Genomic DNA, 96,629 nt, shown 5'->3' with positions numbered 1-96,629 from the left:
ATAAGAGACAGCCGCAAGTCCAGTCCCCCGCAGGTCCAGTCCCCCGCAAGTCCAGTCCCCCGCAAGTCCAGTCGGCTGCTGGCGGCCGACCGGACCTGCGGCAGATCTCAGGTTCGGCCGGTTACCTCGTTGCGCGAAACCAACTGGGCGGCAAGCACAGTGCGCTGGATGCCGCCATGGTGCCTACTACACCGCCTCCGCGCCGCTAGACCGCCTCCACTGTCGCGGCAAGCCCCTGACCACCACCGATGCACATCGTGGCGAGCCCCTTCCCCCCACCACGACGATGCAGTTCGTGCAGCAGCGTGGTCACCATCCGCATCCCGGTGGCGCCGATCGGATGTCCGAGCGAGATGCCCGAACCGTTGACGTTGAGTCGGTCGTGATCTCGCCAGTCCCATCCCTCCAGCACCGCGAGCACCTGCACGGCGAACGCCTCGTTCAGCTCGACCAGATCCAGTCCGTCCAGCAACTGCCGGGTGTCGAGTCCTTGGCGCGCAGCGAGTTTCGCGACCGCGGGCACGGGTCCGATACCCATCCGCGATGGATCGCATCCGGCCGCCGCCCAGCCGCCGAGGTAGCCGATCGGAGTCAGTCCGAGTTCTTCCAGCCGGTCCTCGGCCACCAGCAGGCAGGCCGAGGCGGCGTCGTTCTGCTGACTCGCATTGCCGGCGGTCACGGTGCCGCCGGGGGTGATCGCGCGAAGCTTGGCGAGAGTCTCGGTGGTGCTGTCGGGCCGCACACCCTCATCGGTGGCGACGATCCGGGGTTCACCGCGGCGCTGCGGCACCGAGACCGACACCACCTCGTCATCGAAGCGGCCGTTCTTCCACGCCGCCGCGGCGCGCTGATGACTGCGGGCGGCGTAGGCGTCGGCGCTCTCCCGATCGATGGCGTAGTCCGCGGCGAGGTTCTCGGCCGTCTCGATCATTCCGGAGATCTTGCCGAACCGTTCCTCGGGCTGCGAACGCTCGCGCCCCCGGTCGAGCCGGTCGTAGAGCGAGACGGTTCCCGCTCGCGCGCCCCAGCGAGTGGCCGTCGAGTAGTACTCGATACGGCTCATGGACTCCACCCCACCCGCGAGCACCACGTCGGCAGCCCCGGTCTGGACCATCATCGCCCCGGTCACCAGCGCTTGCAGGCCGCCGCCGCAGCGCCGATCCAGCTGCATGCCCGGCACCCCGATCGGCAGTCCGGCGTGCAGCGCCACCCAGCGGCCCACGCACGGCACCTCGGAATTGGCGTAGGACTGCGCGAAGACCACATCGTCGATCCGTTCGGGGTCGACGCCGCTACGGCCGACAACCTCACGGACCACGGTCGCCGCCAGATCCTCCACCGGAACATCACGCAGCGCGCCGCCGAAGGTCCCGACAGGTGTTCGCAGCGGCTGCACGATCGCGACCCGCCGCAGATATTGCTGATTCGACAACGTACTCACACCTATTCCGATCGAATTGGTTCAGGACGGCCCCCGGCGCATCCGGCGCCGCTTGCCGCCTATACATTTTATATAATATTCTACGAGACGAACAGAGGACGGTGATCGACATGCCCGAGGTGGGCCCCGAAGACTTCAGCGCGATCCTGGCACACGTGCGCGAATTCGTTCGCACCAAGGTCGTGCCCCGCGAGCAGGAGATCATGGATGCCGACGCCATCCCCGACGATCTGCGCAAGCAGGCCGCCGAGATGGGCCTGTTCGGTTACGCCATCCCCCAGCAATGGGGCGGCCTGGGCCTCGAGCTCACCCAGGACGTCGAGCTGGCGATGGAATTCGGCTACACCTCGCTGTCGCTGCGCTCGATGTTCGGCACCAACAATGGCATCGCCGGTCAGGTGCTGGTCAACTTCGGCACCGACGAACAGAAGGCACAGTGGCTCGAGCGCATCGCCTCCGGCGAGGTCGTCGCCTCCTTCGCACTGACCGAACCGGGCGCGGGCTCGAACCCGGCGGGCTTGCGCACCAAGGCGATTCGCGACGGCGACGACTGGGTCATCGACGGCCAGAAGCGGTTCATCACCAACGCGCCGATCGCGGACCTGTTCGTGGTCTTCGCCCGCACCCGCCCCGCCGACGACTCGGGCCCGGGCATCGCGGTCTTCCTGGTCCCCGCCGACACCCCCGGCGTCGAGGTCGGCGTCAAGGACAAGAAGATGGGCCAGGAGGGCGCCTGGACCGCGGATGTGATCTTCTCCGGCGTACGGATACCGGCGTCGGCGCTGGTCGGCGGCTCCGAGGATGTGGGATACCGGGCGGCGATGACATCGCTGGCCCGAGGCCGTGTGCACATCGCCGCACTCGCCGTCGGCTCCGCCCAGCGGGCCCTGGACGAGTCGGTGACCTATGCCGCGGCGGCCACCCAGGGCGGTCACCCGATCGGCGAATTCCAGCTGGTGCAGGCCATGATCGCCGATCAGCAGACCGGCGTCATGGCCGGCCGGGCACTGGTTCGCGAGGCCGCCGCCCGCTATGTCAGCGGAGAAGACCGGCGCATCGGCCCGTCGGCCGCGAAACTGTTCTGCACCGAAATGGTGGGCAAGGTCGCCGATCTCGCGGTGCAGATCCACGGCGGCACCGGCTACATGCGCGAGGTCCCGGTCGAGCGCATCTACCGCGACGTGCGACTGCTGCGCCTGTACGAGGGCACCAGCGAGATTCAGCGCCTGATCATCGGCGGCGGGCTGGTCCGCGAGGCCGGGAAGCGCAAGTGACTGCGGCACGACAGGATTCGACCGCCGCAGCCGAAACGCCGCGGCGACCGTCGGGTCCGCCGCGGCAACACCGGTCTGTCCGGGCCGATCAACGGCGTCACCGGCAGCGTCGACGAGCCCGCGATCCTGACCGCGGAAGCCCACCGCATCATGGCACAGGCGGGCACTCCCGGCCTCACGCCCCAACGAAACGGAGTTCGACATGTCACAACCGCTGCTGCACAACCGAACCGCGGTCATCACCGGCGCCGCACAGGGCATCGGCTACGCCATCGCGGAGAAGTTCGTCGACGAGGGCGCGCGGGTGGTGCTCGGCGATCTCGACGCCGACGCCGTGAAACGGGCCGCCGAACGCCTCGGCGGCCCCGACAGGGCCATCGGCGTCCGCTGCGATGTCACCGACGCCGCCGAGATCGACGCCCTCCTACGGGCCGCCGTCGACACCTATTCCAGCCTCGACATCATGGTCAACAACGCCGGCATCACCCGCGATGCGACCATGCGCACCATGACCGAGGACCAGTTCGACCAGGTCATCTCCGTCCATCTCAAGGGCACCTGGAACGGCACCCGCAAGGCAGCGGCGATCATGCGCGAACAGAAGCGCGGCGCGATCGTGAACCTGTCCTCGTTGTCCGGCAAGGTCGGCATGGTCGGCCAGACCAACTACTCCGCCGCCAAAGCCGGAATCGTCGGGCTGTCCAAGGCCGCCGCCAAAGAGGTTGCCCATCACGGCATCCGGGTCAACGCCATCCAGCCGGGCCTGATCCGCACGCCGATGACCGAGGCCATGCCGGAGAAGGCCTGGGAGCAGAAGATGGCCGAGATCCCGATGGGCCGAGCCGGTGAGGTCGGCGAAATCGCCTCGGTGGCACTGTTTCTCGCCTCGGACCTGTCGTCGTATATGACCGGCACGGTGCTCGAGGTCACCGGCGGACGGCTCATGTAGTGCCCGGATGGGACCGCCCGACAGATCGCGAGACAACATGGCGCGATCCGGATCCACTGCGCCGGCGGTTGGCGGCAACTGCCCGGGGAACTGATCATCTCCGGGCACGAACAGCGCGAAACCGGCTCCGGGAGAAGATAACCCGGGGCCGGTTCGCTCTGCGCTCAGACGCCGATCGCGTCGGCCAACTCGATGACGGCCTCGGCCGTCTTCACATGCGCCAGGTCGATGTGCACGCCCTCGAAATCGACCGCGCCGTTCCCTGCGGCCTCCGCCTCGCGGAACGCCGATATCATGCGGCGATAGAACTCGACCGTCTCCCCCGACGGGGTGAAGACCTCGTTGGAGATGGCGATATGCGACGGGTGAATGCAGACCATGCCCCGGAATCCGAGCCGCCGGGAATCCTCGGCGAACCGGCGGAAACCGTCGAGATCCTTGATGTCCTGCCACACCCCGGTCACCGGATGAGTCTGCCCGGCGCCGCGGGCCGCGACCACGATACGGCTGCGCTGATACAGCGTCTCCAGTCCCTCGAGGGTGAATTCGAAACCCAGCTCGCGCCCCACATCGGCATTCGGGCCGGTGGCGCCGAGCAGGCTCCACACCCGCGGGCACGCCTCCGCGATCTCCTCACAGTGCGCCACCGAGGCCGCCGTCTCGAAGCTGATGATCAGGCCCACCGAGCCGGGTTCGAGGCCCTCGCGCTGCTCGATGTGGGAGACGACGGCGTCGATGCGCCGGACCTCCTCGGCGTCGTAGACCTTCGGCAGGAACAGCCCGGCCACGCCCGGCACGATGACGGCCTCGGCGTCGGCGGCGAAGTGCCCGCTGTCATAGCTGTTGGGCCGCACCCATACGTCGGGGCGCACATTCTGCTCCCGCAGCCGCCCGAGGGTTTCCCGCACGGTCAAGCGGGCAGCGGCCTTGTCCGCGGCCGGGACCGAATCCTCCAGGTCGAGAATCAACGCGTCGGTTCCGGCGGTGACCGCCTTCTCGGCCCAGGTGGGTTTGTGCCCGGGCACGAACAACATCGAACGGTACGGCTTCAAAGGTCTTCTCCTTCTGCGAAATTCGTTGATTCAGAACCGGGGGTCGCGGTGTTCGAGGTGCGCGGCCAGACCCTCGCGCACCTCGGGGCCGCCGAACCCGTAGAACTCGAGTGCCAGGGAAGCGTCGAAAATGGACCCGGCGACCTGCCGGTACCAGTTGTTCAGCGACTGCTTGGTCCACCGGATCGCGGTGGGGGCGCCGGCAGCGAGTTCGTGAGCCACCCCTCGTGCGGTGGGCAACAGTTCGGCGTCGGAGTCCACACACAGCGAGACGAGCCCGATGCGCTCGGCCTCCTCGCCGTTCAGCGGGCGGCACGTCATCAGGTAGTACTTGGCCTTGGCCATGCCGCACAGCAGCGGCCAGCAGATCGCGGCGTGGTCGCCGGCGGCGACACCGAGGCGGGTATGGCCGTCGATGATCTTGGCGGTCTTGGTGGTCACCGACACGTCGGCGAGAATCGCGGCGACGAGACCGGCGCCGACGGCGGGACCGTGGATCGCCGAGATGATCGGTTTGGTGCAGTCGAGCACGTTGTAGACCAGATCGCGGGCCTCCCGCATCACGCGCGTGCGGACCTCGTAGTCGTCACGCATCGCCTCGACCATCGAAAACGATCCGCCGGCCGACAGACCCTTACCCTCCCCTCGAATGACGATCGCCTCGACGTGCGGATCGGCGTCGAATTCACGCCAGATCTCCGCCAGATCCGCGTGGGCGCCCTCGCTGACCGCGTTCAGATTCGGAGCCTCGAACACCAACTCGACGACCCCCGCATCGTCGGGCCCATCCACCCGCAGGTGTTCGAAGCGCGTATAGCGGCTCATGTCCGTCCTTCCGTGCCGATCGCGAATACCGCGTCCAATGAAAACATTATATATTAAGTACGACAAGACTGGTCCGGACCTCCAGCTCACCGGGCCCGCACCGGCACCGGCGGACAGGCCGTGACCGCTCGCGTGGTAGCACTGATCGGGCGGCCGATCATGCGCCGCTCGCCGCTCGATCAGAAAGGAAGGCCGGCACATGGATCGTGCTTTCTTCCGCGTCAAATACGGGGATACCGAGGAATTGCATCCCGAACCGGGCGCGGACAGCGGCTGGGGCACCGAGCACATGCGCGGGCTCGCCGTCAGCGGCGCACTCGCCCGCGAGGCCGAGCGCACGATCGACACCCTCGGGCGCGAGGACCTGCGACCGGTGCGATGGACGCTCGACATGTTCCGGGCGGCGAAAATGCAGCCGTCCACCACCTCGGCGACGGTGATCCGCGACGGGCCGCGGCTGTGCCTGATCGATACCACCCTGCACCAGGACGGCGAACCGGTCGCCCGGGCCAGCGCGCTGTACCTGCGGCCGACCGAGACACCGCCGGGGGTCGTCTGGTCCGGTGGCGCCGCTCCCACCCCACCGGCCGACGAACACATCGCGCCGAAGGATCGCGAACGACTGTACTTCGACCCCGAGCGCGGGTGGGGCGACTGGACCGACGGCTTCGCCGACACCGCCCGAAAACAGGTCTGGCACTTCCCGATTCCCATCGTGCACGGCGAACGCCTGACACCGTTCCAACTCGCCGCCTCCATCGCCGACGTGACGAACCTGATCTCCAACCTCGGCAGTGCGGGTCTCGAGTTCATCAACCCCGATGTCACCATGACGATCGCGCGCCTCCCACAGAGCGCCGACCTCGGCCTGGCCCTGACCGAACGCGTCGAACACCACGGCATAGCGGTCGGCACCGCGGTCGTCTTCGACCGCCAGGGCGTCATCGGCACGGTCACCGCCTCCGGCCTGGCCAACGCCCGCCGAGCCGTCGGCCGCTACTCCCTACGCGAGCACTGAAGGTGACGCCCTCAGCCCTGCGGCAGCGGTGGCGACGGCGGGAAGGTCACCGGCAGCGCGCTCAGGGCTCGATGGAACGGGCCGGGGCGCCAGGTGAGATCTGCCGGAGCGGCAAGTCGCATCTCGGGCAGAGCGTCGACGAGCTGGTCGATGGCGTCCTGAGCCACCAGATAGGCCACCGACCGGGCGGGGCAGGCGTGCGGGCCGGTGCTCCAGGACAGATGCGAGTTGTTGTCCAGGTAGTCGCCGGCGCCGTTCGCGGGATCGTTGTTGCAGGCGGCGATGCCGATGACCACCGGCTGGTTCGCGGCCAGCCAGTAACCGTCGATCAGGATCGGCTGCCGCGGGAAGGTGGTGCACAGGTTCGACAGCGGCGGATCGGTGAAAAGCACCTCGTCCAGGGCGGCGCGGGTGGTCAGGCTGCCGCCCAGCAGTCCGCCGGCGAATCGCTGATCGGTCATCAGCATGCGCAGGGTGTTGACGATCAGGTTTTGCAGCGGTTCGATTCCGGCCCCGTAGAAGCTGACCAGCTGGCTGTTCATCTCGGCGTCGTCGAGGCCGACCGGATGCCGCAGCAACCGTGAGGTGATGTCGTTCCCGGGCTCCTTCCGCTTGAGTGCTATCAGATCCCCCAGCGCCGCGACGAGCATCGCGTCGGCCCGGTCGGTGTCCGAGCCGTCGAATATCGCGGCCATGGCATCCGCCGCCCGGCGCCCGATCTCCGCCGGGCAGCCGAGCATCGTGTTGACCACCTCGAAGGTCAGCGGATAGGCGTACTGGCTGATCAGCTCCGCCGAACCGGTCTCGCAGAACGCGTTGATCAACTGCGCCGAGATCTTCTCGATCGCGCCGTGCAGGGAGAACAGGTCGAATGCGTTCAGGGCTTCCACCGTGGGGACTCGATAGCGCGCGTGTTCGGCGCCGGCGCTGCGAAAGGCGTTGGGGCGCCACTCCATCAACGGCAGGACCGGGCAGTCGCCGGGAATGTCGCGCTGCCAGATACGAGGGTCGGCCGGGAAATGGTCGGGATCGTTGAGAATCCGCCGGGCGGTCTGGTAGCCGATCACGAGGGTGGCGGGCACGCCGGGCGCGAGTTCGACCGGCGCCAGCGCACCGTACCGCTCCCGCAGGGCTCGATACACGCGGTAGGGGTCGGCTGCGAATTCCGCTGTGTAGAGCGGGGTTCGAGCTCCAGCGGCGTCGAGCTGCGCTCCGTGCGGAACCGGGCTGGACGCAGCACCGTGCGATGGCATGGTCAACGGTGACCTCCGAGCAGGATCGACAGAATGCGACCGCTCGCGGTGATATCCGCCGAGCCGGTCCGTGGAATCGTATCCAGTGCGGGGCGGCGCGTGGCGTGAAATTCAAATATTATGTATTTTATGTAAGGAGCGCAGGGCGTGCCGGGCCACTGCCTGCCCTATGCCGTGGACTTCTCTTCCTCCGACCACAGGCCCTGAGTCTCCAGCATGGCGACCAATTCGTCGGCGCCCTCCATGATGTGATCGCGCATCAGGGTGTTGGCGGCCTTCGCGCGCCGCTTCTGCAAGGCCTCCAGGATCGCGGGATGCTCCTGCATCGTGTGCTTGCTGTGGCCCTCGATGTCGTTGTAGAACCGATTGGGCAACTGCCGCACGATCGAACGCAGCAACATGGCCAGGCGGCGAGAGTCTGCGGCCAGATTGATCGTGCGATGGAACTCGTGCCCGAGTTGCACCACCAGCGCGGGATCGGTTCCCTGCGCGACCGCCTCGGCGTGCCGGGCGTTGACATCCGCGAGATGCTCGAGCTGGGTGGGAGTGATCAATTTCGCTGCGCGCCCGGTCAATTCGCCCGCCAGCGTGGCCTGTGCCCAGAAGATGTCGCGCACGTCCTGGCGGCTGAAAGCGGACACCATGAACCCGCGTCGCGGGACGAGTTCGACGAACCCCTCGCCACTGAGCAGCAGCAGTCCCTCGCGCACCGGAGTGTTGCTGACGCCCACCGCTTCCGCGATCGGCTCCGTGCGCAGAAAGTCGCCCGGCCGGACTCGTCCCGTGATGATGAGTTCGCGCACATAGGTCGCGACATCCTCCGAGAGCTGCTGGCGCTGGGAGTTCGAGCTACGCGGCAAACTCCGCGTCGTCGATTCCATGTAGGCTCGGTCCTTTCCGGTCGGCACTTATTACGCATTATGCCTCATGTTTTCCGGAACCAGCGGCTCTGGCGGGCGTACGGGCCGCCTCAGCTCCCGTGTGGAAGCGGCGCCGCACTCTCGCGCGCACGACCGAATTCCGCACGGATGGCATCGGTATCGGCGCCGAGATCCGGAACCCGCCCCGATACCGTCGGCCAGTCGCGCGCCGACGCGGGCGGCAGCAATGCCGGTAGCCGTCCCACCGGCGAATCGACCTCACGCCAGCGATCCCGCTCCGCGAGCTGCGGATGTTCGGCCAGATCCCGCACACCGTTGAGCCGGGCGTTACCGATTCCGGCGGCATCGGCCAGTCGCTGGATATCGGCCAGCTCGCGCCGCGCGCACCACGCTCCGAGGATCTCGTCCAGCTCGGCACGCCGGACCACCCGATCGTGATTGTGCCGGTAGCGCGAGTCGGCCGCCAGATCGGGACGTTCCAGCAAATCCTCTGTGAGGCGGCGCCATTCGCGATCGCTCGTGGTACCCAGCACGGCCGTCTGCCCGTCCGCGGTCGGATACGCGCCGTAGGGTGCGATCATCGGCGAACCCATCCCGACCGGTTCGGGTTCGGTGCCCGCGTGCAGCACCTGGTTCAGCGCGAAGCCCATCATCTCGGCGACCACGTCGAGCATCGCGATCGGGATCAGCGCCCCACGGCCGGTGCGCTCACGGTCGTACAGCGCCGCGAGCACGCTGGAATAGGCGTAGAGGGCGGTCCCGACATCGGCCACCGGGATTCCGGGCTTGGCGGGCGCACCGGGCGTCCCGGTGATCGCACACGATCCCGCTTCGGCCTGAATGAGCAGGTCATAGGCGCGTTTGTGATCCAGCGGCCCGCCCTTGCCGTAGCCGGAGATATCGACCACGATCAGGCGCGGATACCGCCGCAGCAGTTCCTCGGGCTCGAAACCCAGCCTGCCGAGAGCGCCCGGGCCCAGGTTGGACACCAGCACATCGGCCCGCTCGAGCAGGCCGCTGAACACCTCCCGATCGGCGGCATCGGTCAGCTCGAGCGCCGCGGATTCCTTGCCGTGGTTGAGCCAGACGAAATGGGCGGCCATCCCCCGCACCACCCGGTCGTAGTGGCGCGTCGAATCGCCGGAGCCGGGCTGTTCGATCTTGATCACCCGGGCGCCGAGATCGGCCAGGTGACGGGTGCACAGCGGCGCGGAGATGGCCTGCTCGAGTCCGACGACGGTGATCCCCGACAGCGGCGAGCTCATAGCAGCTCCTCCCTCGACAAGGCTTGTGCGGCAACATATTCGCTGTCTCGCGAACGATCCGGCCCGGTCCAGTCGGCGATGAGATCCGCGACGTCGAGAGGTTCGGTGCGCGGCACCGAGGGCGCGCGGGCGGGAGTGCGGCTCAGCCGGGGTGCGGGCGCCGGTTGCAGCACACCGTGCACCCGCTGGAACAGCTCGCGCTGGGTGTTGTGCGGATCCTCGGCGGCCTCGTCGAAGGTCAGGACCGGGGTCACGCAGGCATCGGTGCCCGCGTAGATCCCCGCCCACTGCGCCCGCGTCCGGGTCGCGACCGCGGCGCCAATGAGTTCACGCAGCCGCGGCCAGTTCCGCCGATCGTCCTGTCCGGGCCAGTCGGCGGTGTCGACGCCGAGGCGGGCCAGGAATTCGGCGTAGAAGTCGGGTTCCAGCGCGCCGACCGCGAGATAGCGGTCGTCCGCGCAGCGGTAGGTGTCGTAGAAGGGAGCGCCGGAGTCCAGGTAGTTCGCGCCTGGATCGTCGCTGTAGAGCCCGGCCGCGCGCAGGCCCTGCAATTTCGCGGTCAGCAGTGCGACACCGTCGACCATGGCCGCGTCCAGCACCTGACCACGGCCGGACTTCCACGCCTCCAGCAGGGCACAGACAATGCCGAACGCGCCGATCGCCGCACCGCCGGCGTAGTCGCCGAGCAGATTGATCGGCGGCCGCGGCGCCTCACCGGCGCGCGCCATCGCGTGGAGCGCCCCGGTCTGCGCGACATAGTTGATGTCGTGCCCGGCTTCGGTTGCCAGCGGGCCGGTTTGGCCGTATCCGGTCAACCGCGTGTAGATGATCTCCGGATTGCGGGCGAGCGCCACATCCGGTCCCAGACCCAGCCGTTCGGCTACTCCGGGCCGATAGCCCTCGACGAAAACATCCGCACCCGACATCAGCCGAAGCACCGTCTCGATGCCGTCGGGATTCTTGAGGTCCACCGCGATCGCGTCGCCGCCGCGATTGACCACGTCGAATTCCGCACGCAGCCCATCGGTCTGGCCGAGGGCGCGGGCGGACCGATGCGGCGGGCGCACCACGCGCACTACGTGAGCACCCATATCCGCCAGCAACATGCCGACGAAGGGCACCGGGCCCATCCCTGCCAGAACCAGCACCCGCACACCGGACAACGGTCCGCTCATCACCACACACTCCTGTTTCGTTGGAAGACGACGCCGGCCGCGGACCTGTGACCGACAGCGGCCGGCGTCGTTGCCCGAGATCCCCTGCAGGGGCGATCAGTAGGACCGCGGGAGACCCAGCACCTGCTGAGAGATGTAGTTGCGCACCATCTCCTGCGAGAAGGGCGCGTTACGCAGCAGGCGAACCTCACGCCACAGCCGCTCGACGTGGTACTCCTTGGAGTAGGCGTATCCGCCGAAGGTCGACAGCGCGCGATCGCACGCCTCGAAACCCGCCTCGGCGCCAAGGTATTTCGCGGCAGCGGCCTCCTTACCGCACGACTTGCGGGCCTCGAACAGTCCGGCGGCGTGCATGCAGACCCGCTCGGCGGCCTCGAGCCTGATCCAGGAATCGGCCAGCGGGTGGGCGACGGCCTGGTTCTTGCCGATGGGACGGTCGAAGACGACCCGATCCTTGGCGTACTGGGTAGCCAGCTCCAGACCGGCACGGCCCAGACCGACGCCTTCCAGGCCGACCACGATGCGCTCGGGATTCAGGCCGTCGATCAAGTATGTGAAACCCTTGCCGACCTCGCCGATCACCTCGTCGTCGCGGACCTCGAGGTCATCGATGAACAGCTCGTTGGAGTCGATCGCCGAACGTCCGAGCTTCTCGATCTCCCGCACGGTGATCTTGGTGCGATCCAGATCGGTGAAGAACAGGGTCATGCCGTCGAGCGGCTTGTTCTCCTCGCGCGGCGAGGTGCGTGCCACGATCAGGATCTTGTGCGCGTTCTGGGCGTTGGTGATGAACACCTTCTGCCCGTTGATCACCCAGCCGCCGTCGGTTTTGGTCGCCTTGGTCCGGATGCGTGAAGTGTCAACGCCCGCAGTGGGTTCGGTGATCGCGAAGGCCATCAGAATTTCTCCGGAGGCCAGCTTCGGCAGCCATTCGCGCTTCATCTGCTCCGAGCCGTAGCGCAGGATCGGCGCCGGCGGGAAGACGTAGAAGTGGATGGCCGAGCCGCCGCTCATGCCGGCGCCGGAGGCCGCGACCTCCTGCAGCATGATGCCCGCCTCCGTCAGGCCCAGCCCCAGGCCCCCGTACTCCTCGGGAATCATCACGCCCAGCCACCCGGCCGCGGCGAAAGCCTTGACGAATTCCCATGGGTATTCGCCCTTCTTGTCCTTCTCACGCCAGTAGTCGTAACCGAATTTCCGGGCCAGCTCGCGGGTGTTCTGGCGGACCAGTTCCAGGTCGTTTTCGTCGGTCAGTGTCATTGGTGATCTCCTGAGCGGGTCGGGATTGCGTCGATGGGGGTGGCCGGATCCAGCGAGGACAGGTCCCCTTGTGAGAGGCCCAGATAGCGTGCACGGATCGCGCGGCGCATGATCTTGCCGTTCTTGGTCTTCGGAAGTGCCTGCACCACATGCAGAGTGGGCGCGAACGAGCGTCCTATGTGATGGATCGCGGCGGCCTTCAGATCGTCGTGATCGGTGCCGTCACCAACCACGACGAAGGCGACAACCCGTTGTCCCCGTTGGGGATCGGGCTCGCCGATCACGGCGGCCTCCACGACGCGACGGTCCTTCAGCAACGCCGCCTCGATCTCGGCGGGCCCGACGCGGCGGCCGGAGACCTTGATGGTGTCGTCGGATCGCCCGTGGATACGCCACACGCCGCGTTCGTCCACCGCGGCCAGGTCGCCGTGCACCCACACGTCTTCCCAGCGGTTCCAATAGGTTTCGAGATAACGCTCGCGGTCCTGCCAGAACGCGTGCGTCATGCCGGGAAAGGTGTTCAGGACCGCCAGTTCGCCGACCTCACCGGTCACCGGCTTTCCGTCGCCGTCGAGCACGGCCACATCCGCGCCGATCAGCGGCGCGTTGAACGATGCCGGGTCGATGGGCAGGAACGGATAGGCGACCAGCAGACCGCCGCCGACCTCGGTGCCGCCGCTGAAGTTGACGATCGGCCGCTGCGCGCCGCCGACCGTCTCGAACAGCCAGCGCCAGGTCGGCTCGTCCCACGCCTCACCGGTGGATACGAACGACCGCAGGGTCCGCAGGCCGGTGGGCGCACCCTCGGTACGGGCCATGACCAGCCGCATCGCGGTGGGCGCCACACCTTGGACCGTGACGCCGTTGCGGTCGATGATCTCCCACATCCTCGTGGGCGTGGGATGATCGGGCACCCCCTCGGTGAACACCACCGTGGCGCCGAACTGCAGACCGCCCGCGATGAGCATCGGGCCGACGAGCCAGCCCATATCCGAGATCCAGGCGATGACGTCGTCCTCGTGCACATCGAAGCTGTAGCCGAAGTCGACGGCGGTCTTCACCGCGAATCCGGCGTGCGAGTGCACGATTCCCTTGGGCCGCCCGGTGGTGCCGGAGGTGTAGACGATCGTCAGCGGATCGTTCGACTCCAGCGAAACCGTCGGCACCGGTTCGGGATCGGCCGGCAACTCGTCCCAGTAGACGTCCCGTCCGTCGCGCATCTCGACGCCGTTGTCGAGATGACGGACCACCACGCTGTGGCGGACGGACGGGGCGGACAGCAGGGCCTCGTCGGCGGTTTGCTTGAGCGGCACCACTTTTCCGCGACGCGTGGTCGCATCGGCGGTGATCAGCGCGACCGCCCCGGAGTCCCGCAGCCGGGCGGCCAGGGCCTCGGGTCCGTAGCCGGTGAAGGCCGGAACGGAGATGGCCCCGATCATCGCGCAGGCCAGGAAGGCTACCACCGCCTCGGGCACCACGGGGACGAACAGCACGACTCGGTCGCCGCGCGAAACACCCAGGGCGGCAAGGTGTGCCGCGAACCGGCGCACCTCGGCGTCGAGTTCGGCGTAGGTGAGGGCGCGGCGGGTCCCGCCGTCACCCTCGTAGACGACCGCGGTCTTGTCCGCGATCGGGCCGGTGGCGTGCCGATGGGCGCACAGGGTGGCCAGATTCAGCCGCCCGCCGGGAAACCAGCGCGGGAACGGGGTGCCCGCGCTGTCGTCGAGGACCCGCTCGAACGGCTCGGCGAATTCGACGCCGAGATCCTCGACGGCCGCGCGCCAGAACCATTCCGGCTCATCGACCGACGCCCGGTGCAATTCGGCGAGGCCGCGGTAACCCCACTTCGCCATGGCCGTCAGTAGACGGCTGCGGGCACATACATCGTCGGTGGGCATCCATACCGACCGCTCGGCCGGATCGGCGGGACCTGGTCCTCGCATCGGGCACATCCTTTCTCTGCGCGACTGGTCTTCGTGATCAGGACGCGGTCGCGGGCTCCGGTGCGGCGGAACGCTTGAGCATCAGTCCGGCGCGCAGGCAGTCGCAGACCACCTCGTCGCGCTGGTTGATGCCCTGGTGGCGGAAGTTCACGATGCCGGAATCGTTGCGGCTCTTGGATTCCCGCTTGCTCACGATCTCGGTCCGCACATGGATGGTGTCGCCGTGGAAGACCGGCGCCGGGAACTTCACCTCCTGGAAACCCAGGTTGCCCAGCGTGGTGCCCAGCGTGGTGTCGGGGACCGTGATCCCCGAGACCAGCCCGAGGATGAACAGGCTGTTCACCAGGCGCTGGCCGTGGATGGAGTTCTTGGAGTACTCGGCGTCCAGGTGCAGCGGCGCGACGTTGAGGGTCAGCGAGCTGAACAGGACGTTGTCGGTCTCGGTCACCGTGCGCCGCGTCGCGTGCTCGATGACGGTTCCGGGTTCGAACTCCTCGAAGTAGAGGCCGGCCATGACGAGTCCTTTCGATTCGATGAGGGCGCTTCCCCGGTTTCCCGCGGTCGAACCCAGCTTATAGCATTATATATTATATTGTCACGGATTGGACGAGTAGCCCGCTCCGGCCCGGCGCCGATCGCGGTACACCCCGCGGTACCGCTCCGGGGCTTCGAAGTCGAACTCGGGTGCGCCATGGTCGCGGGCGTACTCGTCGAGGGCGGCACGAAACCGCTCGGTCGCCGCGCTGGAGGTCACGATCGCCTGCCGTCCGAAACGTCACTCGACATTCAAGGCTCACTCACTGTTGGTGACAGACAAGACTTTTCGACGCCCGCCGTCAGCCTTCGGCGTACAGCACCTTCGCTTCGACCAACTCGTCGATCTGCTCGGGCGTGTACACCTCGGCGGCGACAGCGCGGCTTTGCGCGCCGACCCGCGGGGCGGTTCCCGGCCGATCCGGACGCTCACCGTCGAACGTCCACGGCGGACGCATCAGCGCCAGCCCATCGGGCTGCCGTTCGACCATCTCCAGCCATTCGACCTGCTCGTGTTCGAGATAGCCCGTCATCGACAGCACCGGCGCGAACGGCACGTCGGCGGCGCTCAGCGCCTGTTCCCAGTGCCGCACCGATTTACGCTCGAATTCGCTCTCGACGATCCGCACGAGTTCGAAGTAGTTGGACTCGCGCGGGCGATATTCGGCGAAGCGCGGATCCTCGGTCAGGTCCGAGCGTTCCATCGCGGTGCACAGCGAGTGCCAGAACTTCTGCGAGGACGACAGGTGGATCGCCAGGAACTCCCCCGTCGAGGTCTTGACGCAGAAGTTCTGCGCCTGCGGGTGGCGGCTCTGCCTGCTCGGATCGGCGCCCAGCTCGAATGCCTGGGTGATGCCGTCGGTGGTCAGAACGCTGACCGCTTCCATGATCGAGGTCTGCACGTGCTGCGGTTCGCCCGTCTTCAGCCGGCCCACCAGCGCGGCGAGTACACCGGTGGCCGTGCTCAGGCCGGTGACGAGGTCGGCGCTCAGACCGCCGGCCAGTTGCGGGTGGTCAGCGTCGCTGAACAGCGAGTACAGACCGCCGAAGGCATGTCCGATGGTGTCGTAGGCCGGGCGATTGGCCAGCGGGCCGCCGCCGCCGAATCCGGTCACCGACCCGTAGACGACATCGGGCCGCAGCGCGCGGCACTCCTCGGGCCCCAGACCCATGGCGGCGAGTTTGCCCGGACGCAGATTCTCGAGGACCACATCGAACCGCGGGACCAGCGCCTTGACCAGCGCGATTCCCTCCGGCTTCTTCAGGTCGACGGACAGGCTGCGCTTACCGCTGTTGTACTGGCGGAAGTACGGGCTCCCGTCGTTCTGCAGACGCCGGAAGTCCTCGCCGACGACCGGCTTCTCGACCTTGACCACCTCCGCTCCGAGCGCGCACAGGATCGACGTGGCGAACGGAAGTGAGATGTAGCCCCCGATCTCCAGGATCCGGATTCCGTCGAGCGGCTTGTGCTGCATGGTTTGCCCTCCAAACTGTCGGCTTTAATATAATATATTCTATGCAGACTGGATAGCGGTACCTCGAACTCGACCCGGGCGCCGATCGGCGGGCACATCCGCCGGACGACCACGACAACAGCGGCCTCGGGCGGCGCCCTGACCCGAAGTCCTCGACGCCTGCCCCGCGATCGAGCCTACGGCCCGGCCGCCACAGTCCCGACGACCCGGCCCGACCGGTATATCCGAAAGGTTCATCGATGCAGCACATCCCCGCACTCGAGCAGTCCGTGGCCCAGCTGGTCACCGACCTCGAATTCGATTCCATCCCAACCGAAGCCATCGACGGCGCGCGACGGCTGATGCAGGATCAGCTCGCCTTGCAGGTGGGCAGCGCGTCGCTGCCGTGGAGCCGGGCCGTACTGGAGCTGACCCGCGCCACGCACGCTCCGGGCGCCGCGCACGTCACAGCGAGCGGTGACACGATGAGCGCGGCCGACGCCGCCTTCGTCAACGCCACCTTCGGGCACGGCTTCGAATACGACGACGCGCACCGTGCCAGCTCCTCCCACCCGGGTAGCTGCGTGGTGTCCGCGGCGCTCGCGGTCGGCGAGGAGCTCGGCGCCTCGATGCGGGAGGTGATCACCGGCATCATCGCGGGCTACGAGGTCTACACCCGCATCGGCGTGCTCGCCGCACCGCAACTGCTCGAGCGCGGCTTCCACCCGCACTGCCTGCTGTCGAACTTCGGCGCCGCCGCCGTGGTCGCGAAGATGCGCGGCTTCGACGCCGAACGCACCCTGCACGCACTCTCCATCGCGTTCAGCCACTGCTCGGGCACCACCGAATACACCTCGACCGGCGGCTCGGTGAAGCGCCTGCATTCGGGCATCGGCACCCGAAACGGCATCCGCGCGGCCGACATGGCAGCCGCCGGAATCACCGGCCCGACAACATTTTTGAGTGGCGCAAAGGGCTTCTACCGCACCTTCGTCGGCCGCGATGTCGCCGACGACGCGGACGCCGCCTTCTCCCTCGACTCCCCGTTCGAGATCACCAAGATCTGGATCAAGCCCTACTGCTGCTGCGGAATCAACCACGCCTACATCGACGGCGCCCGTCAGCTGTCCGGCCGGACCGCCGATATCGAAACCATCGAACTGGGCATCCAAACCGGCGGCGACGTAGTGATCGGCAACAAGAACGCGAATGCCTACGCGCCCCAGACGATCGAACATCTCCAGTACAGCCTCCCGTTCCAATTCGCCCTGTCGGTCCTGGGCCTGGGCAACGGCTTCCGCACCCACCACGACTACCTCGCGGGCCGGCTGGATCTGAGCGAAGGCAGCGACGTCGCGGCACTGGCCCGCCGAGTGAAGATCGAGGTGAAACCTGAACTCGACACCGCGTACCCGGGAAAATGGGTCGGCGACATCACCATCGGCTACACCGACGGCACCAGCGAGAAGATCTTCGTCGACAGCCCCCTGGGCACCGCCGAAAATCCCATGTCCCCACAGGATCTGGACGCCAAGTTCCGCGATGTGACGGTCTCGGACTTGGGCGCCGAGCGCAGCGCGGAGCTGCTACAGGCGATCATCGCCGGTGATCCGGACCAACCGGCGTCGGAATTCGCTGCGCTGCTGCGGGTTTGACGGCATGCGGCGGTTGCCGGTTCACCCGCGGCTGAACGGCACATCCCAGAACGCGAGTTCGTGGCGCATTCCGGTCAGGAACAGTTCCTCCGCGTTGTCGTTACCCGCTTCGTCGAGCATTTGGGCGCAGCGGGCGGTGAGGGCCGCGAAGGCGGGGTCGGCGTAGGTGCCGATCCAGCGCTGGTAGCGCGGGTCAGCGGGTGGGTTTTGCTCGAGGATGGCGCCGAGCGTCGAATAGCCCCACATGCAGGGGTAGAGGGCGGCTAGGCCGTCGGCGTAATTCGCGGCCGAATCCAGCAGGAACGTAGTGTATTTCGCGCACGGCTCGCCCTTGGCGGCGCTGTCGAGGTCGGCGCCGAACTCCGCGGCCAGAGCGCGGTGCAGCGAGAGTTCGTCGTGGAAAGTGGCGTGCGCGAGATCGACCAGGTCGCCGAGGTGGGCAGTGGGGGCCTGCCAGGCGAGGCGGGAGAAGACGCGGACGTAGTCGAGCAGGAACAGGTAGTCCTGTTCCAGCCAGGAGCGGAACACCGGGTCGGCGAGGTCGCCCTTCGCGATCCCCGCCACGGTCGGGTGCGCCAGTTGCTCCTCGACCAGCGGGCGGCCGAGCCGCTCCAGATGTGCTGCGAGACTCATGCGAGAAGTCTCTCTTACTCTCTCGAACAAGACAAAGTTTTTGATATAATATATTTTTGCCTACGTGGTTCCGGCCGATCCACTGTCCGCCACGCACGGGTAGGCTGAGGTTGCGAGGAGGTAACGGTGCCCGAGCAACTGCATACCGGCCCCCGGCTGAGTTTCCATACCGGCGATGTCGATGCCGCCATCGAGCAGGTCACCAAGACGTTCGCCCGGCACGAGGTGCAGCTGGCGGATGTGCGCGATCTCGATTTTCAGCTCGATCTGGCCCCGGCGCCCCGGTTGACGGTTGCTCGCATGAGCTACGGCACCGAGGCCGTCATCCATGGCCCGCCCATGCAGTTGTGTTATCACGTGAATCTTCCGGTGACCGGCGAGAGTGTGGTGGCGCAGAACGGTGTACGGCGCACTATTTCCGGTGGTGAGGCCGGGGCGGTGTTCGTACCTCGCTATCCGGTGATGGTTGCCTGGAGTGCCGGATCGTGGCAGTACCACGTCAAGATCCCGAAGGAGTTGCTCGAGGCGCACGCCGCCAAACTCACCGGCGTCCCGGTCGATGACGGAATTCGCTTCGACGTCGATTTCGACCTGCGCGGCGGACTGGGCTCGGCGCTGATCGCGACCACCGAATTCCTCCACGCCGAGCTGAATCGCCCGGGTGGGCTGGCGACCGTGCCCAGCGCCTGCCAGGAGTTGGAGGCCGCGCTGATGACGCAGCTGCTGATGGCGGTGCCCAGTCAGCTGAGCCCGCTGCTGCACAGCAAACCCGCGCATACCCGGCGGTCGAAGATCCGTGAGCTCATGGACTACATCGACAACCATCCGGAGGTGGAGATCACCACCGCGGATCTGGCGGCACGCGCCGGGATCGGGCCGCGCGCTCTGCAGGCCGGATTCCAGGACGTCGTGGGTATGTCGCCGACCGCTTACCTGCGCGGCGTGCGCCTGGATCGGGTGCATCTGGAATTGGCCTCGGGCAGCGCGTCCTCGGTCACCGACGTCGCGGCGAAGTGGGGTTTCTACCACCTCGGCCGCTTCTCCCAGCAGTACCGGGAACGGTTCGCGGTCACGCCCTCACAGACGGTGGGTCGCGCACGCCAGTGAGCTGGGCCCGTGACAACGACGTGACGGACCTGGCTCAGTGGCGTGCGCGACCGGTGGCGATCAGCCTTCGTCGAAGACGATGGTCGAGGCGTCGACCGCGGCGCCTCCCCCATCGGCCACGAGCACGTGCCCGGTGACGATCGACGCGTCACCGGAGGCCAGGAAGGCGCAGACCGCCGCGATCTCCTCCGGTTCGGCCGCGCGACGCAGCGGAACATGTTTGGTGGTCAGGTCATACGCCTCATCGAGGGTGATGCCCTCGCGCCGCGCCAGATAGGCCATCGCGCCCTCACCGAGCTTGGTGCGGATCCAGCCGGGGCAGACCGCGTTGACCCGCACACCCTTCGGACCGTATTCCCTGGCCAGCCAACGAGTTATGCCGATCAGCGCCGCCTTCGCCGCGGTGTAGCCGACGGTTCCGGGTGGGCCCGCGATCAGTCCGGCGGTCGAGGCGAACAGCACCAGCGAACCCCGCCGCGCCATCAGATGCGGCATCACCTCCCCGGCCAGATAATACGAGCCGTGCACGTTGACGTCGAGCGCTTTCTGGTATGCCGCAGCGTGTTTCGGGTTCGCGGTGCCGGAGATCGCGGCGCCTTGCGCGGCGATGACGGTGTCGATGCCGCCCAGGTCGGTCGCCGCGCGAGCGACCACGTCGTGGATCGCAGCGGGGTCGGCGCCATCGGCGGGCAGGGCCAGCGCGCCGGTCCGCTCGGCGAGCGCCGCGAGCCGGTCGGCATCGATATCCGTCACCGCGACCTTCGCTCCGTCGTCGACAAGCCGGCGGACCACCGCCGAGCCGACCCCACCGGCCGCGCCGGTGACGAGTGCGAATTCGGGTTTACCGCGTGCGCCGCTCATCGGACCACCTCACTGTTGTCGCTGCCCTGTACGGCGGGGGCCGGGTCAGCGGATTCGACTCTCGCGCCGACAGTTTCGTACTGTGCGCGCAGTTCGTATTTCAGGATCTTTCCCGAGGCATTGCGCGGGAGTTCATCTCGTTCGATGAAGTACTTCGGGATCTTGTAGGAGGCCAGCCGCTCGCGGCAGTAGGCCCGCAGCGCGTCCTCATCGAGATGGACGCCCGCCTCGGTCACCAGCACCGCGCAGCCGACTTCGGCGTACTTCGGATCCGGTACCCCGACCACCGCGGCGTCCACGATGCGCGGATGTGCGGTGAGCACACTCTCGATCTCGGCGGGATACACGTTCTCCCCACCGCTGCGGATCATATCCTTGGCCCGCCCGGCCAGGACGAGGAAGCCGTCGGCGTTCACATATCCCAGATCACCTGTGCGACACCAGCCGTCGATGAAGGTGTCCCGGTCCGCCTCCGGGCGGTGCCAATAGGCGGCACTGACCGCGCCGCTGCGCACGATGATCTCGCCGACCTCCCCGACCGCGGCGCCACCGGTGGAGATGTCGCCTTCCCCCGTCCATACCTTGGCCTCGGCCAGCGGAAGGGGACGGCCGATGCTGTCGGGCTGGGAATCGAAGTCCTCGTCGTCGAGGGTGGTGGCGATGGCGCCGCCCTCGGTGAGCCCGAACACCTGGGTCAGCCGGATTCCGGGCAACCGCCGCCGGACCTCGGCGACCATCCACGGCATCATGGTGTCACCGCCGATGATGAAGTGCCGCACCGATTTCGGGAGCCGATGCTCGATATCGTCCAGGCGCAGCATATCCCCGAGCATGAACGAGAACAGCAGGCAGTCGGTCACCTGCTCCCTGTCGATCACCTCGAGCAGATGATCGACGGTGAAATTGCCCGAGGCCAGGGTGACGACCGTGCCGTGCATCAGCAGCGCAGGCGCGGTGACCGCCTCGAATCCGCCCGCGTGATAGAGCGGGCCGGGTACGAGGGCGACGGTCCGCGGGGAGAAGCGCCAGCGCAGCGATTGCATGGTGGCCGCGGCGAGGGTGTTGGCGTGGGTCCAGATCGCACCCTTGGGCAGTCCCGTGGTGCCCGAGGTGTAGAGCAGCGACATTGGGTCCGCCGCAACGACTTCGGGTGTCTCTGCGAGCGGCTCGCCACCCTCGAGTATCTCGAAGGGTTGCGCCCATTCCGGCGTCGCATGTTCGGAATCGATACGCACGATGAAGGTCTCGATCTCGAGTTGCGCGCGCACCGGCTCGGCCTTGGCGAGCAGGCTGCTGTGGATGATGAGCGCCTTACACCCCGAGTCGTTCAGGATGAACCGCAATTCGGCCGGAGCGAGGCGGAAGTTGAGTCGCACCGCGATCAGGCCCAGCCGCGCCGCGGCGAAACACAGCGGAAGATATTCGGCGTCGTTGTACAGCATCAGCCCGAGCCGATCGCCCTTGCCGAGCCCCAGCTCCGCCAGGGCGCGGGCGTAACGCAGCGATGTGTCACGCAGCTGTTCGTAGGTGATTCGTTCGCGGCCGTCGAACGCGACCGCGACCCGATCGCGCCCGCCGGCCGGAATCTGATCGACCACCGAGTCGAGAACGCGAGAGAAATTCACGACACACCGTCCTTCCTCCGGGCCCGTCCGTGACGGGCCCGCCGTACTGGCGTCATCTGTTCGCCGTGCATGCTCAGACGCCCGGTCCGAGCACGATCTGCTTGAGCTCGGTGAATTCCTGGATTCCCTCCGGGCCCGATTCCCGTCCCCATCCGGAGCCCTTCACCCCGCCGAACGGTGCGCTGACCGCGGGGCCGAACGTGTTGATCGCCACCGACCCCGACCGGATGCGGGCGGCCGTGGCGAGAGCGGCCTCGCGATCGGTGGTGTAGACCGAGGCGGCCAGGCCGAAACTGGTGTCGTTGGCCAGCCGGACGCCCTCGTCCAGGTCGCGGTAGGTCTGCACGACCGTCACCGGGCCGAACACCTCGCCTCGCACCAGATCTGCGTCCGGCGCGAGGCCGGTGATCAGCGTCGGTTCGTAGTACCACCCGGTGTCGGTGTGTGGTGGCCGCCGACCGCCGGCCACCACGCGGCCGCCTGCGCCGATCGCGCGTTCCACGAATCCCTCGGTGCGCCGCAGCGCGGCCCGATTCACCAGCGGGCCGATCCGGGTTTCCTCGTTGAGCGGATCGCCGATCCGCAGCGCCGCCCACGCCGAACGCATCTTCTCGATCAACTCGTCGTGACGCCGCTCGGAGATCAGCACCCGTGACAGCGCCGCGCAGACCTGTCCGGTGCCGCCGGTCGCTCCCGGTACGAGCGATTTCAGGACCCGATCCAGCGGCGCGTCGTCGAGGATGAGCGCCGGGGATTTGCCCCCGAGTTCCAGATGGGTGCGGGCGAACCGGGACCGGGTCGCCTCGATGATCTGTTGTGCCGCAACGCGTCCGCCGGTCAGCGACACCATGTCGACACGCGCGTCGGCGGTCAGCATCCGGCCGATCGTGACGTCGCCGCACAGGATGCTCAGCGCGCCCGGCGGAAAGCCCGCGGCCCGAGCGCATTCCGCGACGAGCCGCATGATCAGCTGCGATTCGACGGCGGCCTTCACGATCACCGGGCACCCGGCGAGCAGCGCCGGAATCACCTTGGTGCCCATGGTGACCAGCGGACCGTTGTAGGCCATGATCGCCGCCACCACACCGGCCGGTTCGCGCCGCACGACGACCTCGCCGAGCATAGATTTACGGGAATCGTCGCGCAGAGCCCGCGCGGCGCATTCCAGCGCGGCCGACCACGCGCCCGCCGCGCCGAATTTGTGCAGGGTGGCGCTGTAGCGGACCGGCATTCCGGCCTCGGCCGCCCAGACGGTGCCCAGTTCGCCGAACCGTGCCTCCAGCGCCGCGCAGAAGCGGCCGCAGATCTCGACGCGGGTTTCCACCGGCACCCGACCCCATTCGCGTCCGTCGTCGGCGGCCTGCACCGCCGCCCGGGCCTGGACCTGTGAGGGCAGGACGACCTCGGCGATCACCTGCTCGGTAGCGGGCGAGACGACTTCGTACAGCGGCCCGTCGGCGGCGACCCACTCGCCGCCCACGAATACCGAATCACTGTGCGGGACGGTAACTCCCGCGACTTCGACAGCACTCACCGGCAACCCTCACGAACCGTTCGCGATGAAGAACGGGCTGGCCGGCTTCAGGAACATGGTCGAGAACGGGTTGATCATGAAGTCCGGGATCTCCATCTCCCCGGAGATCAGCCGGCGCTTCACCTCGGCCCGGAAACCCTCGAGGTCCCCGGCCGTCTCGTAGATCGCGAGATGACCCAGATCCACCGCTTCCACACCGGGCAGCGGCTTGACCTCCGACACCTCGAATCGTTCGGCCCGTATCACTCCGGGCGCGGACATGATCTGCGGAATGTGCACCTCGTCATACCAATTCGCGAACGTGTCGTCGTCGCCGGTGTGCCGACTCCAGGCGAAGAACAGATGCCGGTCGTCCAGACTGTCGGTGACAGTGAACTGCTCCGACAGTTGCGGTTTGCTCACCGATTTCGCGAACAACGCCTTGAACGGCTGCACCATGTAGTCGGGCAGCACCATCTCCTGGGAGATCAGTTTGCGCTTGACCTCCTCGCGGAAGCCCTGCGCGGACCCCCCCATCTCGTAGAGGGCCAGATGACCGAAGTCCACCGAGTCCACACCCGGCAGCGGTGTGGTGTCGGCGATCAGGAAGCGTTGCGCGCCCAGCATTCCGGGTGCGGCCATCACCTGCGGGATGTGCTCTTCGTCGTACCACTCGGCGTAGGTGTCGTAGTCGGTGGTGTAGGTACTCCACGCGAAGAACAGGCTGCGGTCGCCGGGGTTCGGCACGGCTGCGGAAGCCATCGGATACCTCCTCGTTGATTCTGGATTGTCTTGTGCGGGTGCGGAAGTGCGCCTATCTCAGCGAGATGCGCGCAGTACCGCGGTGGCTTGTTCGTCGATGCGCAGACCTTCGGGGTCGTTGTGCGGATCGCCGAGGACGACCACTGCGTAGTCGCGGGCCGCGCCGGCGATGCTGACGTACTCGTCGCGCACATCGCACAGCACCTTGTCCGGGTCACGCTCGAACGGCCTGCCCCAGCCGCCGCCACCGTTGGTCAGGCAGCGCAGCACCGATCCGGCCTTCGTCTTCCACGTCTTCTCACTCGCGAAATAGTGGTAGCTGCCGTTGTCCGGGTCCAGGGCCTTGGTCCGTGGATCGAGCACGCCGGCGACCGGGGTGCTGTCCGCGTAGACCTCGGCCGCGGTGCCGATCAGATCGGCCGGGCCGCCGGTTCCGTTCTGCGGCGGGAAGATCCAGATGGCACCGGTCGGTCCCGCCTGCCCGCCGTTGGCGCCGACACCGCTGGGTTCCTTGGTGCGGAACGGCGACAGGTAGTGGTCGGCGTCGGTGAGCCACAGCGTGTCCTTGAGATTGGCCGCGCCACCGCGGTGTTCGCCCGCTCCCCCGGTGTCGATCGCGTGTTCCTTGCGCAACATCACGACCGGCGAATCGTGTTCGATGGTCTCGGTGGCCGGGTCCAGGTTGTTGAGGTTGAACAGCACCGTGTAGCTGTCACCGTCGGCCTCCTTCGTCGCACCCCACGGGCCGTGTTCGCCGCCGCACTGGGTGGCGCTGGTCCACGGTGTGCCGTCGGGGCGCAGCCCGTTGGCGTTGTGGGTGTTGGTGGAGCCGTAGTCGCCGCCGACGCCTTCGGCGCCCAGCACCGGGTTGAGCGCGTCGAAGATCGCCGCGATCAGCGCACCGGAGGACTCCCAGAACATCATGGGCGCGCCCTCGGGCGGCATCGCGGTGAGGAAGGTGCCGGGCGGCGCGACCAGATCGATCGTGCGCCAGGTGCCCGAGGTGAACGGAATCTCGGGATCCAGCAGCATCGTCAAGGCCACCCCGAGCGCCGTTTTCGCGTCCAGCACACCGCAATTGATGCAGGTGCGGGCCTGCGCCGACGTCCCGGACAGATCGGCCTCGATCAGCGATCCGCGTTTGCGCAGGGTGACGTGCACGGTGTAGTCGACGGTGTCGTCCAGGCCGTCCGCGTCCACGCTCGCCTGGCCGGTGTAGTCACCGTCCGGGATGCCCGCGATCGCCTCGCGCATCTGTTCGGCGGAAGTATCACAGGCATAGGTGAGGGTGCCGAGATACGCTGCCAGACCGTATCTTTCGATGTTCTCCAGGATCAGCCGCTCCCCCAGCCGCAACTGCTGATGCATACTCTTGAAGTCCGGCAGCAACATCGCGCCCCAGCGGGTGTTGTCGAAGATCAGGCTGAAGGTCGAGCGCACCGGTTCGTCCCTGGACCACAGCAGCATCGGCGGAATGACCAGGCCGTTCTCGAAGACGTTCATCTTCGTCGCGGAGAAGCCGCCGGGCACCGTGCCACCCATATCCAGTTGGTGGGCACGCATATTCACGAACGACACGATCTTGCCGTCCACGAATACGGGCCGGGTGAACAGCACATCGTTGACGTGTGTGCCGCCGCGATAGGGATCGTTGCAGATCAGTACATCACCCGGCGAGAGATTCTCCGGGCCGAACTCCTCCACCGCATTACGCCCGGCGTCGGGCATGGTGCCCAGGAACGGGGTGAGGCTGTTGCTGACCACCGCCATCCGGTAATCCTGTTCCGGCGGACCGCTGATGGTGCACGCGAAGTCGTACCAGTCGCGGATGATCGGTGAGAACGCCTCCCGCAGGAAGGCGGTGGACATATGGCCCACAGCGTATTTCAGCCGGTTGACGATGACCGACGCGGTGAACCGATCACAGCCGTAGGCGGCATGGAACTGCTCGTCGGACACCTCGCGGATACGCACCGCGTGGTCGATGGGGTTGCTGGCGCTCACGGCCTTCACTTCCTTCGGATGACGAGTTCGCCGTAGCGGCCGACGGTCATGCGCTGACCGGCGCCGACGTGCGTGGTGGACAGCCCCTCGTTGACGATGATCGGGCCGTCCAGCTCATCGCCGGCCCGCAGCGCGTCGCGGTGGTAGACAGCGGCCTGCTGCCCGGATTCGATATCGGCCGCGTCGAGATCCCCGAGGTAGCGCAGCGTGACGGTGCGAACCGGGGTCAGCGGTTCATCCGGACCGCGTTCGGGCACCGCCGGATAGTTCACCTTCGGGGTGTCCAGGACAGCGCGCACCCGGAAGGTGACGCCCTCGACCGGCACCATGTCGAACCGGTTGCGGGAACGCTCCTGGTAGGTGTCGTGGAACGAGCCGATCATGGTCGCGACGGCCGCCTCGTCGATGACGCCACCCGGCACCGGCACGAACGGGGTGTCCCAGCTCTGACCGACCAGATGTCCGTCGAAACTGCGCTCGAAACTCGCCTGCGCGTCGTGTTCGAGCCGCTCGCGCAACTGCGCTTCCATCTCCGCGAACAGGGCGTCGATCCGCGGCGCCACCTCGGGGGTGAGGACCGTGTAGGCGCTGCGGTTCACAGTGAAGACCTGATCCGCCGACAGCAGGCCCAGCGCCGAGAACAGTCCCGGATTCGGCGGCACGATCACCTGTCTGCAATGTACGGCGTCCATCGCCGCGGGCAACAGCATCGGGCCGGCGGCGCCGTAGGCGACCAGGCTGTAGTCGCGGGGATCGACGCCGTTCTTGATCGCGACGTTGAACACGCCCTCGGCGATATTGTGCACCGCCATCTCGTAGGCATACCGAACCCGTTGCGCGAGTGTGAATTCCGAATCCAGCCGTTCGAACGCCCGACGCGACAGCGCGGGGTCCAGGCTCAGTTGACCGCCGGCGAAGGTTTCGCCGTCGATGATGCCGATCAGCAGGCAGGTGTCGGTCGTGGTCGGCTGCTCACCACCGCGGCCGTAACAGGCCGGACCGGGTGTCGACCCCGCACTGCCCGGCCCGACCTGGATCTCCCCGGTCTGCCCGATGCTCACCAGGCTGCCGCCGCCGGCGCCGATCGCGGTGACATCGTTGGCCAGCGCGTTGACCACCAGATCGTGTTCGAGTTCGAAGGTCGTATTCACATACGGCTCACCGTTGGTGACCACGCTGATATCGCAGGAGGTGCCGCCCACATCCGCGCACAGCAACCGCGATTCACCGATCAGCGCACCGAAATGCGCACTGGCGACGGTACCGGCGGCCGGGCCGGAGAATACGATCCGGAACGGATGCTCCATCGCCCGATGCGAGGGCACCAGCGTCGCCGCGCAATCGGCGAAATTCAATTGTCCGGTGAAACCCAGGTCGGCCAAGCCTTTTTCGAGTTTCGCGGTGTAATCGGCGTAGATCAATTTCATCAGCGCGTCGACCACGGTGGTGGAGGCGCGGGCGTATTCCTTGGCCAGCGGCGACACCTCGCTGGACACCGAGCACGGCACATCGCCGAGCACCTCGCGAACCAGCTCTCGCAGCCGCAACTCGTGCGCGGGGTTGACGTAGGCGTTGATCAGGCAGATCGCCACACCGGCGACGCCACATGCGCGCAACACCTCGAGCTCGGCGCGGGCCTGCGCCTCGTCGAGCTCGAAGAGCACACCGCCGTCGGCGGTGACGCGCTCGTGGATCCCCCTGCGCAGGTAGCGCGGGATCAGTGGGCGGGCGGCGTCACCGAAGCTGCGCCGCCAGCGCGGATCGAGAATGGCCTCCGCCGGTCGCCACACCCGGCCCATATCGAGGATGTCGCGGTGGCCCTCGGTCGCGAGGAATCCGATCTTCGGCAGCCGGCGAGTGATCACCGCGTTCAAACCGTGCGTACTGGCGTGATTGAACACCGCGGAGTTCTCGACACCGAGCAGCGCCGCACCCTGCAGCACCGGTTGGGTCACATCGGAATAGTCCGTGGAGACTTTCGCGGTGTGGATTCGCCCGTCCCGCAATGCCACCACATCGGTGAATGTGCCGCCCACATCGACTGCGATCATCGTTGATCCCTTTTCACTACAGTTGGTCGGAAAGAAGCTGAATGGGCCCCAGGCGCGGTCCCCGCACACGACTGACGGAATGCAGGCAGTTCTGGCACTTGACCACGTCGAACCAGCCTCCCTCCGAGTTGACGGGATACCGCCGCAACTCCCCGCCGCACCGGGGGCACGCCCCCTCGACGAGTTCGCGCTCCAGACGCGGCGCCTGGTCGTTCGGGTCCTGGCTCATCCGTTCAACTCCACTGTCGAGTCGGTAACCGGCGCTCGTGCGCCGTTGCACCGACGGTATGGGAGGTGAGACGTGCATCACTATCCGCAAACCGCCGGTATTGATCCGGAAAACGAAGACGGCGACCACACCCGGTGAAATATTGGATATATTATGCTTTAAGTGAGATGCATCACGGGAGTGTGGATATGAGCAGTTCACCGATCCGGTCGGAGTCCGCCGAGTTGGCGGCAGCGGTGCGGGAGATCACCGACGAAGCCGGCCGCTTGCTCGATCGCGAACCGTTCCGCGCACAGCCGCGCACGGGCCGTTCGCCCGACGTCCCGGCCCTGGGCGACCTCTGGGATCTGGTGACCTTCGAGGCACTGCGCGAAGCCGACGGCGGCGTCCCCGCGCCAAGCCGGCTCACCGACTTGATCGGGCTGCTCGGCCGGATCCGCGAGGCGGAGGCGATGCGGGCTCAGCTGCGGCTCACCGACCGAACTCACACCTTGTCCAAGGTGCACGGCGCGCTCGCGCGAGTGAGCGATGCCCGATCCGTGGATTCGCTACTGGCCCGGGCCCCCGAAGCGGCGTGCGGTCTCGGATTCGACCGCGCGCTGGTGTCCACGGTCGACGGGACGTGGCGGCTGCACACGATGTGCGTCGTCCGCGAGCCCCGCTGGGCCGAGGAGATCGTCGCGGTGGGCCGGGAGAACCCGCCCGTGCTGGATCGCGGCCTGGTCGAGAACGACACCGTGGTCGACGCCCGCGCCGTACTCGTCTCCGAAGTCCAGGACAACCCCCGGGTCAATCGCCCGCTCGCCCAGATCACCCGATCGTCCTCATACGGGATCGCGCCGCTGCTGGTCGACGGTGAGGTGGTGGGGCTGGTGCACGGCGACTGTTATCACCAGCGGCGCGTGCTCACCGAGGTCGATCGGATGGTGCTGTCGGCTTTCGCCGACGGCCTGAGCCAGCACCTGGCGAGAGTCACTGTGCTGGAAGGTATCTCGTCGATACGATCGCAGATCGACGGGCTCGCCGGATGGCGCGCCCCCGCGTCGGCGAGCACCGGATCCCTCGCATCGAGCCACGTCGACGATGCGGTCCTGACCCGTCGCGAGGTGCAGATCGTCCGGCTGATGTCGCAGGGAGACTCGAACGGCAGGATCGCCCGCCGGCTGACCATCTCCGAGGCGACGGTGAAAACCCACATCACGCGCATTCTGCGCAAGCTCGGTGCGGCCAACCGTGCCGAGGCCGTATCCATCTGGCTGCGCGGTTCCGGCACACCGGGTTCGGCCGCCCGGGTCTGACCCGTGATCGACCGAGTCGGCCGAAGGTCGTACGAATCCCCGACCCGCGCCGGATGTAGCGGGCTTTGCCTCGAGGAACAGTGAGCTGCACCACAAGAGCGGTGCGTGTGACCTGTTCACGCCGCCGCGGCACCTGGCACTGGAGGCGCAGCAATGACGCGGAGCGAGCGAGCCGCCGACTGGATCGTCGGCATCGATGTGGGTGGCACCTTCACCGACATCATCGGCCTGAATCGGAACACCGGGGAGATCCGCGACGGGAAAGTCCTGTCCACCCGGGAACAGGAGGCCGGTGTGCTGGAGAGCATCTCGGCCATCGACATCGAGATTCCCGATGTCGCCGAAATCGTGCACGGGCACACCGTGGGCATCAACGCGTTGCTCAGCCGCACCGGCGCGCCGACCGGCCTGATATCGACCCGCGGGCACAGGGACCTGCTCGACATCGGCCGCATGCACCGCGAATTCGGTGACCGCTTCTACGACCCCACCTGGGTGCGCCCGCATCAGGAGCGCCCGATCGTGGCACGCGCATCCCGCTACGGGGTCGCCGAGCGGTTGCGCTACGACGGTTCGGTACTGCTGGCACTGGACGAGGAGGCCGTCCGCGAGGCCGCACGCGAACTGGCCGGCCGGGGCGCCGAATCGGTGGCCGTATGCCTGCTGAATTCCTACACCAATCCCGAGCACGAGCGCCGCGCCGCGGACATCGTCGCCGAGGAACTGCCGCACGCTTACATCCAGACCTCCGCGCTGTATCCGGTGGCCAAGGAGCACGAGCGCACCACCACCGTGGCCTTGGACGCGTATGTCGGGCCCACTGTCGTCGGCTACCTGAACCGCCTGATGGACCGCCTGGCCGAGCGCGACTACCGCGGCACGCTGTGGATCATGATGATGAACGGCGGTGTCGCGACGTTCGCCGATGCAGGGAAAGCGCCTGTGTTCCAACTTGTCTCGGGACCTGTCGGCGGTGTGAGCGGCAGTGTGAAGCTGGCGAACGAGGGCGGTTCACCGAATCTGCTGACCATCGACGTGGGCGGCACCAGCACCGATGTGGCCGCGATTCGCCAGGGCAAGACACCGCTCACCGACACCTGGACGCTGGAAACCGGGCTCACGCTGACCATGCCGCTGGTCGATGTGGAAAGCATCGGTTCCGGCGCGGGCAGCCTGATCCGGCCCAACGCCCTGGGGAACGTCGCGGTCGGACCGGCATCGGCCGGGTCCGATCCCGGACCGGTGTGTTATCGGCGCGGCGGCGCCGAACCCACGCTCACCGACGCCTGCGCCGCGCTCGGGATTCTGCAACCGGACCTGTTCGCGAACGGCGCCATCCGCCTCGATGTCGACGCCGCGGTGGCCGCGCTCGCCCGGACCGGCGCGCAGTGGGGTATGTCGGCCGTCGAACTCGCCTGCGCCGCATACGAAGTCGCGTGTCAGGATATCGCGGCGAAGGTCCGCGCGATATCGGTCTACCGCGGCCTGGACATCCGCGAGTTCGCGTTGCAGCCCTCGGGGTCGGCCGGTCCGATGCTCGCCGACCGGGTCGGGCAGATTCTCGGCATCGACAAGGTCATCGTTCCGTCGAGTCCTGGCCAGTTCTCGGCCCTGGGGCTGCTGCGCAGCGATCTGATGGTCACCCGCGCACAGTCGATCATGACGCCGTTGCTGCCTCAGAACGCCGGCACGATCGAGCTCGCGTTCACCGCACTCCAGGATCGCATTCGCGACGAACTCGAAGCCCAGGGCGCCGACGTCGAGCGCATTCGCTTCGAACGCGCCGTCTTCGCCATGTACCGCGGCCAGACCTGGGACAACCGGATGCCCATCACCGCGCGGACGCTCACCGCCGAGGTCGCGGCCGCGCTCGTCCCCGACTTCCACGAGTTCTACCGGGAGTCGTACGGATTCGCCGCGACCGAGATTCCGATCGTGGTGTCCACGGTCGAGGTCACCGCGATCATCACGCGCGAACACCGCAAGCCGGCGGCAGTCCCTGGGGAAGGCGAATCATTCCTGCGCACAACGCCACTCACCGTCCCGGGCGCCACCGAGCCGATCGAGGTTCCGATCCACATCCGCGAGCGTCTCGGCCGCGGCGAGAAGGTGCGGGGTCCCGCACTCGTCGCCGAGAAGTACGCGACGACGCTGGTGCTGCCCGGGCGGACCGCGTCGCTCGACGACGACCTGAATCTGATCATCGAGCCGCGGAGCTGAGGAACGATCATGACCATCACCACCCCCGAAACCACCGGTCCCGCCGTGGATGTCGAGCTCGACATCCTTCGGTACGGCCTCACCGAGGTCGCCCGCGAAATGCTGGATTCGCTGATGCGCAGCGCGTTTTCGCCGGTGTGCCGCGACATTCTGGACTGCACCGTCGTCATCCACATGCGCACCGACGAGGGCTGGGAGGCCGCCGCGCTGTGGGAGGGTTGCATGCAGCACGCCTTCGTCGCCCCGCACATCGCCAATTTCGTGATGGACGACTGGGATATCGACACCATGCGGCCCGGGGACGTCGTGTTCACCAATGATCCCTGGCGCGGCTCGCTGCATCAGGCCGACGTCAATCTGTTCCGGCCCGTATTCGTCGACGGCCGAGTCGAATTCCTCTTGCAGTCGACCTCGCATCTCGTCGACCTCGGCGGCCCGATCCCGGGCGGGTTCTCCAACGGCGCGCAAACCCATTTCGAGGAGCAGCTGAAGCTACCGCCGACGTTGCTCTACGCGGGCGATGTGCCGGTGCGCCCGACCTTCAACTTCCTGCTGGAGAACAACCGGGTGCCCCAGCTCGTACTCGGTGACCTGCGTGCCCTGCACGGCTGCCTGGTCGTGGGCGAACGCCAGCTGCGCGATCTGATCACCCGCGGCGGGCTGGCGCAGGTTCGCGCGGCCGGGCGATACGCGATCGACGCCACCGAGGCGAGCATGCGGCGCGGTATCGCGGGCATTCCCGATGGGGACTACAGCGCCGAGGACTTCCTCGACGAGGACGGCGTCACCGACGAGCCGATTCCGGTGAACGTCACCGTGAAGGTGCGCGGTGACCGCATGGAGATCGATTTCTCCGGTTCGGGGCGTCAGCCGCTGGGTAACTGCGGGACCGCCTGGTGTGAGGCGGGACGATGCATCGAGGCGGTGAAGCTGATGGTCGATCCGTCGACTCCGGTCAACAGCGGCACCCTGCGGCCGATCGACGTCCTGCTGCCCGCGGGCAGTGTGGTGCAGGTCCTGCCGCCGTCGAGCTGCTCGAGCCACGCCGACATCGGCCCGCGCGCCATCAATGTGGTGACGCAGGCGCTGAGCCAGGCGGTCGAGGAGTCCTTCGCACCCGATACCGGCACCGCGCTCTACGTGGGCTTCAGCGGTATCGACAGCCGGGCGGGGCACGAGGGAACGCCCTGGGGCGCATACGGTCTCGCGGGCGGCGGCTGGGGCGGAACCTGGAAGCAGGACGGTGTCTCCTTCTGCGTCGTCCCGATCGGCAACTGCCGCACCTCGGTTCAGGAACATGTCGAGATCGAGAGCCCGCTGGTGGTCGTGCAGCACGAGATCGTGATCGATACCGCCGGTGCGGGGCAGTTCCGGGGCGGACTGGGGTCGGTCTACTCGATCTACGCCGAATCCGACACGCTCGTCACCGTCGTCGCCGATCGGCTGCGCCGCGGCGCTCCCGGTTCGAAAGGCGGTGGCGCGGGCGCCTCGGCCTACGGCTGGTACATCGCGAACTTCGATCTGGCCACCCACGGCGACCCGCTCGATCTGCGTGGCGCCGAACCACTGTTCGGCATGTTCGACGAGCACGGCCGACCCGATCCGAACAGCGGCGAATTCGGTCGCGGCGCGCGCTACACCTCCGGCAAGTTCTCCAACCTGCTGTTGCGGGCGGGCGACGCCATTCGCTTCGTCATCGGCGGCGGAGGCGGTTGGGGCGATCCGCTCGTGCGCGACACCGAGCGCGTCGCGAGCGATGCGCGGGCCGGGTTGGTGAGCGTCCAATTCGCCTCCGACGCATACGGAGTCGTGATCACCGACGGTGCGGTGGACGAGACGGCCACAACGGCGCGGCGCGCGCGTCTGGCCGCGGAACGTGAGCAGGGGCGCTGGCAGGTGCCGGTGGCCAACCCCGTCACCTGGATCATCTGAGAGAAGGGCAATCCCATGGCAGTCGATCGACTCCTGTTCCCCCGTCCCGACACGCCGCGCGTGTACGTCGAGCGGACTCCCGTCGACGGGACATGTCCGGAGTGTGGCGCGGCGAGCCTCGCCCGCTACCCCGTGGCCAACTACCTCGGCCCGCGCATGGTCGTGAAGTGCCAGCAGTGCTTGCACCAAATATCGGTGACTCGCCCCGAGCCAGAAGACCATTGGCCCGCTTGGCGGTCCCCCGCCCGGGACTGGCCCGCCTCACGGGTCGGCTGAGAACGCACCGCCCGGCGAATCGGCACGGCCTGTCCGCGCGAAACATCGTGCGCGGCAAAACGATTGAAAGGACCTGATCATGACGGGACTGTTGCTCGACGGGAAAGTCATACTCATCACCGGTGCGGCCGGTGGGATCGGGCGGGCCGCTTCGCTGCTCGCCGCACGGGAAGGGGCGCGGCTGTCGCTGACCGACGTGTCCGAGAATGGCCTGGAAGAAATCACCGAACAGGTTCGCGCGAAGAGTGCTGAGGCCCTTGCCCTTCCGGCCGATCTCACGGACGGCGAGTCGGTGAACGCGATGGTCGCCGCGGCGGTCGAGCACTACGGACGCCTCGATGGCGCCTTCAACAACGCCGGTGTCAGCGGCGGACAGATCGGGCAGGGCGGCCGTCGCGTCGGTGAATGGGACGAGACGGCCTTCGATCGAGCCATCGCCGTGAACCTCAAGGGCGTGTGGCTGTGCTTGCGCGCCGAGTTGCGGCAGATGGAATCCCAGGGCGGCGGCGCGATCGTGAACACCGCCTCGCTGGCGGGCCTGACCGGCTTCAAGACCACCGCCGGATATTCGGCCGCCAAGCACGGCGTGATCGGCCTGACGAAGACCGCCGCGATCGAGTACGCGCCCACCGTCCGGATCAACGCGGTGTGCCCGGGCTACACCGACACCGATCTGATGAAGGACGCCAAGCGCCGCAGCGGCGACGCGATCATGGCGCGCATCCCCTCGGCGCGCCTGGCGCAACCGCAGGACATCGCGGAGATGGCCTGCTGGCTGTTGTCCGACCGCGCCGGGTACGCCACTGGCGGCGAGTTCGTCGTCGACGGTGGATATATGGCTGGATAGCCGAATTGCCCTGCCCTCGAACGTTTCTCGCAAAGGATCGAATTCATGACTGCCCTGATCGGTAAGGCCGCGAGCTATATCGACGGTCGCTGGATCGCCGGCGACGGTGAGCCGATAGCCTCGATCAACCCCAGTACCGGCGAGCGACTGGCGCTCACCCCCTCGACGGGCCCGGCCCAGGTGGCCGCCGCGGTGTCCGCCGCGCGACGCGCCTTCGACGGCGGCCAGTGGAGCCGTCTGAGCCCGGCCGACCGCGGCAAGCTGCTGCACCGTTTCACGGATCTGCTCCTGGAACGGCGTGAGGCCATCGTGCGACTGGCCGCCACCGAGATCGGCACCCCGATCAGCAGTGCACCGACGCTGCATGTGGATCTACCGGCGAAGTTCTTCCGGTGGTTCGCCGACGCCGCGGCGCGCGGGCCGCGCGACGGATACGAACAGCCGCTTCCGCTGGACCACGATCCGATCATTTCCAGCAGCATGCTGGTGCGCGAACCCGCCGGAGTGGTGGCCGCCATCGTCGCCTACAACGTGCCGGTCATGATGTGCGCCTATAAGCTGGGCGCCGCCCTGGCGGCGGGTTGTTCGACGGTGCTTGTGACCTCCCCGCGTGCGATTCTGCTGACCTCGGCGATCGTGCGATTGTTCGAGGAGGCCGGATTTCCTTCCGGCGCGGTGAATCTGGTCTTCGGACCGCCGGGAACCACGGCACTGGTGGTCGAGGCGCCGGAGGTCGACATGGTGAGCTTCACCGGCTCCGCCGCGGTGGGCAGCAAGATTCTGGCCCTCGCCGCGCCGACGTTGAAGAAAGTAGTGCTGGAGCTGGGCGGCAAGTCGCCCAATATCGTGCTGCCCGGAACCGACCTGGAGCGAGCGGTGCCCGCCTCCGCACTCCGCTTCACCCGCAACAGTGGCCAGGCCTGTGGCGCGACCACACGAACTCTGGTGCCGCAGAAGGACTTCGAGGAGTACGTCGAACGATCGGCGACCTTCCTGCAGAGCCTCACCGTCGGCGACCCGCTCGCCCCCGACACGATCCTCGGACCGCTCATCACCGGCGAGCACCGCGACAAGGTCGAAGGGTTCCTGACCCGCGCACGGGACGCGGGTGCGCGAGTGCCCATCGGCGGCGGCCGCCCGCCGGGGCTGGACGAGGGTTTCTTCCTCGAGGCGACGCTGGTGACCCACGTGCCCAGCGGGTCCGAGATCGCCCAGGAGGAACTTTTCGCACCGGTGGGCGTGGTGCTGCCCTACACCGACCTCGACGACGCGGTCCGCATGGCCAACGATGCGAAATACGCTCTGAACGCCAATGTCTGGGGACCGACGCCCGACGCCCTCGCCTTCGGCCGCCGCCTTCGCTCGGGCACGGTCACCATCAACGGCGGCGGCGCGATGCGCGCCGACGCCCCCTGGGGCGGCCCCGGCCACAGCGGGATCGGCCGTGAAGGCGGCGAGGAGGGCCTGCGCGAATTCTTCGAGATCAAACACATGCAGTGGCCTTTGTAGGTCGAAGCCCCTGCCGCAGTTGCCGCACGCCGAAAGCGCGCCGACCGAATTTTCCGGTCGACGCGCTTTCGGCTGGCACACTGGGCCTTTACGGCTGGACACCCATCTCCGGGCCGATGTACTCGCGCACCCGCACCGCCTTACCGTCGCGCGCCTCCACGATCTGGACAAGGTGCAGTTTCATCTTCTGGCCGTTGATCTGAACCTCGGTCGAGGCACGGTTGAAGAAGCCGTCCTCAGTGTAGGTGATTCCCTCGGCGTGGAAATCGGGGACGCCGTCGTCGCCGGAACGCTCGTAGACGGCGGCGACGGCCTCGGCCACAGAGACCCACTTGTCGTCCGCGCTGTGCCACACCTGGCAGTCCTCGGTGCTGATCTCGCGGAACAGGTCGATATTCTTCAGCGCTTTGACCCAGTTTTCCGCGAGTTCGACGGTCGCCTGGTCGGGTGTGGTGCTCATCGGTGGTCGGTGCCTTCCTATCAGGGGGTGCAGGTGGCCTGCGTCACTCATCATGTCCGCGGGCGGACGCGTCGCATGTCCAGATATTTGGACACTTCGTGGCGGCGGAACCGGACCTTGCATACGATATTAAATATAGTATTTTGTGCTCGAGGCGCACCGAGCACGCACAAACCCGTGACGTCGGTGGCGGTCATGCTGCCTGCGAAGGCCTGAACGAGGAGAATTTCATGCTGTCATTCGACGGACGCGTCGCCATAGTCACCGGTTCGGGACGTGGCCTGGGCGCGTCGCACGCCAAGTTCCTGGCATCACGGGGTGCGGCGGTAGTGGTCAACGATCTCGGTGGCTCGGCCCAGGGCACCGGAGCGGACAGAACTCCGGCGGAACAGGTGGTGGCCGAGATCGTCGCCGCCGGCGGTCGCGCGGTGGCGAACTTCGATTCGGTCACCGACGCGCCGGAGGGCATCGTGCGGACCGCGATCGACGCGTTCGGCCGCCTCGACATCCTGGTCAACAACGCCGGCATCAACCAGGTGCACGCCTTCGACGCCGGCATCCTGCCGTCGATCCGCAAGCATATGGAGGTCCACTTCTTCGGCACCGCCGGAGTCACCGCCGCCGCCTGGCCGCACCTCATCGAGAGCGGATCCGGTCGCGTCGTGAACACCACCTCCCCCACCCTGATCGGCTTCCCGGAGCAGACGCCCTACGTCTCCGCGAAGGGCGCGATCTTCGCCTTCACCCGCACCCTCGCCTTCGAGGCCCAGGAGGTAGGCATCAAGGTCAACGCCATCGCCCCCACCGCCGCGACCCGCATGTCCGACGAAGCGGACCTGCCCGACGATTTCAAGCAGTTCATGCGCGACAACCTGCCGACCTCGCTGGTCAGCCCCGTGGTCGCCTATCTGGCGCATCAGGAATGCGCCGTCAACGGCGAGGTTCTCCAGGCCCAGGGCGGCGAGGTCCAGCGACTGGTACTCGGCTTCAACAAGGGCTTCACCAGCAAAGAACTCACCCCGGAGCTGATCCAGCAGCACCTCGACGAAATCCTCGATCCCGCCACGCACGAGCCGTTCAAGACGATCGATGAACAGGACCTCAGCGCCGTCGGCAAGTAAGCGACTCGCCCCACAGCACAAGGCGCCGACCGGAGTCCGGTCGGCGCCTTTTGCCTGGCCCGTCGACACGATCGGATAGGCGTCCCCACATGCATGGCGAGAACACCCGCAAGATTCGGCGCACTCGACCATCCCGGGGTGTGAGGTCGTCGACCCGAAATCGTCAGCCGAGCCCGAACCCTCACGGTCCCCAGTGTTTTCGATGTTTCGCTGCGCACCGACCGCACTCGATCGTGAGTCGTGACCGCTCGCGCGAGTGTCCAATTTCTCGGACACATCGAGCCGAATATCCGAAATATCGTCCATGGTGTCCCGATTCCGGCCGACCATTTTCGATACGGAGGCACATATATGAACGAGCTGCTGGGCGGTTTCATCGAAGCGCACTACCAGGGATTGAACACCGGCGATGTGGAGCTTGCGGCGAGCCCGTTTTCCGATGACGTGGCGTGCGAATTCCCGTCCGGCCCATTATCGGGCATCAGCGAGCTGCGGGGCATGATCCAAACCTTCATCACCGCATTCCCGGATCTGAAGATCGACGTGCGCAACATCTGGCACGACGGCGACGGCGCGGTCGCCGAAGTGAGGTTCTCGGGAACCCATACGGGTCCGCTGGCCACGCCGCAGGGCGAGGTCCCACCCACCGGCCGGGCGGTGCGGTTCCCGCTCGTCGACACTTTCGCGGTGAAGAACGGCAAGGTCGTCGAACACCGCGGTTACTGGGACAACGCGACGTTCCTGACCCAACTCGGCCTGCTGCCCGCGACCACCGAAGCCTGACCTGCGATGACCACCACGACAGGTGATGTCCACGTACGAATCCGGCTGGGTGGTGTCGTCTTCGACTACGCGGCGACCGCGGTAGCAGTGCGGAACCTGATCCACGATGGGAACCGACGGCACTGGTGCGCAGTGGAACTCATGCGCTCCACCGTCGATGACTGTCGACTGCTGCCGCGCCTGCCATGCGAACAACTGTTCCTCGGGCCGTAGTCCGCATCGACTCGACCGCGACGTTTCCGAGGCGCTGATCCCGAGCCTTCGCGGTAATGCCCGCGAAGCGCCACGCGGGCCACGGCTCGGCGCGATCGAGCTGCTGACCCCGGTACCTAGAACTGCGCCTCGGTCGCTGGATCGCCTGCTCGACGTATTCGCAGCGGAAATCCTCCACGCGCGCCCGGGTCTTCCAGATGCCGGGGGTCGCCGCCTGCGGCCAGTTCGGCGCGCCGGTCGGCGCCCGTGCCCGCCAACCGCCGCGACCACCGGGCGATTGTGGTCCGGGTGTGGCGCCGTTCACCCTGGTCATCGCGCTTCCTGGGAAAGATCTCTCCCATTGTCGGCGTCCGCGATCGGGGCGAACCTCGATATGTGGCCATCGAGCCAGGCAATCTCCCCGAAAGGACAACTACCGTCATGCAAACCAGCGTGAGCTTCCCGAGCAACGGACTCCGTCTCGCCGGAATCCTGTTCACCCCGGACGACCGATCCGGTGAGCGGATGCCCGCGGTCGTCGTGTCCCACCCGGGCGGCGGTGTCAAGGAGCAGACCGCCAGCGTGTATGCGAAACGACTGGCCGACAAGGGTTTCGCGGCCCTCGTCTTCGACGCCGCCTATCAGGGCGAGAGTGAAGGCGAACCGCGCTTCCTGGAGGATCCCTTCCAGCGCAGCGAGGACGTCAAATCCGCGGTGACCTATCTGACCACCCGCGACGACATCGACCCCGAACGCATCGGCGCGCTGGGCATCTGCGCCTCGGGCGGTTATGTGCCCTTCGCCGCGCAGACCGATCACCGGATCAGGGCCGTCGCCACGGTCAGCGGCCTCGATATCGGCGACTACCTGAGCAACGGCCTCGGTCGCACTCAGGACCCGGCCGTGCTGAACGAAATGCTCGACGCCGCAGGCGCGTTGCGCACCGCGGAGGCGCTGGGAGCGGAGCCGAACTACCAGATCTGGGCGCCGCCGACCGCCGAAGGCCTCGAGGACGCACCGGATCTGTTCCGCGAGGCGCACGACTACTACCGCACCCCGCGCGGGCAACACCCGCGGTCGGAGAACAAGTGGCCGCTGCAGAGCATCGACCGCATCGCGCAGTTCGACGCCTACGCCAAGATCGCGATGATCTCGCCCCGGCCGCTCCTGATGATCGCCGGGTCGAAGGCCGACACCAAGTACTTCAGCGACGAGGCCATCGAGAAGGCCGCCGAGCCGAAGGAATTGTTCGTCATCGGCGGCGCGTCCCACGTCGACCTGTACGACCGGGACGAATACGTCACGCCGGCCGTCGCGAGGCTGGAGGAGTTCTTCGGCAAGAACCTGGCTGGCTGAATGTAGCTCCCGAAGTGACGGTCAGCGATATCCCAGCAGTGCCCGCCTCGCATGAACTCTCATGCGCGGCGGGCGCTTCGCCGTGATCGTGCTATTCGTGGATCTGCGGGATCGGATGCGAGACGCTCGTGCCTGGTGCGTAGATCCTCCGCGGAGAAAACCGAAACCGCAGGGTAGGAAGAAATTCTCCCAGGCACACGACCGTGCCACCGCATATCGTGAGGCTATGACCGATAGAGCGCCCCACCTACAGGAACTGGGTAGCTTTCTGAAGGCCCGGCGCGGCGAGCTCACGCCCGCCGAAGTGGGGCTACCGGTGCGTGGCAACTCCACCCGCCGAGTCAGCGGTCTGCGCCGTGAAGAGGTCGCCGACCTGGTCGCCATCAGTCAGGACTATTACACGCGCGTCGAGCAGGGGCGGCTCGCGCCGTCCGAACAGGTCCTGGAGGCCCTCGTGCACGCGTTGCGCCTGGACGACGACCAGCGCGCGTATGTGGAAAGCCTGGCTCGCCGAGCCGACCATCGCAGCGCACCCAAGCGTCGCCAACTGATCGTCCGGCCGCAGATCCAGCGGTTGCTGGACCAGCTCACCGACACTCCGGCCCTGGTTTTCGGCCGCTATCTCGACATCCTCGCCTGGAACCATCTGGCCGCCTCGCTATTGGCCGATTTCTCCAGAATGCCGCCGCGACAACGCAATTACGTACGCATGGTGTTCACGGACCCGGTCATGCGAACCCTCTACGCGGATTGGGAAGCGGTGGCGAAGACGTGCGTGGCGATCCTGCGCATGGACGCCGCGACCAACCCCACCGATCCGCAGCTGTCGGCGCTGGTGGGCGAGCTGTCCATCGCCGATCCGCAGTTCCGCCAATGGTGGGCCGCCCGTCACGTCGCGCGGCAGGAATTCGGCACCAAGACCCTCATCCATCCGGATGTCGGTGAGCTGACCCTGGACTGGGACACGTTCCGATACACCGGCGATCCGGACCAGCAACTGGTCCTGTGGTCCGCCCAGCCCGGCACGAGCTCCCACGAGAAGCTTCGCATTCTCACCTCGTGGAACGCCCCGCTGCCCGATATCGCCCAGGCGGACCGCAACTACTGAATCGAATCGACGGCGCCGAGGGTGTCCGATGCCTTCGACACCGGCGCCACTCCCCCGAAACCGCCGCCTGACCCGGCTCCCGCTGGGCGCCGGAACGAGTCCGGCGCCCACGGGTGGTTGATCAGGCGGCCTTCACGACGGTGTCGACGAAGTTCCCGATGGCTTCGAGGGTCGCGCCCAGCTGTTCGACCTGTGGGAAGTGACCGGCGTCCGCGATCGGCGCGAAGTGACCGTCCGCGAACTCCTCGCAGTAACCGCGCCCGTACTTCAGTGGGGCGATACCGTCCTTCTCACCCCACACCACCAGCACCGGCACGGTGACGCGACGCAACCGCCCACGCAGGCCGGGGTCATAGGTGAAGTGCTCACCCCCATACAACGCGAGGGTCTTCTGGTTAGCCGCGATCCCGGCGAGCTGCTCGGCCGGCAACGCACCGAAGTCGGGCCGGAACGCCGCATTCGCGAACGACCGCATCCCCACCTCCGCGGGATTGAGAGTGCGAGTGTCGACGACCTGGTTCTTGGGCACATGAGCGTGAATGCCCACGGCATTCATCAGCACCACCGCACCGATCCGCTGATGATTGTCGCGCAGCACCATCTCGGCGGCGACCCAACCACCCACCGAGTTACCCACCACCATCACACCCGACAACTCGAGAACATCGAGCAGATCCAGGTACGCCTCGGCAAGATCGGCAACACTGGCCACCCCCTCCGGCCGAGGCGCGCCGTCGAAGCCGGGATGAGTCGGGGTGATCACATACACGTGCTGGGACAACGCCGCCGAGATCCCCGCCATGGTCCGCGGCCCGGTGCCGCTGTGCAGCATCAACACGGCCTGGCCGTCGGTGTTGTCGCCGTACTCGGCGATCGTCAGGGGGACTCCGGTGGGCAGGACGACGGTGCGGGTGGCCGGGGTGGTGATCGGAGCAGACATGAAGCAAAACGCCCTTCGTAAGAGTTGACTCTCATGAAGGTAGTGCACTCCCATAGTTCATGCAAGTGGACTCTCACGAAGAGAGTGTCCTGACATTCAGGTGTTGGCACCGACCTGCCTGGACCAGCCGTCACTCGGGCCGCCCCGGCTCGCGCGGCCACCATCCTGGATCGAATAGCATCGTGAATCGGATTGACGAGAGACTGGGAGATTCGGCGATGAGGCCGCTGCCGGATTACGCCGCTCGCGATGATTTCGACGCCGTCGTCGTCAGACCGACTACGCGGATGACTCCGCGTGGCAGGAGGTGGTCAGACAGCATCACGATGCGTGCGGATCACCATCCGGTGCTGGCGGTGACTACACGCGCGGGATCAGACGCGGAGCTGATAGTAGTGACCACACGCACGAGTTCAGACCTCGAGAGCGAGCAGGACTGGGAATATGTGGACGAGTACGGTCGCTCGTTCCGTACGGTGCCGGGCGCGGTTCACGAGATTCACGGGAGCACCACGATCGAGCTCAACCTGCTCGGCGCGATCACCACCACCGACTATTTTGATTCGGCGGAATCGCGTTCGATGTGATCGAGGATATTCTCTACCATTTCGATCACCTCGGCGTGACCGGAAACGGTACCGTAATTCTGCTCGAGTTGGATCATGCGCGGTATGGCCGACATCAAGAATATGACGGCCGCGGGCGGCGCCGAACCGTATCGCCGCAGCGCTGGTTCCATCGCGGTCACGAGGGCCTGCCGCATACGTTCGCCACCTTGTCCGATGACAGGTCCGATGGCCTTGCGGTGATTGGCCAAGGCCATGAACTCGAGCATCAGAGCCGCACCGGCTTTATCGTTGGCATACTCCCACACCGCTCGCAAAGGAGCGTCGGAGGCCGCGGCGGATTCCAGTTGCGCCACGGAGGCGTCGATACCCGCTTCGATAACGGTGATGAACAGTTTGTCCAGGTCGGGAAAGTAATATTGAACCAACCCCGGCGTTACTCCCGCGCGTGTGGCGACACTACGGTTGGTGACTGCCGCATAGCCGTGTTCCAACATCACTTCGCGGCATGCTTGCAGGATGTCGGCTTGAGTCTGCGAACTCCGCGAGCCTATTCCACGTTGAGCGCCCATCAATTTCCTCCGCCCTGTCTCACGGACATCTGGTCCGGCCATACGCAAAGACGCCGGTACACCTACGGACCGGTCTCGAGCTGGACCCCGAACGCGTTGTAGGCGAAGGAAAGCATGGTGAAGCAACCGACAGTGAAGATCAGGTCCATCCTCTGCCGCTCATCGAGAAATTCCCCGAGCGTCGCCCAGGTGCGGTCGGTGAGTTCGGACCGCTCATCGAGTTCATCGACCGCGGCGATCAATGCCTGATCCCAGGCATCGGGCAGTTGCCCGCTGCGGACCGCTTCGATCTCCAGGTCCGACAGGCCCTGTGCCACAGCGCTGCGGACATGAGCACTCCAGATATAACTATTGCGGCGCCGGTGAGCCACGCGCAGTACGACGAACTCCCGCGCGCGATGGCTCGAGGTGGAGCGGAAGTTCAGATGAACACCCAATGCCAGGTATGCCTCGGCGAGGTCCGGATGCCGGGCCAGTGTCGACATCGCTGTCCCGGCGCCTGCGGGATTGCGACGATCTCTGGGAAGCAGGGACCGAAACGCCGCACGGGTCCGATCGTCCCATTCCTCAGCGGGCAGTGGGGATAATCGCAAGGAACTCCTTCGTGATGAGGGCACTCCCGGAGATGGGGTCGTGCCATCTCCGGGATGTGCGTCGCCGCTTCACCGCATGTTCATGGTCGGCTCGCTCGTCAGGTGTTGCGGCCTCCGTTGACTCCGACGATCTGGCCCGTGATGTAGCCGGCTTCGTCCGAGCACAGGAAAGAGCAGGCCGCGGCGATATCCTCGGGCCGGCCCGGCCGCCGGACCGGGGTGCGGTCCGCGTGCTGTTCGATGGTGCCGCCGAGCAGGCCGTGCTCCTCGGAGTTCCGCAGCATCGGGGTGTCCACGAACCCGGGTGGGATGGTGTTGACCGTGATGCCGGACGGCCCGAGTTCCAGCGCGAGTGATTTCGTCATGCCGATCAGCCCGGCCTTGGATGCCACATAGTGGGCCATGAACTGCTGGCCGCCCTGGGCACTGGAGGAGGAGATGTTCACGATCCTGCCCCACCCGGCTTCGACCATGTCGGGCACGACCGCCTGACAGCAATAGAACGGGCCGCTCAGGTTGATCGCGAGTGTGCGGTCCCACACCTCGTCGCTGATGTTGAGGAACTTCTTGAAGCCGGTGATGCCGGCGTTGTTGACCAGGACCGCGGGGGGACCGAGGGTATCCCGGATCTGCTGGATCGCGGCATCGACCTGGCCACGATCCGAGACATCGACTCCACCGAAGGCGGCTGCCGTATTCCCCTTTTCGCCGATCTCGCCGGCGACACGGCCGGCCGAATCGGAGTTGAGGTCCAGGACTGCGACGGCACAGCCGTCCTCGGCGAGCCGGTGGGCGATGGCGCGACCGATACCCGAGCCGGCTCCGGTGACGATTGCTGTCTTCATGCGAATTTCCTCAGACCGCGGGTTCGCTGACGGTATCGAAGAACGCGGCGCCGGAATCGGGGATGCGCGGCTGTTTGAACACGTTCACCGGGTAGGAGACCATGACCAGTGAATACATCAGCTGCATCAGCCGGGTCTCGGGGTCCGGGAGCTCGTTCAGGTCGAACGTGTTGAGGTATTCGATGGCCGCCTCGGCGTGCGGGGCGATGGCGTCGTAGAACGCGTCGAGTTGTTCGATGGTGCTCGCGAGCCGGGTGTCGTAGCGCTCCTGCCGGGTGGGCTTGGCCCACTCGTCGACATAGGGCTCCAGGTCGCGGAATGCAGCGGGGAGAACCGCGGTCGTCATCGGATGCTCCTATTTCTGGTCGAGGGTCTGGTGGGCGGCCACGGTGTCCCGGATGACCTTGTGGAAGTTGCGGATCATCAATTCCTGATCCGACAGGTGGAATTGCCGGTTGGCGCCGGTGGCCAGCGCCGAATGGGTCGCCTCCACGGTGTTCGAATCCTGCATCGCGAATTCGATGGTGGTCTGCGCGGTCATCTCCTGCGCCAGCCGCTCGGCGGCGTTCCGCGGTGGCGCGAAGAAGATGTCGAGCTCATAGCTGTGCGAGTCGACCGCCTCGGGCCAGTACTGGTAGGTGATGTAGTAGTTGCGAGCCCAGATCTGCACCGAGAAGTTCGGGAACAACCAGTAGGCGTCGTTGCCCCAGGACTTGATCCGGCCGGGATTCAGCACATCAGGCAGCGTGCCGAGGTCGGGAATGTCGTCGGGGCCGAACAGGCCGGCGCGCAGCAGTTTGTAGATCCAGCGCTGATCCCGCTTCGCCGGGCCGAGTTCGCCGGGGGCGCGCGGCGGCAGCGGCGGCGGGCCGGGCACCGAATTCAGCATGTGCGAGGCGAACAGGTCGTAGTAGTACGAGTCCGGCGGCGGCACCAGCTTCTCCGCCTTCGACACATCCGGATTGATGAACCGGCCGTGCACGTACGGCGGGTGATACCACTCCAGAATCGTGTCGATCGACAGTTTCCAGTTGCCCTTGACCGTGGTCTTGTAGGCGTAGCGCTCGGTCAACTGCTCGAACGGGTAACTCTCCACCTCGACGAACTTCTCACCGAGGAAGGACCGCAGCGGCTGCGCGTGCGGATCGAAATTCACGAAGATGAATCCGGCCCAGACGTCGCAGTGCAACTCCGGCATGCCCAGGGCGCCCTTGTCGAGGTCGAAGAACTGGTCCTCCTGGGTGACGTGCGCGACCTTGCCGTCGAGCCCGTAGCGCCAGCCGTGGTACTTGCAGGTGAACACCCGGCAGGACCCCTCGGACTCCGCCGCCGGATGTTCCTGCCACACCACCTTGTTGCCGCGGTGCGCGCAGATGTTGTGCAGCGCTTTGACAGTGCCGTCGGCCTGCCGCACGACGACGATCGAGCCGAGGCCGGTCAGTTCCCGGGTGAAGTAGCTACCGGTGCGCGGAAGCTGTTCCATGCGGCCGACTTTCAGCCAGGACCGCTTGAACACCGCCTCCCGCTCGGCCCGGAAGAACTCCTCGGACACCGCGTCGTCGTAATCGACCGGGCCCGTGCCCAACTCGGGATATTGAGTGGTGAACTTTCCTCGTCCCGTGGCCAGTTTGTCTTGAATCGCCATGGTGAACCTTTCTTGCTGGGTATGTCAGACCACGCCATCGCTGCGCAGCCGAGTGATTTCGTCGAGGTCGCGGTGCAGCAGCTCTCGCAGCACAGCGTCGGTGTCGGCCCCGAGAGCCGGTCCCAGCCATCGGATCTCGCCGGGGGTGTCCGAGAGCGCCGGAATCACGCCCGGTACCGCCAGCGGCCCGATGCGGGAGTCGGCATGGGTGATGGTGCCGCGGTGGGCGAATTGCCGATCGGTGAAGATATCGGCGATCGAATTCAACGGTCCCGCGGGCACTTCGGCGGCCCGGCAACGGGCCAGCACCTCCTCCCGCGGCAAGCCGCCCACCCAATCGGTCACGATGGTATTGACCTCGTCCCGGGCGGCCAGCCGGGAAGCCTTGGGCCCGAACCGATCCGCGTCGGCCAGATTCGGTGAGCCCATCGCCTTCGCCAGCCGCGCGAACATCTCGTCGTTCGAGCAGGCGATCGCGATCCAGCGGTCGTCGGCGGTGCGATAGTGACTGTGCGGCACCACGTTCACGGTGTCCGCGCCCATCCGCTCCCGCACGAAGCCGAACTGCTGGAACGCCGGCGCCAGCTCGTCGAGGACGCGAAAGACGGTCTCGTACAGAGCCAGATCGATGCACTGACCGCGGCCGGTCTCGGAGCGCGACCGAAGCGCCAGCAGTACACCGATCACCCCGTACAACCCGGTCATATAGTCCGCCAGTGAGGTGGACCCCGGTGTCACCGGCGGGCCCTGCGGGTCGCCGGCCAGGTAGGCCAGCCCCGCGAACGCGTGCGCGATCCGGGCGAATCCGGGCTGGTCTGACTCCGGACCGGTCTGGCCGTAGGCGGAGACGCGCAGCAGGATCGTGCGCGGGTTGATGGCCTGGATCTCCGGGAAGCCCAGCTCCCAGCGTTCCATCACCCCGGGGCGGAAGTTCTCGATCACCACATCGGTCTCGGCGATCAACTCCCGCAAGAGTTTCCGGCCGCGCTCGTCAGCGAGGTTCAACGTCACCGACCGCTTGTTGCGGGCCTCGCTCAGCCAGACGAGGGTATCGCCGCAGTCGGTCTCCGTGCCGAACCGGCGCAGATGATCACCGGCACCGGGGCGTTCGACCTTGATCACCTCGGCGCCGAACTCGCCGAGCACCGTCGCGCAGAACGGTCCGGCGATATAGGTGCCCAGGTCCAGAACCCGGACCCCGTCCAGAGCGTGCATGGGGAAACCTTCCGGCGCTGTGTATCTCGCTAATCCTGCGGGTGCGGTTCTGCCTCGCCGCTCCACGGCTTGTCGTCCCAGGCCCGGTCCAGCGGCTCCATCCGGCCGCCGGCCGGGAAGAACGCGCGCTGGGCGTAGGTCTCGAAGCCGATGCCCTGGCCCATCTGATCCAGGAAGGCCCGCTTGAGTTGGTGGGTGAACAGCTGGCGGGTGTAGCGCAGCGTCAACGGCGGTCGCTTCACCAGATCCCGGGCCAGTTCCCAGGCCCGATCCAGCAATTGGTCCTTCGGCAGCACCTCGGCGACCGCACCCCAGTCCAACGCCTCCTGGGCGGAGAGCTTCTTGCCGGTCAGCAGCAGATAGCGGCCGCGGTTGTGGCCCACCAGGAAGTTCCAGATCACATGTTGCCCGTCACCGGGCACCTGACCTCGCGGGAAGTGCGAAACATCCTGGAACCACGCGTCTTCCGAGGCGAGCACGATATCGCCCATCAACGGGACCTCGGAGTGGATATTGCAGGGCCCGTTCACCGCGCTGATCATCGGCACGTCCACGTTCAGCACGTTGAACATGAGATTCCGGTTGTACCAGGCCTTCTCGTCCAGCTTCCACAGTCCGCGATCACCGGGCATGGCCTGGTAGATCGGCGGATCGATGAGCGAACCGTCGGGCATGTAACCCCAGTCGGCGTTGTAGTTCTCCCCGGTGCCGGTGTGGATCAGCACTTTGATCTCACGGTCGCCGGCGACGTCGGCGAAGGCATCGGCCATACCGTCGTGCGACTTCCAGTCCCAGATCAGGGATCCGCCGTCGGTGTGGCACTGCATGAGCAGGATGCCGTCCGCGTCGAGTTCGAAGCGGTAGTTGGCGTAGCGATCCTTGTACTCGCTGTACCGTGTCCGTTTGACCATGTCGTTCCTTTCGTATCCCTCTGTCGCACAGTGTTTCCACCCCGACGACCGACTACCCGAGTACCGAGGCGAGGGTCTTGCGCTCCAGGAACTCCTCCAAGCCCGCGGCGCCCATCTCCCTGCCGATGCCGGACTGCTTGTAACCGCCGAAGGGGACGTCGGGGTGGAAGTAGTTGCCGCCGTTGACGCTGAAGGTGCCGGTCCGGATCCGGCGTGCCACGGTCAGCGCACGCTGCTCGTCGGCGCTGAACACCGCACCCGACAGTCCGTACACGGAGTGGTTGGCGATGCGCACCGCGTCGTCGTCATCGTCGTACGGGATCACCGCGAGGACCGGTCCGAACACTTCCTCCTGCGCGATCTCGCTGTCCGGGTCCACCCCGGCCAGCAGGGTCGGCTGATAGAAGAAGCCCGGATCCACCTTCGCGCCGCCGGTCACCAGCGTGGCGCCGGCCGCCACCGCCCGCTGCACCAGGCCGTGCACCTTGTCGCGCTGCCGTTCGCTGATCAGTGGTCCCATGTACGTCTTGCGGTCGCGCGGATCTCCGTACCGGACACGCGCGAAGCTCGCCGCGACGGCCGCCACGATCTCGTCGTGGTCCTTGCGCGGAACCAGGAGCCGCGAGTTGAGGGCGCAGCCCTGTCCCGCGTGAATCGTGATGCCGAAGGCCGCGTAGGGACCGATCGACGCGTAGTCCGCGTCGTCGAGCACGATCGCCGCCGATTTGCCGCCCAGCTCCAGGAACACCCGCTTCAGCGAGCCGGCGGCCGCGGTCATGATCGTGCGGCCCACCGCCGTCGAACCGGTGAACGTGATGGCATCGACATCCGGGTGCGTGGTCAACAGCTCGCCGACGGCGACCTCCGACGAGGACAGGACGTTCACCACCCCGGCGGGGATGTCGGTGTATCGGGCGATCAGCTCGCCGAGGGCCAGCGTCGTCAGCGGGGTGTCCGGCGCGGCCTTGAGCACGACCGTGCATCCGGCCGCCAGGGCCGGGGCCAGTTTGGCCAGTGCCAGCTGGTTCGGATAGTTGTAGGCCACGATCGCGGCGACCACGCCGGTCGCCTCCTTCTCCACCCAGCGGCGATGCTGCTGCCCCAGATACTCGACCGAGCCGAAATTCTCGGTGAACTCGTAGGTCTTCAGCAGATCGGCGTAGTACCGGACGATCTCGATCGGAGCCTCGAGTTGCCCGGCCCGCGTCAGCGACACAGTCGAACCCACCTCGGCGATCGACAGCTCGCGCAGTTCTTCGACATGATCGCGCAGCGCCTGATGGAACTGGTCGAGGCATCGTTCCCGCAGCGCCACATTCGTGGCCCAGTCGGTCGTGTCGAAAGCATGGCGCGCGGCGGCGACAGCCGCCTCGGCCTGGGCAACGGTCGCGTCCGGGGCGTACCCGAACACGTCGCCGGTCGCGGGGTTCAGCGACGGGAAGGTGCGTTCGGCCTCGATCAACTGCCCGCCGATGAGCAGCCGGCCACCGGCCGGCGCGTCCGCGCGAGCGTCGGTCGATTCCTGTTCCGTGGATGACATTTCGGCTTCCTTCGGTCATCGATGGGCGCAAGGGGGACGAACGGCGTTCAGTAGTGGGTATGACGCCGGATCGTCCGAAGGGCCTCGGTTCGCTCGCGCTGCGGCCGGAGCTGTCAGTCGCAGTGCTTGTTAGTCGAACGCCCAATATTAAGTCCGTCTCATAATTAGCATCGACACGAAGTCCGCGTCAAGCTCGATCATGTGGTGATGTCCCGGTGGATGCGGACGCGCAGGTGAAATATTGGTCGATCGCCCAACGTCCTCCGATCGAGCCGAGGCATTATTGCCTCTCGTGAGAGCGATCAGTCGGAGCGGCTTCGGCGGTCCCGAGGTCGGTGACGATGTCGACCAGTTCGCATGCGCACCCGGCGGAAGTCAGCCGAATTTCGTTTCCGGCAGACCACGGACACCGAGTCCATGAACGGACAGCACCAGCCCGTCGGCCTGCCGCGTGGAGGCGGCACTGGGAACCAGACCCCTTCCCTCCGCCGCGACACCACGGGAGGTCACTACGAGAACGTCGAGTTCCGAACCGGCGAAAGCGAGGCTGGTAGGACTGGACACCGGTAGGGGAACGCGGCGGTCGAGCGACCCGTCGGGCGCATATCTGCGAACCTCGCCACCGTGATAGGCGGCTATCCACAGGTAGCCCTCGTCATCGACGGCGGTGCCGTCCGGGATGGCCTCGCCGTCGTCGAATCGTGTCACCACTCTGCGATCGGTGGCCTCGCCGGTCGCAGGGTCGTAGTTCCAGGCGTAGACGCACCGCAGAGCACTGTCGTTACAAAAGAACGTCGTACCGTCGCGGTCGAAGGCCGGGCCGTTGGTGACCCCGATCGGGTCGCCGATGGTGTGGACGCTGAGATCGTGGTCGATGCGATAGATCTTGCCCGCGGGCCGCAACTCACCGCGGTCCCCGGAGGCGAGGGCTCGGATCAACGCACCGTCGGCCATGCCGGTGACGAACCGGCCCTGCCGATCGACGGTGCCGTCGTTGAAGCCGTAGCCCTCGCCCAGGTCCGCATCGAAGATCAACTCCGTCTCGCCGGAGTCCAGGTCGAACAGCGATACCTTGCCGCCGGCGGTGACGATCGCCCCGCCGTCTTGCCGCAGGGCAAGAGAAGCGATCGCAGTGGCGGGAAACTTCGTGTGCCGCAAGCCCTTCCCGTCGAGCGAGCACTGCCACACCGCAGCGCCGAACACGTCGATCCAGTACAGCCGTTGCCGATCGACGTCCCAGACCGGGGCCTCGCCCATGGTCATCCTCGACTCCGTCACCACACGCAGGTCCATCACAGCGGTTTCACCTTCCACATCACGACCCGATCGGTCCCGGCGACAGCGTCGGATCAGTTGACAAAACATGCCCGGACCAGCCGTCCAGCGGTGAAAGAATATCATTCTCGTTTTCAGGTAGTCCGTAATCGTGCATGATAGTTTCATTCTTGTTGTTGGCACCAAAGATAAGAGGAGGTTCCATGACCGAGATAGGGGTCGAATACACGGGGCCGGCAGGCTCCCAGTTCCTGGAAGACGGTGTCGCCGAAGACATTCGAGCCGCATTGGACCGCTACGGCGTCGTGGTCTTCCGAGGCGCCGACATCGATGACGACAGCCTGGTGGCGTTCAGCCGTCAACTCGGTTTCGAGCCCACCTCCCGCCGCTTGATGCACCACACCACGCTGGTCGGACAGGAGGTCGTGGCGTGATTGATCCAGACCTGCAGCGGTTGCAGCGCGATGTCCAATACCTGATGGACCGCACCGCGATCCTCGACTGCATCGCACGCCATGCTCGCGGCTGCGATCGGCACGACGCCGAGATGATCTCGAGCGCTTACCATGCCGACGGCCTCGACGAGCACGGCGATGCCGTCAACACCGGCCCCGCCTACGGCGAATGGGCAAACCACACCCACGCGGCGACGACCGCGAACCATCTGCACAACATCACCACACACAGCTGTGAGATCGACGGGAACGTCGCCCACTGCGAAAGCTACTCCCTGGGCATGATGCTCGGCCGGGACCGCAAGACAGCGCAGGTGATCGGCGGCCGGTATATCGACCGGCTGGAGAAACGCGACGGACAATGGCGAATCGTCGTGCGGCGTTCGACGGTCGAACTGATGTTCACCGCGGACGCGTCCGCACTGCACTCCGAATACTTCACCAGCCAGGGCTACTACCACGGCACGCGCGACCGGGACGATCTGTCGTATCTGCGCCCCCTGCGACTCGACAGCGGAGAACCCACCCGCTGGTGAGGGTGGGGCTTCGTCACGACAGATCAATCCCTACGACCGACAAGTAACGGAGTGAAGAACATGGGACGGTTGGCTGGCAAGGTCGCGGTCATCACCGGAGCGGGGTCCGGAATCGGTCGCGCGAGTGCCGAACTGTTCGCCCAAGAAGGCGCGAAGGTCGTCTGCGCGGACATCAGCGGCGAGGAGAAGGACGCCGCGGCAGCCATCGGCGCCGCCGCGGCAGCGGTGCATGCCGACGTCAGCGTATCCGCCGATGTACAGCGGATCATCGCCGCCGCCGAAGACAATTTCGGCCGACTGGACATCCTGTTCAACAACGCCGGATTCGGCGGCCCGAAGAAACTCATCACCGAGCAAACCGAGGAAGACTACGACCGTGTTCTCGCGGTCAACCTCAAGAGTGTGTTCCTCGGCATGAAGTACGGGATCACCGCGATGCTCCGCACGGGCGGCGGTTCGGTCATCAACACATCCTCGGCGGCCGGGCTGGTCGGCTGGGAGAAGAACGCGATCTACGGGGCGTCCAAGGGGGGTGTCATCCAGATGACCAAGGCGGCCGCACTCGATTTCGCCCAACAGGGCATTCGGATCAACGCACTGTGCCCTGGTATGACCTGGACCGGCCTGGTGCCGGGGTCGAGGGAAAATCCGCTCCCGCCCACCGAGGGGTACCGTCCCCCGGCGCCCATGGCCCGCTGGGGACTGTCCAGCGAACTGGCAACGGCCGCACTGTTCCTCGCCTGCGACGACTCGTCGTTCGTCACCGGCATCGCGCTGCCGGTCGACGGCGGCTACGTCTGCCCCTAGGCGACCCGAATGCGGCCCTTCCGTTTCGCCGTGCAAACAACCACGGCCACCTCCGCAGACCAGTGGCGTGACCTCGCCCGCAAGGTCGAAGACCTCGGATACTCCACCCTGTTTCTCGCCGATCACTACATCGGGCCCGGCCCGGTCAGCGATCGCACCCTGCTACGACCCCAGCACCTCGCCCCGATCGCCGCGATCGCCGCCGCCGCCGCGTGGACCACCACCTTGCGGGTCGGCTGTCGGGTGTTCTGCGTCGACTACCACGTCCCCGCCGCACTGGCGAAGGAAGCATCCACCATCGATATGCTCTCCGATGGCCGGCTGGAATTCGGTATCGGTGCGGGCACCAACAGCGGCGAATACACAGCGATGGGCCTGTCTTTCGAGGAAGCACCGCAGCGGGTGTCCAAGCTGGAAGAAGTGGTCGCGCTGATCAAAGCCCACTGCTCCGGTGAACCGATCGACCACCACGGCCGACACGTCGAGGTCAGCGGTTACTCCGGCCTGCCGGCACCGGTGCAGCGCCCACATCCGCCGATCATGATCGGCGGATCCCGCAAACGGGTGCTGTCCCTGGCAGCCCGGGAAGCCGACATCGTCAGCCTGGCCAACGCTCCTTGGACGCCCGTCGACAAGTTCGGCCGCACGCCAATGCAAGAAACGGCACGACGAGCCCGCCTCGTCCGCGACGCCGCCGGAGACCGATTCCCCACACTGGAACTGGAGACCTCACCCTACTGCCTGGAAGTCACAACCGACCGCGACACCGCGCTACGGCGATGGGCATCGGTGCTGAGCGCGGCAGTTCCCGACCTCCAACCGGAGACGCTGTTGAATCATCCGAACGCCCTCATCGGCTCGGTCGACCAGATCATCGACCAACTCGAACAACGCCGCGACACACTGGGAATCAGCTACATCACAATCCCCCGAAAGCAACTCGAGAACTTCGCACCCATAGTCGCAAGACTGACCGGATCGTAAACCCCAAGCGACACAATGGAAGGCGGCTCGGCAGGTGAACTCCTGCCGAGTTTCCTTCTCGTCCCGATGGCTCCGTGATCATGGCACCGCACGATGACAGAACTGGAACACGTTATAGTCCACTGGATAGTTCGACTCGCCCCCGATTCGCCGGCATTCCTCGTTTCGGCGGCGAACCGCAGAGACGTGCTCCAGTAGCGCCGAAAGGATCACAATGGTGTGGGATCTGACCACGGACGTGCTGATTGTCGGGTTCGGCGCGGCCGGTGCGTGTGCAGGGTTGGAAGCCCGGGCGGCGGGAGCGCAGGTGCTGGCCGTGGACCGCTTCAACGGCGGCGGCGCCACCGCGCTGTCCGGTGGCATCGTCTACGCGGGCGGGGGAACCGCGATTCAGCGCGAGGCTCGTATCAGCGACACACCCGAGGCGATGCTCGCGTACCTCACCAAGGAGGTCGGCGACGCGGTCCGGCCACAGACGCTGCGGCGGTTCGTCGATTCGAGTCCCGAGATGATCGAGTGGCTGACGGGGCACGGCGTGCCGTTCGAAGCGTCGGTGTGCCCGTACAAGACCTCGTATCCGGACAACCGGTATTACCTGTACTACTCCGGCAGTGAATGCTCGGGCGAGTTCCGTGCCGTGACGCCGCCGGTACAGCGCGGGCATCGCGCGAAGGGCAAGGGCGCGTCGGGAAAGAAGATCTATCAGCCACTCGCACGCGCCGCGATGCGCGCCGGAGTCGAGCTGCGCCCGCACACCAGGGTGGTGGCGCTGGAGAGTGATGACGACGGCCGGATCATCGGCGTCCGGGCGCGCTCCATGGCCGACGCGCCGGCGGCGATCCGCAAACGGTTCGCCGCGATGGCCGCGGTTGCCGCCAAACCCGGCATCTACTATCCGCCCCTGCGCCGGGTGCTCGAGGGTCGGCTCGACGCGCTCGAACGGCGATATGCGCGCGAGGTGCGAATTCGCGCTCGGCGTGGCGTGATCCTCTGTGCGGGTGGATATATCGCCAACCGGGAACTACTCGCGCAGCATGCGCCCGGGTATACCGGCGGTCTCGCGCTGGGCACCAGCGGGGACGACGGGTCCGGTATCGCACTCGGTGTGGCGGCCGGTGGCGTGGCCGAGCGGATGGACAATGTCTCGGCGTGGCGGTTCATCGCACCGCCCAGCGCGTTCTACGGCGGTTTGCTGGTGAACGAGCAGGGGCAGCGGTTCATCGATGAGACCCGTTACGGCGCTGCCGTCGGCAACGCCCTGGTCCGAGGCCAGGGCGGAAAAGGCTGGCTGCTGGTCGACGCCGAGGTGATGCGCCGCGGCCGTGCACAATTGGCGGACGAGGCCATCTGGTTCCAGCGGTTGCAGGCCGAATCACTGTTGCGCACCTCGGCGATTCGCGCGGACACCCCCGAGGAGGTGGCGCGCCGCGCCGGGATCCACCCCGAGGGACTGGCCGCGACGATCCGAGCGCACAACCAGGCCATCGCCGACGGCGAACCCGATCCGATGGGCAAACCGAGCGACTTCACCCACCCGATCGAACAGGGTCCGTACACGTTGCTGGACGTCTCGGTCCGGCCGAAACTCACCAACCCCTGCCCGATGTTCAGCCTCGGCGGCCTGGCCGTGGACGAGGACACCGGCGCGGTGCGATCCGGTGCGGGCGAACCGATTCCCGGACTCTACGCCGCCGGACGCAGCGCGATCGGGATCTGCTCCGAGTCCTACGTCAGCGGCCTGTCGATCGCGGACTGCGTGTTCTCCGGCCGACGCGCCGGGCGTTCGGTATCGACCCGACTGGCCGAGGCGGTCGACTGACCGCTACTTCAGTGAGCGCGTTCAGATTGCCGTGGACCAGCAAAACCACTGTCTCTGAACACCGTTGAGCCCGCGCGGAGTGCCCCGCCCGCCAGAGATCAACATTTCTTATTTTGGAAATACCACCCCCGAACGAGCGAGAGTCGTGCTCTACTCGTAACGAGAGTCACATTCTCGTTCCGCCGTTCAGGAGGTGGTCGTGGAATCGAAAGCCTTCGACGGCATCCGCGTTGTCGAGCTGGCCCAGTGGGTGTTCGTCCCGGTAGCGGGAGCCTTGCTGGCCGACTGGGGCGCCGACGTCATCCGTGTCGAACGCCCCGAGGGGGATCCGTATCGCCGGTTGGCCACCCAGGGCATAGGGAGTGACAGCGGCGGCGTGAATCTCTCACTGGCCATGGCGAATCGGGGCAAGAGATCCATCTCGCTCGACCTGCGCACCGAACGCGGCCGCGAACTGCTCGACGAGGTGCTGGCGACGGCGGACGTCTTTCTCACCAATTTCCGTCCCGGCGCCCTGGGACGCCTGGGACTCGATGCCGACACTCTCACCGAGCGCTATCCGCGCCTGATCTACGCCCGAGGTCACGGCTTCGGTGTCCGCGGACCCAACGCCGACAAGGCCGGCTACGACTCGTCCGCGTTCTGGGCCCAGGGCGGCGTGGCGCACGTACTCACCCCGCCCGAGCGCGACCATCCCATCAGCCAGCGCGGCGCGATGGGCGATCGAAACGGCGCGATGGCTCTGGCATTCGGCATCGCCGCGGCGCTGCTGGGCCGGCAGCGTAGCGGCCGGGGCACGGTGGTCGACGTCTCGTTGCTGGCCACGGCGATGTGGATGCTCTCCTCCGATCTTCTCGCCGCGCTGGCCGGTAACCGTCCCCGGGCGGTGTCCGGCCGCGGCGGCGCGGTCAACCCTCTGGTGGGCGCCTACCGGACCAAGGACGACCGGCACATCCAGCTGGTCTTCCTGGAGGCGGACCGATACTGGGCCGAATTCTGCCGGTTGATCGGGCGCGACGATCTGCGGGTGGATCCGCGGTTCCTGGACCTGGCGACCCGCAACGCGCATCGCGAGGCCTGTGTGGCCGAACTGGAAGCGGAGTTCGCGACCCGCACCTTCGCCGAATGGAAGCAGTTGCTGTCCGGCCTGGACGCGCCATGGGCTCCAATTCAGGCGGTGGAGGAACTCCTCGACGACCCGCAGGTGCAAGCGAACCAGTACCTCGGCAGTGTGGAACTCGACGACGGGCAGACGTCCTATCGCCTGCCCACCGGCCCGGTGCAGATCGACGAGCGCCCACCGGCCCTGCGCCGGGCCCCCGAGCACGGGGAACACACCGAGCAACTGCTGCTCGAAATGGGCTACTCGTGGGATGACATCACCGGGCTGCAGGACGCGGGGGTGATCCCGTGACGGTCACCCGCCCGCTCCCGATCCCCGACGACCACTCCGCCGGATATTGGGCAGCCGCTCGCCGCCATACCCTCGCATTGCCTCGGTGCGCTCGATGCCACAGCTTCGCCCTCCCGCCGTCCGAAACATGCCGCCATTGCGGCACATTCGAGCCCGAGTTCCGATTCGAGGCCGTGAGCGGGACGGGCAGGGTGCGGTCGTGGACGATGGTTCGCAAGGCGTCTCTGCTCGGATTCGCCGACCAGGTGCCGTACCTCCTCGTCGACGTCGAGCTTTCCGCGCAACCCGGTCTCCGCATGATCGGCCGCCTGCTCGGCGAACCCGCGGATCCGCACCTCGATGATCCGGTGCAGGTGGTCTTCGAGGACGTCGATGACGACATCTCGATACCCGCCTTCACCCTGGTGCGGGAGACGCCCGGCCGCGGCGACACTCCCACCGGTGACGAGGCCGGGCGATGAGCGGGCGGTTCCCGGGAGGCGGCCGCGTCGCGATCGCCGGCTTCGCGCACAGCGCCGTGCAGCGGCGCCTCGATCGCTCGCTCGGCGCCATCACCGTCGAGGTGGCGCGAGCGGCGATCGCCGACGCCGGCCTCGCGCCGGAGATGATCGACGGGTTCGTCACCTCGGCCCTTTTCCCGACCGCCGGCACGCACGCGGTGCAGGACGGGATCAGTACCGTGACCGCCAACTGGCTGGCCGACCGGATCGGCGCCGACCCACGCTACGTCGCGAGCTTTCAGGGCGTCGGTCAGATTCCTGGTTCGGTGGCGCTGGCGGTCAATGCGATTGCCGCGGGCGCGGCGGATTACGTTGTGCTGCATCGGGCTCTGCACAACCCGCGCGGGGGCTATCACGACAATTCGATGACGACGGCCGCCGGCCCGCAGCAATGGACCGCGCCGCAGGGCTACGGCGGTCCGCTGTCGATGATCGCCCTGCCCTACAACGAATATCTGCAGCGCTACAAGGCGGACCCGGAAACGATGGCCGCGGTGGTCGTCGAGGCGCGTAAGAACGGGGCGAGAATCCCGTGGTCCTACTGGTTCGACCGGCCGCTCACCACGGCGGAATACCTGACCGCACCCATGATGAGCGACCCCATCCGCCGCCTCGACTGCGACATCCCCGTCGACGGCGTCGCCACTTTCGTGCTCACCTCTGCCGAGCGCGCCCGCGACCTGCCCCACCCGCCGGTGTATATCGCCGGATACGCGAGCAGCGGACCGCACCGGGAACGGCTGCCGTCGCACTGGCCCCTCGACGACATCATGGCGGGCGGCTGCGACACGGCGCGAAGGCTCTGGGCGGCAACCGGTTTACGCCCCGAGGACGTCGATCTCCCCCAGCTGTACGACGGTTTCTCACCCTTCGTCTATTTCTGGCTGGAAACGCTCGGATTGTGCCCCGTAGGACAGGCCCACCGCTTCGTCTCCGACGGCGGCATCGACAGCGACGCGCCCGGCGCGCTACCGGTCCTCTCCGGCGGCGGTGCACTCGGTAACGGTCGCATGCACGGCATTCCGCAGATGCTCGAGTGCTATTTGCAACTGTCCGGCCGGGCCGGTGACCGGCAACGGGCCGCCACGGTCGGCCTCGCCTGTCACTCGTCACCGCACTACGGCGGGGCCGTGGCGTACACCCGCGAACCTCTGTGAGTCTGCGCGGCAACGGAAATGGAGAACAAACGATGACGGCTATTCTCGCCGAGCGTCGCTCGTATGTGGCCGGGAACTGGGTGTCCGGCGATGATGTCGTGGCCGTGACCAATCCGGCCGACGAGTCACTGGTCACCGAGCTCATGGCCACCCCCCTCGCCCGGATCGAGGAGGCGATCGTCCAGGCCCGCAGCAGTTTCGACAGCGGCGTCTGGGCCGACCTGCCCGCCGCCGACCGGGCGCGGGTGCTGGGCGTCTTCCTCGATCACGTCGACGCCGCGCGCGAGGAGCTCGTCGCGACCATGGTGGCCGAGGCCGGGCAGCCGCTGGCGTTCGCCCGGCATTCCCAGTTCCTTTCCGGAATGTCCCTGGCTCGCAACACTATCGAGCTCTACCTGTCGATGCGGCACGAGCAGCCCAGCCCGGCCCCGCTGGACGAGCTGATCCGGGGACGGGTGGCGTTGAGCATTCGCCGCCACGAGCCGATCGGCGTGGTCAGCGCGATCACCCCTTACAACGGGGCGTTCATCATGGCCCTGCAGAAGATCGTCCCGGCACTGCTGGCCGGCAATTCGGTGATCCTGCGGCCCAGCCCGCTGACCCCGATCTCGTCGCTGATCTTCGGGGCCGCGGCAGAGGCGGCAGGACTACCGGCCGGCGTCTTCGCCGTCGTCGTGGAGAGCGGCGCCGCCGGAGCACAGCTGCTGACCAGCCATCCCGCGGTCGATATGGTCTCCTTCACCGGATCCAGCGACATCGGCGCCCGGATCGGGGTACAGGCCGCGCCGACGATCAAGCGGGTGGCGCTGGAGCTCGGTGGCAAGTCGGCCCAGATCTATCTCGCCGACGCGATCGCGAAGGCGCCGGCGGGGGCAGCGGCCGTGGTCGCCAGAACCGCGGGACAGGCCTGCGTCGCGGCGACCCGGATGCTCGTGCCGCAGGAGCACAAAGACGAAGTGCTGGAGTCGGTTTCGTATGCCTACGCACAGCTTCGCGTGGGCCCGCCCAACGACCCGGACACCGCGATGGGCCCGCTGATCAGCGCCGCGCAGCGGGAGCGCTGCGAACGGCTGATCGAACAGGCGGTCGGCAAGGGCGCCCGGATCGCTTACGGCGGTGGGCGACCCGCTGGACTGGACCGCGGCTACTACGTCGAACCCACCGTGCTGGACGTACCGGACAACAGCAATCCGGCGGCGCAGGAGGAGATCTTCGGCCCGGTGCTGGCGGTACTCGGATACCGCGACATCGACCACGCCGTGCAGATCGCGAACGACAGCCGGTACGGCCTGTCCGGGCAGGTCTACGGCGCCGACGTCGCCGCGGCGACCTCGATCGCCCGGCGGCTGCGCACCGGCGCGGTCAACGTCAACACGGGTTTGGTCAGTGCCTACGCCCCCGGCGGCGGATACAAGCACAGCGGCCTCGGCCGCGAACGCGGCCCGGAGGGCATTCGAGCCTTCCAGGAAGTCAAACACATGGTCATCGGCGAACTTCGATGACCCAACCGAAGGAGTAGACATGTCTTCCGACCTGTCTCTGGATTGGCTGATCTCGGTCGACGACCACATCCTCGAGCCGCCGAATCTCTGGCTGGACCGGGTACCGCGCGCGGACCGCGATCGCGCGCCGCATATCGAAATCGATGACGACGGTATCGACTGCTGGGTCTACGACGGCAAACGCCTGCCCAGTTCGGGCCTGAGCGCCGTGGCCGGGAAGTCCAAGGAGGAGTTCAGCCCGAAACCGTTGTCCTACAGCGAGATGAGGCCCGGCTGCTACGACGCCGCCGCTCGGATCGAGGATATGGATCGCGCGGGAATCCTTGCTTCCCTGTGCTTTCCGTCGGTGACCCGGTTCTGCGGGCAGCTGTTCGCCGAAGCCGGTGACCGCGAGTTCGGGTTCGTCTGCCTGCAGGCCTACAACGACTGGATGATCGAGGATTGGTGCGCCAGCGCGCCCGGCCGGTACATCCCGCTGGTGCTCATCCCGCTGTGGGACCCGAAACTCGCCGCGGCCGAAATGGAACGCTGCGCGGCCAAGGGCGCGACCACCTTCGCCTTCTCGGAAAATCCCGCACCGCTGGGACTCCCGACGATTCACGACGTCGACGGCTACTGGGATCCGGTGATGGCCGCGGCCAACGATCTGAACATGGTGGTCTCGATGCACGTCGGCTCGTCCTCCACCGTGCCGCACATCTCCCCCGACGCGCCGTTCATGGCCAACCTCGCCTGGGGCGCCACCCGAACCTCCGGCGCCATGCTGTCCTGGTTGTTCAGCGGCATGTTCCAGCGCTTCCCCAACCTGAAGATCGCACTGTCGGAGGGCGAGATCGGCTGGATGCCGTACTTCCTGGAACGGGCCGAGCAGGTACTGGACAAACAGCGCCACTGGGTCAAGAAGGGCGTGCAGTGGCGCGATCACGCCGCCAGCCGGGGCGTCGACCTGGACACGCTCGATCTTCGTGAAGCCTTCCGCGAGCACGTCTTCGGCTGCTTCATCGAGGACAGCCACGGCATCGCCAGCATCGACGTCATCGGCGAAGACAACATCATGTGCGAAACCGACTATCCCCACTCGGATTCCACGTGGCCCAACTGCATCCAGACCGTACGGGGACTCATCGGCCACCTGCCGCCGGAGACGCAATACAAGATCCTGCGCGGCAACGCCGAACGGCTGTATCGGTTCACCCCCGCCCAGCCACCGGTCGCGGCCGCGGTCTGACATGCGGGGCCACCCGGTTCCCGAACCACAGGATGTGTGAATTCGATGCTTTTGCAAGGGAAAACAGCCGTTGTCACCGGCGCCGGATCCGGCGTCGGGGCGGCCTCCGCACTGCGTTTCGCGGCAGAGGGCGCACGTGTCGTATGCGCCGACATCCAGGGTGATGCCGCCCAGGACACCGCGCGGCAGATCGAGAACGCCGGTGGCGCGGCACTTCCCGTGACATGTGATGTCGCCCGCGAGGCCGAGGTGGAAGCGCTGATCGCGAACGCGGCGGCGCACTTCGGCCACGTCGACATCGTGTTCAACAATGTCGGCGTCCCGACTCCCCGTTTGGGTGCGACGCTGGAGGAGCATACGGCCGACGACTTCCAGCGCCTGGTCGCGGTGAACGTCGGGGGCGTCTTCTTCGGTTGCAAACACGCTGTCCTGCAGTTCAAACGGCAGGGCAGCGGCGGCGTCATCCTCAACACCGGGTCCGTTGCCGGACTCGTGGCTTGGGGCGGCGCGGTGTATTCGGCTACCAAGGGCGCGGTTCACCAACTGACCCGGTCGGTCGCGATCGAGGGCGCGCCGTTCGGCATCCGCGCCAACGCCATCTGCCCGGCCGGCATGCCGTACACCCATTTCATGGCAGCGGGCGGCGCACCCGCGGATGCCGAGTCGGTCGCACGAATGGCCGAACGCACGGCCGCCAATCATCCACTCGGCCGGCCGATCACCGCGGAGGACTGCGCACAGGCCGCGGTGTTCCTGGTGTCCGACAACGCGTCCAACGTCACCGGGGTGCTGTTCCCGGTCGACGGCGGCTACGTAGCCAAATGAACGACGAGCGAGGCGAATCCATGAGTTCCGCGACGACACTCGACCGCGACCGCATCCGCGAACTGTTCGATCTGCGCGGCGCCTACCTGGCGCAGACCGGAGGCGGGTACGAGTCGGATCCCTACCCCGTCTGGCATCGCCTCCGGGAGCAAGCCGAGGTGCATCCCGGCACGGTGCACGAACTGACGGGCTATACCGGCCCGGCGCTCTTCAGCGGACTGCCGCAATCGGATCGGGAACACTTCTCCGCGTTCAGCTTCGCCGCCTGCGATACGGCCTACCGCAACCCGGAGATCTTCGCCTCGTCCCCGGTTCCGGTCGATCCCAATGTCGGCCGGCCCAGCCCGACCAACAGCATGCTGTCGATGGGTGGCGCACAGCATCGGCGCTACCGGTCGCTCGTGCAGCCGTCGTTCATGCCGGCGCGGGCGGGGTGGTGGATCCGGAACTGGATCGAGCAGACGGTGCATGAACTCATCGAGGGGTTCGCCGACACCGGCAGCGCCGAGTTGAACGTCGACTTCTGTGCCGCGATCCCGGTTCTCACCATCACCGGAAGTTTCGGCGTCCCCGTGCAGCAGGCACTGGAAATCCGTGCGGCCGTGGGCAATCCGGAGACCGTGGTCGAGATGATCCGGCCGATCGTCGCGGCGCGGCGCGAGCGACCCGAGGACGATCTGATCAGCATCCTGGTACAAGCCGAACTGCGCGGTGAGGACGGCGGGACCCAACGCCTGTCCGACGCCGAGATATTCTCCTTCGCGGTCCTCCTGCTCACCGCGGGGTCGGGCACGACGTGGAAGCAGATGGGGATAACGCTGACCGCGTTGCTGCAACGGCCGCGACTGCTGGCCGCGGTCGCCGCCGACCGCGGTCTGTTGCGACCTGCCATCGACGAGGCGCTGCGATGGCAGGCGACCGACCCCATGTTCTCTCGATATGTCATGAGCGACACCGAATTTCACGGAGTGCATCTGCCGGCGGGCGCGGTGCTGCACCTGTGCCTCGGGGCCGCCAACCGGGATCCGGCGCGCTGGGACGAGCCCGACACCTACGACATCACCCGGCGGCTGCGGCCCTCGTTCGCCTTCGGCAGCGGCGCGCACGCCTGTCTGGGCATGAACGTGGCGCGGGCCGAGATGGTCACGGGCATCGGAGCGCTCCTGGACCGGCTACCGAACCTGCGACTGGACCCGGATGCCGAACCGCCCCGGTTCATCGGCATGTACGAACGCGGCGCCACCGAGATTCCCGTCGTCTTCGGCTGAACTGAAACGAGCACAATGAGCAATCCGCAATACCGACGGCCCGACCTCTCCCTGCGGGGCGAGGAGCACGTGACGCGCTATCTCGAGACAGACGGCGCGGACGGTTACGAATGGAACGGAGTTCCGATCCTGCTGCTGACGACGACGGGCCGGAAAACCCGCCGGCAACGCACGTCGGCATTGATCTACGGCCGCGACGGCGACGACTACCTCGTCGTCGCCTCGGCCGGCGGTTCGGATCACCACCCGGCGTGGTATCTGAACCTCCAGGCGAACACCGAGGCGCGGATTCAGGTCAAAGCCATGCGGACGGCCGTCACCACCCGAACCGCGACCAGCGCCGAGCGAGACCGCCTCTGGAGTATCGCAACGAGTTACTGGCCGAATTACGACGTCTATCAGACGCGCACCAGCCGGACCATTCCGATCGTCGTCCTCAGTCCGGTTTGAGAGGATCGCCCGATGACCTCGAGCTCCCGTTCCCATTCAGACACCGACACCCCGGCCTGGGCCGACCGCGCCGCCGACCGCTCGCGGTCCGCGCAGCGTTCCCGGACGCGCAGTGTGGAACAGGCTCAGGTGATCGTGGCGGCAGCCCGCCGGTTGCTGGCAACCGACCGCGACAAGCTCACCACCCAAGAGCTGTCCAAGGAAGCCGGCATTGCGCTGCAAACCTTCTACCGGCACTTCGCGGGCAAGGATCAGTTGCTGCTGGCCGTCTTCGAGGACGTGATCGCCGAACGTGCCGCCGAAGTGGAAGCCGCGGCCCGGGAACTCCCCGACCCGATCGACCGGCTGCATTTCTACATCGTGCAATCCTTGCGCTCACTGCGCGGCGGCCAGGGCGGCGTCGACGCACGATTCATCACCGCCGAGCACTGGCGGCTCTACCAGCTGTTTCCGGCGGAGATGGCCAGGGCCAACCAACCCTTCGCCGATCTCATCGAACACGAATTACACGCGGCCGCCGAGGCCGGCCTGCTGCGGCCCACCGACCCCGCCACCGATTCGTGGATGGCGATGAAGCTGGTCATGTCCGTGTATCACCACTACGCCTTCGCACCGGCGCCCGATGACGCCGAGGATATCGCCGAGAAGCTGTGGTCCTTCTGCCGCAGGGCATTCGGCGTAACACCCACCGAAAGATAGGGGCCGCAATGGAACATGCGCCCACCTTTTCCAAAGGCCGCGATCTGGACGCCGCGGTCACCGCACTGCGGCCGTGGCTGGCCGAGCGGCTCGGCGCTGCCGCCGTCGATTTGGATCAGCCGACTTATCCACGCGGCGCGGGCTTTTCGAACGAGACTCTGCTCACGACGGCCCGTGCGGGGCACATTACCGAAGAGCTGGCCATACGGATCGCACCCTCCCCAGAACGTCAGGTGTTCTACCAACCCAAATTCCATCTGCAGTATCAAATTCTGATGACATTGGAAAGCAACCCTGAAATCCAAGTGCCACAAGTACTATGGATCGAAACAGACCCTGCCGTCCTCGGCAGTCCGTTCTATGTCATGCGCCGTATGCACGGCCGAGTCCCGGTGAGTATGCCCGTGTACAACGCGACCGGCTGGCTGACCGAGGCGACCCCGGCCGAACGCCACACGGCCTGGGACAGCGCCATGCGGCAGCTCGCCGCGATCCACAGCGTGCCGATATCGGCGGTGCCGTTCGTCGCCCGGCCCGAACACGGCGTCACCGGAGATGAGCAACAGCTGTCGTACTGGCGCGAATACATGCACTGGGCGCTGGGCGACGATATCCCCGTCGTCGTACCCGCACTGTTCGACTGGCTCGACCAGAACCGTCCGTCGGCACCGCGTCCCGGATTGTCCTGGGGGGACGCCCGTATCGGCAACATCATGTTCGGTGACGATTTCCGGGTCGTCGGGGTGATGGACTGGGAGCAGACATCGCTGGCCGGCGGGATCGCGGACCTGGCCTGGTGGCTGCTGTTCGACGAGGCCCTCTCCACCGGGCAGGGAGTGCGTCGTCTGGACGGGCTCGGCACCCGCGAGGAGACGATCGCCCTGTGGCAGGAGCTGACCGGCAACTCGACCGGCGATCTGTGGTGGCACGAAGTGTTCGCCGGGGTCAAGGCTGGCCTGCTCAGCTTGCGCAGCCGCAGGTCGATGCCGCCGCCGTCCGGTGCGGGCACCCGCCATTTCTCGTACCTGCACCGCGCGTGTGAGCTTGCCGGGATCGCCGGACCGCAGGAGTCCCGATGAGTCCGGTGAACGATCCGGCGCCCCGGGACGAGGCCGTGGTGCTGTCCGCGAAGTGGCTCACCGCGGTGCTGGAGGACGGTCACCCGGGTGTGGTCGCGTCCGGCGCCCGCGTGGTCGAGCGGCTCGAGACCGTCGCCACCAAGATCCGGTTTCACGTCGATTACACGCAATCGGCCCAGGCGCCCGCGGCACTGTGCGCCAAGGGCTACTTCAACCCGGTGCACACGCGATTCGGGCGCACCGAGGCCGAATTCTATCGCCTTGCCGCACAGGAGCTTCCGGTCCGCACGCCACCTTGCGTCTATGCCGGGATCGACGACCGGACCGGTCACTCGGTGGTCCTGATGCACGATCTCATCGCCGCCGGTGCACAATTCCTGGACCCCCGGGTCGCCTACGACATCGAGCGGGCCGCCGCGACGCTCGACCAACTCGCCGCGCTGCACGCCGCCACCTGGTCCGGGGCTCGCCCCGCGCTCGACGCGCTCTTTCAGCCACGCCTGGTCTCGCTGTCCGGGCACCTGTCCCCCGGCCAATTGCAGGAGTTGCTGAACGACGGACGCGCGCAGGAACTCTCGGCCCCGGCCCGGCGGGCCGAGCGCATCCTCGCGGCGATGACGGCCATGGACCGACTCCGCCCGCGATCACCGTCCTGTCTCGTGCACGGCGACCTGCACACGGGCAACATCTATTACCTGCCCGACGGTTCCGCGGGTCTCATCGACTGGCAGGTCGTGCAGCTGGGGGTGTGGGCTCTGGACGTCGGCTACCACTTGGCCACAGTCCTGGATCCGGGCGATTTGGCCGATCACGAGAGCGCCCTGCTCGACCACTATCTCGACCGCCTCGCCGCCCGGGGCGTCACCCCGCCCGACCGGGAGCGGGCCTGGTGGATGTATCGGGCCTACCTCCCCTACGGGCTTTTTCTCTGGTCGATGACCCGCGCGGTCGATCGGCCGATCATCGAGCACCTCACCGGCAGGCTCGCTCGTGCCGTCGAGCGGCACCACAGTCTCGACCTGCTCGGCGTATGAACCCGCGCGGGCACATGTAAAGGAGAACCCACCGTGCCACATTCACGACTCGAAGACCTTCCGGCCGGAGGCGGCGGACGCTGGCCGCTGAGCGGCAAGGGGTTTCGCTCCATCCAGTGGGGCGATATGGAGGTCGGATTGACCAGAACCGCCGGACCGCGGGACTGCACCGAGCTCTACCGTGTCGGCGGCATGCCCGGCGGGGTCTGTGTCTGCCCCCACTACGGCTACATCTTCTCGGGCACGATCCGCGCATCGTATCCCGGCACCGGCCAGCCCGACGAGGTCGCCACCACCGGCGAGGCCTACTTCTTTCCCGCGGGCCACGTGCTGATCTACGAGGAGGCGACCGAGGCGCTCGAGATCAATCCGGCCTTCGCCTTACAGCGCTGCATGGACACCATCGAACGGGCGGCCGCGCGCGGCGCCGACTGACCGTACCGGCGGAGGAAAGATCAACAAAGATGTCACTCCGGTGACAGGATCACGTTCTCTACGCTCTACCGGTCGGTCGCTTGCCGCGCGAAACATACTGATTGTCAGTAAACTTCCCAGCGAAGCACCGGTAATCATGGAACGGCGTGGCTATGCAGGTAGACGGTCGGTTACATATCGGAGCGGCAACGGTGGCGCTTCCAGAGGTCGAGCAGCCGGCGGTTGAATCGCTGGCCCTCACCGCAAGTTTCGGAGCACTGAACCAGAGCGGGGTTTCGGCCGCCGACATCGGCCTGCTCACGCACTCGCGGATATTCGATCCGACTCCCGACGATTGCACGACCGCACCGCGCCTGGCCCGACTGCTCGGCGCTAAACATGCTGTGGCGCTAGGTGTTCGGCAGATGAGCAATGGCGGCGCGATCGCGCTGCAGTTCGCCGTCGCCCAGATGCTGGCCGAGATACGCCTCACGCACAGTCTCGTCGTGACAGCGGACGTGCACGGCCCGGAGGCCGTCTGGGGCTGGATGCCCGAAACGGGGACACCGCTGGGCGATGCGGCGACCGCGGTGCTGCTGACCCGCGACCCCGGCGCATTGTCGATCCGGTCCATCGCCTCCTGCTCGGTCACCGAGGAGGAGGCGAACTGGGCCGCGCGCGATCCGGTCGCCTCGGTTACCACCGCCGCCAACATCTTTCGGGTGCGCCGATGCGTGCGAACCGCTGTCGAGATGGTTTTCGCCGATGCGGACATCGAACCCGACGACCCCCGGCTGTCGATGGTCGTCGGCCCTCGGCTGCGGCCCGCGTTCATCGAGGCGATGTTCCACGGGTTGCTGCCGGCCGCCGAATACGTTGATCTGTCCGGACAAAGCGGGCACCTGTTCGCCGGTGATCTCGCGGCGAATCTGAACTACCTGCGCACCGAGCGACGCCCGGCCCCAGGGGAATACGCCCTGATCGTCAATATCGGTGTCGGGTTCACCGTCACCATGCTCCTGGTGCGCGGCGAACGAGAGGAATGAGAGTTGACTCCGCCGCGGACATTGATCGAACTGCTGGACGCATTGCACCGCAGCGATCGCGCCGTCACCTTCGCCGACACGAACACCGTACTGGCACACCGCGATCTTCCTGCGGCGGCGCGGCCGGTAACCCGCCGCCTGCGCGAATCGGGCGCTGCCCCGGGTGATCTCATCGGTCTGCTGATGCCCACGTCCCCACAGTGGCTGGCCGGATTCTTCGGCGGTCTCGGCACGGGCGCGGCGGTGACAGCGCTGCCGCTGCCGCCGATGGTTTTCGACCCCGCCCCCGTCGCGGATCACCTGTCGCCCATCATGCGAACCGGTGGTATCCGGATCGTGCTCACCACGCGGAAGGGCCGTGCGGTGGCATCGGCACTCGCCGAGCGGATTCCCGGCCTCCAGGTGGTCGATCTCGACGATTTGCCCCCGGACGACGAGACCGGCTGGGCGGCAGTCGAACCCGACGATCTGGCGGTGGTGCAGTTCAGCTCCGGCAGCACCTCGCGTCCCAAGGGGGTACGACTCACGCACGCCCAGTTCGTAGCCGGCCTGGACGCGATCAACACTCATATCCAGACGACGTCGGAAGACGTTCTGGTGCAGTGGGTTCCGCTGTTCCATGATATGGGCCTGGTATCGCTGATGTGCTCGCTGCTCACGCCCAACGACGCGCATCTGTTCCCCGCGCTGACCTTCATCAAGAATCCGGCTGCGGTCCTGGCGCACACCGCGCGGGTGGGCGGATCGATCACGAACGGGCCGAACTTCTCCTTCGACAAGCTCATCGATGCCGCCCCGGAGGCATTCGGCGCCACGCCGGAAGGGCAGCCGCTGCGGCGCTGGCGACTCGCACTCAACGGCGCGGAGCCGGTCCGGGCGCATACGGTGCGGGAATTCGCGCGTACCTTCGGGCCGTTGGGCGTGCCCGAGGCCACGATGTACCCGGGCTACGGAATGGCCGAGGCCACCCTGGCGGTCACGCTGCCGATTCCCGGGACGCCGCCGCGGGTGCTGATCGTGGACCGCGACGAACTCGTTCCCGGCCGGGCCTATCGGCCGGTGTCACCGGACTCGCCGAACGCCCGCGAACTGGTCGCGGTCGGCGTCCCGGTCCCGGGAATCTGTTTGCGGATAACCGGTCTCGACGGCGCCGTGCTGCCGGACGGGCACGTGGGCGAGATCCGGATCCAGGGCCCGTCGGTCACCGAGGGCTACCACGGTGACGAGGAGATCACGCGCGCCACCGTCGTCGACGGTTGGCTGCGCACCGGCGACCTCGGACTGCTGCACGACGGCGAGCTGATCATCGTCGGGCGGGTCAAGGAGATGATCATCGTCCAGGGACGCAACTTCTATCCCGACGACGTCGAGGAGGCCGCGCGCGTCGTTCCCGGGGTCTACAAGGGTCACTGCGTCGCGGTCGCCGACAGCGACGCCGAACGCATGATCGTCGTCGCCGAGAGCGAACATCCGGCCGACGGCCCGGAGGGCACGGCGCTCGTCGCCGCGATCAGCGGCGCGGTCTCGCGCGCGCTGACCCTGTCGGCGATCTCCGTACTGCTCGTCCCCGCCAAGGCGTTGCCGCGTACGACCAGCGGAAAGTGGCAGCGCTCGCTGGTCGCGGAACTTGCCCGCGCCCATCTGTCCACCGATCTCGCAGCAGAACCGCTGTCCATGAAAGTGAGTTCGTGATGACCCAGCCCCTGACCGACCAGGCCGCCGAAGTCGCCGAGGTCCTGCGAAACGAGCTGGCGAGGTTGCTCGGCTGCCCCGCGGCCGAGGTGGACCTCGCCGTCCGGCTCACCGAACTCCCCGGAATCGACTCGATGCGCCTGGTGCAGACGGTGGTCAACTGCGAGAAGCACTGGAACATCTCGCTCGACGAGGACGAACTCGTCGAAGTCCGGACCGGCGAGGATCTGGCCGAACTGATCGCCTACACCATCGGCTCCCAGGCTGCGACGGCATGACCGTCACGATCGACGCCGCGACGAGTTTCCCGTTCCCCGATACGGCCGATCAGCACGAGTTCGACGCGGTGTGCCAGGCCCTGCGGGAACAGGGGCCGGTGGTCCGCGTAGAGATGCCCGACGGCCTGATCGCCTGGGTGATCACACGATACGCCGACGGTAAACGGGCGATGATGGATCAGCGTCTGGTCAAGGATCTGCGCCGGATGAGCGACCCCGCGCACGGCCTGGGCGGAAACCGTTACGCCGAAGACGCTTTCGTCGTCGAAGGCCGGCATATGCTCAACAGCGACGGCGTCGAGCACTCGCGTCTGCGCGCGGTGGTGGGCGCCGAGCTGTCCGCGGCCGCGATCAACCGGCGGCGGCCGGAGATCGAGCAGGTGTGCCGAGATCTGGTGGGCGAGTTCCGCGATGCCGGCACGGTCGATCTGATGGAGGTCTTCGCGCGGCCGGTCCCCGAGATCGTGATGGCGCGGGTGCTGGGCACGCCGGACGAAACCCTGCGTGCGGCAGCGGTACTGAGCCGCAAGCTGGGTGGCCGAGACGACCCGGCCTCGGTGGATATGCGCAAGAGCTATCACGATCTGCTGGACATCATCACCGACTGCTCCCGCAATGCCGATAACGCGCCCGAGGGCAGCGTGCTGGCCGCATTGCATCGCGCCCGCGCCGAGAAGATCATCAACAAGCGTGAGCTGATCTCGACGGTGACGATGCTGCTCGGAGCGGGCATCTCGTCCACCGCCATCGGCATCGGATTCGGCGCGATGACCGCGATGCACACCGCGGCGACCCTGCGTCACCTGCTTCACGACGAGGACGACGCGAAGGCCGCGGTGGAGGAACTGCTGCGCTTCCATCCGCCGTTTCCGTTCTCGCCCTGGCGATTCGCGCTGGAGCCGGTACAGGTCCAGGACGTGACCATCCCGGCCGGTGCGGTCGTGTTCGTGCTGCTGGCCGCGGTCAATCACGACGGCGCGCTGGCCGCCGACGCCGGCGAACTGCGCCCGCGGCGCGAGCGCACCGGGCACCTCACCTTCGGCTACGGACCGCACTTCTGTGTGGGCGCGCATCTGGCACGCGCCGAGATCGAAATCGCGCTGCGGGTGCTGTTCGACGAACTGCCCGATCTGCGCCCTGTCCAACCCGAGGACGAAATCCGCTGGCACGGACTGCTTTTCGATCGTACGCCCAGCTCCGTTCCGGTGTATCCCAGCGGGAGCGCTCGATGACCTCGATGCTGCATACCTCGTTCATGCAGGAGTCCACCGCGCTGGCGCGTGAACTCGGCCCGGTGTTCGAACGTGAATTCTTCAATCTGCGTTTCACGTTCGTGACCGGCGCCGAACTCGTGGCCGAACTGGCCGACGATCGCCGTTTCGAGAAGCATGTGCTGCCCGCGCTCGAGGTCGTGCGCCCGGCGATCGGCGACGGCCTGCTCACCGCCTACAACCACGAACCGAATTGGCGCAAGGCGCACGAGCTGCTGATGCCGGCGTTCTCCCAGACGGCGATGCGCGGATATCACCCGCTGATGCTGGCGGTGGGCCGTCAGCTGCTCGATGCCTGGGACGAGTGTGCCGGAGTACGGCCCGTCGACGTCACCGGTTCGATGGCCAAGGTGACCCTGGAGATCATCGGCCGAGCCGGTTTCGGATACTCGTTCGATTCCTTCGAACGAGCCACGACGCATCCCTTCGTCGTCGCCCTCGAGGATGTGCTCAACCACGGGCAGCGGCTGGTCACCCGCCCGCCGATGGCCGGCGGATTCCTGGGCAAGCGTGCCGCCGAACGCAATACGGAGAACATCGCCTACCTCAACGGCGTCGTCGACGAGGTAATCGCCGGACGCACCGGCGGTGACCGCGGTTCGGATCTGCTGGGCCTGATGCTCGAATCCGATACGCTCGACCCGGTCAACATCCGCAACCAGGTCCTGACCTTCCTGGCCGCCGGCCACGAGACCACCTCCGCCGCCATGGCGTTCACGCTGTACTACCTGGCCGCCGATCCGGTTGTGCTGCAACGGGTTCAGGAGGAGGTCGACACGCTGGCCGACGTCGACGAGCCGCTGTTCGAGCAGGTGTCCAAGCTTCGTTACCTGCGCCGCGCGGTCGACGAGTCGTTGCGGCTGTGGCCGACGGCACCGGGGTACTCCCGAGTCGCCAAGCAGGACACGACACTCGGCGGCAAATACCCGATGCGGGCGGGCGACCCCTACTTCGTCCTGCTACCCGCCCTGCACCGAGACACGGTCTGGGGCGAGAACGCCGAACACTTCGACCCGGATCGCTTTCTGCCCGAGCAGGTCCGGTCCCGCCCGCCACATTCGTTCAAGCCGTTCGGCACCGGCGTGCGAGCGTGCATCGGACGTCAATTCGCCCTGCACCAAATCGCCCTGATCATCGCCCTGATCGTCCGGCGCTACGACATCACCATCCCCCAGGACTACCAACTACGCATCTCGGAGGGCCTGACTTTCAGCCCCGTCGGACTTACCTTCCAATTGACGGCCCGCTGACGCGAGAACAATAAGGGCGGCGGGCCGTTCAGACGGCGGCCGGCCGCGCCGTTTCCGGCGGTTCGCCGATCTCTGTCACGGCATGACCGGAGCAGGGCTCTCGAGTCACCGTCGCCCGGCCTATGCGCCCGACGTCGAACCACCGCACCGCGTCACGCAGCAGACACCACGCGACGAGATACCAGTGTCCGTGGTGAAACGCGAACAGGAGCGGCTCCACCGCACGGCGGGTGACGCGCCCCTGGGCGTCGGTGTATGCGATGTTCACGACCCGCTGATCGAGCATGGCCTGCTCCAGCGGGGACATCACCCTGCGGGGCGCGCCGGGCGCCACGTCGACCCAGACTCTCGTGGCGAGGTCCCTCGCGCGGCGGCGGGTTGCCGGGTCTACGACGTCGAGCACCTTGCGCGACGCGCTGCGCGCCGAGTCCCCGAACGGACCCACCCCGAGGACCGTGGCCGCCGCTGCTAAGGCGAGGGCCTGGCTCGGACCCAGGTTCACCGGTGGCAGCGATCCGGTCTCGGCAAGACCGTATCCGCCACCCGGCCCGGTGCGGCTCCAGATCGGCAGGCCGGCGGCGAGAAGCCCGGCGATGTCGCGCTTCACGGTGCGCGTCGTCACCTCGAGTTCGGCGGACAAACTCTCGGCAGTACGTCCGTTACGGCCGGCACGCCGCAAACTCTCGGTCAGTGCCTGCAACCGTTCCGCGCGCCTCACGCTCCGCCGCCCCGACCATGATTCATGACATAAATAGTGACATACCGTAGACCACCGCCCCCGGTAATCTCCGGCCATGACATCGAATCGGACGAAGCAGGACCCGGCGACCGACCACCCGGCACTGGTCCTGGTACCCGGCCACTGGCTCGGCGCGTGGGCATGGGACGACGTGGTCCCCGCGTTGCGCGAGCTGGGCCACGCGGTGACCGCGCTGACCCTCCCCGGGCTGGAGCCCGACGACCCCGACCGCACCACGCACACACTGGACGAGCAGGCCGGTGTCCTGGCCGACGCGGTGAGACGTGCCGCGGCGCACGGCCCCGTGGTACTCGTGGTGCACAGCGGCGGCAACTACCCCGCGACGCTCCTGCTCGACCGCCACCCCGACGCCGTGACGCGCGTCGTCTATGTCGACAGCGGCCCGGCCGCCGACGGAGCGATCTTCGACGCAGCACTGCCCGACGACGTCGACGAGGTTCCACTGCCCGACTTCGAGGTCCTCGCCCAGAAGGCGAGCCTCGAAGGAATCGACGCCGCCGCACTCCAGCGCTTCCGCGATCGGTCGGCGCCGCAACCGGGACCGATCATGCGCGAGCGAATCTCACTGCACGACGACCGTCGACTGTCGGTCCCGACGACGATAATCGCGTCATCCTTCCCATCCCAGGTCATGATGACCATGGCCCGCGAAGGCCACCCGATGATGGCGGAGACCGCGCGGCTCACGAACCTCACCCTCGTCGACCTGCCAACGGGCCACTGGCCGATGTGGAGCAGGCCGGACGATCTGGCCGCCGCCATCTCGAAGGCCGCCGGCGACTAGGGACTGTCTCACAGTGAGAGGTTGGGGTGGCACCGATGCTCGATGCCCGGCGAGGTGCTCGGCGCGGTCTGGTCACATCCGGCGGGAGATGGCGCGGTAGCCGCTGAGCCCGGACACGCTCGGGGGCGCCGCTGGACCACGGCCGACCGATCCGGCCTGCTCCAGTAGGACGAATCGAGCGCTCGGTTTCGACACGCCGGGCCGTGTTCCGCATGGGGGGCCTGTTGCCAGGATCGAGGCGTCGGAAGTTCCGGCCGTCAGTCCATCGCAACCGACCCGAAGGAACATGTCATGGCAACGGCTGTAGGCATTGATCTGGGAACAACGAATTCGGTCATCGCCAGCTGGCAGGGCGGTGAGCCCGTGGTGATCGCCAATGCCGAGGGCGCGCGCACGACGCCGTCGGTGGTCGCCTTCACCGAAGGCGGGGAGCGACTGGTCGGCCAGCTCGCCCGTCGCCAGGCGATCCTGAACCCGAAGGGCACCATCTACTCCGCGAAACGATTCATCGGCCGCCACTTCGACGAGATCTCCGAGGAGGCCAAGGCCGTCAGCTTCGATGTCGTGCAGGGCGAGGGCGGCGCCGCCCGGTTCGACGTCCGCGGCAAGCAGTACGCACCCGAGGAGATCAGTGCGCAGGTGCTGCGCAAGCTGGTCGACGACGCGAGCAAATTCCTCGGGGAGCGGGTCAAGGAGGCGGTCATCACCGTGCCCGCCTACTTCAACGACGCCCAGCGCAACGCCACCAAGGACGCCGGTCGCATCGCCGGGCTCGACGTGCTGCGGATCATCAACGAACCGACCGCGGCCGCGCTGGCCTACGGCATGGACAAGCAGACCCACGAGACTGTGATGGTCTTCGACCTCGGCGGCGGCACGTTCGACGTCAGCTTGCTCGACGTCGGCGATGGTGTCGTGGAGGTGCGCGCCACCGCGGGCGACTCCCATCTCGGCGGCGACGACTTCGACCGCCGGATCGTGGATTACCTGGCCGACGAGTTCCAGCGCGAGCAGCGCATCGATCTGCGCGCCGATCCGCAGGCGCTGCAACGCCTGTTCGAGGCGGCTGAGAAGGCCAAGGTCGAGCTGTCGTCGGTGACGCAGACGCAGGTGAACCTGCCGTTCGTGACCGCGGACGCCAACGGTCCCAAGCACCTCACCACCACGATCATGCGCTCGAAGTTCGATGATCTGACCGCGGATCTCGTGCAGCGCTGCCTCGGCCCGGTCGAGCAAGCGATGGGCGATGCCAAGGTCACCGCCAACGATATCGACCAGGTGATCCTGGTCGGCGGCTCGACCCGCATCCCGGCCGTGCAGGCGCTGGTGCGCAGGCTGACCGGCGGCAAGGACCCGAATATGAGCGTCAATCCGGACGAGGTCGTCGCGCTGGGCGCGGCCGTCCAGGCGGGCGTACTCAAGGGCGAGGTCTCCGATGTGCTGCTGCTCGACGTGACGCCGCTGTCCCTCGGTGTGGAGACGCAGGGCGGGGTGATGACGAAGATCATCGAACGCAACACCACCATCCCGGCCCGGCGCACCGAGGTGTTCTCCACCGCGGAGGACAACCAGCCCGCCGTGGATATCGTTGTGCTGCAAGGGGAACGGGAGCGCGCGGCGGACAACCGGGTACTCGGCCGGTTCCGGTTGGAGGACATCCGCCCGGCGCCGCGCGGCCAGGCGCAGGTCGAGGTCACCTTCGACATCGACGCCAACGGCATCCTCAACGTCACCGCGCGCGACAAGGACACCGGCCGCGAACAGAGCATCACGATCAGCGAACAGGGCAACCTGGACAAGACCGAGGTGGACCGCATGCTCGCCGAGGCCGAGCGCAATCGCGGCGAGGACGAGCGGCTGCGCAAGGCGGTCGACGCCCGCAACGAGCTCGATTCGGTGGCCTATCAGGTCGAACGCCGCCTGGCCGAACTCGGCGACAGCGCCGCACCGCACGATCGTGCCCGCGCCGAGATGCTCATCGCCGACGCCAGGCAGGCGGTCAAGGAGGAGGCCCCGCCCGACCGGGCCCAGTCGCTCACCGCCGAACTGCAGCAGTTGCTGTACGGGCTCGCGGCCGCCCCCTCGACGGGCAACGGTTCCGGTACGGCGGCAGCGTCGGACGACGACGACGTGATCGACGCCGAGTTCGATCGGAGCTGAAGCCATGACCAGCCCCGAGCAACGGCCGGCCGCCGGCACCGACGGTGCGGTCACCGACCGGGACGCGGCCACCGACCTGGATCAGCCGCCGCCCGGCGAACCCGATCCCGCTCTCGCTCAGCTCGAGGACCGCTGGCGCAGGACGGCGGCGGACCTGGACAACCTGCGCAAGCGTTACGCGCGCGACCTGGACCGGGAACGCCTCGCCGAGCGGGCCAAGGTGGCCGCCGCGTGGCTGCCCGTGCTGGACAACCTGGATCTGGCGCTCGCGCACGCGGGCACCGACGCGCAGTCCGTCGTTCAAGGCGTCCAGGCGATCCGGGACCAGGCGGTGCATCTGCTCGAACAATTGGGCTACCCGCGCTACGCCGAGACCGGCGTGCCCTTCTCCCCCACCCTGCACGAGGTGGTCAGCGTGGCGGACGCACCCGATGTCCCGCCCGGCACCGTCCTCGAGGTGATACGCCCCGGGTACGGCGACAATGGACACCAGCTACGGCCCGCGTCCGTCGTCGTCAGCAGGCGCGAGGGGTGAGGGCCGATGGCGCGCGACTTCTACGAAGTGCTCGGAGTACCGAGGGACGCCGACAAGGACCAGATCCAGCAGGCCTACCGCAAGCTGGCCCGCCGCTACCACCCGGACGTGAATTCCGATCCCGCCGCGGCGGACCAGTTCAAGGAGATCGGTGAGGCCTACCAGGTGCTGTCCGACCCCGCGCAGCGCCGCCGTTACGACCGGTTCGGCCCGGACTTCCGGCAGATCCCCGAGGATTACGACGACCGGGTCGGCGCGGCGGCGGGCGGGGGTTTCGGTCGAGGTCCCGGCGGCACCCGGGTGCGGTACGGCCAGGGATTCGGTTCCGGCGAGGCCGTGGACCTCGAGGACCTGTTCGGCGGAATGTTCGGCGGCCGTGGCGGATTCGGTCCGATCCCCGGCGCCGACCAGGAGGCTCAGCTGGAACTCACCCTCGAGGAGGCATACCGCGGCGGCAAGCGCACCCTCTCACTGGACGGGCGCAGCTACACCGTCGACATTCCGGCCGGAGTGCTCGACGGCCAACGGATCCGCTTGGCGGGCCAAGGGGGTCGCGGCGGCGGTGACGCGCCCGCCGGTGATCTGTACCTGGTGGTGCGGATCAGACCGCATCCGCGATTTCGGTTGCGCGGCCGCGACATTCACCTCGATCTACCGGTCTCGCCATGGGAGGCCGCGCTCGGCGCCACGGTCGCCGTCCCGACCCCGAAGGGTGAGGCCAAGGTCAAGGTCGCGCCGGGTTCCTCGACCGGGCGCAAGCTGCGGCTGCGCGGCGAGGGCATGCCCAATCCGCGCGGCGCCGACGGCAACCTCTACGCCGAGATCAAGGTGATGGTGCCCCCGCATCCGACCGAGCGGGAACGAAAACTGTTCGAGGAGCTGGCTGCCGCATCGGACTTCGACCCGAGGAGAGAGAAGTGAACGCCCCCACCCGATATGTGTTGGTCGGCCCGCCGCGGCTGCGCGCGGAGACCCTCGCGCAGCGGTCCGGGCTGCATCCCGAGATGGTGCGCCGGCTGGTCGCGCTCGGCGTGCTCGACGGCGTTCGCGAGGGCGGCGAGCTGCGGTTCGAACCGTCCGCCGTCGCCACCGTGGCCCGGATCCAGCGTCTGCGCGCCGGTCTCGGCCTGAACTACGCGGCCATCGGGCTGGTACTCGACCTGCTGGAACGCATCGAGCGACTCGAAGCCGAAATTCGCCGAAGGAGGACCTCCCCATGGACACCGGCAGCCTGACCGAAAAATCTCAGGAAGCCCTGCACGCCGCACAGAACGTCGCAACCCGCCTGGGACACACCGAGATCGACGGCGAGCATCTGCTGCTGGCCCTGATCGATCAAGAACAGGGACTGGTTCCCCGGCTGCTGGAGCAGGCGGGCGCGGACGTCGACGCCGTGCGCTCCGACCTCGAGCGGGAGCTGGCGCGGCGGCCCAAGGTCAGCGGACCGGGCGCGACCCCCGGGCAGGTGATGATCACCCGCAGGCTGGCCGCGCTGCTCGAATCCGCGGAGCGTGAGGCCAAGCGGCTCAAGGATTCCTACGTCTCGGTCGAACATCTGGTGATGGCGCTCGCCGCGGAGGGCACGAGCAGCGCGGCCGGGCGGATCCTGGCGGACCACGGCGTCACCGGAGAGTCGTTCCTCGCCGCGCTCACGAAAGTGCGTGGCAATCAACGTGTTACGTCGGCCACCCCGGAGGGCGCCTACGAGTCGCTGGAGAAGTACGGCCGCGATCTGGTCGCCGAGGCGCGGGCGGGCACACTCGACCCGGTCATCGGCCGCGACGCCGAGATCCGCCGGGTCACCCAGATCCTGAGCCGCAAGACGAAGAACAACCCCGTGCTGATCGGCGACCCCGGTGTCGGCAAGACCGCCATCGTGGAGGGCCTGGCCCAGCGCATCGTGCGCGGCGACGTGCCGGAGGGCCTGCGGGACAAGACCATCTTCTCCCTGGACATGGGATCGCTGGTCGCGGGGGCCAAGTACCGCGGCGAGTTCGAGGAACGGCTGCAGGCCGTGCTGTCGGAGGTGAAGGCCGCCGAGGGGAGCATCCTGTTGTTCATCGACGAACTGCACACCGTAGTGGGCGCCGGTTCGGTCGGTGGCGAGGGTTCGCTCGACGCGGGCAACATGCTCAAGCCGATGCTCGCCCGCGGCGAGCTGCACATGATCGGCGCCACCACGCTCGACGAGTACCGCAAGCACATCGAATCCGATGCGGCGCTGGAGCGCCGGTTCCAGACCGTGCTGGTGGACGAGCCCACGGTCGAGGACACCATCTCGATCCTGCGCGGCCTGCGCGAGCGCCTCGAGGTATTCCACGGCGTGAAGATCAACGACGGCGCGCTCGTCGCGGCCGCCACGCTCTCGCACCGCTACATCACCGACCGCTTCCTGCCGGACAAGGCGATCGATCTGGTCGACGAGGCCTGCGCCCGGTTGCGCACCGAAATCGACTCCATGCCCGCAGAACTCGACGAACTCACCCGCAAGGTGACCCGGCTGGAGATCGAGGAGGCCGCGCTGTCGAAGGAGACCGACGCCGCGAGCGAGTCCCGGCTCGGGGAGCTGCGCAAGGAACTGGCCGACCTGCGCGCGGCGGCCGACGCGCGGCGCGCGCAATGGGACGCCGAACGTCAGGCGATCCGCCGGGTGCAGGAGCTGCGCGGGCGCATGGAACAGCTACGCCGCGAGGCCGAGGACGCCGAGCGCAACTACGACCTCAATCGCGCCGCCGAACTGCGCTACGGCGAGATCACCGAACTCGAACGCACGCTGCGGGCCGCGGAGGAACAGCTGGCCACCAAGCAGGGTAAGGAACCCCTGCTGCGCGAGGTGGTCACCGAGGACGGGATCGCCCAGATCGTCGCCGCGTGGACCGGCATCCCGGTGGCACGCCTGCAGGAGGGCGAGCGGGAGAAGCTGCTGCGGCTCGACGAGATCCTGCACGAGCGGGTGATCGGCCAGGACGAGGCGGTGCAGGTGGTCGCCGACGCGGTGATCCGGGCGCGCTCCGGAATCCGCGATCCGCGACGGCCGATCGGATCGTTCATCTTCCTGGGACCCACCGGCGTCGGCAAGACCGAACTGGCCAAGACGCTGGCCGCCGCCCTGTTCGACAGCGAGGACAACATGGTGCGCCTGGACATGAGCGAATACCAGGAACGCCACACCGTCAGCAGATTGATCGGCGCCCCGCCGGGCTACGTCGGATACGACGAGGGCGGGCAGCTCACCGAAGCCGTACGCCGCAAGCCGTATTCGGTGGTGCTGTTCGACGAGATCGAGAAGGCGCACGCCGATGTCTTCAACACCCTGCTGCAGGTGCTCGACGACGGCCGGATCACCGATTCGCAGGGCAGGCACGTGGATTTCCGCAACACGGTGGTCATCATGACCTCCAATATCGGCTCGCAATATCTGCTCGAGGGCGTCACCGGCCACGGCGAGATCAAGCCCGACGCACGCGAATTGGTGCTCGCCGAGCTGCGCGGGCACTTCCGCCCCGAGTTCCTCAACCGGGTCGACGACATCGTGCTGTTCACCCCCCTGACGCTGGCACAGCTGGAGCAGATCGTCGAACTGCAGCTACAGGAATTGCGCGACCGCTTGGCGCAGCGGCAGATCCGTCTGGACATCACGCCGGAGGCGCGAAGGCTCATGGCGGAGCACGGCTTCGACCCGGTCTACGGTGCGCGGCCACTGCGCCGCTACATCGCCCACGAGGTCGAAACCAAGATCGGGCGCGCGCTGCTGCGCGGCGAGATCGACCAGGGCGGCGCGATCGCCATCACCGTGTCCGGCGGCGAACTGTCGGTCGCCTATGCACCGCAACCGATCGCGGCGTGAGAAGGGCGGTGCGACTATGGAATCGACGAAGACCAAGTGCCCACACTGCGGCACGGCCAACCGGGTGCCCGCGGCGGCCACCGGCACGCCGCGCTGCGGTAAGTGCCACCGGCCGCTGCCCTGGATCGTCCCGGCCGGCGACGACGATTTCGCGGAGATCGCCGAGCAGGCCTCGGTGCCGGTGCTCGTCGACCTGTGGGCGACCTGGTGCAGGCCCTGCCTGATGGTCAGCCCGGCGCTCGAGCAGCTCGCGACCGAACGCGCGGGCCACGTGAAGCTGGTCAAGGTCGACGTGGACGCCGCACCCCGCACGGCACAGCGGTTCGCGGTGCGCGCGGTGCCCACTCTGCTCGTCTTGCACCACGGCGCCGGGCTGGCCAGGCAGGCGGGCGCCCTCCCTATGCCGGAGCTGCGTCGCTGGCTGGACGACGCACTCTCCTCGGCGACACAGAAGGAGGCGACGGGATGACTTCGGTGCACACCGATCCACATGTGGCCGCGATCCGGGCGGTGCGACCGCTCACTCCGGAGGGATGCCAGGAGTGTCTTCGGCTCGGTACGCCGTGGGTGCACCTGCGGCTGTGCCTGACCTGCGGCCATGTCGGCTGCTGTGACTCCTCCCCGATGCGGCACGCGCGGGCCCACGCGAGTGCCGCGGGCCACCCCATCGTGCAGTCGATGGAGCCCGGCGAAGATTGGCGCTGGTGCTATGTCCACCAGAATTTCGTCTGACGCCGGCGACAGCATGTCCAGCGCCGCGAACCGAGACAAGACGCCCAAGTCCGCGGGCCTCGACAGCGCGCCCGGACCTACAGACACCGACACCGCACCCGAGCCTCCGAACCACGACACCGCACCCGTCGCCGAACCTGAAGCCGCGGAGACCCCCGACCTCGCCGGGGCGTTCCCACGCCTGTCCGACGACCAGATCGCGGCACTCGCGGCAGGCGGCGTGTGCAGGACGGTGCGAGCAGGAGAGACGCTGGTACAGGCGGGCGAGCCCAGCGAGGACTTCTTCGTGATCCTGTCCGGCAGGGTAGCCATCCTCGACGACGAGGATGGGCGCGGCGTACTGCGCGTGCACGGGGCCGGCCGATTCCTCGGCGAACTCGGACTCCTGGAGGGCCAGGTCGCGTTCTACACCGCGGAAATGATCGAAGACGGTGAGGTACTGGTCGTTCCGGCGCACCGGATCCGCACGCTGGTCGAGCACGACCCGGTGCTCAGCGATCTGATCCTGCGCGCCTACCTGATCCGGCGCAGCCTGCTGATCGGAATCGGGTCCGGATTCCGGATCATCGGTTCCTGCTATTCGCCCGACACCCGCCGGCTGCGAGAGTTCGCGGTGCGAAACCGCTTGCCGCACCGATGGATCGACCTCGAACGCGACAGCCGCGCCGAACAGCTGTTGCGCAGCATGGGCGTCACGCCGCAGGACACCCCCGTGGTGATCTGGCGTGGTGAGCGGGTGCTGCGCAACCCGGCCAACGCCGAACTGGCGCGCGTGATCGGGCTGGCCGTGCCCGACATCGGCACCGACGCATGCGATCTGGTCGTCGTCGGCGCGGGTCCCGCGGGCCTGGCCGCCGCGGTGTACGGCTCGTCGGACGGGCTCGACACCGCGGCGCTGGAGTCGATCGCCACCGGCGGGCAGGCGGGCACCTCCTCACGCATCGAGAACTATCTCGGCTTCCCCGCCGGAATCTCCGGCGGGGAACTCGCCGAACGGGCGGTGCTGCAGGCCGGGAAGTTCGGCGCGCGAATCCTGGTGTCCGCCGACGTGATCGGGCTCGACACCGCCGCGGGCCACCATCTGCTCCGCCTGTCCGACGGCGGCACGCTGCTCGGTCGCGCCGTCGTGCTGGCCACCGGCGCCCGCTATCGCAAGCTGGCGGTGCCGGGCATCGAACGCTTCGAGGGCACCGACGTGCACTACGCCGCGACCCACCAGGAGGCGGCGATGTGCGGGCTCGGCCCGGTGGCGATCGTCGGCGGCGGCAACTCGGCAGGTCAGGCCGCGGTGTTCCTCGCCGGCCGGGTCGAGCGCGTCCACCTGCTCATCCGCGGCGACGACCTGAGCACGAGCATGTCCCGCTATCTGGTCGACCAGATAGCACAGCACGCCCGGGTCACCGTCCACCGGCACACCGAGATCCGCGCGGTACACGGTGACACCGCACTGGAATCCCTTGTGGTCGAGGATAATCGAACGGGCGAACAGACGGTTCTGGCGGTGCGCGCGCTGTTCGTCTTCATCGGGGCCGTGCCCCGCACGGCATGGCTGGCGGACACGCTCGTCGTGGACGACCACGGGTTCGTACGCACCGGACCGGGCGCGGTCGACCGGACCGGAGGCAACGACGCGCGCTCCCCGATGACACTGGAAACCAGCAGGCCCGGCGTCTTCGCGGCGGGCGACGTCCGCTGCGGCTCGGTCAAAAGAGTGGCCTCCGCCGTCGGCGAGGGCGCCATGGCGGTACGCCAGGCACACGAATACTTCGAGAGGGGTTGACAGGTAATGCCGGTAATGGGCGTCGTCAAATTCGAGCGTTTCTTCCGTGCGGCAGCCGGGCTGCACGTCGACCGGAACGACATCAAGCGCTACACCGAGTTCATCGACGACAAGATCTATGACCTGTTCGTCGTCGCCAACGCCTCGGCCAAGGCGAATCTCCGCGACGTGATCGAACCCTCGGATCTGCCGATCACCGCCGGACTGCAGGAGAGCATCCACCGGTTCGAGAAGCTCGACGAGGCAATCGAGCTGCAACCGTTGCTCGACCAGCTCGCCGCCCGGCCGCCGCTGCTGGCGATCGCGGAGCAGACCGAGAGGAGGCTGTCGGCGATCGCCGGTGGGCTGAGCGTCGCCCTGGCCCAGACCTTCATTGTCATCGACCCGAAACGGAAGAATCCGAGCACCGCCGAATGGGACGTGGCGTTCGAGATCTTCCACCTGCTGCTGTAACCGGCAACCCCGCCGATACCGCCGTCACCGCATCGGCCTGCGGGCGACCCGGCGGTCGTAGTACCGTCGAGACCAACGCCCGCAGCAGCGCGTCGACACGTGGACTACCGGCGATCGAATAGGTCACATGCTCGTAGTAGCGAGACGATCGGCCAGGTATTCGGTACGGGCGCCGAAACCACGGTTCACGACGTCGATGCGTAACCTCGTCGACCACGGACCAGAGCCCATGGACCAGCAATCGTTGAGTTCGGATGTCGAAGACACGGCGGGCGCCGTACCGCCCTCCGCGGTGCACGCCATGTCGGTCGTCCTCTCCGCCGAGAACGCGGAGCCGGACATCCTGCGGATCGCCGCGGAAACGGTAGCGACCCTCGGATGCTGCCACACGCTGGCCAGCTATCGGCTCGTCGATGGCGACTATGTGCCGAATCAGGCGCAGCCGCCCCCACGTGGCCTGGACTCTCAGCTGCACGCTCAGCACGGCGAGGGCCGTATGCGATTGGCCGACCCACCGTGGGTCTGGGCGTTTCCGCTACACAGCCGGTCCGCGACGATCGGCGCGCTGGTCGTGGGCGCCGACCACGAGCCGTCACCGGACGAGATCTCCCTGCTCGCCGTGCTGGCCCAGCTCACCGGCACCGCACTGGCGCATGCCGCGCAGCACGAACAGGCCTGCGCCGACTCCGCCGACCTCACCGCGATCAACGAGGACCTGTCCGCCACCGTGCTGCGGCTCGAACATCGGACCCGCGTGCACGAGGTGCTGTCCGGCGCCGCCGCCTACGGAACCGGTGAACAGGGGATCGCCGACGCCCTCGCCCAGCTGACCGGGCTGCCCGTGGCCATCGAAGACCCGTTCGGCAACCCGCGGGCCTGGTCGGGCCCGGGGCGGCCGGAGCCCTACCCCAAGGCGCCCCAGGAGCAGCACGAACAATTGCTACACCGCCTCGCCACCCATAACGCGCCGTTGCGTGTCGGCGACCGAATGGTCCTCCTGGTGAAACCGCGCACCGAGGTCCTGGGCACACTCGCGCTGATCGACCCCGGCCGCCGAGTGACCGACGATCAGATCTTCGCCCTTACCTATGGCAGTACGGTGCTGGCATTGGAGCTGGCACACCAGCACAACGTCGCCGAGATCGAGCTGCGTTTGCGCCGGGAACTGGTCGACGACCTCCTGTCGGGCACCGACGACGACAGCGCCTTCGCCCGCGCCGAGGCGCTGGGCTACGACCTGCACGGCGATCACTACCTCGTACTCGTACACAGCCGCGACAATGCTCTTCCGGATGCGGTCGGTCATGCCGCGACAGCGCTCGACGCGCACTCCCTCCAAGGTCGCCACGCGGGTATGGTCGCCCTGATCACCGATCGCCGCCCCGACCCGGTCACCCTGCACCACGCCGTCCGCGAGCACCTCGACACAACCCCCGTCACCATCGGCATCAGCGGCCGCTGCGAGCAGCCGACCGATTTCGTCCGATCCTTCGACGATGCGCGCCGGGCCATCAACATCCGGCTGCGGTCACGAGCGCCGGACGGCGTGACCGCGTTCGACGAGCTGGGCTTCTACCGGCTGGTCGACGCCGCCCGAGCAGGCGGCCAAGTCGAAGAATTCATGCGCGAGTGGCTCGGCGTCCTGCTCGACTACGACCGGGCCCGCCACGCCGACCTGGTGTACACGTTGAGCCAATACCTCGAATGCGGCGGCAACTACGACGCCTCGGCCGCCGCACTGCACATTCACCGCAGCACACTGCGCTACCGCCTCGGGCGCATCCGCGAACTCACCGGGTTCGACCTGCGCGAGGTCAACACCCGCTTCAACCTCCAAGCCGCCACCCGCACATGGCAATTCCTGTCGCTGGTCGCCCTGCCGACCACGTCACCCCCGGACAGTTGACCGGCCCGCACCGGCACCCGCACTACATCCTGGCCACCTGCACCGCCCGGGCGCATGACATCCCACCAGCGATGGTCGTCCGGGTTTCGCTACGCCAGCCGCCTGACGCAGGACGGGCTCGACCTGATCGAGGGCGAGGCCCACTTCACTGGCCCGAAGACGATCGAGATCGTCTCGGCGACCGGTGGGAGCCGGCAGATCAGCGCCCCGGTGATCGTCATCGATGCGGGCGCCCGGCCCAGGCAACTGGCGATCACCGGTGCCGACGAGGTACCTGCACAACGACATCGCCCCCCAAAAAACCGTCCTGGCGTGTGGGAGCATCGTTAGCGCAGGGGGACGTCGGTTGCCCCCGGGGGCAGGCTTGCGGCCAGGCGCTGGTGGGTGGGGTGGTGGCGCGGGTCGGGGATGCCGTACACCGTGGTCAGGATGTCGTCGATGTCGGCGAGCAGGTCGGTGGGGGCCAGCGTGGGGGGGCCGTAACCGCGTCCGGGTGGTTTGAAGATGAGCCGAACGGGAGCGTCGGGGTCGGGCTGGTGGTAGTCGACCGCGAGTAGGTGGCAGCCGATGTGGCGGTACGGCGCGAGATCGATATCGTCGGCGACCTCGGCGTACCAGCCGCGCACGGCCAACCGATCGGCCAGCAGTTGGGTCTCGATGCGCGCGATCAGCCGGCGTAGCAGTCCGGCCCGGTGTAGCGGTCCGGTCAGCGCCAGGTAACCGACGAAGCCCGCGGCGGGCAGGGCGAAGAAAGACGCCAGCCCCTCCGGGGCTGGATCGGTCGACGTGCCGCGCAGCGTCCACAGATGATAGTCCGGGTCGGGGCGTGCGCGGCGGAACGCCGACTCGGGGGCGGTGTACGGGCCGGGGCGGAATGTCTTGCGGTACAGTGCCATTGCCGCGTCGAACTCGGCATCGCCGGCGGCCGTGCGAATGTCGAGCGCGGTGTCGCGGCCGACGTAGCGGTCCAGTGGCATCGCGGTGACCAGGTCGGCGGCCGCGAGGGCGGCGGCCATGTCCCGGAACTCCGCGCAGTCCCGCGGCTCCTCGATACGCATCGCCCAGCGCAGATACTCCTGCACGCCGAGGACGACCACCGCGGCGGGCACCGCCTCGAACCAGTCCTCGCGCAACGGTTTACAGATCAGGATCAGATTCGTGACCGCCCCCTGATCGGGGGACAACGCCGGCTGCACGTACGGGAAGTCCAGACCGCGATATCCCCACCGGTGCCAGATGAGCGCCCTGGTCACCGGGTCGAGGTTGTCGCTCAGCGCGGAGGTGGCCAACGGGTCGTTCATCTCGGCCAAGATCGCGTCCAGCGGGCGGCCGCCCGCACGACGGGCATCCTGGTCGAGCAGCGCCTCGGTGTGGGCCAGCAGCCTACGGCCCGTCCCGCCGCCGCGGCCGGCGGGTGCGACCAGCAGGAATTCGATCACGCCGGTATTGGGCGCGGCGAGATAGTCGCTCACCGATGCGGCCACCGCCGTGTCGCCGGACAGACCCAGCACGATGTGATAGTTGTTGCGCCCGTACCACCCTCGCGCCTTGCGGTGCAGATAATCGGCCATATTCGCGAGCGATTCACGCTCGTCGGGATCGGGGAACTCCGCGACGTACAGGGTGTCGTAGAACGCGCGCAGCGCGGCCAGATCCTGTGTCGTATCGGTGAGTTCGCGAAAGAGGGTCACCGCTCAGCTCTGGCCGACCGCGCGGAACAGGTTCTGGAATGATCCGGCGGGCAGGCTCGTCCGGTCCGGAATCAGCGGACTGGACTTCTGCAGCAGTTCCATTGTGCCGTACTCCTTGCTCAGGTACTCGTGCTTGTGTTGCAGGCTGTCGAGGTTGTACCGGATCGCATCGGGCTTGGTGAGGTCGGTGTGCTCCCAGATCAGATAGCAGTCGTTCAGCTTGGGAGGCTCGTCGGCGGGCGCCTTGTCCTTGGCCCACAGGCATTTCCACAGATACGCCGAGTAGAAGTCCGGGACCTCGTGCATCGGCGTGACGTGGTGGTGTTCGTCATCGAGCAGTAGGCAGTAGTCGAAGCTGTGGCGCCATCGCTGCGCGATCCCGGCGAGTTGCGGGTTGCGCTTGCGCAGGTGGCTGCGATGGCACAGCAGCCCGGTGATCTCCACGGCCATCGCGCCGATATTTCCCTGCCGCAGCAGCCCGACGATGCCCGGCCGGATCGCGCGCGCCCGCTCGCCCACCGCGACGACCAGAATCGAGTTGGCCTCGTCGCCGTGCCCGAGTTGCCCCATGAACAGCGACTCGTCGCCGGCCTCGACCTCGCTGGTGAAGTCCCACGATGGGGCCCATTCCTCGAAACCGGCATAGGTCCAGCGCTGAATGTCGTTGCGCCCGACCGGGTTCGCGCTGGGACCGGTCCGTTCCCACCAGCCGTAACTGAGCAGGACCGCGGGTGAGAACATCCCGGTGACCCGGACGGTCTGCGGCCGACGGCCCGGCTTCGTTTCGTCGAGCCGCGTCCGCAGCCTGCGAACGGACACCTCGAGGCCGACCTTGTCGCCTCGGTCGGGCAGCGGATCGCCGACGAATTCGGTGACGTGCAGGACCTTCTGAAACAGCAGCGTCACCGGATCGATGATCTCCGCCCGGAGAATTTCGACGAGCAGTCCGGGATAGTAGGGGACCTGGACCGAGCCGCCGATTCCCGCCGGCCCGGCGATCATGGACAGCTTCCACAGCGGTTGCGTATCGTCCGGATTGCTCACATCTGACCTTCCGCCCCAACCGCAACCACAGTGCTGGGCATGTGCACATTCCGATTCCGGTCTCCGACAGCAGAACTCCTCTGCCATCTCCGATCTCACTCTCTGGGCAGCGCGGTGCCCAGAGGAGAAAGTCACCCGGGGTTTGCAGCGTCCTCGAACGGCCGATGTCAGAGTTTGGTCATGATTTGCTGACCCCGAAACACCAGTAAGACGCCTTAACGTCGAACCCGTGACGGAATCCATTCCTGAAGACAGGCCGAGTCCAGGCAGTGCCGCGGTGATCGAGACCGACCCGGACACGAGCTCCCCATCGTCGTCTGCCGTCGTGCGCCGAACTCCAGGAGTGTCGGACGTGTCGGTCGCCTACCTGAGCGCGCTGGGCGGTGAGCCGGTCTGGGCCCGCACCACCGACGGCCTGCGGCTTCGGCTTCCGATGCGACGGTGGCTCGGCTACGCCGACGCCGTGCACCCCGCCGACGAAGTGCTGATCGGCCGCTGCGACGGGCCGACCATCGACATCGGCTGCGGCCCGGGCCGACTGGTCGCCGAGCTGGTGACCCGCGGAATCCGCGCGGTGGGCATCGACACCGATGCCACGGCGGTGGCGGTCAGCCGGTGGCGTGGAGCACCCGCGCTGCACCGTGACGTCTTCGATCCGATGCCCGCATCCGGGCGATGGCGCTATGCCCTCCTCGCCGACGGCAATATCGGCATCGGCGGAGATCCGGTGCGCCTGCTGCGCCGGACACGGGAGCTGCTCGCTCCCCAGGGCATCGCGATCGTCGAATTCGCTTCTCCGGGAACAGGACTGCGAACCCACCGGATAAGGCTGGAGACCGGCGGCTGGACCGGTAGCTGGTTCGCGTGGGCACAGGTCGGCGCCGACGAGGCCGCAACGCTCGCAGCGCACGCCGGAATGCGGGTGGTCTCCACCGCAACCGCGGACGGTCGCCATATCGGCTGGTTGGCCAGGGCATCCGGCGGTCGCGAATAGCTCTACCGCTCAATCGATTCCGGTGCTGCCGTCGACGCGCAGGGGCGCCCGGTCATATGCCGGGCGCCCTCGGAGCCCAGTGGCATGCCCCCGCCGACGACTGCTACATGTCGTGCTCCCAGCTGCCGCGCGTGTCGACGTTCGCGGCATCCGCCAGCGCCTCCAGCTCCGCGATCTCCTCGTCGGCCAGTTCGATGCCGCGAGCTCGGATCAACCCGTCGATGTAACTCGCCTTCGTGACCCCGATGATCGGGGTGGTCCCCTTGGCGATGGCCCAGGCGGTGGCGACGTCGGCCGCGGTCGCGCCTCGGTCCTGACCGATCGCCCCCATCCTGTCCGTCAGCGCCTGCAACTGGGGCAGGATGCCGTTGTATACGGCCGCCCGGCTGCTGCCCTCCGGCAACGGATGGGCCGGGCTGTACTTGCCGGTCAGCGCCCCTTGCTCGAGGACCATGTAGGAGAAGAACCGCACGTCGTGCTCGCGGCAGTGCTCGAGAATGCCCGCGCGCTCGGAGCTGCGGTACAGGAGGCTGTAATGGTTCTGGACCGCCTCCACACGGAACCCGGCCTCGCCGAGGATCTGATCGGCGAGAGCGATCTCCTTCAGGTTGTGGTTCGAGACGCCGACATGCTTGATCCTGCCGCTCCGCAGCAGCGGAATCAGAAACGGCGTCCACCGGGCCACGTCGGCGGGGTTGTGGATCCAGTACAGATCCACATAGTCCGTGCCCATCCGGTCGAGGCTCTGCTCCAGCATGTCCGCGACCGGGTCGTCGCCGCCGCCCGCGACCTGCGGGGTGAACTTCGTCGACAGCTGGTACTCGCTGCGCGCGTAGCCCTTCAGCGCCTGAGCCAGGACCGTCTCCGAGCGGCCCATGCCGTATACCATCGCGGTGTCCCACAGGGTGAACCCGTTCGATTGCGCCTTCTCGACGACCTCTCGCAGACCGGACGCGGTCAGCCGAGTGCCGAAATAGCCCTCGCCCACCTCGCCGCTGTCTCCCCAGGCCCACGTGCCCAGCGCCACGGCCGGCGTTGTCAGCGTCTTGCTCGTCATATCCCCTACCTCCATTGCTTGTTCTTCCATGTCCATGACGCCCCGCACTCGTGCTCATTTCTCAGTACCACGCGATCGTGTCGGAACGTTCGATCCCCAGCAGACCGCGATCACCGCCACCGGACAAGGTCGCGTTTATCGGGGGTGTGATCTCAACCCCCCTCGCGCCGTGACCAGCGGCTACCGTGAACGACATGGATCAGCAGCCCGGAAACCGCGACGAAATCCGGCACTTCCTTGCCAGCCGGCGCGCCAAGATCACCCCGGCGCAGGCCGGACTGCCGACCAGCACCCGTCGCCGGGTCGCCGGGCTGCGGCGCGAGGAGGTCGCCGTCCTCGCCGGCGTGAGCACGGAGTGGTACACGCGACTGGAGAAGGGGCACATCGGCGGCGTGTCCGAAGACGTCCTCGACGCGGTCGCCGGCGCCCTGCGACTGGACGACGACGAACGCACCTACCTGTTCGACCTGGCCCGCTCATCGCGCCCCGCGAGTCGCACGCCGTCGCGTCGCAGGGACGTCGAGGTCCCGCCCCGGGTCCGGTGGCTGCTCGACTCCATGACGATGTCCTCGGCGTTCGTGCGCAACGGCCGCACGGACGTCGTCGCCGGCAACGCCCTGGCCCGAGCCCTGCTCGCGCCGATGTTCGACAGCGCCACCATCGACAAGCACGGCCGCCCCAACCTCGCCCGCTATATCTTCCTCGACCCCGGCGCACACGACTTCTTCATCGATTGGGACGCCGCCGGCAACGCCACCGCCGCCCTGCTCCGCGCCGAGGCCGCCCGCGAGCCCCGCGACCGCGCACTGCGCGAACTCATCGGCGAGTTGTCCACCCTCAGCCCCGAATTCCGCGACCGCTGGGCCGCGCACGACGTCCTGATCCGCCACGACGGCGTCAAACGGCTCCAGCACCCCGACGTCGGCCACCTGGAACTGACCTTCCAAGACCTCGACCTACCCCTGTCCGTCCGAGCCGTGCACAACCTGATCCTGTACACCGCCGAACCCGGCACCGCATCCGAAGACCGCCTCAAACTCCTCGCCAGCTGGGCAGCTACGCAATCCCGGTCGGCAGAGCCCACCCACCACTCTCCTGCGCCCGGGCCGCTCTGATCCGCGTATCCGCCGTCGGGCGCGGCCGCGCAGCAGCCGTCCACAGGGTCGATCCGGGGTCCGTGAAATACTCGGCCACATGCCAGCGATATCAGCAGTTTCCACGATCGACCAGGAACAGCAGATTTTGACGGTCGAACTCGAAGACCTTCGCGAGCGCGGTATTTCGCTGGCTTTCGACCGTCGTGACGGTGAGGGCGCCGTCGCTCTCGAGACCCTGACACGCATCGTGAAGACGTTACGACCAGGTGCGTGGATCAGCGCCGAACATCGCATCGACGCGACCACCGATGTGCTGGCCGAAGCGATCGAGCAGTTGCCGGAAGGAAGACTTCCCGGCGCCGCCGAGAATTCCACGATCACCTGGCGCAATGCGGCGCGGATCCTGTTCCAGGCACCGCCACTGCCGTTCGAACTGTTCGTCGCGGTCAAGAAGACCGACTCCGGCGCGTCCTCCCAGTTCTCCGCCAAGGCTGCCCACTACGTCCAACACGCGGCGGGACTGCCCAGCGGTGAGCAGCCCATCGCAGAACTCACCCAACCGCTCCGCCACGAACTCGCGCGGATTCTGCTACGGGAAGAGAAGGCGATGACTACCCCGTCGTAGTCGCGCCGCGGCTCATCACGAGCACGGCGTCGCGGCGGCTCATCGCGCCGAACGGTGAACCGCCGGTCGGGTTGCTGCCCCAGATCCAGGTCGGGCCGTCGCCGAGGTGGTCGAGGGCCTGCTCGGCGACGTCCACCGGATCGGCGACCTCGCCGAGCGACCCGCCCTTCCCGTCGAGGACTCGATGCATGGAGGGAGTGTCGGTCTTGCCGAGGACGAGCCCCAGCACATCCACCCCGCTGTCGCGCCATTCGGCCCACAGCCCCTCGGCCAGGATGAGGTCGAAGGCCTTGGTGGCGCCGTAGGCGGCGAGGGTCGCGCCACCGGCCCAGGCCGCGCCCGAGGTGACCAGCACCACGGCGCCGCGGCCGCGGGTAACCATCGGGCCGCCGAACCGGTAGGCCGCTTCGAGCACGCTGTGGCAGTTGCGGTGGACGAGGGTGAGGTGGGTGGCGAGGTCCTTGTCGAGGAATGCGGCGCTGCGGTCGTCGCCGCCGGCGTTGTACACGAACAGGCCGATTTCCAGGTCGGCTGTCGCCTGTTCGAGCTGCGACAGAGCGTCCGGGGTGGCGAGATCGATTGCGACGGTGCGTACTTCGACACCGTGCCGGGCCCTGATCTCGCCGGCGAACGCCTCGAGGACGGGCACGCGCCGCGCCACCAGGACGACGTTCATGCCTCGGGCCGCCATCGCGTGTGCGAAGGCGGCGCCGACACCGTCGGATCCGCCGGCGACGATCCCCCACGGTCCGTATCCGGTCAAAACTGTTGTCATTGCTGTCCTTTCCTCGGCGAGTCGGCGGCGGCCAGGTCCGTGAGCAGCTCGCGGGCCGCCCGGACGCATCGTCGCGCCCGATCCCGTGTCGATTCACCGGCCCGCGCCGCCGCGAGCATGGGTACTTCGAGGCCGATCACGACATCGCGGGGCAGCGCGGCGAGGATCTGCGACAGCGGGAATTCGCCTGTGCCGGGCACCATCCGGTCGATCGTGTCGTCCCGGTAAACCGCACCACGCTGGCGAATCGTGTTGTCGCTGAGCTGTACGTAGCCGATTGCCGTGGGTTCGATCGATGCGAGGTCGGCGGTGGTGTGGCCGGCGCGCACCAGGTGCATGATGTCGATCAGCAACCGGAAGTCCTTGCGCGCCACGTGATGTACCGCCGCGAGCGCGCAGCCGAGGTCGGCCACCGTGAGCGAGGGGGCGAACTCGATCGTCGTCCCGATGCCGCGCTCGGCCGCCATCTGCGCCAGCACCGCGAACTCGTCGAAGCTGCGGGGCAGATCCGGGTCCATGCTCGTGGTGTTGATCGTCGCCACGCCGAGTTCGGCCATGATGTCCAGATCTGTCGCATAGCGGCGTATGTCGCCGCCGGGCCGGACGATGATCCCTTCACCGAGCGAGATCGAGACGTCGTGCTCGTGCATCGCGGCGATCGTCCGGCGCCGCAGTGCGGCATCCTCACGCAACGAGTAGGGCGGGTAACCATGCGGGTCGTGCGGGCCGTTCGTCAGCCCGATCGCGATGTACCGGCAGCCGAGATCATTTGCCAGAGCGATGAATTCGATAGGAGGAAGCCCGAAGACGGTCTGGTGCTCCAGCGCCAGCCGAGCGAACACGTCATCACTCGTGACCATATCGTTCCTCTACTGGATGCACCGGCGCGCCGGACTCCCGCGGGGCCAGCATGGCGCGATGCTCGGGGGTGCCGTCGAGGTTGGCGTTGACCCGTTCGGCGACCCGCCAGCCCGCGGCGGTGCGCACCCACCGCCAGGTGTTGGCGGAGACCCGCGCCACCCAGAACCGGTCGTCCTCGGCGTCCCAGCGGATGTTGAGCGCGTAGCTGCGGCCGGTCGCCTCGTCGCCGTCGACGACGACGTGCGGCACGGTCAGGACGTGACCGCACCCGTTGCGGATCAGGCTCTGATGGCCACCGTTGACCATGGCGACGATGTCCGCACGGCCCCGCATGCGTAATTGGGGAACGGCGTCGAACCTCCCGTCCTCGGTCCACAGCGCCGCCGCGGCCTCGGCCGAGCCGCTGTCGACCGCCGGGCCGTACTGCGCGACCAGTTGCGTGATCTCCACCTGGTCCTCCAGGGCGCGAACCCGGCCCGCCAGCGCCTCGACCATGGCGCGCAGTTCCTCGATCTCACTCATTTTCTCGGCAGCTTTCCGTCCGGGGGTGCACGTACACCGTGTTCAGGGGATGACGACGATGCGGGCGGGGCCGTCGGCGGCGCGGGCGGCGTCCAATGCTTCGGCCACGCCGTCGAGCCCGACAGTGCGGCCCAGCATCGGCGAGACGTCCAGCTCACCGGAGCACACGGCCTCGAACGCCTCGGTCCAGTGCGCCGGCAACGGGCCGCCACCGAACTGGATGTTCAGCCCCTTGCGCTTGGCGATCATGGTGTGCAGGTGGTCGCCCTCCGGTGGGCCGCCGACGGAGAAGATGCGCGTATTGCGTTCGCAACCCGCGATGATCGAGTCGAGAACCCCACGGACACCGACACATTCGAATACCACGCAGCCCGGCAGCCCGGCAGCCTCGCGCCACGCCTGATAGGGGGAGATCTCGGCGGGATCGACGGCCACATCCGCGCCCATCGCCAGCGCCGTCTCCCGCCGCGACGCCACGAAGTCGACCGCGACGATCGGGCCGATGCCCAGGCGCTTCAGATTCGCGATCGCCGACAATCCGATCGCGCCGCACCCGAGAACCAGCGGCGCCTCCTTCGCGGTTACCTGTGCGCGTGCCGCGGCCGACCACCCGACGGAGATGCCGTCCGCGACGCAGACGACCTCGCTGGGCAGCTCGGACGCCACCACCTGGGTGATCGCCTCGTCCAGGAGCAGGTATTCGCCGAAACCACCGGGTGTTTCGGGATTCTGGCCGATGATCTTGCGACCGGTGGCAGTCGAGAGGACCGGCAGCGAACTCACCCGAGTGCCGACCGGGATCCGGCGCTCGGTGCCGGGACCGTAGTCGAGGACTTCGGCGCAGTATTCGTGCCCCATGACGATATCGACGTCCTGGTCGTAGGTGGCCATCCCGGTGTCGTCGTACGCGCCGGCTTCCGGGTGGTCCATGAAATGCAGATCCGACGCGCAGATCGCACACGCCAGCGACCGCACAAGCAGCTGACCAGGCCCCGGGACCGGATCGTCGATGACTCGCGCCTGCACCCGACCCCCGCGCAATACCGCAGCCCTCATCGGCATTCTCCTTCTCCCGCTTACGGATTCCACCGGAACCCGACCATCGAACTGTAACCAGACGGCGTCAATTACGGAATACTCTCTCCTGAAATATTTCGATTCAACCTCTCCTGAAATTAGCTGGCCCGGCCCTGCGATCCGGCGCTACCCCTTTCTCTTATACACATCTCCGAGCCCACGAGACACTCGCTAAACTCGTATGCCGTCTTCTGCTTGAAAAAAAAAAAGAAACAGTGCAAAAAGGAGCAGAAAAACTTGTAGAAGGTACGAC

Annotated in this window: 92 protein-coding genes; 52 read left to right on the top strand and 40 right to left on the bottom strand. The window is 67.2% G+C overall.

What is annotated here, in order from left to right; genetic code table 11:
* Nucleotides 1–205: 205 nt before the first annotated feature.
* Complete coding sequence (locus JZ791_RS07980) at nt 206–1,414, bottom strand: acetyl-CoA C-acetyltransferase (protein ID WP_216893553.1); 1,209 nt, start codon at nt 1,412–1,414, stop codon at nt 206–208.
* Between the two features lie 137 nt (nt 1,415–1,551).
* On the opposite strand from JZ791_RS07980, the gene JZ791_RS07975 reads away from it, so the two are divergent.
* Together JZ791_RS07975 and fabG are read left to right on the top strand one after the other, a co-directional pair.
* The gene (locus tag JZ791_RS07975; RefSeq protein ID WP_216893545.1) at nt 1,552–2,715 is read left to right on the top strand and encodes an acyl-CoA dehydrogenase family protein; all 1,164 of its coding nucleotides are present in this window, start codon (nt 1,552–1,554) and stop codon (nt 2,713–2,715) included.
* A gap of 202 nt (nt 2,716–2,917) precedes the next feature.
* On the top strand, nt 2,918–3,664 hold the full coding sequence (gene fabG, locus JZ791_RS07970; protein ID WP_216893544.1) for a 3-oxoacyl-ACP reductase FabG: 747 nt from the start codon (nt 2,918–2,920) through the stop codon (nt 3,662–3,664).
* A 164-nt stretch (nt 3,665–3,828) separates the two neighbouring features.
* On the opposite strand, the gene JZ791_RS07965 is transcribed toward fabG, so the two are convergent.
* Both JZ791_RS07965 and JZ791_RS07960 read right to left on the bottom strand, forming a co-directional pair.
* The gene (locus tag JZ791_RS07965; RefSeq protein ID WP_216893543.1) at nt 3,829–4,716 is read right to left on the bottom strand and encodes an HpcH/HpaI aldolase/citrate lyase family protein; all 888 of its coding nucleotides are present in this window, start codon (nt 4,714–4,716) and stop codon (nt 3,829–3,831) included.
* 30 nt (nt 4,717–4,746) lie between these two features.
* Nucleotides 4,747–5,541: an enoyl-CoA hydratase/isomerase family protein gene (locus tag JZ791_RS07960; RefSeq protein WP_216893542.1), complete on the bottom strand. Its 795-nt coding sequence runs from the start codon at nt 5,539–5,541 to the stop codon at nt 4,747–4,749.
* Between the two features lie 199 nt (nt 5,542–5,740).
* On the opposite strand from JZ791_RS07960, the gene JZ791_RS07955 reads away from it, so the two are divergent.
* Nucleotides 5,741–6,559, top strand: coding sequence for an acyl-CoA thioesterase domain-containing protein (locus JZ791_RS07955; RefSeq protein WP_216893541.1), 819 nt, complete (start codon nt 5,741–5,743; stop codon nt 6,557–6,559).
* A gap of 11 nt (nt 6,560–6,570) precedes the next feature.
* Here the strand turns inward: JZ791_RS07955 and JZ791_RS07950 are convergent, their stop codons facing one another.
* From JZ791_RS07950 to JZ791_RS07910, 9 genes are all read right to left on the bottom strand, one after another.
* Complete coding sequence (locus JZ791_RS07950) at nt 6,571–7,812, bottom strand: cytochrome P450 family protein (protein ID WP_216893552.1); 1,242 nt, start codon at nt 7,810–7,812, stop codon at nt 6,571–6,573.
* Between the two features lie 167 nt (nt 7,813–7,979).
* Entirely contained in the window at nt 7,980–8,693 is a 714-nt protein-coding gene (locus JZ791_RS07945; RefSeq protein ID WP_216893540.1) for a GntR family transcriptional regulator, read from the bottom strand.
* Between the two features lie 89 nt (nt 8,694–8,782).
* Nucleotides 8,783–9,958, bottom strand: coding sequence for a CaiB/BaiF CoA transferase family protein (locus tag JZ791_RS07940; protein WP_216893539.1), 1,176 nt, complete (start codon nt 9,956–9,958; stop codon nt 8,783–8,785).
* Nucleotides 9,955–11,133 carry a CaiB/BaiF CoA transferase family protein gene (locus tag JZ791_RS07935; RefSeq protein ID WP_216893538.1) on the bottom strand — a complete coding sequence of 393 codons (1,179 nt, stop codon included), beginning with the start codon at nt 11,131–11,133 and terminating at the stop codon, nt 9,955–9,957. Before JZ791_RS07935 ends, JZ791_RS07940 begins: the two co-directional genes overlap by 4 nt.
* A gap of 96 nt (nt 11,134–11,229) precedes the next feature.
* Nucleotides 11,230–12,393 (bottom strand): acyl-CoA dehydrogenase family protein, encoded by a 1,164-nt coding sequence (locus JZ791_RS07930; RefSeq protein ID WP_216893537.1) that lies wholly within the window; start codon nt 12,391–12,393, stop codon nt 11,230–11,232.
* A complete protein-coding gene (locus JZ791_RS07925; protein WP_254205354.1) occupies nt 12,390–14,336 on the bottom strand; it encodes an AMP-binding protein in 1,947 nt (648 codons plus the stop codon). The genes JZ791_RS07930 and JZ791_RS07925 overlap by 4 nt, the downstream gene beginning before the upstream one ends.
* Before the next feature lie 37 nt (nt 14,337–14,373).
* Complete coding sequence (locus tag JZ791_RS07920) at nt 14,374–14,850, bottom strand: MaoC family dehydratase (protein ID WP_216893536.1); 477 nt, start codon at nt 14,848–14,850, stop codon at nt 14,374–14,376.
* 81 nt (nt 14,851–14,931) lie between these two features.
* Entirely contained in the window at nt 14,932–15,090 is a 159-nt protein-coding gene (locus JZ791_RS07915; protein WP_216893535.1) for a hypothetical protein, read from the bottom strand.
* 82 nt (nt 15,091–15,172) lie between these two features.
* On the bottom strand, nt 15,173–16,345 hold the full coding sequence (locus JZ791_RS07910; protein ID WP_216893534.1) for a CaiB/BaiF CoA transferase family protein: 1,173 nt from the start codon (nt 16,343–16,345) through the stop codon (nt 15,173–15,175).
* Between the two features lie 239 nt (nt 16,346–16,584).
* Here JZ791_RS07910 and JZ791_RS07905 point away from each other — a divergent pair, with 239 nt between their 5' ends.
* Nucleotides 16,585–17,979, top strand: coding sequence for an MmgE/PrpD family protein (locus JZ791_RS07905; protein WP_216893533.1), 1,395 nt, complete (start codon nt 16,585–16,587; stop codon nt 17,977–17,979).
* 21 nt (nt 17,980–18,000) lie between these two features.
* On the opposite strand, the gene JZ791_RS07900 is transcribed toward JZ791_RS07905, so the two are convergent.
* On the bottom strand, nt 18,001–18,612 hold the full coding sequence (locus JZ791_RS07900) for a TenA family protein (RefSeq protein WP_216893532.1): 612 nt from the start codon (nt 18,610–18,612) through the stop codon (nt 18,001–18,003).
* A gap of 126 nt (nt 18,613–18,738) precedes the next feature.
* On the opposite strand from JZ791_RS07900, the gene JZ791_RS07895 reads away from it, so the two are divergent.
* On the top strand, nt 18,739–19,719 hold the full coding sequence (locus JZ791_RS07895; RefSeq protein WP_216893531.1) for an AraC family transcriptional regulator: 981 nt from the start codon (nt 18,739–18,741) through the stop codon (nt 19,717–19,719).
* A 60-nt stretch (nt 19,720–19,779) separates the two neighbouring features.
* On the opposite strand, the gene JZ791_RS07890 is transcribed toward JZ791_RS07895, so the two are convergent.
* From JZ791_RS07890 to JZ791_RS07860, 7 genes are all read right to left on the bottom strand, one after another.
* Nucleotides 19,780–20,580: an SDR family NAD(P)-dependent oxidoreductase gene (locus tag JZ791_RS07890; protein WP_216893530.1), complete on the bottom strand. Its 801-nt coding sequence runs from the start codon at nt 20,578–20,580 to the stop codon at nt 19,780–19,782.
* Entirely contained in the window at nt 20,577–22,205 is a 1,629-nt protein-coding gene (locus tag JZ791_RS07885) for a class I adenylate-forming enzyme family protein (RefSeq protein WP_216893529.1), read from the bottom strand. Before JZ791_RS07885 ends, JZ791_RS07890 begins: the two co-directional genes overlap by 4 nt.
* Before the next feature lie 73 nt (nt 22,206–22,278).
* Nucleotides 22,279–23,739 (bottom strand): aldehyde dehydrogenase family protein, encoded by a 1,461-nt coding sequence (locus JZ791_RS07880; RefSeq protein WP_216893528.1) that lies wholly within the window; start codon nt 23,737–23,739, stop codon nt 22,279–22,281.
* A 9-nt stretch (nt 23,740–23,748) separates the two neighbouring features.
* Nucleotides 23,749–24,480, bottom strand: coding sequence for a hypothetical protein (locus tag JZ791_RS07875; RefSeq protein ID WP_216893527.1), 732 nt, complete (start codon nt 24,478–24,480; stop codon nt 23,749–23,751).
* A gap of 57 nt (nt 24,481–24,537) precedes the next feature.
* Nucleotides 24,538–26,484 (bottom strand): hydantoinase B/oxoprolinase family protein, encoded by a 1,947-nt coding sequence (locus JZ791_RS07870; RefSeq protein ID WP_308162830.1) that lies wholly within the window; start codon nt 26,482–26,484, stop codon nt 24,538–24,540.
* A 5-nt stretch (nt 26,485–26,489) separates the two neighbouring features.
* A complete protein-coding gene (locus JZ791_RS07865; RefSeq protein ID WP_216893525.1) occupies nt 26,490–28,535 on the bottom strand; it encodes a hydantoinase/oxoprolinase family protein in 2,046 nt (681 codons plus the stop codon).
* Between the two features lie 16 nt (nt 28,536–28,551).
* Nucleotides 28,552–28,764 (bottom strand): hypothetical protein, encoded by a 213-nt coding sequence (locus tag JZ791_RS07860; protein ID WP_216893524.1) that lies wholly within the window; start codon nt 28,762–28,764, stop codon nt 28,552–28,554.
* A 188-nt stretch (nt 28,765–28,952) separates the two neighbouring features.
* On the opposite strand from JZ791_RS07860, the gene JZ791_RS07855 reads away from it, so the two are divergent.
* The 5 genes from JZ791_RS07855 to JZ791_RS07835 all read left to right on the top strand — a co-directional run bounded on the left by JZ791_RS07855 (nt 28,953) and on the right by JZ791_RS07835 (nt 36,846).
* Nucleotides 28,953–30,062 (top strand): LuxR C-terminal-related transcriptional regulator, encoded by a 1,110-nt coding sequence (locus tag JZ791_RS07855; RefSeq protein WP_216893523.1) that lies wholly within the window; start codon nt 28,953–28,955, stop codon nt 30,060–30,062.
* Nucleotides 30,063–30,215: 153 nt separating this feature from the next.
* Nucleotides 30,216–32,282 carry a hydantoinase/oxoprolinase family protein gene (locus JZ791_RS07850; RefSeq protein ID WP_216893522.1) on the top strand — a complete coding sequence of 689 codons (2,067 nt, stop codon included), beginning with the start codon at nt 30,216–30,218 and terminating at the stop codon, nt 32,280–32,282.
* A 9-nt stretch (nt 32,283–32,291) separates the two neighbouring features.
* Entirely contained in the window at nt 32,292–34,214 is a 1,923-nt protein-coding gene (locus JZ791_RS07845; RefSeq protein ID WP_216893521.1) for a hydantoinase B/oxoprolinase family protein, read from the top strand.
* 355 nt (nt 34,215–34,569) lie between these two features.
* Nucleotides 34,570–35,337, top strand: a complete 768-nt coding sequence (locus JZ791_RS07840) for an SDR family NAD(P)-dependent oxidoreductase (RefSeq protein WP_216893520.1) — start codon at nt 34,570–34,572, stop codon at nt 35,335–35,337.
* Between the two features lie 45 nt (nt 35,338–35,382).
* Nucleotides 35,383–36,846, top strand: a complete 1,464-nt coding sequence (locus tag JZ791_RS07835) for an aldehyde dehydrogenase family protein (RefSeq protein WP_216893519.1) — start codon at nt 35,383–35,385, stop codon at nt 36,844–36,846.
* Between the two features lie 88 nt (nt 36,847–36,934).
* Here JZ791_RS07835 and JZ791_RS07830 read toward each other — a convergent pair whose 3' ends face one another.
* A complete protein-coding gene (locus tag JZ791_RS07830; RefSeq protein WP_216893518.1) occupies nt 36,935–37,306 on the bottom strand; it encodes a nuclear transport factor 2-like protein in 372 nt (123 codons plus the stop codon).
* A gap of 230 nt (nt 37,307–37,536) precedes the next feature.
* Between JZ791_RS07830 and JZ791_RS07825 the strand changes: the two genes are divergently transcribed.
* Nucleotides 37,537–38,427 (top strand): SDR family NAD(P)-dependent oxidoreductase, encoded by an 891-nt coding sequence (locus JZ791_RS07825; RefSeq protein WP_216893517.1) that lies wholly within the window; start codon nt 37,537–37,539, stop codon nt 38,425–38,427.
* Between the two features lie 351 nt (nt 38,428–38,778).
* Entirely contained in the window at nt 38,779–39,210 is a 432-nt protein-coding gene (locus JZ791_RS07820) for an ester cyclase (RefSeq protein ID WP_216893516.1), read from the top strand.
* Nucleotides 39,211–39,349: 139 nt separating this feature from the next.
* Here JZ791_RS07820 and JZ791_RS07815 read toward each other — a convergent pair whose 3' ends face one another.
* Nucleotides 39,350–39,736 carry a hypothetical protein gene (locus JZ791_RS07815; protein WP_216893515.1) on the bottom strand — a complete coding sequence of 129 codons (387 nt, stop codon included), beginning with the start codon at nt 39,734–39,736 and terminating at the stop codon, nt 39,350–39,352.
* 107 nt (nt 39,737–39,843) lie between these two features.
* On the opposite strand from JZ791_RS07815, the gene JZ791_RS07810 reads away from it, so the two are divergent.
* Nucleotides 39,844–40,758 (top strand): alpha/beta hydrolase, encoded by a 915-nt coding sequence (locus tag JZ791_RS07810; RefSeq protein WP_216893514.1) that lies wholly within the window; start codon nt 39,844–39,846, stop codon nt 40,756–40,758.
* Nucleotides 40,759–40,984: 226 nt separating this feature from the next.
* The gene (locus tag JZ791_RS07805) at nt 40,985–41,866 is read left to right on the top strand and encodes a helix-turn-helix domain-containing protein (protein WP_216893513.1); all 882 of its coding nucleotides are present in this window, start codon (nt 40,985–40,987) and stop codon (nt 41,864–41,866) included.
* Nucleotides 41,867–41,987: 121 nt separating this feature from the next.
* On the opposite strand, the gene JZ791_RS07800 is transcribed toward JZ791_RS07805, so the two are convergent.
* Nucleotides 41,988–42,806, bottom strand: coding sequence for an alpha/beta fold hydrolase (locus tag JZ791_RS07800; RefSeq protein WP_216893512.1), 819 nt, complete (start codon nt 42,804–42,806; stop codon nt 41,988–41,990).
* 395 nt (nt 42,807–43,201) lie between these two features.
* Between JZ791_RS07800 and JZ791_RS07795 the strand changes: the two genes are divergently transcribed.
* Nucleotides 43,202–43,393, top strand: a complete 192-nt coding sequence (locus tag JZ791_RS07795; RefSeq protein WP_216893511.1) for a hypothetical protein — start codon at nt 43,202–43,204, stop codon at nt 43,391–43,393.
* Here JZ791_RS07795 and JZ791_RS07790 read toward each other — a convergent pair.
* From JZ791_RS07790 to JZ791_RS07750, 9 genes are all read right to left on the bottom strand, one after another.
* Nucleotides 43,360–43,944, bottom strand: a complete 585-nt coding sequence (locus JZ791_RS07790; protein ID WP_216893510.1) for a TetR/AcrR family transcriptional regulator — start codon at nt 43,942–43,944, stop codon at nt 43,360–43,362. The genes JZ791_RS07795 and JZ791_RS07790 overlap by 34 nt on opposite strands.
* Before the next feature lie 62 nt (nt 43,945–44,006).
* Complete coding sequence (locus JZ791_RS07785) at nt 44,007–44,429, bottom strand: carboxymuconolactone decarboxylase family protein (RefSeq protein ID WP_308162827.1); 423 nt, start codon at nt 44,427–44,429, stop codon at nt 44,007–44,009.
* Between the two features lie 206 nt (nt 44,430–44,635).
* Complete coding sequence (locus JZ791_RS07780) at nt 44,636–45,382, bottom strand: SDR family NAD(P)-dependent oxidoreductase (RefSeq protein WP_216893508.1); 747 nt, start codon at nt 45,380–45,382, stop codon at nt 44,636–44,638.
* A gap of 10 nt (nt 45,383–45,392) precedes the next feature.
* The gene (locus JZ791_RS07775) at nt 45,393–45,728 is read right to left on the bottom strand and encodes a hypothetical protein (protein WP_216893507.1); all 336 of its coding nucleotides are present in this window, start codon (nt 45,726–45,728) and stop codon (nt 45,393–45,395) included.
* Between the two features lie 9 nt (nt 45,729–45,737).
* Nucleotides 45,738–47,027 (bottom strand): aromatic ring-hydroxylating oxygenase subunit alpha, encoded by a 1,290-nt coding sequence (locus tag JZ791_RS07770; RefSeq protein WP_216893506.1) that lies wholly within the window; start codon nt 47,025–47,027, stop codon nt 45,738–45,740.
* Nucleotides 47,028–47,051: 24 nt separating this feature from the next.
* Nucleotides 47,052–48,242, bottom strand: a complete 1,191-nt coding sequence (locus tag JZ791_RS07765) for a CaiB/BaiF CoA transferase family protein (protein WP_216893505.1) — start codon at nt 48,240–48,242, stop codon at nt 47,052–47,054.
* A gap of 29 nt (nt 48,243–48,271) precedes the next feature.
* Nucleotides 48,272–49,153 (bottom strand): enoyl-CoA hydratase/isomerase family protein, encoded by an 882-nt coding sequence (locus JZ791_RS07760; protein ID WP_216893504.1) that lies wholly within the window; start codon nt 49,151–49,153, stop codon nt 48,272–48,274.
* Between the two features lie 52 nt (nt 49,154–49,205).
* Complete coding sequence (locus JZ791_RS07755) at nt 49,206–50,693, bottom strand: aldehyde dehydrogenase family protein (protein WP_216893503.1); 1,488 nt, start codon at nt 50,691–50,693, stop codon at nt 49,206–49,208.
* A 375-nt stretch (nt 50,694–51,068) separates the two neighbouring features.
* The gene (locus JZ791_RS07750) at nt 51,069–51,986 is read right to left on the bottom strand and encodes an SMP-30/gluconolactonase/LRE family protein (RefSeq protein ID WP_216893502.1); all 918 of its coding nucleotides are present in this window, start codon (nt 51,984–51,986) and stop codon (nt 51,069–51,071) included.
* A gap of 185 nt (nt 51,987–52,171) precedes the next feature.
* Here JZ791_RS07750 and JZ791_RS07745 point away from each other — a divergent pair, with 185 nt between their 5' ends.
* The 22 genes from JZ791_RS07745 to JZ791_RS07640 all read left to right on the top strand — a co-directional run bounded on the left by JZ791_RS07745 (nt 52,172) and on the right by JZ791_RS07640 (nt 73,676).
* Nucleotides 52,172–52,402 carry a TauD/TfdA family dioxygenase gene (locus tag JZ791_RS07745; RefSeq protein WP_216893501.1) on the top strand — a complete coding sequence of 77 codons (231 nt, stop codon included), beginning with the start codon at nt 52,172–52,174 and terminating at the stop codon, nt 52,400–52,402.
* Nucleotides 52,399–52,959: a nuclear transport factor 2 family protein gene (locus JZ791_RS07740; protein WP_308162826.1), complete on the top strand. Its 561-nt coding sequence runs from the start codon at nt 52,399–52,401 to the stop codon at nt 52,957–52,959. Before JZ791_RS07745 ends, JZ791_RS07740 begins: the two co-directional genes overlap by 4 nt.
* Nucleotides 52,960–53,019: 60 nt before the next feature.
* On the top strand, nt 53,020–53,766 hold the full coding sequence (locus JZ791_RS07735) for an SDR family NAD(P)-dependent oxidoreductase (RefSeq protein ID WP_216893500.1): 747 nt from the start codon (nt 53,020–53,022) through the stop codon (nt 53,764–53,766).
* A 9-nt stretch (nt 53,767–53,775) separates the two neighbouring features.
* Nucleotides 53,776–54,750 carry a TIGR03621 family F420-dependent LLM class oxidoreductase gene (locus JZ791_RS07730; protein WP_216893499.1) on the top strand — a complete coding sequence of 325 codons (975 nt, stop codon included), beginning with the start codon at nt 53,776–53,778 and terminating at the stop codon, nt 54,748–54,750.
* Between the two features lie 214 nt (nt 54,751–54,964).
* Entirely contained in the window at nt 54,965–56,569 is a 1,605-nt protein-coding gene (locus JZ791_RS07725; RefSeq protein ID WP_216893498.1) for an FAD-binding protein, read from the top strand.
* 199 nt (nt 56,570–56,768) lie between these two features.
* Nucleotides 56,769–57,983 carry a CaiB/BaiF CoA transferase family protein gene (locus JZ791_RS07720; RefSeq protein WP_216893497.1) on the top strand — a complete coding sequence of 405 codons (1,215 nt, stop codon included), beginning with the start codon at nt 56,769–56,771 and terminating at the stop codon, nt 57,981–57,983.
* Nucleotides 57,980–58,444 carry a Zn-ribbon domain-containing OB-fold protein gene (locus JZ791_RS45985; RefSeq protein WP_216893496.1) on the top strand — a complete coding sequence of 155 codons (465 nt, stop codon included), beginning with the start codon at nt 57,980–57,982 and terminating at the stop codon, nt 58,442–58,444. Before JZ791_RS07720 ends, JZ791_RS45985 begins: the two co-directional genes overlap by 4 nt.
* Nucleotides 58,441–59,640 (top strand): thiolase family protein, encoded by a 1,200-nt coding sequence (locus JZ791_RS07710; protein WP_216893495.1) that lies wholly within the window; start codon nt 58,441–58,443, stop codon nt 59,638–59,640. The genes JZ791_RS45985 and JZ791_RS07710 overlap by 4 nt, the downstream gene beginning before the upstream one ends.
* Nucleotides 59,641–59,672: 32 nt before the next feature.
* A complete protein-coding gene (locus JZ791_RS07705; RefSeq protein WP_216893494.1) occupies nt 59,673–61,142 on the top strand; it encodes an aldehyde dehydrogenase family protein in 1,470 nt (489 codons plus the stop codon).
* A gap of 19 nt (nt 61,143–61,161) precedes the next feature.
* Nucleotides 61,162–62,370, top strand: a complete 1,209-nt coding sequence (locus JZ791_RS07700; protein ID WP_216893493.1) for an amidohydrolase family protein — start codon at nt 61,162–61,164, stop codon at nt 62,368–62,370.
* Between the two features lie 45 nt (nt 62,371–62,415).
* On the top strand, nt 62,416–63,195 hold the full coding sequence (locus tag JZ791_RS07695; RefSeq protein WP_216893492.1) for an SDR family NAD(P)-dependent oxidoreductase: 780 nt from the start codon (nt 62,416–62,418) through the stop codon (nt 63,193–63,195).
* Between the two features lie 20 nt (nt 63,196–63,215).
* Nucleotides 63,216–64,463: a cytochrome P450 gene (locus tag JZ791_RS07690; RefSeq protein ID WP_216893491.1), complete on the top strand. Its 1,248-nt coding sequence runs from the start codon at nt 63,216–63,218 to the stop codon at nt 64,461–64,463.
* Between the two features lie 15 nt (nt 64,464–64,478).
* The gene (locus JZ791_RS07685; RefSeq protein ID WP_216893490.1) at nt 64,479–64,913 is read left to right on the top strand and encodes a nitroreductase family deazaflavin-dependent oxidoreductase; all 435 of its coding nucleotides are present in this window, start codon (nt 64,479–64,481) and stop codon (nt 64,911–64,913) included.
* Nucleotides 64,914–64,925: 12 nt separating this feature from the next.
* A complete protein-coding gene (locus tag JZ791_RS07680) occupies nt 64,926–65,612 on the top strand; it encodes a TetR/AcrR family transcriptional regulator (RefSeq protein WP_216893489.1) in 687 nt (228 codons plus the stop codon).
* 8 nt (nt 65,613–65,620) lie between these two features.
* Nucleotides 65,621–66,691 (top strand): phosphotransferase family protein, encoded by a 1,071-nt coding sequence (locus tag JZ791_RS07675; RefSeq protein WP_216893488.1) that lies wholly within the window; start codon nt 65,621–65,623, stop codon nt 66,689–66,691.
* Nucleotides 66,688–67,725 carry a phosphotransferase family protein gene (locus JZ791_RS07670; RefSeq protein ID WP_216893487.1) on the top strand — a complete coding sequence of 346 codons (1,038 nt, stop codon included), beginning with the start codon at nt 66,688–66,690 and terminating at the stop codon, nt 67,723–67,725. Before JZ791_RS07675 ends, JZ791_RS07670 begins: the two co-directional genes overlap by 4 nt.
* A 33-nt stretch (nt 67,726–67,758) precedes the next feature.
* Nucleotides 67,759–68,160, top strand: coding sequence for a hypothetical protein (locus JZ791_RS07665; protein WP_438804490.1), 402 nt, complete (start codon nt 67,759–67,761; stop codon nt 68,158–68,160).
* A gap of 191 nt (nt 68,161–68,351) precedes the next feature.
* Nucleotides 68,352–69,185, top strand: coding sequence for a beta-ketoacyl-[acyl-carrier-protein] synthase family protein (locus tag JZ791_RS07660; RefSeq protein ID WP_308162824.1), 834 nt, complete (start codon nt 68,352–68,354; stop codon nt 69,183–69,185).
* 3 nt (nt 69,186–69,188) lie between these two features.
* Nucleotides 69,189–70,877, top strand: a complete 1,689-nt coding sequence (locus tag JZ791_RS07655; RefSeq protein WP_216893486.1) for an AMP-binding protein — start codon at nt 69,189–69,191, stop codon at nt 70,875–70,877.
* On the top strand, nt 70,877–71,155 hold the full coding sequence (locus tag JZ791_RS07650) for an acyl carrier protein (RefSeq protein WP_216893485.1): 279 nt from the start codon (nt 70,877–70,879) through the stop codon (nt 71,153–71,155). The genes JZ791_RS07655 and JZ791_RS07650 overlap by 1 nt, the downstream gene beginning before the upstream one ends.
* Nucleotides 71,152–72,387 (top strand): cytochrome P450, encoded by a 1,236-nt coding sequence (locus tag JZ791_RS07645; protein ID WP_216893484.1) that lies wholly within the window; start codon nt 71,152–71,154, stop codon nt 72,385–72,387. Before JZ791_RS07650 ends, JZ791_RS07645 begins: the two co-directional genes overlap by 4 nt.
* On the top strand, nt 72,384–73,676 hold the full coding sequence (locus JZ791_RS07640) for a cytochrome P450 (protein WP_254205351.1): 1,293 nt from the start codon (nt 72,384–72,386) through the stop codon (nt 73,674–73,676). The genes JZ791_RS07645 and JZ791_RS07640 overlap by 4 nt, the downstream gene beginning before the upstream one ends.
* 28 nt (nt 73,677–73,704) lie before the next feature.
* On the opposite strand, the gene JZ791_RS07635 is transcribed toward JZ791_RS07640, so the two are convergent.
* A complete protein-coding gene (locus tag JZ791_RS07635; RefSeq protein ID WP_216893483.1) occupies nt 73,705–74,394 on the bottom strand; it encodes a helix-turn-helix transcriptional regulator in 690 nt (229 codons plus the stop codon).
* 76 nt (nt 74,395–74,470) lie between these two features.
* On the opposite strand from JZ791_RS07635, the gene JZ791_RS07630 reads away from it, so the two are divergent.
* From JZ791_RS07630 to JZ791_RS07575, 12 genes are all read left to right on the top strand, one after another.
* Complete coding sequence (locus JZ791_RS07630; protein ID WP_216893482.1) at nt 74,471–75,220, top strand: alpha/beta fold hydrolase; 750 nt, start codon at nt 74,471–74,473, stop codon at nt 75,218–75,220.
* A 291-nt stretch (nt 75,221–75,511) separates the two neighbouring features.
* Nucleotides 75,512–77,380 (top strand): molecular chaperone DnaK, encoded by a 1,869-nt coding sequence (gene dnaK / locus JZ791_RS07625; RefSeq protein ID WP_216893481.1) that lies wholly within the window; start codon nt 75,512–75,514, stop codon nt 77,378–77,380.
* Between the two features lie 4 nt (nt 77,381–77,384).
* Nucleotides 77,385–77,915 carry a nucleotide exchange factor GrpE gene (locus tag JZ791_RS07620; RefSeq protein WP_216893480.1) on the top strand — a complete coding sequence of 177 codons (531 nt, stop codon included), beginning with the start codon at nt 77,385–77,387 and terminating at the stop codon, nt 77,913–77,915.
* A 6-nt stretch (nt 77,916–77,921) separates the two neighbouring features.
* On the top strand, nt 77,922–78,836 hold the full coding sequence (locus JZ791_RS07615) for a DnaJ C-terminal domain-containing protein (RefSeq protein WP_216893479.1): 915 nt from the start codon (nt 77,922–77,924) through the stop codon (nt 78,834–78,836).
* Nucleotides 78,833–79,150, top strand: coding sequence for a chaperone modulator CbpM (locus tag JZ791_RS07610; RefSeq protein ID WP_216893478.1), 318 nt, complete (start codon nt 78,833–78,835; stop codon nt 79,148–79,150). The genes JZ791_RS07615 and JZ791_RS07610 overlap by 4 nt, the downstream gene beginning before the upstream one ends.
* Entirely contained in the window at nt 79,132–81,762 is a 2,631-nt protein-coding gene (clpB, locus tag JZ791_RS07605) for an ATP-dependent chaperone ClpB (protein WP_216893477.1), read from the top strand. The genes JZ791_RS07610 and clpB overlap by 19 nt, the downstream gene beginning before the upstream one ends.
* Nucleotides 81,763–81,778: 16 nt before the next feature.
* Nucleotides 81,779–82,231 (top strand): thioredoxin family protein, encoded by a 453-nt coding sequence (locus JZ791_RS07600; protein ID WP_216893476.1) that lies wholly within the window; start codon nt 81,779–81,781, stop codon nt 82,229–82,231.
* Complete coding sequence (locus JZ791_RS07595) at nt 82,228–82,494, top strand: UBP-type zinc finger domain-containing protein (protein WP_216893475.1); 267 nt, start codon at nt 82,228–82,230, stop codon at nt 82,492–82,494. The genes JZ791_RS07600 and JZ791_RS07595 overlap by 4 nt, the downstream gene beginning before the upstream one ends.
* A gap of 13 nt (nt 82,495–82,507) precedes the next feature.
* A complete protein-coding gene (locus JZ791_RS07590) occupies nt 82,508–84,274 on the top strand; it encodes an FAD-dependent oxidoreductase (RefSeq protein ID WP_216893474.1) in 1,767 nt (588 codons plus the stop codon).
* A 15-nt stretch (nt 84,275–84,289) separates the two neighbouring features.
* A complete protein-coding gene (locus tag JZ791_RS07585; RefSeq protein ID WP_216893473.1) occupies nt 84,290–84,727 on the top strand; it encodes a DUF1931 family protein in 438 nt (145 codons plus the stop codon).
* 229 nt (nt 84,728–84,956) lie between these two features.
* Nucleotides 84,957–86,633 carry a helix-turn-helix domain-containing protein gene (locus tag JZ791_RS07580; RefSeq protein ID WP_216893472.1) on the top strand — a complete coding sequence of 559 codons (1,677 nt, stop codon included), beginning with the start codon at nt 84,957–84,959 and terminating at the stop codon, nt 86,631–86,633.
* 54 nt (nt 86,634–86,687) lie between these two features.
* Nucleotides 86,688–86,963 (top strand): hypothetical protein, encoded by a 276-nt coding sequence (locus tag JZ791_RS07575; RefSeq protein ID WP_216893471.1) that lies wholly within the window; start codon nt 86,688–86,690, stop codon nt 86,961–86,963.
* Here the strand turns inward: JZ791_RS07575 and JZ791_RS07570 are convergent.
* Together JZ791_RS07570 and JZ791_RS07565 are read right to left on the bottom strand one after the other, a co-directional pair.
* Complete coding sequence (locus JZ791_RS07570; protein ID WP_216893470.1) at nt 86,960–88,324, bottom strand: hypothetical protein; 1,365 nt, start codon at nt 88,322–88,324, stop codon at nt 86,960–86,962. The genes JZ791_RS07575 and JZ791_RS07570 overlap by 4 nt on opposite strands.
* A 3-nt stretch (nt 88,325–88,327) precedes the next feature.
* Nucleotides 88,328–89,368: a hypothetical protein gene (locus JZ791_RS07565; RefSeq protein ID WP_216893469.1), complete on the bottom strand. Its 1,041-nt coding sequence runs from the start codon at nt 89,366–89,368 to the stop codon at nt 88,328–88,330.
* A 229-nt stretch (nt 89,369–89,597) separates the two neighbouring features.
* Here JZ791_RS07565 and JZ791_RS07560 point away from each other — a divergent pair, with 229 nt between their 5' ends.
* Nucleotides 89,598–90,362, top strand: a complete 765-nt coding sequence (locus tag JZ791_RS07560; RefSeq protein WP_308162822.1) for a methyltransferase domain-containing protein — start codon at nt 89,598–89,600, stop codon at nt 90,360–90,362.
* Nucleotides 90,363–90,465: 103 nt separating this feature from the next.
* On the opposite strand, the gene JZ791_RS07555 is transcribed toward JZ791_RS07560, so the two are convergent.
* Nucleotides 90,466–91,419, bottom strand: a complete 954-nt coding sequence (locus JZ791_RS07555) for an aldo/keto reductase (RefSeq protein ID WP_216893468.1) — start codon at nt 91,417–91,419, stop codon at nt 90,466–90,468.
* A gap of 194 nt (nt 91,420–91,613) precedes the next feature.
* Here JZ791_RS07555 and JZ791_RS07550 point away from each other — a divergent pair, with 194 nt between their 5' ends.
* On the top strand, nt 91,614–92,534 hold the full coding sequence (locus tag JZ791_RS07550) for a helix-turn-helix transcriptional regulator (protein ID WP_216893467.1): 921 nt from the start codon (nt 91,614–91,616) through the stop codon (nt 92,532–92,534).
* Nucleotides 92,535–92,613: 79 nt separating this feature from the next.
* Nucleotides 92,614–93,141, top strand: a complete 528-nt coding sequence (locus JZ791_RS07545; protein WP_216893466.1) for a hypothetical protein — start codon at nt 92,614–92,616, stop codon at nt 93,139–93,141.
* Here the strand turns inward: JZ791_RS07545 and JZ791_RS07540 are convergent.
* The 4 genes from JZ791_RS07540 to JZ791_RS07525 are packed head-to-tail and all read right to left on the bottom strand — an operon-like array spanning nt 93,128 to nt 96,355.
* Nucleotides 93,128–93,916, bottom strand: coding sequence for an SDR family NAD(P)-dependent oxidoreductase (locus JZ791_RS07540; protein WP_216893465.1), 789 nt, complete (start codon nt 93,914–93,916; stop codon nt 93,128–93,130). The genes JZ791_RS07545 and JZ791_RS07540 overlap by 14 nt on opposite strands.
* Entirely contained in the window at nt 93,913–94,776 is an 864-nt protein-coding gene (locus JZ791_RS07535) for a sugar phosphate isomerase/epimerase family protein (protein WP_216893464.1), read from the bottom strand. The genes JZ791_RS07540 and JZ791_RS07535 overlap by 4 nt, the downstream gene beginning before the upstream one ends.
* A complete protein-coding gene (locus tag JZ791_RS07530) occupies nt 94,763–95,299 on the bottom strand; it encodes a nuclear transport factor 2 family protein (protein ID WP_216893463.1) in 537 nt (178 codons plus the stop codon). Before JZ791_RS07530 ends, JZ791_RS07535 begins: the two co-directional genes overlap by 14 nt.
* Before the next feature lie 42 nt (nt 95,300–95,341).
* The gene (locus tag JZ791_RS07525; RefSeq protein ID WP_216893462.1) at nt 95,342–96,355 is read right to left on the bottom strand and encodes a zinc-binding dehydrogenase; all 1,014 of its coding nucleotides are present in this window, start codon (nt 96,353–96,355) and stop codon (nt 95,342–95,344) included.
* Nucleotides 96,356–96,629: the final 274 nt, after the last annotated feature.

The organism is Nocardia alni, from assembly GCF_019038435.1.
Taxonomy (GTDB): domain Bacteria; phylum Actinomycetota; class Actinomycetes; order Mycobacteriales; family Mycobacteriaceae; genus Nocardia; species Nocardia alni.
The sequence above is the reverse complement of the archived record's forward strand: the minus strand, read 5'-3'. Positions and strand labels throughout refer to the sequence as shown.

Excerpts from the sequence above, each read along its gene's own strand:
- JZ791_RS07975 (WP_216893545.1), top strand. The coding sequence starts at position 1,552 with ATGCCCGAGGTGGGCCCCGAAGACTTCAGCGCGATCCTGGCACACGTG.
- fabG (WP_216893544.1), top strand. The coding sequence starts at position 2,918 with ATGTCACAACCGCTGCTGCACAACCGAACCGCGGTCATCACCGGCGCC.
- JZ791_RS07960 (WP_216893542.1), bottom strand. The coding sequence starts at position 5,541 with ATGAGCCGCTATACGCGCTTCGAACACCTGCGGGTGGATGGGCCCGAC.
- JZ791_RS07955 (WP_216893541.1), top strand. The coding sequence starts at position 5,741 with ATGGATCGTGCTTTCTTCCGCGTCAAATACGGGGATACCGAGGAATTG.
- JZ791_RS07950 (WP_216893552.1), bottom strand. The coding sequence starts at position 7,812 with ATGCCATCGCACGGTGCTGCGTCCAGCCCGGTTCCGCACGGAGCGCAG.
- JZ791_RS07945 (WP_216893540.1), bottom strand. The coding sequence starts at position 8,693 with ATGGAATCGACGACGCGGAGTTTGCCGCGTAGCTCGAACTCCCAGCGC.
- JZ791_RS07940 (WP_216893539.1), bottom strand. The coding sequence starts at position 9,958 with ATGAGCTCGCCGCTGTCGGGGATCACCGTCGTCGGACTCGAGCAGGCC.
- JZ791_RS07935 (WP_216893538.1), bottom strand. The coding sequence starts at position 11,133 with ATGAGCGGACCGTTGTCCGGTGTGCGGGTGCTGGTTCTGGCAGGGATG.
- JZ791_RS07930 (WP_216893537.1), bottom strand. The coding sequence starts at position 12,393 with ATGACACTGACCGACGAAAACGACCTGGAACTGGTCCGCCAGAACACC.
- JZ791_RS07925 (WP_254205354.1), bottom strand. The coding sequence starts at position 14,336 with ATGCGAGGACCAGGTCCCGCCGATCCGGCCGAGCGGTCGGTATGGATG.
- JZ791_RS07920 (WP_216893536.1), bottom strand. The coding sequence starts at position 14,850 with ATGGCCGGCCTCTACTTCGAGGAGTTCGAACCCGGAACCGTCATCGAG.
- JZ791_RS07910 (WP_216893534.1), bottom strand. The coding sequence starts at position 16,345 with ATGCAGCACAAGCCGCTCGACGGAATCCGGATCCTGGAGATCGGGGGC.
- JZ791_RS07905 (WP_216893533.1), top strand. The coding sequence starts at position 16,585 with ATGCAGCACATCCCCGCACTCGAGCAGTCCGTGGCCCAGCTGGTCACC.
- JZ791_RS07900 (WP_216893532.1), bottom strand. The coding sequence starts at position 18,612 with ATGAGTCTCGCAGCACATCTGGAGCGGCTCGGCCGCCCGCTGGTCGAG.
- JZ791_RS07890 (WP_216893530.1), bottom strand. The coding sequence starts at position 20,580 with ATGAGCGGCGCACGCGGTAAACCCGAATTCGCACTCGTCACCGGCGCG.
- JZ791_RS07875 (WP_216893527.1), bottom strand. The coding sequence starts at position 24,480 with ATGGCTTCCGCAGCCGTGCCGAACCCCGGCGACCGCAGCCTGTTCTTC.
- JZ791_RS07865 (WP_216893525.1), bottom strand. The coding sequence starts at position 28,535 with ATGATCGCAGTCGATGTGGGCGGCACATTCACCGATGTGGTGGCATTG.
- JZ791_RS07860 (WP_216893524.1), bottom strand. The coding sequence starts at position 28,764 with ATGAGCCAGGACCCGAACGACCAGGCGCCGCGTCTGGAGCGCGAACTC.
- JZ791_RS07855 (WP_216893523.1), top strand. The coding sequence starts at position 28,953 with ATGAGCAGTTCACCGATCCGGTCGGAGTCCGCCGAGTTGGCGGCAGCG.
- JZ791_RS07850 (WP_216893522.1), top strand. The coding sequence starts at position 30,216 with ATGACGCGGAGCGAGCGAGCCGCCGACTGGATCGTCGGCATCGATGTG.
- JZ791_RS07845 (WP_216893521.1), top strand. The coding sequence starts at position 32,292 with ATGACCATCACCACCCCCGAAACCACCGGTCCCGCCGTGGATGTCGAG.
- JZ791_RS07840 (WP_216893520.1), top strand. The coding sequence starts at position 34,570 with ATGACGGGACTGTTGCTCGACGGGAAAGTCATACTCATCACCGGTGCG.
- JZ791_RS07835 (WP_216893519.1), top strand. The coding sequence starts at position 35,383 with ATGACTGCCCTGATCGGTAAGGCCGCGAGCTATATCGACGGTCGCTGG.
- JZ791_RS07830 (WP_216893518.1), bottom strand. The coding sequence starts at position 37,306 with ATGAGCACCACACCCGACCAGGCGACCGTCGAACTCGCGGAAAACTGG.
- JZ791_RS07825 (WP_216893517.1), top strand. The coding sequence starts at position 37,537 with ATGCTGTCATTCGACGGACGCGTCGCCATAGTCACCGGTTCGGGACGT.
- JZ791_RS07820 (WP_216893516.1), top strand. The coding sequence starts at position 38,779 with ATGAACGAGCTGCTGGGCGGTTTCATCGAAGCGCACTACCAGGGATTG.
- JZ791_RS07815 (WP_216893515.1), bottom strand. The coding sequence starts at position 39,736 with ATGACCAGGGTGAACGGCGCCACACCCGGACCACAATCGCCCGGTGGT.
- JZ791_RS07810 (WP_216893514.1), top strand. The coding sequence starts at position 39,844 with ATGCAAACCAGCGTGAGCTTCCCGAGCAACGGACTCCGTCTCGCCGGA.
- JZ791_RS07805 (WP_216893513.1), top strand. The coding sequence starts at position 40,985 with ATGACCGATAGAGCGCCCCACCTACAGGAACTGGGTAGCTTTCTGAAG.
- JZ791_RS07800 (WP_216893512.1), bottom strand. The coding sequence starts at position 42,806 with ATGTCTGCTCCGATCACCACCCCGGCCACCCGCACCGTCGTCCTGCCC.
- JZ791_RS07790 (WP_216893510.1), bottom strand. The coding sequence starts at position 43,944 with ATGGGCGCTCAACGTGGAATAGGCTCGCGGAGTTCGCAGACTCAAGCC.
- JZ791_RS07785 (WP_308162827.1), bottom strand. The coding sequence starts at position 44,429 with ATGTCGACACTGGCCCGGCATCCGGACCTCGCCGAGGCATACCTGGCA.
- JZ791_RS07780 (WP_216893508.1), bottom strand. The coding sequence starts at position 45,382 with ATGAAGACAGCAATCGTCACCGGAGCCGGCTCGGGTATCGGTCGCGCC.
- JZ791_RS07775 (WP_216893507.1), bottom strand. The coding sequence starts at position 45,728 with ATGACGACCGCGGTTCTCCCCGCTGCATTCCGCGACCTGGAGCCCTAT.
- JZ791_RS07770 (WP_216893506.1), bottom strand. The coding sequence starts at position 47,027 with ATGGCGATTCAAGACAAACTGGCCACGGGACGAGGAAAGTTCACCACT.
- JZ791_RS07765 (WP_216893505.1), bottom strand. The coding sequence starts at position 48,242 with ATGCACGCTCTGGACGGGGTCCGGGTTCTGGACCTGGGCACCTATATC.
- JZ791_RS07760 (WP_216893504.1), bottom strand. The coding sequence starts at position 49,153 with ATGGTCAAACGGACACGGTACAGCGAGTACAAGGATCGCTACGCCAAC.
- JZ791_RS07755 (WP_216893503.1), bottom strand. The coding sequence starts at position 50,693 with ATGTCATCCACGGAACAGGAATCGACCGACGCTCGCGCGGACGCGCCG.
- JZ791_RS07750 (WP_216893502.1), bottom strand. The coding sequence starts at position 51,986 with ATGGACCTGCGTGTGGTGACGGAGTCGAGGATGACCATGGGCGAGGCC.
- JZ791_RS07745 (WP_216893501.1), top strand. The coding sequence starts at position 52,172 with ATGACCGAGATAGGGGTCGAATACACGGGGCCGGCAGGCTCCCAGTTC.
- JZ791_RS07735 (WP_216893500.1), top strand. The coding sequence starts at position 53,020 with ATGGGACGGTTGGCTGGCAAGGTCGCGGTCATCACCGGAGCGGGGTCC.
- JZ791_RS07730 (WP_216893499.1), top strand. The coding sequence starts at position 53,776 with ATGCGGCCCTTCCGTTTCGCCGTGCAAACAACCACGGCCACCTCCGCA.
- JZ791_RS07725 (WP_216893498.1), top strand. The coding sequence starts at position 54,965 with ATGGTGTGGGATCTGACCACGGACGTGCTGATTGTCGGGTTCGGCGCG.
- JZ791_RS07710 (WP_216893495.1), top strand. The coding sequence starts at position 58,441 with ATGAGCGGGCGGTTCCCGGGAGGCGGCCGCGTCGCGATCGCCGGCTTC.
- JZ791_RS07705 (WP_216893494.1), top strand. The coding sequence starts at position 59,673 with ATGACGGCTATTCTCGCCGAGCGTCGCTCGTATGTGGCCGGGAACTGG.
- JZ791_RS07700 (WP_216893493.1), top strand. The coding sequence starts at position 61,162 with ATGTCTTCCGACCTGTCTCTGGATTGGCTGATCTCGGTCGACGACCAC.
- JZ791_RS07695 (WP_216893492.1), top strand. The coding sequence starts at position 62,416 with ATGCTTTTGCAAGGGAAAACAGCCGTTGTCACCGGCGCCGGATCCGGC.
- JZ791_RS07690 (WP_216893491.1), top strand. The coding sequence starts at position 63,216 with ATGAGTTCCGCGACGACACTCGACCGCGACCGCATCCGCGAACTGTTC.
- JZ791_RS07685 (WP_216893490.1), top strand. The coding sequence starts at position 64,479 with ATGAGCAATCCGCAATACCGACGGCCCGACCTCTCCCTGCGGGGCGAG.
- JZ791_RS07680 (WP_216893489.1), top strand. The coding sequence starts at position 64,926 with ATGACCTCGAGCTCCCGTTCCCATTCAGACACCGACACCCCGGCCTGG.
- JZ791_RS07675 (WP_216893488.1), top strand. The coding sequence starts at position 65,621 with ATGGAACATGCGCCCACCTTTTCCAAAGGCCGCGATCTGGACGCCGCG.
- JZ791_RS07670 (WP_216893487.1), top strand. The coding sequence starts at position 66,688 with ATGAGTCCGGTGAACGATCCGGCGCCCCGGGACGAGGCCGTGGTGCTG.
- JZ791_RS07650 (WP_216893485.1), top strand. The coding sequence starts at position 70,877 with ATGACCCAGCCCCTGACCGACCAGGCCGCCGAAGTCGCCGAGGTCCTG.
- JZ791_RS07645 (WP_216893484.1), top strand. The coding sequence starts at position 71,152 with ATGACCGTCACGATCGACGCCGCGACGAGTTTCCCGTTCCCCGATACG.
- JZ791_RS07640 (WP_254205351.1), top strand. The coding sequence starts at position 72,384 with ATGACCTCGATGCTGCATACCTCGTTCATGCAGGAGTCCACCGCGCTG.
- JZ791_RS07630 (WP_216893482.1), top strand. The coding sequence starts at position 74,471 with ATGACATCGAATCGGACGAAGCAGGACCCGGCGACCGACCACCCGGCA.
- dnaK (WP_216893481.1), top strand. The coding sequence starts at position 75,512 with ATGGCAACGGCTGTAGGCATTGATCTGGGAACAACGAATTCGGTCATC.
- JZ791_RS07620 (WP_216893480.1), top strand. The coding sequence starts at position 77,385 with ATGACCAGCCCCGAGCAACGGCCGGCCGCCGGCACCGACGGTGCGGTC.
- JZ791_RS07615 (WP_216893479.1), top strand. The coding sequence starts at position 77,922 with ATGGCGCGCGACTTCTACGAAGTGCTCGGAGTACCGAGGGACGCCGAC.
- clpB (WP_216893477.1), top strand. The coding sequence starts at position 79,132 with ATGGACACCGGCAGCCTGACCGAAAAATCTCAGGAAGCCCTGCACGCC.
- JZ791_RS07600 (WP_216893476.1), top strand. The coding sequence starts at position 81,779 with ATGGAATCGACGAAGACCAAGTGCCCACACTGCGGCACGGCCAACCGG.
- JZ791_RS07595 (WP_216893475.1), top strand. The coding sequence starts at position 82,228 with ATGACTTCGGTGCACACCGATCCACATGTGGCCGCGATCCGGGCGGTG.
- JZ791_RS07590 (WP_216893474.1), top strand. The coding sequence starts at position 82,508 with ATGTCCAGCGCCGCGAACCGAGACAAGACGCCCAAGTCCGCGGGCCTC.
- JZ791_RS07585 (WP_216893473.1), top strand. The coding sequence starts at position 84,290 with ATGGGCGTCGTCAAATTCGAGCGTTTCTTCCGTGCGGCAGCCGGGCTG.
- JZ791_RS07580 (WP_216893472.1), top strand. The coding sequence starts at position 84,957 with ATGGACCAGCAATCGTTGAGTTCGGATGTCGAAGACACGGCGGGCGCC.
- JZ791_RS07575 (WP_216893471.1), top strand. The coding sequence starts at position 86,688 with ATGACATCCCACCAGCGATGGTCGTCCGGGTTTCGCTACGCCAGCCGC.
- JZ791_RS07555 (WP_216893468.1), bottom strand. The coding sequence starts at position 91,419 with ATGACGAGCAAGACGCTGACAACGCCGGCCGTGGCGCTGGGCACGTGG.
- JZ791_RS07550 (WP_216893467.1), top strand. The coding sequence starts at position 91,614 with ATGGATCAGCAGCCCGGAAACCGCGACGAAATCCGGCACTTCCTTGCC.
- JZ791_RS07545 (WP_216893466.1), top strand. The coding sequence starts at position 92,614 with ATGCCAGCGATATCAGCAGTTTCCACGATCGACCAGGAACAGCAGATT.
- JZ791_RS07540 (WP_216893465.1), bottom strand. The coding sequence starts at position 93,916 with ATGACAACAGTTTTGACCGGATACGGACCGTGGGGGATCGTCGCCGGC.
- JZ791_RS07535 (WP_216893464.1), bottom strand. The coding sequence starts at position 94,776 with ATGGTCACGAGTGATGACGTGTTCGCTCGGCTGGCGCTGGAGCACCAG.
- JZ791_RS07530 (WP_216893463.1), bottom strand. The coding sequence starts at position 95,299 with ATGAGTGAGATCGAGGAACTGCGCGCCATGGTCGAGGCGCTGGCGGGC.
- JZ791_RS07525 (WP_216893462.1), bottom strand. The coding sequence starts at position 96,355 with ATGAGGGCTGCGGTATTGCGCGGGGGTCGGGTGCAGGCGCGAGTCATC.